Consider the following 109,150-nt stretch of genomic DNA (forward strand, 5'->3'; position numbering starts at 1 on the left):
GCCGGGACCCGGCCCCTGGCCCCGGCCCTCGTCCCCGTCCTCGTCCTGCTGCTCGGCGCCGCGTCGGCCGGCTGCTCGGGCGGCGCCGGATCCGCCCGGGCGGCCGGCACCCCCGCCGCCACGGCCGTCTCCGTCCTGCCGGCCTCCGTGCCGGACCGGATCGAGATCCCCGACATCAGGGTCGACGCCCCCCTCGACACCGTCGACCTCGACGCCCGGGGCGTCATGCGGGAACCCGACTTCGCCAAACCCGACGACGCCGCCTGGTACCGGCAGGGCCCGACCCCCGGCGAGCGGGGCGCCGCCGCGATCGTCGGCCACATGGACACCCCGCAGGCCCCGAAGGCCGTCTTCTTCAACCTCAAGGAGCTCAAGAAGGACCAGAGGATCGAGGTCCACCGCACCGACGGCACCACCGCCGTCTTCGCCGTCGACGAGGTCGACACCTTCAAGAAGGACGCCTTCCCCACCGACCGCGTCTACGGCGACACCCACGACAGGGCCGAACTGCGCCTGATCACCTGCGGCGGCGACCTCACCGCGGACCGCCACTGGGACGCGAACGTCGTCGTGTTCGCACACCTCACGGGCAAGGCGTAGCCCCGTACGCGATACCTTCAGCAGTTCGGGGCAGGCTCGGGGGTTCCGGGCCGGGCGAGTTCTTGGAGGCAGCGGCGTGAGCGTGCGAGTGACGGCGGCACAGAGTGGCGTGGACCCCTTCGGGACCGCACGACTGCGGCGCGGGGTGCTCGACGCCTGGGGCGCGGGCCCGGCCCGCTTCCGGGAGGACGCCAACGCCGAGGAGGACCTCGCGCTCGGCGGCTACCGGGACCGGCTCGTCGTCGAACTGGCGCAGAACGCCGCCGACGCGGCCGCCCGCGCCAAGGTCCCCGGCCGACTGCGGCTCACCCTGCACCCGGGCGACGGCGGCCACGCCGTCCTCGCCGCCGCCAACACCGGGGCCCCGCTCGACGCCACGGGCGTGGAGTCGCTGAGCACCCTGCGGGCCTCCGCCAAACGCGAACCGGGCGGCGCCGGGGACACCGTGGGCCGCTTCGGCGTCGGCTTCGCGGCCGTCCTGGCCGTCTCCGACGAACCGGCGGTGCTCGGCCGCCACGGAGGCGTGCGCTGGTCCCTCGCCGAGGCCCGCGAAATGGCCCGGGACGCCTCCAACGGCAGCCCGGGCCTCGGCGACGAACTGCGCCGCCGCGACGGCCACGTCCCGCTGCTGCGCCTGCCGTTGCCCGCCGAGGGCACGGCCCCCGAGGGCTACGACACCGTCGTCGTCCTCCCGCTGCGCGACGCCGCCGCCGAGGAGCTCGTGGAACGGCTCCTGGCCGGCATCGACGACGCCCTGCTCCTCACCCTGCCCGGCCTGCGCGAGGTCGTCGTCGAGACCCCGGCCGCCGGACACCGCGTCCTCTACCGGACCACCGACGGCCCGTACACCGTCATCGAGGACTCCGCCTCCGGCACCCACCGCTGGCGCACCGTCCGCCACAGCGGCCCCATCGAGCGGGAACTCCTCGCCGACCGGCCCGTCGAGGAACGGCTGCGCCCCGTCTGGACCGTCACCTGGGCCGCCCCCGTCGACGCCGACGGCGCCCCCGAACGCCCCCGCACCGCGCCCGTCGTGCACGCGCCGACCCCCACCGACGAACCGCTGGGCATCCCCGCGCTGCTCATCGCCTCGCTGCCGCTCGACACCTCGCGCCGCCACCCCGCCCCGGGACCCCTGACCGACTTCCTGGTGGAACGCGCCGCCGACGCCTACGCCGAGCTCCTCGGCTCCTGGGACCCGGTGACCACCGCCCTCGTCGACCTGGTGCCCGGCCCGCTCGGCAAGGGCGAGCTCGACGGGGCCCTGCGCGCCGCCGTCCTCCAACGCCTGCCCCGCACCGCGTTCCTCGCCCCGGCGGCCCCGGCCGTCCCGTCCGGCGAATCGGCCGACGGAACCGCCGGCGAGCCCACCGCGGCCGACGAGCGGGGCGCCCTGCGCCCCTTCGAGGCCGAGATCGTCGAAGGGGCCGGCGCCGACACCGTACGGGTCCTCGCCGAGGTCCTGCCGACCCTGCTCCCCGCCGGGCTGGAGCGCCGCCCCGAGCTGCGCACCCTCGGGGTCGGCCGGCTGCCGCTGGGCGACGCCATCGAGCGGATCGCCGGCATCGAGCGCACCCCGCAGTGGTGGCACCGGCTCTACGACAGCCTCGCCGGGGTGGACCCCGACCGGCTGTCCGGGCTGCCCGTCCCCCTCGCCGACGGCCGCACCGCGATCGGCCCGCGCCACCTGCTGCTGCCCGGCACCGACACCCCCACCGACCTGGCCCGCCTGGGCCTGAAGGTGGCCCACCCGGACGCCGCGCACCCGCTGCTGGAGAAGCTGGGCGCCCTGCCCGCGACCCCGCGCGCCGTCCTGACGACCCCGCAGATCCGGGCCGCCGTGGCCGGCTCCCTCGACGCCGGGGAGATCTGGGACGAGGACGCCCTCGACGCCGACGAACTCGCCGAGGTCGTCCTGACCCTGGTCCGCGACGCCGGCCTGGCCGCCGGCGACGAGCCCTGGCTGGGCGCGCTGGCCCTGCCCGACGAGGACGGCGAACTCACCCCGGCCGGCGAACTCCTGCTCGCCGGGAGCCCGCTGGCGTCCGTCCTGCGCGAGGACGAGATCCCCCACCTGGACGCCGAGTTGGCCGAGCGGTGGGACGCCGGAACGCTGGCCGCCTGCGGGGTGCTGACCGCCTTCCAACTGGTCCGCGCCACCGACGTCGTCCTCGATCCGGACGAACTGGAGCCCCGCGACGGGGACTTCGCCGAGCCCGACGATGTCGGCCTGCTGGACGCCGTCGACGTGTGGTGCGAGGACCTCCTCGACCAGTTCCCCGACACCCCCGTCCCGCCGGTGGCCACCGAACTCGTCGCCGTCCGCGACCTCGACCTCGTCGACGACGACCGCTGGCCGCAGGCCCTGGCGATGCTGGCGCAGCCCCCGCTGCGCGACGCCCTCGTCCAGCCCGTACGGATCCTGCTCCCCGACGGCACGACGCAGTCCGTGCGCCCGTACACCGCCTGGTGGTTGCGCGACCACCCGGTGCTCGACGGTCGGCGCCCCGCCGGGCTTCGCGCGGCGGGCGGGGATCCGCTGTTGGAGGGCCTGTACACGCCGGCGGACGCGACCGGCTTCGAGGACGAGCAGGTCCTGCGGGCGCTGGGCGTGCGCACCACCGTGCGGGCCCTGCTGGAGGAGCCCGGCGGCGCGGCCGAGCTGCTGGCCCGGCTCGCCGACCCGGACCGTGAGGTGACGGGCGGCCGGCTGCACGGCCTGTACGGGGCGCTGGCCGACCTGGACCCGGAGCAGGTGACGCTGCCGGACGAGCTGCGGGCCGTGGTGGACGGCGAGGTGGTCGTGGTCGACGCGGCCGACGCGCTCGTCGCGGACGCCCCCGACCTGCTGCCGCTGACCGGGGGCCTGCCGCTACTGCCGGTGGCGCCGGCGCGGGCGGCCGACCTGGCGGACCTGCTCCAGGTGCGGCGCCTTTCGGACACCGTCCCGGCGGAGGTGACGACCCCGGGCGAGGAGCACGAGGTCCCGGAGTCCGTTCGGGTGCTGCTGGGGCCGGCGACGCCGCCGACGTACCTGGAGCACGAGGAGCTGATCGCGGGCGGCATCGAGCTGGACTGGCGCCGCACCCCGGACGGCACCCTCCACGCGGCCACCCTGGAGGGCGTGGCGGCGGGTCTGGCCTGGGCGGCGCACCAGTGGCCCCGCCGCTTCGAGGTCGCGGCCCTCCTGGAGGACCCGTCCCGCACGGCGGAACTGGCCCGCGACCGCTGGTTCGACTGACACCCCGTGCACCGGGCCCGGGCGGCGACGCCCGGGCCCCGCGCCCTACGCCCTACGCCCTACGCCCTACGCCGGGAACTTGCGGTCGACCCAGCGGAACGCGAACTCGATCAGGGCCGCGGCCCCGACGGCGATGGCGACCGCGATCCACGGCATGGTCACGCCCACCAGCTTGAGCTGGAAGAACTCCTGGAGCCACGGCACGACGAGGACGATCAGGAAGGCTCCGCCCATGGCGCCGACCAGTCCGACGCGCCACCACGTGTAGGGGCGGGCGATGATCGCCAGGACCCACATCGAGGTCAGGAACAGGGTCAGCGTCGCCGCGCTGGTCTCGGCCTCCAGGGCGTCCGGGCCGCTGTAGTGGGCGCGGGCGACGATGTAGGTGACGAAGGTGGCGGTGGCCGCGATGACGCCGCCGGGGATGGCGTAGCGCATGACGCGTTTCACGAAGTGCGGCTTGGCGCGTTCCTTGTTCGGGGCGAGGGCGAGGAAGAACGCCGGGATGCCGATGGTCAGCGTGGACAGCAGCGTCAGGTGGCGGGGCAGGAACGGGTACTCGACCTGCGAGCAGACCACGAGGACGGCCAGCAGCACCGAGTAGACCGTCTTGGTGAGGAAGAGCGTGGCGACGCGGGTGATGTTGCCGATGACGCGGCGACCCTCGGCGACGACCGACGGCAGGGTGGCGAAGCTGTTGTTGAGGAGGACGATCTGGGCGACGGCCCGCGTCGCCTCGGAGCCGGAGCCCATGGAGACGCCGATGTCGGCGTCCTTGAGGGCGAGGACGTCGTTGACGCCGTCGCCGGTCATGGCGACGGTGTGGCCGTTGGACTGGAGGGCGCCGACCATGTCCCGCTTCTGCTGCGGGGTGACCCGGCCGAAGACCGAGTTCCCGTCGAGGACGGCGGCCATCTCGGTCCGGTCGGTGGGCAGGCCCCGGGCGTCGACGGTGTTCTGGGCGCCGGGCAGTCCGAGCTTCCCGGCGACCGCGCCGACGGAGACGGCGTTGTCACCGGAGATGACCTTGGCCTTGACGTCCTGGTCCTCGAAGTAGCGCAGGGTGTCGGCGGCGTCGGGGCGCAGCCGCTGTTCGAGGACGATCAGGGCGGTGGGCCGGACGCTGCCGGCGACGGCGGGATCGTCGAGTTCGCGGGTGGAACGGGCCAGCAGCAGCACGCGCAGGCCCTGCTCGTTGAGGCCGTCGATCTCCTCCAGGGCGGGATCGCCGGCGGGCAGGAGGACGTCGGGTGCGCCGAGCAGCCAGGTGTTGTTCTCGCCGTCGCCCTCGCTGAAGCTGGCGCCGCTGTACTTGCGGGCGGAGGAGAACGGCAGGGATTCGGTGCAGCGCCACTCGGCGCTGTCGGGGTAGGCGTCGATGATGGCCTGGAGGCTGGCGTTGGGGCGGGGGTCGGACTCGCCGAGGGCGCCGAGGACCTTCTTGACGTAGGTGGGGTCGGCGCCGCCGAGCGGGCGGAGCTCGGTGACGTCCATGCCGCCCTCGGTGAGGGTGCCGGTCTTGTCGAGGCAGACGACGTCGACGCGGGCGAGGCCCTCGATGGCGGGCAGTTCCTGGACGAGGCACTGCTTGCGGCCGAGCCGGATGACGCCGATGGCGAAGGCGACGGAGGTGAGGAGGACGAGCCCCTCGGGGATCATCGGGACGATGCCGCCGACGGTCCGGGCGATGGCGTCCTTGAGGTTGTTCTCCTTGACGACGAGCTGGCTGATGATCAGCCCGATCGATGTCGGGATCATCATCCAGGTGACGTACTTGAGGATGGTGGAGATGCCGGAGCGCAGCTCGGAGTGGACGAGGGTGAAGCGCGAGGCCTCTTCGGCCAGCTGGGCGGCGTAGGCCTCCCGGCCGACCTTCGTGGCGGTGAAGGCGCCGCCGCCGGCGACCACGAAGGAGCCGGACATGACCTGGTCGCCGGGCTTCTTCAGGACGGGGTCGGCCTCGCCGGTGAGGAGGGACTCGTCGATCTCCAGGCCGTCGGCCTCGCCGACGACGCCGTCGACGACGACCTTGTCGCCGGGGCCCAGCTCGATGACGTCGTCGAGGACGATCGCCGAGGTGGAGATCTCGGCGGTGGTGCCGTCGCGGCGGACGGCGGGTTTGGCCTCGCCGATGACGGCGAGCCCGTCGAGGGTCTTCTTGGCGCGCAGTTCCTGGATGATGCCGATGCCGGTGTTCGCGATGATCACGAAGCCGAAGAGGCTGTCCTGGATGGGCGCGACGATCAGCATGATCACCCACAGGACGCCGATGATCGCGTTGAAGCGCGTGAAGACGTTCGCGCGGACGATCTCGGTGGTGGAGCGCGAGGATCGGACGGGGACGTCGTTGACCTCGCCCCGGGCGACCCGTTCGGCGACCTGCGCGGTGCTGAGGCCGGCCGGCTTGAAGCGGGGTGCGGGCGGTTTGACCGGGTGCACCGGATCGAGTTCGGCTCCCGCGTCGATGGCGGCGCCGGACCGCTCCGGCCCGTCCTGGTCGGTCTTCGCCCGCTGCGTCATGCTTCCGACCGTAAACGGGGTTCGAACGGTTCACCCGCCGAGCGGTCACAAGATCCGACCTGAGGATGAGCGGAATCCTCCCCTGGTCCCCCCGCGTCCCGCCCGCGCGTCCTCCGGCGCGCCTACCGGTCGGCGTCGGGCGCGGCGGCGGGGGAGGCAGCGTCCCGTTCGGCCTGCTCGGCGGCGTGGAGCTTGAGGGCGGCGTCGCGGCCGCGGACGTACCAGATGCCGATGAGGCCGAGCCCGCCGCCGGCGGCGCAGGTCCACAGCCACCACAGCAGGTCGCGGTCGGCGAACCAGCCGTAGAACGGCAGCTGGACGACGAACAGGGCGAACCAGAGGATCGTTCCGCCCGTGATGGTGGCCACCACCGGGCCCTCAAGGGGCTCGGGCGCCTCGTGTGTCGCTGTCCACTTCGCCATGACGCCCAGTCTAGGTGGCCCGTTTTCGGGTCTACGCGCGGAGATGGACTGCCCTCCAGTGATGTGTTCATACTGAAACGGTTTGCCTACGGCCTGATTCGTTCGTACGAACCACCTATAGACCAGTTTGAGGACCGCATGAGCACCTCGGCACCCGCCGCGGCCCCCACCACCGGCCTGGACCGCTACTTCAAGATCTCGGAACGCGGTTCGACCGTGGCCCGCGAGGTCCGGGGCGGTCTGGCCACCTTCTTCGCGATGGCCTACATCATCGTGCTCAACCCGATCATCCTGGGCAGCGCGAAGGACATGTACGGGCACCAGCTCGACGGCGGCCAGCTCGTCACCGCCACCGTCCTGACGGCCGCCTTCACCACCCTCCTCATGGGCGTGATCGGCAACGTCCCGATCGCACTGGCGGCCGGTCTCGGCGTCAACACCGTCGTCGCCCTCCAGCTGGCCCCGCGGATGAGCTGGCCGGACGCCATGGGCATGGTCGTCCTCGCCGGCTTCGTGGTGATGCTGCTGGTCGCCACCGGTCTGCGCGAGCGGGTCATGAACGCCGTCCCGCTGGGCCTGCGCAAGGGCATCGCGATCGGCATCGGCCTGTTCATCATGCTGATCGGGCTGGTCGACTCCGGGTTCATCACCCGCATCCCGGACGCCGCCCACACCACCGTCCCGCTCCAGCTCGGCTCCAACGGCCACCTGCACGGCTGGCCGGTCCTGATCTTCGTGGTCGGCGTCCTGCTCACGCTCGCCCTGCTGATCCGCAGGACGCCCGGCGCGATCCTGATCTCCATCGTCGTCATGACGGTGATCGCCGTCGGCGTCCAGCTGGTCACCGACCTCCCGGGCCTCGCCTGGGGCCTGACCGTGCCCGAGTGGCCGGGCAACCCCGTGGCCGCCCCCGACTTCGGGCTCGTCGGTCAGGTCAGCCTGTTCGGCGGGTTCGGCAAGGTCGGCCTGGTCACCGGCATCCTCTTCGTCTTCACCGTGCTGCTGTCCTGCTTCTTCGACGCGATGGGCACCATCCTCGGCGTCGGCGACGAGGCCAAGCTGATCGACGCGGACGGCAACTTCCCCGGCATCAACAAGGTGCTCCTGGTCGACGGTCTGGCCGTCGCCGCGGGCGGCGCGACCTCGTCCTCGGCCACCACCTGCTTCGTCGAGTCGACCGCCGGCGTCGGCGAGGGCGCCCGTACGGGCCTGGCCAACGTCGTGACGGGCGGCCTCTTCGCCGTCTCGCTGTTCCTCACGCCGCTCGCCACGATGGTCCCGTCCCAGGCCGCCACCCCCGCGCTCGTCGCGGTCGGCTTCCTGATCCTGGCCGGCTCGGTCAAGGACATCGACTGGAGCGACTTCACCATCGCCGTCCCGGCCTTCCTGGCCATGGTGATGATGCCCTTCACCTACTCGATCACCAACGGCATCGGCATCGGCTTCATCAGCTTCTGCGTCCTGCGGGCGGCGACGGGCCGGGCCCGCGAGGTCCCGGCCGCGATGTACGTCGTGTCGGCGGTCTTCGTCTTCTACTACGCGATGCCGGCCCTCGGCCTCACGTAAGGCCGTAGAACTTCTCCGTCTCGTCGACCGCGGTCTTGAACCGCTCGTCGAAGTCATCGCGAATGAGCGTCCGGACGACATAGTCCTGGACGCTCATTCCGCGTTTGGCGGCATGGTGCCGGAGCCGCTCCAGCAGCTCCCCGTCTATGCGCATGCTCAGCACATGTGTCCCCATGCCGAAAGAGTCGGGCCACAGGAGGCGGACGCGTGTCGCTTTCCGCGCCCGACTCACCCGTACGAGTGACTCGATCTTTGCGGTGCGTCCCGCGGCGCGTCCCGGGTGTGTCCCACGGCTCGATCAATCCGGTGTTCCTTAGGGAGAGTAATGAGTTACTCTAAATACATGCCTGACCTTTCCCATGGCGACGATGCTGCCGCCGTGAACGACCTCCGCTCCGCCGTCATGCGGCTGGGCCGGCGCCTCAAGCACCAGCGCGTCGACGAGTCGCTGAGCCCCACCGAGATGTCGGTGCTCGGCACCCTCGCCCGCTGCGGCCAGGCCACCCCCGGTGAGCTGGCGCGCCGCGAGCACGTCCAGCCCCCGTCGATGACCCGCATCGTCGCGCTGCTGGAGGCCAAGGGACTGGTCACGCTGGAACCGCACCCCGACGACCGCCGCCAGAAGGTGGTCCGCCAGACCGAGGTGGCCGAGGCGATGCTCGAAGAGAGCCGTCGCAAGCGCAACGCCTTCCTGGCCGGGCTCGCGGCCGAGCTCACCGAGGACGAATGGGCCAAGCTCCGCGCGGCCGCCCCCGTCCTGGAGAAGCTCGCGCACCTTTAGGAACGACGCCAGGAGGCGAACGCTTTTGAGTACGGGAACCGGAGCAGACTCCGCACCCGGCCACACATCCACCCCCACCACTGCCGCACCGGCGGGCAAGAACTCCATGTTCAGCTCGCTGAGGATCCGGAACTACCGGCTCTTCGCGACGGGCCAGGTCGTCTCGAACACGGGCACCTGGATGCAGCGGATCGCCCAGGACTGGCTGGTCCTCTCCCTGACCGGCTCCGCCTCCGCCGTCGGCATCACCATCGCCCTGCAGTTCCTGCCGATGCTGATGTTCGGCCTCTACGGAGGCGTCCTCGCCGACCGGCTGCCCAAGCGGCCGCTGCTGCTGGCCACCCAGAGCGCCATGGGCCTCACCGGCATCGCGCTCGCCGCCCTCACCCTCGCCGGACACGTCCAGGTCTGGCACGTCTACCTGGCGGCCTTCCTGCTCGGCCTGGTCACCGTCCTCGACAACCCGGCCCGGCAGACGTTCGTCCCCGAGATGGTCGGCAAGGACCAGGTCGCCAACGCGGTCAGCCTGAACTCCGCCAACTTCCAGTCCGCGCGGCTGGTCGGCCCGGCGATCGCCGGCGTGCTCATCACCGCCGTCGGCTCCGGCTGGGCCTTCCTGCTGAACGGACTGTCCTTCGCCGCGCCCATCGCGGGCCTGCTGATGATGCGGACCCACGAGCTGCACCCCGTCGAACCGCAGCCGCGCGCCAAGGGACAGCTGCGCGAGGGACTGCGCTACGTCGCCGGCCGGCCCGAGCTGATCTGGCCGATCGCCCTGGTCGGGTTCATCGGCACCTTCGGGTTCAACTTCCCGATCTGGCTGTCGGCGTTCGTCAGCGACGTCTTCCACGGCGACGCCGGCACGTACGGCCTGTTCAACACCCTCATCGCGGCAGGCTCCCTCGCCGGGGCCCTGCTGGCCGCCCGCCGCGGCCACTCCCGACTGCGGCTGCTCGTCGCGGCCGCCGTCATGTTCGGCGGGCTCCTCACCGTCACGGCCTTCGCCCCCGGCTTCTGGCTGTTCGCGGCGCTGCTCGTGCCCATCGGGGTCTTCGGCCTGACCGTCAACGTCACCGCCAACTCCAGCGTCCAGATGGCCACCGACCCCGAGATGCGGGGCCGCGTCATGGCGCTGTTCATGATGGTCTTCACCGGCGGCACCCCCCTCGGGGCCCCGCTGCTGGGCTGGATCACCGACACCTGGGGCGCCCGCGTCGGCATGGCCGCCGGCGGCCTGATCTCCCTCACCGCCGCACTCGCCATCGCCGTCGTCCTCTCCCGGATCGGCAACCTGCGCCTGCACGTCGGCCGCCGCGGCGTCACCTTCGTCCCCGCCGCGCCGCGCCGGGAACTCACCACCGCCGCCTGACCCCCACCGGGGGCGGGGCGGCGGCGGCAACCCCCAGGGCCTGTCGTCGAAGTCCCGTCGTCGCCCGCAGACGGGAATTCGACGACAGGCCCTAGGGTCGGGGGCATGAGGCTGTTCGCCGCCGTACTGCCCTCCCCCGGGGCCACCGCCGAGCTCCGCGAGGCCGTCGCTGCCGCCCCCCGCCCCGAGGGACTGCGCTGGACCGCCGAGGCGGGCCGGCACTTCACCCTCGCCTTCATGGGGGAGGTCCGCGACGAGGTGCTCCCCGACCTGTACGAGCGGCTCGGCCGGGCCGCGTCCCGGACCGCCCCGTTCCCGCTGCGCCTCCACGGCGCCGGCCACTTCGGTGACCGCGCCCTGTGGATGGGGGCCGCCGGCGGGCTCGACACGCTGCGGCTGCTCGCCGAACGCGCCGACGCCGCCGCCCGCCGCGCCGGCGTCCCGATGGACCAGCACCGGCGCTACACCCCGCACCTGACCCTGGCCCGCAGCCGCACCGGCACCGACCTGCGGCCCTGCCTCGACGCCCTCGCCGGGTTCGAGGGCACCCCCTGGCTGGTCGACACCCTCAGCCTCGTCCGCAGCAACCTGCCCACCGGCGGCGTACCGGGCGAACAGCCCCGCTACGAGGTCGTACGGGCCTGGCCGCTGTCCCCCTGACCGGCGCCGCCCTCCAGGTGCTCCCGGGCCACCCGGGCCGGTACGCACATCCGCCACGCCTCGGTCACGAGCTCCGCCAGCTCCCCCGCGTCGAGGGCGGCCATCCGCGCGTGGACCCAGTTGTAACGCATGTCCCCGGCCCCCGGCAGGGAGAACCTGTCCGGCTCGGCCGCGACCAGCGCGGCCCGCTCCTCCTTGGGGAAGGCGAAGCCGAGCTCGGTCTCGTCGCGGGAGAGGGCAAGGTAGACGATCCGGCCGATGCGGAACTTCACCCGGTCCCGCACGAGGTGTTCCTCGGTGCGCGGCAGCGCGAGCGCCAGCCGCCGTACGTCCTCCACGGTCACCATGACGGCAGTCTCCCGCACCGCCCCCGCCCGTGGGGCCGGGGGCCGTACTCGGGGTCGGCGGGAGCCGCGTTAGGCTCGAAGGGTGGATCCCAAGACCAGAAACCGTGTCATGGCCGGTGTGCTCGTGCTGATGTTCCTCGTCGTCGCCGTGGCGGCCGCCGTCGGCCAGTAGCCGGCCGGCGGTCGCCCCGTCCGCCCGCTACCAGGCGAAGGCCTCCGGCGACGGGCCCGGACCCGGGAAGATCTCGTCGAGGCCCGTCAGGACCTCCTCCGGAAGTTCCAGCTCCACCGCCCGCAGCGCGGACGCGAGCTGCTCCGGCGTGCGCGGACCCACGATCGGGCCCGTGACCCCGGGGCGCGTCAGCAGCCACGCCAGGGCCACCTCGCCGGGCTCCAGGCCGTGCTTGTCCAGCAGGTCCTCGTACGCCTGGACCTGCGCGCGGACCGTGCTGTTGGCCAGCGCGTCCGCCGACCGCCCGGACGCCGTGCGCCCCGACTCGGCCGCCTTGCGGATCGCACCGCCCAGCAGACCGCCGTGCAGCGGGGACCAGGGGATGACGCCCAGCCCGTACGCCTCGGCCGCCGGGATGACCTCCATCTCGGCCCGCCGCTCGGCGAGGTTGTAGAGGCACTGCTCGCTGACCAGGCCGAGCCGCCCGGTCCGCGCGGCCGTCTCGTTGGCCTGGGCGATCTTCCAGCCGGGGAAGTTGGAGGAGGCCGCGTAGAGGATCTTGCCCTGCTGGACCAGGACCTCGACGGCCTGCCAGATCTCCTCGAACGGGGTCCGCCGGTCCACGTGGTGGAACTGGTAGACGTCGATGTAGTCGGTGCCGAGCCGCTTGAGGCTGGCGTCGACGGCCCGGCGGATGTTGAGCGCCGAGAGCCGGTCGTAGTTGGGCCAGGTGTCGGCCTCGCGGTACATGGAGCCGTAGACCTTGGTCGCGAGGACCGTCTTCTCCCGGCGGTCGCCGCCCTGGGCGAACCAGGTTCCGATGATCTCCTCGGTGCGGCCCTTGTTCTCGCCCCAGCCGTACACGTTGGCCGTGTCGACGAAGTTGATGCCGGCGTCGAGGGCGGCGTCCAGGATGGCGTGGCTCTCGGGCTCCCCGGTCTGGGGGCCGAAGTTCATCGTGCCGAGTACGAGGCGGCTGACCTTGAGGCCCGTGCGTCCGAGCTGCGTGTACTTCATGGGGCACTAGCCAACTGCTTGGAGTGCGCTCCAGGCAAGCCCCTTGGGTGAAGGGCGTGTTACGGCCCGCCCGCCGGCCGGTAGGGGCCCCCGATGCCCCACGCCTGGTGCAGGACGGCCGCGAACTCGCCGGCCAGCCGGTGCTCCCCCGAGGCGTTGGGATGGGTGCCGTCGTAGGTGTCGTGGCGGATGTCGTACTCCTGGGGCCGCGCGGCCAGCAGGATCGGCGAGGCGTCCGTCGACAGGTCGGCGACCGCCTTCGCGAGCAGTTCGTTGAAGCGCCCGACCTGCGCCGCGAACGGCGCGTCGTCCTCGGCCCGGACGTTCGGGATGACCGGCAGCAGCACCATCCGGATCCCGGGGCGGGCGGCGCGGGCCTCGGCGACGAACCGGCGGACGTTGACGGCGGTCCCGTCGGCCTCGGTGTAGAAGCCGAGGTCTATCAGGCCCAGGGAGACGAGCAGGACGTCCGCCCCGCACGCGGCGACGGCGGGGCCGACCAGGGGCGCCATGTGCTGCCACCCCTCGCCCCAGCCCGCCAGGTGGCGCCGGGCGTGCTCCGGGAAGTCCGGGGCGGCGTAGGCGTGGCTGGTGGCCTCTTCGGTGGCGGGGTCGTGGAGCGCGGTGCGCGGGCCGACGATCTCGAAGGGGCCGTCCAGGGTGGCGCACAGGTGCTGCCACATCCGGTGGCGCCAGGTGTAGTCGCCGGCGCGTCCGATGGTCATGGAGTCGCCGACGAACATGAAACGCATCCGGTCATCATCGCGGATCACGCGACAGAAACCCCTGTGACGCCGGACACGCGGAACGTGCCGGCAGGCTTGGGGGATGCGCCTGCTCCCCCGGTCGTCCGCCGTCCTCGCCGCCACCGTCGTCACCGCCCTCGCCGTGCTGCCGACGGCGGCCCTCGCCGCGGAGACCCCGGGCTCGGCCGGCTTCACGATCACCGACCCGCGGATCAAGGAGTCGAGCGGGCTCGCGGCGAGCCGACTGCACCCGGGCGTGTACTGGACGCACAACGACAGCGACGACGGCCCGTACGTGTACGGGGTGGACGCGGCGACCGGGAAGACCGTGGCGCGGGTGACGCTGACCGGGATCGGCACGCCCCGCGACGTGGAGGCGATCTCGCTCGGGCCGGACGGGCAGTTGTACGTCGGCGACATCGGCGACAACCGCAACGGCACCTGGGACCACGTGTGGGTCTACCGCTTCCCGGAGCCGAAGCAGCTCGCCGACACCACCGTGAAGGCCGAGCAGTTCACCGTGACGTACGCCGACGGGCCGCGCGACGCCGAGTCCCTGATGGTCCATCCGGTGACGGGCCGGGTGTACATCGCGAGCAAGCACGAGCGGACGGCGGGCCTGTACGAAGGACCCGAACGGCTGTCGGCCGGTGGGCCCAACGTCTTCCGCCGGGTCGCGGACGTGCCGTGGGTGACGGACGGGGCGTTCTCCCCCGACGGCGGCCGGCTGACGCTGCGCGGCTACTTCACGGCGCGCACCTACCCGTGGAAGGACGGCCGTCCGCAGGGCGACGGGACCCGGGTGGGCGCCCCGTTCCAGGGGCAGGCCGAGTCGGTGACGTACACGGCGGACGGGAAGACCCTGCTGTTCGGGTCGGAGGGCGCGAACAGTCGGGTCATCGCCGTCCCGGCGACCGACGGCGCCGCGGACGACGGCTCCTCCCCGAGCGCTCCGTCCGCCCCGGGCGCCGCCCCGTCCGGGGCCGCGTCCGGCCGGCCCGGCTCACCGCCGCAGGCCGGCGGTCCCGCCGGGGAGGACGGCGCCTTCGCGAAGGGGGCCCTGGTCCTCGCGGTGGGCACCGCCCTGGTCCTCGGGGCCAAACGGCTGCTGCGACGCCGGCCGAAGGGCTGACGGGACGCCACGGCCCCGCGGCCTGACGGAGCGCCACCGACCGAGGGACCGGCGGGGACGGGGCGGCCCGACCGCGTCCCCTGCCGCCGACGGGCAGGGGCGACCGCGTACGCCCTACGAGTGGCCGAGGTCCGACGCCAGAAGGTCCGTGACCGGGACCGATCCGGTGTCGTCGGCCGGCCGCAGGGGGAACTCGTCGGTGGCCATCGAGTCGAGCACCGGCGGCGCGGGCCGCAGCGGCTTCGGCATGACCGCGGCCTCCGAGTGGCCGCCGCAGCCGTACGAGAGGGACACCAGTCGGCCGTCGGCCGGTCCGAACTCGTTGGCGCAGACGCCGAAGGCCTGCCCGAGCGAGCCGCCGATCTTGACGAGGAACCCGCAGGACACGCACGACGCGGGCGCCGCCTGCGCCATCGGGGTCTTCGCGCCGAAGGACTCGTCCCAGCGGTCGGCCGCGCTGTGCAGCCCGTACCGCGAGAGGACCCGCGCGCGCCGCATGCCCAGTTCCTCGGCGACCGAGGTGATGGAACCGCGGGCCGGCACGACCACCCGGTCGGTGACGTCGGCGTCCTCGGCCTCGACGAGTTCGGCCATCTCCTCCGAGACGACGGAGTTCGGCGGCGGGGCGTCCTCGTCGGACCAACCCTGCTCCAGGCGCAGGTCGTCGGCGTCGGTCGGCAGCAGGTCGCCGGGGCCCATGTCACCCGGACGCAGCCGCTCGCTCCACGGCACCCATTCGGGGGCCAACAGCGCGTCGTCGCCGGGGAGCAGCACCGTTTCGTCGAGGGTGACGTTCTTCGCGCGGGAGGCGCGGGTGACGGTGACGGCCCAGCGCCAGCCCCGGTAGCCGGGTTCCTTGCACTCGAAGAAGTGCGTGACGACCCGGTCGCCCTCCGCCACGACGGAGACGTGCTCGCCCACCACACCGGGGAAGGCGGCGTCCTCCGCCGCCGCACGGGCGAGTTCTACCGCCTCGGCGCACACGCGGTCGGGGGTACGCGGGGTACGGCTTCGCGTCGTCGCAGCACTCACAGGTCTCGTTCTCTCCTACGCCGTCTCACGAGTGCGCCGTCCGTACTGTCGTCCACAACGACCCGTCGGTTCGTCCGTACCCAGCGCGGGCGGAGCGGACCAGAGGGCCGCGTCGACGTCCGCGCCCGATCGGCCTCGGGCGCACCCCACTGCGATCCATTCTGCGGGATCGCGAAGAGGCGCGCGGCCAAGAGCAACCGCCGGTGGCGCGCTACGCACGCTACCTCCTCCGGAGCCTTCGTCCCACATGCGAGGTCCGATTCGCGGACGACGCCTGCACCCGGAACGTGCCGGGAGGGGTCCGGGAGGGCCGAGTGGGGCACTATGGCCACGTGGCACCCGCACGGTCGTCCGATGACGGCTCGGGACCGGCCAAGCGGGCCGGCCGGGCTGTCGGGCGTGCCCTGCACCTCCCCATCACCGGTACGGCGCGCGGGATCCGGCGGGCCACGCACGCGCACGGGGCGGGTGAATCGGGACTCGGCCGACTGATCGAACTGCACGCGATCAACGGCGCCGGCGACGTGATGATCACGGTGGCGTTGGCCTCGACGGTGTTCTTCTCCGTCCCCACGGACGAGGCACGCGGCCGAGTGGCCCTGTACCTGGCCATCACCATGGCCCCCTTCACCCTGCTGGCCCCGGTGATCGGCCCGTTGCTGGACCGGTTGCCGCACGGCAGGCGGGCGGCGATGGCGGCGGCGATGCTGGCGCGGGCGCTGCTGGCGCTGACGATGTCGGGCGCCGTGGCGACCGGCGGCCTGGAGCTGTACCCGGCGGCGTTGGGCGTCCTGGTGGCGTCCAAGGCGTACGGGGTGGTCCGCAGCGCCGTCGTGCCCCGCCTCCTCCCACCGGGGTTCTCACTCGTCAAGGCGAACTCCCGGGTCACCCTGGCGGGCCTGCTGGCCACGGGCGCGGCGGCGCCGATCGGGGCCGGCCTGCACACGATCGGACCACCCTGGCCGCTGTACGGGGCCTGCGCCATCTTCGTGTGGGGGACGTTCGCGGCGTTCCAGCTGCCGCACAAGGTGGACGACGCGAAGGGGGAACGGCGCGCCCGGCTCTCCACGCACGAGGCGCACTCGCGGCGACCCGGCCTGCGCACGATCAGCCGGCCGGTGCTGTGCGGGCTGCTGGCCAACGCGTCGATGCGGGCCCTGTCGGGCTTCCTGATCTTCTTCCTGGCGTTCCTGTTGCGGGAGCACCCCCTGGCCGGGCAGAGCGCGGCGGTGTCGTTGGCGGTCGTCGGCGTCTCGGCGGGCCTGGGCAACGCGTGCGGCACGGCCGTCGGGGCGTGGCTGCGGGCGCGGGCCCCGGAGGCGATCATCGCGACCGTGCTGTGCCTGACGCTCGGGGTGGCGGTGATCGCCGCGGTCCTCTTCAGCGGGGCGATGGTGGCGGTCCTGGGCGCGACGGCGGGCTTCTGCCAGGCCCTCGCCAAGCTGTCGCTGGACGCGATGATCCAACGGGACGTCCCGGAGTCGGTCCGCACCTCGGCCTTCGCCCGCTCGGAAACCCTGCTCCAGGTGGCGTGGGTCCTGGGCGGCGCGATCGGCATCGTGCTGCCGCTGAACGGAGTCCTGGGCATGGCCGTGGCGGCGGCGGTGGTCGCCCTGGGCACGACGATGGCCCTCCGAGGCGTCCTCACCACCCCCCACCACCACCCGGGCACCACCCACCCCCGCGTGGCCTGACGAACCCGGCCCCGCACGGCCCGACGAACCCAGCCCCGCGCGGCCGGACGAACCCACCCCTGCGCGGCCCGACAAATCCAGCCCCGCCGGCGTTTGAGGCGCGGGGGTTCGGGGGCGGAGCCCCCCGCGGCGGCGCCGCACCCGACCGGCACGCCCCGCCCGGCGCGGCCGACCGTCCCCGGCCCGCGGCCGACCGACCCCGACCCCCGGCCGACCCGTACCGCCCCGGCGCAGCCGACCCGCACCGGACCCCATGCAGCACCTCGGCCCACCGGCCCGATAGCCTTCGGCTCATGACCGCACCGCTTTTCCCGGGTAGGGCCCGCCGCAGCGTCGCGGCCCTCGGAGCCGTGTCCGCCGGCCTCCTCCTCCTCTCCGCCTGCGGGGACAAGCCGACCCCCCTCGCGACCGTGACCGTCGGCACGTCCACCGTCTCTGCGGAGTCCGACTGCCGCGCAGACGGCAAGGACCTCTCCATGGACCGCGTCCAGGAGTGCCTCACGAACGTGAAGCACGCCAAGACCGTCGACTACCACCGCGGCGACACGCTGCGCCTGGGCGTCGAGCCGGAGATCGTCGAGGACGGCAACAAGTGGCAGGCGGTCCTCGACGGACAGCCGATCACCGAGCCGTCCTCCAACACCTACCGCAGCTTCCAGGGCGCCGACGTCTTCGCCACCGGCGGCCAGGGCGAGGCCCCCTCCTCGAAGGTCCTCGGTTTCGTCCAGGTCGGCGAGGACGGCAAGCCGCTCGCCGTCTGGTCCTTCAAGCTCAAGCTGAAGTAACCGGGGGCATCCCGTGCGCGCGCTCGTCGTGACCGCGGTGGCCGCGGAGGCCGAATCCGCGGCCGCCGGTCTCACCCCTCATCCGGACCCGGTCACCCCGGAGCCGCGCGCCCTGCCCGGCGGGTACCTCATCACCCGCCGGGACCTGCCCGGTCTCGCCGTCGACGTGCTCGTCGGCGGTGTGGGCCCGGCCGCCGCGGCGGCCGCCACGGCCACCGCGCTCGCGTCGGCCGACTACTCCCTCGTCATCTCCGCCGGCATCGGCGGCGGGTTCGCGCCCGCCGCCCCGCTCGGCTCGCTGGTGGTCGCCGACGCGCTCGTCGCCGCCGATCTGGGCGCCGGTACGCCCGAGGGGTTCCTCACCGTCGCGGAACTCGGCTTCGGCCGCAGCGTGCACCTGCCGCCCGCCGAGCTGGCCGCGTCCGTCGCGGAGGCCACGGGGGCGCTGCTCGCACCCGTACTGACCGTGTCGACCGTCACCGGGACCGCCGCCCGCGCCGCCGAGCTCGCCGCCCGGCACCCCCTCGCGGGTGCGGAGGCCATGGAGGGCTTCGGGGTGGCGGAGGCCGCCGTCGCGCACGGTCTGCCGGTCCTGGAGATCCGCGCCGTGTCCAATGCGGTCGGGCCGCGCGACCGTTCCGCCTGGCGCATCGGAGAGGCCCTCGCCGCGCTCGCCGACGGCTTCCGCGCGCTGGGGCCCGTACTCGTCAACTGGGGAGAACGCCATGAGCACCGGTGACCGTCCGACGTTGGACATCGCCTACTCGCCCTGCCCGAACGACACGTTCGTGTTCGACGCGTGGGCGCACGGCCGGGTGCCGGGCGCGCCGGCCCTCGACGTCACCTTCGCGGACATCGACGTCACCAACGGCATGGCCGAGCGCGGTGAGCTGGACGTGCTGAAGGTGTCGTACGCGGTCCTGCCGTGGGTGTTGGAGGAGTACGCGCTGCTGCCCTGCGGCGGGGCCCTGGGGCGCGGCTGCGGTCCGTTGGTGCTGACCCGGGAGCCGGGCGTGGACCTGGCGGGGAGGACCGTGGCCGTGCCGAGCGAACGGTCGACCGCCTACCTGCTGTTCCGGCTGTGGGCGGCCGACGTGCTGCCCGAGGGCGTCGGGAAGGTGGTCGTGCTGCCGTTCCACGAGATCATGCCCGCCGTGCGGGACGGCCGGGTGGACGCCGGACTGGTCATCCACGAGGCCCGGTTCACGTACCGGGACTACGGGCTGCACTGTCTGGCGGACATGGGCGAGCACTGGGAGTCCACGACGGGCCTGCCGATCCCGCTCGGCGCGATCATCGCGAAGCGTTCGCTGGGCGAAGCGACGCTGCGGGCGCTGGCCGAGGCGGCCCGTGCGTCGGTCCGGATGGCGTGGGAGGACCCGGAGGCGTCCCGCCCGTACGTGCGGGCGCACGCGCAGGAGTTGGATCCGGCGGTCGCCGACCAGCACATCGGGCTGTACGTCAACGAGTTCACCGCGGACCTCGGCGACGCCGGGTACGCGGCCGTCCGCGGGCTGCTGACCAGGGCCGCCGCCGAGGGTCTGGTTCCGGCCATCCCCGCGGACGCGCTCGTCTTCCCGTAGGGTCCGGGGCCGCGCGCGGCGGTGCCCCGCGGCTCGTTCGAGCGGCGGGGCACCGGGGTCGCGCGTGGGGTCAGACGTCGAGTTGGTCGGCCACCGCGCGGAGCAGTCCGGCGATCTTCGTGCCGTGCACCTTGTCGGGGTAGCGGCCGCGTTCCAGCATCGGCGTGATGTTCTCCAGCAGGGTGGTCAGGTCCTGCACGATCGAGGCGAGCTCGTCGGGCTTGCGGCGCTGAGCGGCCGCGACCGAGGGCGCCGGATCCAGCACCGTCACGGAAAGTGCCTGGTCACCGCGTTGTCCCGCTACGACGCCGAACTCGACGCGCTGGCCGGGCTTGAGGGCGTCGACCCCGGCCGGGAGCACCGACGAGTGGACGAAGACGTCGCCGCCGTCGTCGCGGGAGAGAAAGCCGAAGCCCTTCTCGCTGTTGAACCACTTGACCTTGCCGGTAGGCACGTCCGTCCTCTGTCCTTGTGCTCGTCGGGTCCGGTCGGCCGGGATGAGCGGCTCCGGATAGCAGTGCGGCAGGTCCTTCGACCCGCCTCCTCCAGGCTAATGGTCCAGAAACGGGTGACAAGACGTTCCCCGGTCCTTCCCGGGGCCCTTCCGCCGTCCTTCCGGTTCACTGCGTCGGCCAGGGAACTACCCTGGTCGGGTGACTGTTACTCCTCATCCCGACGATGCCCGGCCCGGCGACGGACTCGTGAAGGCCGGCGGCATCGTGTTCATCGCCGGCGCCGTGGCGACCCTCGCGACGATGGCCCCGCTGTTCCTGGGCACCGACCCGTTCCCGTCGTACGCGTGGGCCGTGTGCATGCTCATGGGCGTCGGCTTCGCCATCTCCGCGGCGGGCGTGTTCCGCTCGGCCGCGGCGCAGCGAAAGGCGGCCCGGGCCTCCCAGGCCGCCTGACGGGTGCGGCGGTGCCGGTCTCAGGCGGCGGCGCGGGCGCGGTCGTACTCCGCGAGCCACTGCGGCAGCTCGGTGAGGTCGCCGAGCACGACGTCCGCGCCGGCGGCGCGCAGTTCGGCTTCCGAGCACGGGCCGGTGGGCACCGCCACGGACAGCGCGCCGGCCGTGCGGGCGCCCCGTACGTCGCCGACGTGGTCGCCGACGTAGACCTGCGCGCCGTATTCGCGCAGGGCCTCCGCCTTGGCCTCGGCCCACAGCCAGCCGATGACGGCGTCGGCCTCGATGCCGAGGTGCTCCAGGTGGTGGCAAGCGTTGGGCTCGTTCTTCGCGGTGACAACGATGGCACGGCCGCCGAGCGCCTGGACGGCGGCGATCGCCTCGCGGGCGCCGGGCATCGCGGGGGTGGGCTCGATGGCGTGCTCGACGTAGATCTCCCGGTAGCGGTCCCGCATCGCCGGGATCTCCGCGTCGGTGAACCAGTACGCGAGCTCCTCCTCCAGCGGCGGCCCGAGCCGGGTGACGGCCTCGTCCGCGTCGATGAAGGCGCCCGTCTCGGCCGACAGTGCCTGATAGGTGGCCCGGATGCCGGGACGGGAGTCGATCAGGGTCATGTCGAGGTCGAACCCGACCGTCAAAAGGGCGGGTTGGATCATGGTGTGGGGGTGGGAGGTCATGCCCCCATTGTGCCGAGGCCCGTCCAGCTAAACGGAACGTGGACTTAGCTTTCCCTTTCCAGACCGTGAAATGTAGGCATATCCCACCCCGGTCACTCGGGCTCCATTCAAGACGTTCTCCATCCGCCCCTCCGGAATGCGTGGTGGGAGCAATCATCTTCGGCCAGACCCACCGCAGTCAGCCACGACGGCGGGAACGCCACAGCAGGTACACCGCCGTCACGACGGCGGCCCAGCGGATCAGGGCGGGCCACATGCCGTGGAACGCCGCGCCCATGCCGTCATCGGCGAGCGCCTCGCCCCACCGGCCGGCCCGCCGACCCCACAGCCACAGCACCGCCCCGGTGAAGATCGCGCCGGGCACGCCGAGGACGACCCACTTGCGTTCGCCCGGCGCGAGCACCCGGGACCCGTACGCCACCAGCCACCCGACGGCCAGCAGCATCCAGTACCCGGTGAGCGCCCCCGCGGCGAGGAGCGCCGCCGCCAGCAGCAGGAACGCGTGCGGGCGGGCGCGACCCGCCGGCGCCGCAGCGGCGTCGGGGGCGGCCGCGGCGGCCTTGCGCTGCCGGCGGCGTTCCCGACGGGCGCGCAGCACCCGTACGACCCGGCGCGTCCGGGATTCCGACGGGCCCGCCGGACGCGCCGCGGTCCCGTCCGCCGCGTCGTCCGCGTCCGGATCGTCGTCCGCGCCCGCGCGGCCGAAGCCGGCCGGGAACTCGATGCCGCCCGCGAAACCGTCGACCTGCGGCCCCGAACCGAGCGCCGCCGCGCCCGGCCCGACGCGCCACCAGTCGGGTTCGACGCCGTCGGGGATGCCGAGTTCGTCGAGACCGGCGAGGTGCGGCGGCACGTTCCGCGGCTCCTCCGCCGGCTCCGGGGCGGGCCTGCGACGCAACCGGCCCCGCTGGACGGGAACGGCGGGAGCCGCCACCGCCGGGGCGGGGTCGCGGACCGGCTCGGCGGCGCGCGCCGGCCGGCCGACGGTGTCGAGGACCTCCTCCGGCGTGCCGAGCCGCTCCAGGATCCGACGTACGGCCGCCGGCGTCTCCGGTTCGTACTTGGCGCGCCGACGGTCGATCTCGTCCCGGAGCCCCGAAACGAGCCGCATCCGATCACCCGACGCCAACTGCCGTCGCTGCGCCAAGTCCCCGACCCGGCTCAGATATTCGTAGACCAGATGGTCGCTCTCGATCCCCACGCCCCGGCTCCTCACGTCCCGCCTGCCCCGAAGGTAGCGCGTGCGCCCGTGGAGCGGTCGTCGGCGCAACGGATACCGTTGACCGGATGGGGACCGGCCGACGGACCGGCCGGCGCGACCAGGAGGCGACCACCGTGCCCGAGGCAAGCACCGCTGCGGGAAATGCCCCGCGCTCCCTCGCCGAGGCGCTGCGCGCCCGTGACGACGTGGGGCTCGCCGCCCTGTTGCACGCGCGGCCCGACCTGCTGAACCCGGTGCCCGGCGACGTCACCCAGCTCGCCACCCGCGCCGGGACCCGCGCGTCGGTCGTGCGCGCCCTGGACCGCCTGGACCGGTTCGCCCTCCAGACGGCGGAGGCCCTCGCCGTGGCACCCGACCCGTGCCCGTACCCGGTGCTGGAGTCCCTGCTGACGGGCGGCGAGAACGAGGCCGCCCGCGCCGAGCTGCCGCGGGCCCTCGGCACACTGCGCGACCAGGCCCTGGTGTGGGGCGACGAGGACCGGCTCCGACTGGTGCGCACCGCCCGGGAACTGCTCGCGCCGTCCGCGCAACGCCCCTCCCCGACGGGTCTCGGACCGACGGTGTCCGAGGCGACGGCCGGCATGTCACCGACGCGGATCCAGGAGATCGTGGCGGCCCTCGGGCTGCCCGCGACCCACGACGCGGTGTCCGCCGTGACCGCCCTGACCGGCCTGTTCACCGACCAGGAACGGATGTCGGCGCTGCTGGACGAGGCCCCCGCCGAGGCCCACCAGGTCCTCGGGCGGCTCGTGTGGGGGCCGCCGTACGGGGAGGTGACCCCGCAGCCGACCGCGCCGGTGCGCTGGCTGCGCGACCGGGGTCTGCTGCTGCCCGCCTCGGCTCGGACGGTCGTACTGCCCCGCGAGGTCGCGCTGCACCTGCGCGGCGGGCTGGCACACCGGTCGACGGCCCCGCTGCCGCCGACGGTCGGCGCGCGCCGCGAGCACCGTCCACAGCTTGTGGACGCGAACGCGGCCGGCCAGGCACTGGCCGCCGTGGCCACCGTCGAGGAACTCGTGAAGTCCTGGGAACACGCCGGGCCGGCCGTCCTGCGGGCGGGCGGGCTCGCCGTACGGGACCTGAAGCGGGCGGCGACCGCGCTGGACACCACCGAACCCTCGGCGGCGTTCTGGATCGAACTCGCCTACGCGGCCGGGCTCCTGGCCAGTGACGGGGAGGCCGACGAACGGTACGCGCCGACCCCGGCCTTCGACGGCTGGTGCGAACTGCCGCCCGCCGAACGCTGGTCGGTGCTCGCCGCGGCCTGGCTGCCGGCCACCCGGACCGCCGGGCTCGTCGGCGAGCAGGACGCCAAGGGACGCACCCTGTCGACGCTCGGACCGGAACTCGACCGGTCGGCGGCGCCCGAGGTGCGCCGCCGCGTCCTGGGCCTCATCGCCGAACTCCCCGAGGGCGGTTCCCCCGACCCGGACGCACTGCTCGACCGGCTCGCCTGGGAACGTCCCGTACGCGGCACCAGCGACCTGCGGGCCCGCCTCGCGCACTGGACGCTGACCGAGGCGGAGGTCCTCGGCGTCACCGGCCGCGGCGCGATCAGCGCGTTCGGCCGCGCCCTGCTGGAGCACCGGGATCCGGCGCCGCCGCTGGCCCCGCTGCTGCCCGAGCCGGTCGACCACGTCCTGCTCCAGGCCGACCTTACGGCGGTCGCGCCCGGCCCGCTGCGCCGCCCGCTCGGCGACACCCTGGCCGTGCTCGCGGACGTCGAGTCCAAGGGCGGGGCGACCGTGTACCGCTTCACCCCCGGCTCCGTGCGCCGGGCCCTGGACGCCGGGCACACCGCCGTCGACCTGCACGCCTTCCTCGCCGAGCACAGCCGCACCCCCGTACCGCAGCCGCTCTCGTACCTCATCGACGACGTGGCGAGACGGCACGGGCACCTGCGCGTCGGCGCGGCCTCCTCGTACGTGCGCTGCGACGACGACGGCATGCTGAACGAGATCCTCGCCGACAAGCGGTCCGCCGGACTCGGGCTGCGCCGCCTCGCGCCGACCGTCCTGGCCGCGCAGGCCGAACCGGGGGCGCTGCTCGACGGGTTGCGGGCGATGGGTTACGCCCCGGCCGCGGAGTCCCGTACCGGCGACGTCCTGGTGGCACGGTCCGACGCCCACCGCACCCCGGCCCGCTCGGCACCGGTCCCGGTCCCCGACGGGCCGCCGGTCCCCGACGCCACGCTGCTGGGCGCGGCGGTACGGGCCATCCGCGCCGGCGACCTCGCGGCCACGGCGGTCCGCAAGGAACCCGCGTCGACGACGGACTCCCCGACGGCGGCGCCCGGCGAACTCCCGCGCACCAGCGCGGCGGAAACCCTGGCAACGGTCCAGGCCGCCGCCCTGACGGGCTCGGCGGTCTGGATCGGCTACGTCAACGCCGACGGCGCGGCCAGCCAACGCGTCATCGCCCCGGTCCGCGTGGAGGGCGGCTTCGTCACCGGCTACGACCACACGGCGGACGAAGTCCGCACGTACCCCCTCCACCGCATCACGGGCGTAGCGGAACTGGCGGAGGACCAGGTCTGACAACCCGACCCCACCGGCCCCAACCAAGCCCCACCGGCCCCGAATCCAGCCCCGCCGGCGTTTGAGGCGCGGGGGTCCGGGAGCGGGGCCCATCCCGACGCCCGGCACACCCAACCCAGCCCCACCGGCCCCGAATCCAGCCCCGCCGGCGCTTGAGGCGCGGGGGTCCGGGGGCGGGGCCCCCCGCAACGGCGTCGCACGCGCACGGGGTCCGGGCGCAGCCCGGGGAACGGAGGAAGGGCGGGGCGGGGACACGCCCCGCGCAGCGGCACCACCCACCCCCGGAGGGACCCGCACGGCCCGAAAACCCGCTGGCCGCAAAGCCCCCCGACCCGGCAGGGTGAACGGCATGCCCACCGCACGCCCCACACCCCCCGCACCCCCGCCCCACCGGATCCGCGCCACCCACACCCCCACCACCGTGACGGTGTACCAGGCCTACTCCCCCCACCTGGCCACCCCCGCCGCCCGCGACAACCGCTTCCCTCCCGCCTGGAAGCGCGACCGCATGACGTGGGTCAAGCCGTCGTTCCTGTGGATGATGTACCGCTGCGGCTGGGCCACCAAGGCCGACCAGGAGACGGTTCTGGCGATCGAGATCACCCGCGAGGGCTTCGACCGGGCCCTGTCCGAGGCCTGCCTCTCGCACTACGCGCCCGGCATCCACCCGGACCGCGAGACCTGGCGGCAGTCCCTGGCAGCCGCCCCCGCGCGCGTCCAGTGGGACCCGGAGCGGGACCTGCACCTGAATCCGCTGCCCCACCGATCCCTTCAGCTGGGCCTGTCCGGCCCCGCCTCCCGCGCCTACGCCGACGAGTGGACGGTCTCCATCCGCGACGTCACCCCCTTGGCCCGGCGGCTCCACGCCCTGATCCGGTCCGGCCACGACGAGGACGCCCGCGCCCTCCTGCCCGCCGAGACCCCGTACCCGGCGGGCCCCCTCCCCCACCTCGGCGCCTGACCGACCGCCCCGACCCCACCCGCCGACCCCGCCGGCCCCGACCCCGCCTCATACCCCCGCGTAGTCGATCCGCTCCGCGTCGAACGGCCACGCCTCCCGCAGCCAGCGGCTCACCGCCTCGCGGACGAGCCCGTCCAGGTGGGCCCGGTCGGCCCGTACCCAGGAGCTGACCCGCACCCGCCCCGGCTCCGACTTGGCGGGGTACACGTACAGACAGCCGATGACCTCGTCCGCGCCCTCCAGCACGCTGTACGTGAACCCGCGCCGCTCCTCGAAGTCCCGCGCGTGCCGCTCCAGGTCGACGAGGTTCGCCTCCGCCCCCATGCCCTCCGCCGGCGGCCAGCCGCCGGTGAATCCGCAGGTGGCGCGGACGTGCTCGATGCTGCCGCTCCAGGCGGCGAGGTCCCGTTCGTTGTGCTGCGGCCCGAGGGGCTCCAGCCGGAACCCGTCCCCGGCGAAGGCGCGCGGCACCTCGAAGCCGTCCGGTACGAACCCGAGTCCCCGCTGATCGTCATCCATACCCGGAACGTACGCACGCCCGAGCACGGTGTCAGCCCGTTTTCGCCGGCCGGCGGCGCTCTCGCCGGCCCGGCTCCGTCTCCCTCACCACCCTGAAACCCCTGGCCATGCGGCACACTGGAGGTTTGGCCGAACGGAAAGGTGCTCCCGTGAACTCAGGCCCACTCATCGTCCAGAGCGACAAGACCCTCCTCCTGGAGGTAGACCACGAGCTCGCCGGGGCCGCGCGCCGCGCCATCGCCCCGTTCGCCGAGCTTGAGCGGGCTCCCGAGCACATCCACACCTACCGGATCACCCCGCTCGGCCTGTGGAACGCGCGGGCCGCCGGCCACGACGCCGAGCAGGTCGTCGACGCGCTCGTCGAGTTCTCCCGTTACCCCGTCCCGCACGCGCTCCTCGTCGACGTCGCCGAGACCATGGCCCGCTACGGCCGCCTCACCCTCTCCAAGCACCCCGTGCACGGGCTGGTCCTGACCAGCACCGACCGTCCGGTGCTGGAGGAGATCCTGCGGTCCAAGAAGGTCGCGCCGCTGGTCGGCGCCCGGCTCGACCCCGACACCGTCGCCGTGCACCCCTCCGAGCGCGGGCAGATCAAGCAGACCCTGCTCAAGCTGGGCTGGCCCGCCGAGGACCTCGCCGGGTACGTCGACGGCGAGGCCCACCCGATCGACCTCGTCGAGGACGGCTGGGCGCTGCGCCCCTACCAGCAGCAGGCCGTCGAGGGGTTCTGGCACGGCGGTTCGGGTGTGGTCGTACTGCCCTGCGGCGCGGGCAAGACCCTGGTCGGCGCCGGTGCCATGGCCAAGGCGCGGGCGACCACGCTCATCCTCGTCACCAACACCGTCTCGGCCCGCCAGTGGAAGCACGAGCTGGTCAAGCGGACGTCTCTGACGGAGGAGGAGATCGGCGAGTACTCCGGCACCCGCAAGGAGATCCGGCCCGTCACGATCGCCACGTACCAGGTCCTGACGACCAAGCGGAAGGGCGTCTACCCGCACCTGGAGCTGTTCGACTCCCGGGACTGGGGCCTGATCCTCTACGACGAGGTCCACCTGCTGCCCGCCCCGGTCTTCAAGTTCACCGCCGACCTGCAGGCCCGCCGCCGGCTCGGTCTGACGGCGACCCTCGTCCGTGAGGACGGCCGCGAGTCCGACGTCTTCTCCCTCATCGGGCCGAAGCGCTTCGACGCGCCGTGGAAGGAGATCGAGGCGCAGGGCTACATCGCGCCGGCGGACTGCGTCGAGGTCCGGGTCAACCTCACCGAGTCGGAGCGGCTCGCGTACGCGACCGCCGAGACGGAGGAGAAGTACCGCTTCTGCGCGACGACGGCCACGAAGCGGAAGGTCACCGAGGCGCTGGTGCGCAAGCATCAGGGCGAGCAGACGCTGGTCATCGGGCAGTACATCGACCAGCTCGACGAGCTCGGCGAACACCTGGACGCGCCCGTCATCAAGGGCGAGACGTCCAACGCGCAGCGCGAGAAGCTCTTCAACGCGTTCCGTGAGGGCGAGATCAGCGTGCTGGTCGTCTCGAAGGTCGCGAACTTCTCCATCGACCTGCCCGAGGCCACGGTCGCCATTCAGGTGTCCGGCACGTTCGGCTCCCGCCAGGAGGAGGCGCAGCGTCTCGGCCGGGTGCTGCGTCCGAAGGCGGACGGGCACGAGGCGCGGTTCTACTCGGTCGTCGCACGCGACACGATCGACCAGGACTTCGCCGCCCACCGTCAGCGCTTCCTCGCCGAGCAGGGCTACGCCTACCGCATCCTGGACGCCGACGAACTCCTCGCCGACGGCTGACCGCCCCCGGCGCCCCCACGCCCGGCCCGGCCACGTCCCGCCCCTCCGTCACCGGGTCCCGGCCGACACCCCGTCGGACGCGGAGGCGGAGCCACACCGCAGACCGGAACCCGGCACCGGGCCCGGACCCGGGACGGCATCCCGGGCGGGCTTCGGGGCCGGAACCGGGGCCGACGCGGAATCCGGGGTCGGCGCGGGGTCCGGGGCCAGGACGGAATCCGGGGCCGGGCCGCACTCCGGAACTTGGGCGGTCCCGGGGACGGCGCGTTGGGCGGTGCGGGCTCGGTGGCGGCGTAGGAGGGCTCCGGCGACGCAGGTCAGCAGCGGTACGGTCCACACCCACAGGTGGGGCCAGTGGAGCAGCAGGTCGCTGCCGGCGCCGGGGAGGTGGCGGGCCCAGAAGTCGGCGGAGGCCTGCGGGAGTACCAGCAGCCCGAGCAGAGCCGTCACGGTGAATCCGGCCAGGGCGGTGAGCCCGGCCCGGACCCGGCCGGTGAGCAGCAGGTACGGGATGAAGACCGCCGGCGTCAGGGTGATCCCGGCGGCGGTGCCCAACGCGAAGCCCTTGCCCAGTGCTCCGCGCGCCCGGCCCAGGTCCCAGACGGCCAGGCAGGCCAGCGCCAGGTTGATCTGCCCGGACAACGGGCTCTGGAACAGCGGCTCCAGCCACAGCCCACCGATGGTGGCGGCCAGCACCGGTCCGGTCCGGCCCCGCAGTCCCACGAGGCGGCAGGAAAGCAGGATCAGCAGGGCGAGCAGGGCGGCGTTGCCGAGGAGGAGCACGAGCTTCAGCACCCCGGACGGCAGCCACGCGGCCGGCGTGAAGAGGATCGCCGCGAACGGCGGATAAGCGGCGGGCGGATGCCACTCGGCGGCGGAAATGCCGTGGACGAGCGCCTCGGCCATGGGTAGGCGCAGGGCGATGCACAGCACGCCCAGGACCAGCAGCGAGCCCGTGACCAGCAGACCGGCAAGGGGCGACGGCGAGCGGGCGGGATCGGAGCTCCGGGTCACGCGCGTGACCCTAGTGGATCAGCGACCGGGTGCAGCCGGGATCCGGCCACGCCCGAGCCGCACCACCTCGGTCGGCGGCGGCCCGGTCAGCGACGTATGACGCCGGCGTCCTCCGCGTATTCGCCCAGGACGACAACGCTCACGGCGGTCGCGGCGAAGACCTTCGCGGCGCGCAGGACGTCGCCCACGCGGTAGCGGGAGCGATGGTCGGAGGTGGCGGTGGCGCCGCTCGGGCGGCCGCCCTGGATCGGGGTGAAGGTTGCGGTGCTCATGTATCCATGGTGCGTTTTCCCGCCCGCCGGCACATCGCCCCGCAGAGGGAACATCCGGGCTCCCCCGGTCCTCCTCACGACCCACCCCGCCCCCTAGGGGGCCCCTCCCAGGTCTGACACTCCCCCGTATGACACGCGTCCGCACCCGTACGGAGCCCCCGCCGCCCGCCGACCCGCACCCCCGTAATCCGTTCGCGCGACGCGGGCACGGTGACTAGAATCTCCGCTCTTGCCGCCTCCCGCCGCCTCATCGGGGAGAGCCGTCCGCCGCTCGGAAACCGGCGGACATCAGTTCCTTACCAGCAGCTGGAGGCAGTCCCGTGCCCGCGCACGCCCCCGAATCCGACCCGCTCGCCCGCGAACGGTCCCACCTGGCCGCCTCCCGCTCCGCCCTCCGCGCGATGCGCGAGGACGTCGAGGCCCTCGACATCCGCGACGTCACCGCGAACTGGGTCAACGCCATCGTCCTCCAGGCGCAGATCGACGACCGGATCAAGGCCCTCGCCGACCTCTCCCACACCCCGCTCTTCTTCGGCCGCCTCGACTACCTGCACGCCCCCGGCGCCGAACTGGCCGAGGGCGCGGAGGGCGAGCAGTTCTACATCGGCCGCCGCCACGTCCACGACGCCGACGGCGACCCGATGGTCATCGACTGGCGCGCGCCCGTCTCCCAACCGTTCTACCGCGCCTCCAAGGCCGACCCGCAGGACGTTTCCCTGCGCCGCCGCTTCGGCTACACGGGCGGCGAACTGACCGCGTACGAGGACGAGCACCTCTCCGACCCCGCCGAGGCGGCCGCCGTCAGCAAGCTCCTCCAGCAGGAGATCGAGCGCCCCCGCGTGGGCCCCATGCGCGACATCGTCGCGACGATCCAACCGGAGCAGGACGAGATCGTCCGCTCCGGCCTGTCCGGATCCGTCTGCGTACAAGGGGGGCCCGGCACCGGGAAGACGGCCGTCGGCCTGCACCGCGTCGCGTACCTCCTGTACGCCCACCGCGACCGGCTCGCCCGCACCGGCACCCTCGTCATCGGGCCGAACCGTTCCTTCCTCCACTACATCGAGCAGGTCCTGCCGGCCCTGGGCGAGCTGGAGGTCAAGCAGGCCACCGTCGACGACCTGGTCGCCCGCCCGGGGCTGGAGGCGCGCGGCACCGACGAGGCCGCGACGGCCGTCGTCAAGGGCGACGCCCGCATGGCCCGCGTGCTGCGCGACGCCGTCCGCTCGCACGTCAGCCCGCCCACCGAGCCCCTGATGGTGGTGCGCGGCTCGCGCCGCTGGCGGGTCCCGGCGTACGAGCTCGCGGAGATCGTCGAGGAGCTCCAGCGGCGCGACATCCGCTACGGCGCGGCCCGCGAGGCGCTGCCGCAGCGGATCGCCCACCAGATCCTCGTCCGCATGGAGCAGGCGGGCGAGGCCCCCGACGACCGCGTGCAGGACGCGGTGGCGCGCAACGCCGCCGTGAAGGCCGCCGTCAAGGAGATCTGGCCGCCCGTGGAGCCGGCCAAGCTGGTGCTGCGCCTGCTGTCCGACCCGGAGTTCCTCGCGGTCCACGCCGAGGGCGTCCTCACCGCCGACGAGCAGAAGCTCCTGCTGTGGCCCAAGCCGTACCGCGGCGTGAAGTCGGCGAAGTGGTCCCCGGCGGACCTCGTCCTCATCGACGAGGCCGCCGACCTGGTGGAACGTACGCACTCCCTGGGTCACGTCGTCCTCGACGAGGCGCAGGACCTGTCCCCGATGCAGTACCGGGCCGTGGGCCGCCGCTGCACGACGGGCTCGGCGACGGTCCTCGGCGACCTCGCGCAGGGCACCACTCCCTGGGCCACCCGCAGCTGGGACGAGGCCCTCACCCACCTGGGCAAGCCGGAAGCGGTCCTGGAGGAACTCACGGCGGGCTTCCGCGTACCGCGCGAGGTCATCGCCTACGCCTCCCGGCTGCTGCCGGCCATCTCCCCCGGCCTGGCCCCGGTCTCCTCGGTCCGCGAGACCCCCGGCTCCCTGACGGTCACGGAGGTCACGGACGCGGACGGCCTCACCCCCGCGGTGATCGACGCCTGCCGGGCCTCCCTCGCGCACGAGGGCTCGATCGGCCTGATCGCGGCCGACGCGCGGATCCCCGACCTGGGACGGGCCCTCCTGGAGGCGGGCCTCCCGTACCTGTCGCCCGGCGAGGAGACGACGGCGCGGTCGCGGCTGACGCTGGTGCCGGCGTCGCTGGCGAAGGGTCTGGAGTACGACTACGTCGTGCTCGACGAGCCGGCCGCCGTCGTGAGCGGCGAGCCGGACGAACGGACCGGGCTGCGCCGCCTGTACGTCTGCCTCACCCGAGCCGTCTCGGGCCTCACGACCCTCCACGCGGCCCCCCTCCCCGAAGCCCTGACCCCCACCCGAACCTGACCGTCCCGCGCCTCAAGCGCCGGCGGCGCCGGATGGCGCGACCGGGGTCCCGGTGCAGCCCCCGGGGCTCCGCCCCGGACCCCCGCGCCTCAAACGCCGGCGAGGCCGGCGGGGCTGGATGGGCAGGCCCGAACGGACTGTGATGCCGCGGGGCGGGGTCGGGGACGGGGTGGGGTGTCGGCCGGGACTCAAACGTGATTTGTTGGCGCGCGGTGCCGCTCCGCCAACGCAGCCCCGGACGGGGCGCCATAAATCATGCCCGTCCCGGACGACACCCCACCCCGGCACCGGCCCCGCCCCACCCCCAGCCACCGCACCGGCACCGGCACCGGCCGAAGCACCCGCCCCGCACCCCGTCCCCCCTACCCCAACGCCCCCCGCCACTCCGCCACCGCCGCCGCCGACACCGGCCCGTCCCAGCCCGACGGGCGGGCCGCGCCGCCGATGTGGAAGGCGTCGATGCCCGCCGCCCGGAGCTCCGGCAGGTGGCGCAGGGCCAGCCCCCCGCCGACCAGGATGCGCGCCCGGTACCCCGGCTCCGCCGCCCTCGCCGCCTCCGCGAGCAGCACCGGCATCCCCTCGTCGACCCCGCCCGCCGACCCGGCGGTCAGGTACGTGTCCAGCCCGGGCAGCTCCGCGAGCGCCTTCCGCAGCTGGTCCCGGTCCGGCGCCCGGTCGATCGCCCGGTGGAAGGTCCACCGGCAGCCGTCGAGCTCGGCCACCACCGCCTCGACGGCGGCCAGGTCAGGCCCGCCCTCCGCGTCCAGGAACCCGAGCACGAACTCGTCCGCACCCTCCGCCCGCAGCCCCCGCGCCGTTTCCACCAGACCGGCCAGGTCCCCGGCTGCGAACCCGTCCGTCCTGCGGAGCATCACGCGCAGCGGGATGTCGACCGCCGCCCTGACCGCCGCGAACGTCTCGCGCGACGGGGTGAGCCCGTCGGCGGCGATGTCCGTGACCAGTTCGAGTCGGTCCGCCCCACCTTCCTGGGCGGCGACCGCGTCCTCCACGTCGAGGGCGATCACCTCCAGGAGCGCACGGTTGCTCATGTCGTCCCATCCTTCGGATCTCGGATTCGGAAATCGGAAAACTGCGCGTATGGCCCGGGCCGGACCGATATGGAAAATAGGTCTAGTCCAATATGCAGGGTACGGGGCCCCGCCCTCGCTCCACCAGCACAATCACGCCACCCCCACAATGTGCGCATGAACACGGACCCCGAGCACGCCGACACCACGAGCGGCACCACCGCCTCCCCGACCCTCCCGGCCGACGCCGGGACCGCCGGGACCGCCGGGACCGCCGACGCCGCGACCCCCGACGCCACGCGCCCCGCCACTCCGACCCCCGCCACCACGACCCGCGACACCGACCTCCGCACCCGCTTCCGCGCCACCCTCCTCGCCGCCGGCGCGGACCCCGCCGTCGACCCCGAGCCCTACGCCGACCGCCTCCTCACCGCCTGGGCGGAGCCACAGCGCAGGTACCACACCACCGACCACCTCGCCGACGTCCTCTCCCACCTCGACGCGCTGACGACGCACGCCGCAGACCCGGCCGCCACCGAGCTCGCCGCCTGGTTCCACGACGCCGTCTACCGGCCCGACCGCTCCGAGAACGAGGAGCGCAGCGCGGTCCTCGCCGAGCGGGCCCTCGCCGAGCTCGGCGTCGATCCGGCCCGGACCGCCGAGACGGCCCGACTGGTCCGGCTGACCGTGACCCACGACCCGGCCCCCGACGACACCAACGGCGAGGCCCTCTGCGACGCCGACCTCGCCGTCCTCGCCGGCAGTCCGGCCGCCTACGCCGGTTACGCCGCCGCGGTCCGCTCGGAGTACGGCTTCGTCCCCGACGAGGCCTTCCGGGCCGGCCGCGCCGCCGTGCTGGGCCAGCTGCTGGACCTGCCCCGCCTCTTCCGGACCCCGTACGGCGCCACCCACTGGGAGGCCCCCGCCCGCCGGAACCTGACCCGGGAACTCACGGCCCTCACGACACCGACGCCGACGCCCGGCACCACCACCACCCCCACCACCCCCACCGGCGACACCGCCCCCACCACCCCCGAAGGGCCGAAGGACCCGACCTGACGGGACGAACGTCCCGACCTGACATACGGACCGTCACACGGGAATGCGCCCCGCTAAGGGCGGGTTTGTGTATGTCATGCCCGCAGCCTCGTCCGCACGCCCCCGCATGCCCGTCGCCGTGTACGTCCTCGGCCTGTCCGTCTTCGCGCTCGGCACCAGCGAGTTCATGCTCTCGGGGCTCCTGCCACCGATCGCCGCGGACATGGGCGTCACCATCCCGCAGGCCGGCCTGCTCATATCCGCCTTCGCGATCGGCATGGTCGTCGGCGCCCCGCTGCTGGCCGTCGCCACCCTGCGGCTGCCGCGCCGCACCACCCTCATCGCGCTGATCATCCTCTTCGGCCTCGGGCAGGTCGCGGGCGCGCTGGCCCCCTCGTACGGGCTGCTCTTCGCCTCCCGCGTGGTGTCGGCGCTCGCCTGCGCCGGCTTCTGGGCCGTCGGCGCGGCCGTCGCCATCGCCATGGTCGACAAGGACCAGCGGGCCCGCGCGATGGCCGTCATGATCGGCGGCCTGTCCATCGCCAACGTCCTCGGCGTCCCCGCGGGCGCCTTCCTCGGCGAGCACCTCGGCTGGCGTTCCGCGTTCTGGTCGGTCGGCGCGGCCTCCGCCGTCGCCCTGGTCGGGATCCTGGCGCTGATCCCGCGGATCCCGCTGCCCGACGAGAAGCCCCGTCTCCGTCGTGAGCTGCGCATCTACCGCGACCGTCAGGTGTGGCTGTCGATCGGTGTGACGGCGCTGGCCGCGGGCGGCATCTTCTGCGCCTTCAGCTACCTGTCGCCGCTGCTCACGGACGTGGCCGGGCTGGACTCGAAGTGGGTTCCGTGGATCCTGGGCCTGTTCGGCGTGGGCGCGCTGATCGGCACCGCCATCGGCGGGCGGGTCGCCGACGCGCACCTCTTCGGGGTGATGATCTGGGGCATCACCGCGTCGACGGTCTTCCTCACGGCGCTGGCCCTGCTGGCGTCCGTGCAGGTCGCGGCCGTGGCGCTGTCGTTCCTGATGGGCGTCTCGGCGTTCTTCACCGCCCCCGCGCTCAACGCCCGCATGTTCAACGTCGCGGGCGCCGCCCCCACCCTCGCCGGGGCCACGACCACCGCCGCGTTCAACCTGGGCAACACGGGCGGCCCCTGGCTCGGCGGCACCGTCATCGACGCAGGCTACGGGTTCTCCGCGACCGCCTGGGCCGGGGCCGCGATGACGGTCACGGCCATCGGTCTGGCCGTCGCGGCCCTGCGCCTGGACCGCCGCACCCCGCAGCCCGGCACCCGCGTGGTCGGCGGCTCACGACCGGCCGCAACCGGATCGCCCGCCGAGGCCGCGTCTCCCGCCGGGGCCTCGGGCGCCGCCGAGACCGCGGGCGCCACCCACACCTGATCCGGCCGCCGCCCCCGCGGTTCCCTCAGAACGGACGGCCCTTCGGGCGGCGCAGGCCCGCGTCCGTGAGTCGGCGGACGAGTTCCTTGCTGCCGATCTCCACCGCGCCCGCGCCGACGGCGTCGGCGTAGCGGTGCGAGGGGACGTCGTAGTGGTCCCGTTCGAAGGCGCGGGGCGGGCAGCCGATGGACGCCGCGAAGGCGTGCAGTTCCTCGTACGAGACGTCGCTGACCAGGTGCGACCACATGCGGCCGTGCCCGGGCCAGACCGGCGGGTCGATGTAGACCGTCACGGGCGGCTCACCGGCCCGGGTGGAGGACGGGGCCGAGTCCGCCCACCGCCGCCACCCGCACTCCCGCCTCCGAGCACACCCAGTGCGGATCGGGCCCCAGCTCGGGCTCGACGTCCAGCGCGTGCGGTTCACCGTGCCCGCAGACGGGGCACAGCGGCCAGCGGCCGTACTTCTCCAGCAGGGCGTCCTTCACGTCCTGCGCGACGAGTCCGGCGAGGTAATCGACGCCCTCCGGCCACTGCTCCACCCACCACCGGCGGTGCGTGACCGAGTCCTCGACGAGGGAGACGACGTCGGCATCGGCGACCTCACCTGCGGCGAGATCGGCGAGAACGAGTGCGCGGGCGACGTGCAGCGCCTGTTCCAGGGGGGTCGCGGTGTCCATGGGCTCATTGTGGACCTGTGCGCCCCGGGTGGCGAAGGTCCCTTTCGCCGGTACCCGAAGTCCCTCCCGACTCGGGCCCCATGGCGTCTTGACCCGCCCCCGCGTCTGAAAATAGATTTCAGGCGTGAGCAAGAACGCGAAAGAAACTTGCAGGGACGTGCGGGCGGCCCCCCCGGCGGCAGCGGACCCCGCCGCGGCGGCGAACCCCTCGACGGAAGCCGCCCCCGACGCGGTCACGCCCCCCGCGGCCGGCGCCCACCCCGCGCCGACACCCCCCGCCCCCGCCGCCCTCCGCGCCCGCGTGCGCAGCCTCGGCCCGTCCATGACCCGCTCCATGCAGGCCGTCGCCGAAGCCGTGGCCTCCGACCCGGCCGGCTGCGCCCAGCTCACCGTCTCCGCCCTCGCCGAGCACACCGGCACCAGCGAGGCCACCGTCGTCCGCACCGCCCGCCTCCTCGGCTACCCCGGCTACCGCGACCTGCGCCTCGCGCTCGCCGCGCTCGCCGCGCAGCAGGAGTCGGGCGCGGCCCCGGCGGTCACCGTCGACATAGCCGTCGACGACCCCCTCGCCGACGTCGTCGCCAAGTTGGCGCACGAGGAGGCGCAGACCCTCGCCGACACCGCCGCCGGGCTCGACCTGACGCAGCTGTCCGGCGCCGTCGGCGCCCTCGCGACCGCCCGCCGCATCGACATCTACGGCGTCGGCGCCTCCGCGCTCGTCGGCCAGGACCTGGCGCAGAAGCTGCTGCGCATCGGTCTCGTCGCGCACGCCCACAACGACCCGCACCTCGCCGTCACCAACGCCGTCCTGCTGCGCCCCGGGGACGTCGCCGTCGCCATCACCCACTCCGGCACCACCGGCGACGTCATCGAACCGCTGCGGCACGCCTTCGCGCACGGCGCGACGACCATCGCCGTCACCGGCCGCCCCGGCAGCCCCGTCGCGCACTACGCCGACTTCGTCCTCGCCACCTCCGCCGCCCGCGAGACGCAGCTGCGCCCGGCCGCCATGTCGAGCCGGACCAGCCAGCTGCTCGTCGTCGACTGCCTGTTCGTCGGCGTCGCGCAGCGGACGTACGAGACCGCCGCGCCCGCCCTTGCCGCCTCCTACGAGGCCCTCGCCCCCCGCCACTCCGCCACCGCCCCCACCAGCAGGCGCACGACCCGCCAGGAGCCCCGCCCATGACCGCGTACGCCGCCCTCCGCGCCCAGCTCGACACGCTCACCACCGAGGCGTTCCGCCCCGAGCTCGCCGAGATCGACCGGCTGTCCACCCTGGAGATCACCCGCATCATGAACGCCGAGGACGCCACCGTCCCGGCCGCCGTGGCGGGGCAGCTGGAGGTGATCGCCGCCGCCGTCGACGGGATCGCCGCACGCATGGCCCGCGGCGGCCGGCTCGTCTACGCGGGCGCCGGCACCGCCGGTCGGATGGGCGTCCTGGACGCCAGCGAGTGCCCGCCCACCTTCAACACCGACCCGGCGCAGGTCGTCGGCCTCATCGCGGGCGGCCCCTCCGCCATGGTCAAGGCCGTCGAGGGCGCCGAGGACTCCGCGGAACTGGCCGCCGAGGACCTGACCGCTCTGGGCATCGGCCCGGACGACACCGTCATCGGGATCTCCGCCTCCGGCCGCACCCCGTACGCGATCGGCGCCGTCGAGTCCGCCCGCGCCCGCGGCGCGCTCACCGTCGGGCTGTCCTGCAACGCCGGTTCCGCGCTCGCCGCCGCCGCCGAGCACGGCATCGAGGTCGTCGTCGGCCCCGAGCTGCTGACCGGCTCGACCCGGCTGAAGGCGGGCACCGCGCAGAAGCTCGTGCTGAACCTCATCTCGACGGTGACGATGATCCGGCTCGGCAAGACGTACGGGAACCTCATGGTCGACGTCCGCGCCTCCAACGAGAAGCTGCGCGCCCGCTCCCGCCGCATCGTGTCCCTGGCCACCGGCGCCCCCGACGAGGAGATCGAGGCCGCGCTCGCCGCCACCGACGGCGAGGTGAAGAACGCCATCCTCGTCATCCTGGGCGGCGTCGACGGCCCCGCCGCCGGCCGCCTGCTCACCGCCTCCGACGGCCACCTCCGGGCCGCCCTCGCCGAAGCCACGACCGAAACCCCGACCGCGGCCCCGGCCTCGGCCGAACCCTCCACCGCCACCGGCTCCCGCTGACCCGCCCGCACCCCCTACGCAAGGCGACACCACCATGTCCACTGACAAGAACCGCGCCACAGCCGCCGCGATCCTTCCTCTGGTCGGCGGTCCGGACAACATCACCTCCATCGCGCACTGCATGACCCGCCTGCGCATCGGCCTGCGCGACCGCACCCTCGTGCAGGAGGAGGCCCTCAAGGCGGTCCCCGCGGTCATGGGCGTCGTCGAGGACGACACGTACCAGATCGTCCTCGGCCCGGGCACCGTCGCCCGCGTCACGCCCGAGTTCGAGGCGCTCGTAGAGGAGGGGCGCTCGGCGGCCCCGAAGGCCGTCACCGCCGAGGAACTCGCGGCGCAGGGCGAAGCGCTCAAGGACGCCCGGAAGGCGAAGAACTCCACCCCCTTCAAGCTGTTCCTGCGGCGCATCGCGAACATCTTCGTCCCGCTGATCCCGGCCCTCATCGGCTGCGGCATCATCGCGGGCCTGAACGGCATGCTCACCAACCTGGGTTGGCTGCCCGCGCTCGTCCCGGCACTCGCCGCGATGGCCTCCGGGTTCATGTCGCTGATCGCCGTCTTCGTCGGCTACAACACCGCGAAGGAGTTCGGGGGCACCGCGATCCTCGGCGGCGCGGTCGCCGCGATCATCGTCTTCCCCGGTGTCGCGAAGATCGACGCGTTCGGGCAGCAGCTGTCCCCCGGGCAGGGCGGCGTCCTCGGCGCGCTCGCCGCGGCCCTGCTCGCCGTCCAGGTGGAGAAGTGGTGCCGCAAGTGGGTCCCCGAGGCCCTGGACGTCCTCGTCACCCCGACCCTGACGGTGCTGGTCTCCGGGCTCGTCACCCTCTTCGGCCTGATGTTCCTCGCCGGTGAGGTCTCCACCGCCATCGGCACCTTCGCCAACTGGTTGCTCGCCACCGGCGGCGCCTTCGCCGGACTCGTCCTCGGCGGACTGTTCCTCCCGCTGGTCATGCTGGGCCTCCACCAGGCCCTCATCCCGATCCACACCACCTTGATCGAGCAGGCCGGCTACACGGTCCTGCTGCCCATCCTCGCCATGGCCGGCGCGGGCCAGGTCGGCGCGGCCATCGCCGTCTACCTCCGGCTCCCCCGCAACGGTTCGCTGCGCACCACCATCAAGTCCGCGCTGCCCGCCGGGTTCCTGGGCGTCGGCGAACCGCTCATCTACGGCGTCTCCCTGCCGCTGGGCCGCCCCTTCATCACCGCCTGCGCGGGCGGCGCGGCCGGCGGGGCGTTCGTCGGCCTCTTCAGCCAGCTCGGCGTCGGCGTCGGCTCCACCGCGATCGGCCCGTCGGGCTGGGCCCTGTTCCCGCTCCTCGACGGCAAGGCGGGCATGGGCGCCACCATCGCCGTCTACGCGGGCGGCCTGGCCGTCGGCTACCTCGCCGGCTTCCTCGCCACGTACTTCTTCGGCTTCACGAAGCAGATGCTGATCGAACTCAACACCGACCCGGACCCGGCCGCCCCGACCGCCGCGACCGACCCGGAGAAGGAACCCGCCCTGGCCTGAGCGCCCGCCGGGACGGGAAGGGTGGTGGGGACGGTGCGCGCGCCGTCCCCACCACCGCGACGTGACGCGGGCCCGGAGGTCGGGAACGCTCAGAAGTGTTCGACGAGCCGGGCGACGAAGACGACGCACGCGCCCACCAGCAGGGCGATGACGGCGACCGCGAGCAGCCTGCGCCGCCCCCGCCGCAGGCTGCCGACCGCCGACGCGATCCCGAGCCCGCACATCACCGTTCCGACGACGCCGATCAGCGCGGCCGTCCAGTACGCCCAGGAGTGCTCCCCGAGGAAGCGCAGCAGGAGCAACGCGGGAAGCAGCAGCAACGTGCCCGGCACGGTGTCGTCGTAGGAGACCTCCCGCGCCGGTGCGGCTTGCGCCTCGGCACCGTCCCGCTCGGGCACCGGCTCCCGCACCAGCTCGGACATCCCCCGCCCCCTCCCGTACCGACCGATCGGTCGTCCGACCGACCTTACCGGTCCGACCGGGTCAGAAGGTCGGACAGATGTTCTTGTGGGTCACGTCCAGGATCTTGGCGGCCTTGGTGAGGCCGTGGCCCTCCGGATGAGTGGGGCTGCTCCAGCGTCGCTCGGTCTGCTCGATCTGCTTCGGTCGGTCGCCGGGGTTGTTCTTGATGGCGGAGCAGGTGTCGATGCCCCGGCTGATGGCCTTGTCCTCCTTGCCGTGGACGATGTCCCGGTCGATGGCGTCGAGACCTCCGATGAAGGCCTGCCGGGCGGCGCCCTTGGGCGCGGTGGGAAGGCCGGCGGCTGCGCGGAGAGCGTCGGGGTCGTGAGTGACCGACGGCTTCGCGGTGACCGGTAACGCCGCCGGCTTCGATTCGGCGGGCGCCACCTCGGCGCATCCGGTGAGCACGAGGAGCCCCGCGGCGGTGGTCAGGGTGAGGAAGGCGTGGTGGGTGCGCATCGGACCATCGTGGCGGCGCGGAGTGGCCCATGTGCCCTCTGTGACGGGTCCGTTACGCGCGAAGGCCCCGCGCGGGGCGGGGCTCTCGTGCCCGGGCCCGCCGGAAGCGACTGGTCAGACTCCGGCGGCCTCCCGCAGGAACCCGGCGAGGTCGTCCACGCCGTACCCGAGCCTCGGGCCGCGTTCGGCCGCCATGAGCAGCAGCTGGCCCACGATCTCCGCGCCCCAGCCGTCCGTACCGTCCTCGGACCACTCCCACAGCTTGTCGATGCCGAGCCCGGTCATCAGCAGCCCGTGCCCGGTACGGATCTCCGCGCACAGTTCGGCGACCGCGTCCAGCAGCCTGCCGCCCGGCCGCTCGCACCGCAGCCCCAGGCAGCCGCCGAGGTCCTCGGCGACGCACCCCTGCGGCGGGCTCGTACGGAGCCCCTCGTAGCGGGGGTCGTCGAACCCCGGGTAGCCCTCCACCGGGCAGTGGACGAGCGTGAACCGCTGCCACCCCGGCGGCGGTGGCGGCTTCGGGCTCCCCTCCGTCGGCCCGTGCGCCCCGCGCGGCGCGAGGGCCGTCTCCAACCCGCGCAGCCGCCAGCCGAGCTCGAACGCGAACTCGGCGGCGTCGACCGTCCCGCTCACGCGTCGCCACCCGCCCGCTCGTGGAGCACGGCGGCCAGTCGCAGCGCGGTGTCCAGGTTGCAGCGCCCGAGATCGACCAGCGGCAGGCCGTACGAGCCGGCGGCGGAGACCCGTTCCACGTCGAGCGAGGGGAAGAGCACCCCCACTCCGGCAAGGGAGTCCTTCAACTGCCGGACGGCCTCCTCGGCCGCCTGCATGCGCTCCTGTGGGGTGAGCACCATGACATGTCACCTTTCTACTCTGAGTATTCAACTTCGATACTCAGCGTGGCGACGCCGTGGCTAGCCTTTCAAGTGCGGACCCTCAACACCCCCGCATGTTGATCCGGGAGTTGCCATGCCACCGAAGAACCTGGACCCCTCCTCCTCACCCCGAGCCCTCCTCGGCGCCGAACTCCGCGTGGCGCGCGAACGGAAGGGCCTGAGCCAGGCCGACCTCGGCGAACTGCTCTTCGTCAGCGGCTCGTTCATCGGCCAGCTCGAATCCGGCACGCGCCGCATGCACCTCGAATTCGCCCAGCAGATCGACGAGATCCTCGATACCGGCGGGTTCTTCGTCCGCAATTGCGGCGCCGCGGCCAAGTCCAAGTACCCCGACCACTTCGCGGCAGCGGCGGAGGCGGAAGCTCTGGCGACGGTCATTCGGGAGTACGCGCCGCTGATCATTCCGGGGCTGCTCCAGACGGAGCCGTATGCGCGAGCGGTTTTCCGCGCGTATCAGCCCACGGCCACGGAGGAGACCGTGGACGAGCTGGTCACGAACCGGCTGGCCAGGTCCGCGATCCTCGACAACGAAACAACCCCTCTGTTTTGGTGCGTCCTCGACGAGGCAGTCCTACGCCGCTCCGGTGACGAACCGAAGATCCTGGCCGACGCCCTGCGCCACGTCGCGAAGCTGATCCGATCGCACCGCATCATCGTCCAAGTCCTTCCGTTCAGCGCCGGATTCCACGCGGGCATGCTCGGCTCGCTCAAGCTCATGTCCTTCGACGACGCCCCTCCGCTGGCCTACGTCCAAGGCATGGGTACGGGCCGGCTGTTCGATGATCCGGCCACGGTCTCCCAGCACACACTGACCTACGATCTCCTCACGGCCAGCGCACTGTCCCCGCGCCAGTCCCTAGCCTTGATCGAGTCGGTGGCGGAGGAGTACGAACATGACCTGCAAGCCTGAGTACGACCTGTCGGCAGCCGTCTGGCACAAGTCGACTTACAGCGGCGGTGACGGCGGCGACTGCCTGGAAATGGCCACCTGGCGCAAGTCCACCTACAGCGGTGGCGACGGCGGTGAGTGCCTCGAAGTTGCCGACGGACACCCCCACCTCGTCCCCGTCCGGGACTCCAAGCAGCCCGAAGGCCCGCACGTGGTGTTCCACGCACGGGCCTGGGCGACCTTCGTCGCGGCGCTCTGAGCTCCTGCTGATCAGAGGCCGTCGGTGAACAGCAGCTTGTTCGGGCTGTCGTCGCTGAGGTTCTGGACGATGTCCTTCGTGGACACCTCGTCCAGGAAGTCCGTCACCTCCGCCGGCAGCGCGTTCGGGTGCTCCGACTTGTAGAGCGCGGCCACACCGGTGACGTGCGGCGCGGCCATGGACGTGCCGTTCAGGGACACGCTGCCGCCACCCAGACGCGCGGAGATGATGTCCTGTCCCGGGGCGTAGAGGTCCAGGCAGGTGCCCCAGTTCGAGAAGTCGGTCTCCTCGTCGAAGCGGTTGGTCGCGCCGACCGTCACCACGCGATCGGCAGAGCCCGGCGAGGCCTGGCAGGCGTTCCTGTTGTCGTTGCCCGCCGCGATGATCGGCAGGACGCCCCGGTCGGACACGGCCGTCGCGGCGTTGTTCACCGCGGCGAGCCGGTCACCGCCCAGGGAGGCGTTCAGGACGGCCGGCTGCTGCGCGTTGCGGGCCACCCACTCGAAGCCCGCGATGATGCCCGACCACGCACCCCGGTTGTCGCACCCGAGGACACGGACGCTGACCAGGGTCACCTTGCGCGCCACACCGAAGGTCGTACCGCCGACCGTGCCCGCGACGTGCGTGCCGTGGCCGTTGCAGTCCTGTCCGTTGCGGCCGTCACCCATCGCGTCGAAGCCGCGCCGGGCACGGCCGTCACGGAACTCCGGGTGGTTGAAGTCGATGCCGCTGTCGAGGATGTACGCCGTCACGCCCTGGCCGCTGCGGTTCGCGCTGAAGTTGTTGTCGAGCGGCAGGAACCGCTGGTCGATCCGGTCCAGACCCCACGAGTTCGAGGGCGACTTCGTCTGAGCCCCCTTGGCCGGGGCCGGCGGGCCCGCCACGCTCGCGTCCTCCGTCACGGACTGCACGCCGTACGCGCCGCGGACGGCCTTCAGCTGCTTCGCGTCCAGGGCCGCGGCGAAGCCGTTGATCGTCTTGGTGTACGAGAACTTCGTCTTCAGCCCGAGGGACTTCGCGAACTCCGCCGGGTCGAACTTCTTGTCGAGGGTGACGATGTAGCTGCCGGGGATGGCGTTCGCGGAGCTGATCAGCGGCGCCGGGGTCGGCTCCGGCGTATCGGCGGAAGCCGTACCGGCCGCCACGGAGGTCAGCGCGAGGACGGCGGCGGTGGTGAGGCGCGCGGCAAGCAGACGCATGAAGGGAACTCCCTGAAGTGCGTGTGGATCGGCGGGGTGAGCCGCGTCCGTCCCCGGCGAAAGCCTCCCGGTGTCGCGGCCCTCTCCTTCATCGGGTGCGCCCCGCGGAACCCTTGAGCCGGCGGCCTCTACCTGGCGGATCGTCCGATACCGCCAAGCGGGTCCGCCCCGCCGGCTGCGGAAAGGATCTTTCCGGGCTGCCGGCCGGGGCGGTGAGCCGCCGGCCCGGCTCCGGGAAGTTCACGCGTACGGGCGATCCGTACGGGCACCTGTACGGATGATTCGCACGGGCGCTCGTCGGCTCAGAGCCCGCCGGTGAACAGCAGGCGGTTCGGGCTGCCGTCGCCGAGGCCGGTCAGGACGTCCTTCGTGGACGCGGCGACGAGGAACTCCGCGACCTCCGCCGGCAGCGCCCCGGGGTGCTCGGCCAGGTAGAGCGCGGCGACCCCGGTGACGTGCGGCGCGGCCATCGACGTACCGTCGTGGGCCACGCCGCCCCCGCCCAGCCGGGCCGAGACGATGTCCGTGCCCGGCGCGTGGAGGGTCACGCACGGGCCGAAGTCGGAGAAGACGGGCTGCTCGTCCCGCCCGTCCGATGCGGCGACCGTGACGACCTTCGCCGCGGAGGCGGGCGAGAACCGGCAGGCGTCCCGGCCGGCGTTGCCCGCGGCGACGACCGGCAGCACGCCCGCGTCGGCCAGCGCGGTCGCCGCGTTGTTGACGGTCTCCGAGCGGTCCCCGGCCAGGGAGGCGTTGAGCACGGCCGGCCTGACGGCGTTCCGGGCCACCCAGTCCAGCCCGGCGACGATCCCCGAGTAGGTGCCCGAGCCGTCGCACCGCAGGACCCGCACGCTCACCAGGCCCGCCTCCTTGGCGACCCCGTACGTGCGACCGGCGACCGTGCCCGCGACGTGCGTGCCGTGGCCCTGGCAGTCCTCGCCCTCAAGGCCGTCGTCGACCGCGTCGAAGCCGGCCCCGACCCGGCCGCCGAACTCGGCGTGGCCCCGCTCGATGCCCGTGTCGAGGACGTACACGGTCACCCCGGCGCCGGTACCGCGGACGGTGAAATCGTCGTCCAGCGGGAGCTTCTCCTGGTCGATCCGGTCCAGCCCCCACGAGGCGGCCGGTGCCCGCGATCCTGCGGCCGACGACGGCCGCGGCACGGACCGCACCTCGGCGTCCTCCTCGACCGACCGCACGCCCGGACTGTCACGGACGGCCGCCAGTTGGATCGGGGTCAACGCGGCCGCGAAGCCGTTCAGCGCCGAGGTGTAGAGGAACGACGGCTCCAGGCCGAGGTCCCGGGCGGCCCCCTCCGCGTCCACCCCCTTCTCCAGGGTCACGATGTACCGGCCGGGCACCGCGTCGGCGGCCTTGAACAGCGGGGCCGGGGTCGGCTCCGGGGCCGCGGCGGACGCCGTACCGGCCACCACGGGGGTCACGGCGAGGAGCGCGGCGGTGGCCACGCGTGCGAGCAGGCGCATGGGGAACTCCCTCACGGGGTCGGACATCGGCACGGACGAGCCGACCCCACCGCGACGGGTTCCTCGCGCGGGGCCGGCCCCCTCCATCCGTGCCCCCGGAAGCCCGCCCGCCCCGCCCCGCCGACGCCCACCCCCCGAAGACCACCCGGACGGCCGCGCCGGACGCTCCCGGTCAGGGGCGCAGCCGTACGCGTTCGGCGATCCAGGCCCGCTGCTCGGCGACGGAGGACAGCTTCTCGTCGTCCTCCTCGGCGACGTCGTCGAAGGTGTCCACGGTGTACGGCCGCCCTTCGGGGGGCCGGCGGTAGGAACGCCGTCCGCCGCCCATCTCCAACGCCATGCGGCTCGGATACACGTCCAGCCGCGCACCCTCGACGGCGGGACGCAGTCCCTCGGCCCGGAGCAGGCGACGCACGTCCGTCAACGCGCCGAAGGCGGTTGTGGAGGAGCTTTCGAAGACGCGTTCCGCGTACGAGACGCGGACGGTGAACTCGCTTCCGGTCAGCAGGCAGAGGAGCCGCCCGAAGAGCACGCGCTCCGGGCCGACCAGCCGGACGGGCTTGTCGGCGAGGACTTCGGGGGACGGCGGTGCTTCGGTCATGTCGCTTCCTTGCGCGGTACGGGTTCGGTGGGAACCGGTGGAGGTCGGTGGGAACCCTCGGAGTTCGCCGGGGGCGTCGTCGTACGACCGGGCACCCACGGCGTGCCCGGGGTCACGCCGCCGGGCCGGCCCGCGCCCGAACCGGCCGGCGGCGTGCCGCTACAGCCCCGCGCCGCCCGTGGCGTCGACCACGCGGCCGGTGACCCAGCGGGCGTCGTCGGAGGCGAGGAAGCCGACGATGTCGGCGATGTCCTCGGGGCGGCCCACCCGGCCGAGCGCGGCGAGGGAGGCGGCGTGCGCCTCCGCCTCCGGGTTGCCGCGCAGCCAACCGGCGTTGACGTCGGTGTCGACGATGCCGGGGGCCACCGAGTTGACGGTGATCCCGCGCGGGCCGAGGGCCTTCGCGAGGTTGAGGGTGAGGTTGTCGAGCGCGCCCTTGGTGGCCCCGTAGGCGAGGATCTCGGGCATGGCGATCCGGGCGGCGCCGCTGGATACGTTGATGACGCGGCCGCCGTCGCGCAGCCGGTCGAGGCCCTCCTGCACGACGAAGAACGGCGCGCGGACGTTCACGGCGAAGACCCGGTCGAAGTCCGCCTCGGTGACCTGCCCGAGGGGAATCGGCAGTCCGATGCCCGCGTTGTTGACGACGATGTCGACCCCGCCGAGCCCCAGCGCGTCGTACGCCTCCCAGAGGGCGGTGGCGTCGCCGTGGTGACCGAGTTCCGCGTGCAGCGCGTGGGCCCGGCCGCCCGCCGCGGTGATCTTCCCGACGGTCTCCCGGGCCGCCGCCCCGTCGTTGGCGTAGGTCAGCACGACGGTGACCCCGTCGGCCGCGAGCCGTTCCGCGACGGCCCGTCCGATGCCCCTGCTGCCGCCGGTGACCAGCGCGTTCTTGTTCATGACGGATCCCCCTGAATTCAGTAACGATCACTACAGAATGAACCTAACACACCATCCGCGAGGATCAAGGGATCGGACCCGACGGGCCGGCCGGCCGGGGGGACAACCCCCGGCCGACCCTCCGGTCCGCCGGATGTCCCCCACGGACGGACCCGACCATGATCATCTCCTGGGCCTTCCGGGCGACTCGCCCGGAACGGCACGACCAACAGGGGGAAACGGATGCGACCGACGGGGCCGAAGAGGACGAAGGGCCGCGAGAGGCCGAAGGGGGCCGGCAGGCCCGGGGCCGTGACGGTGGCGATGGCGCTGGCCCTCGCCGCCGCGGCGACCGCACCCGCCGCCGCGACGGCAACCGCCACGGGCGCGCCGGACGGAGCTACCGGCAGCGTCCCGGCCACCGCCGGTTCCACGGTCGACGGCTTCTGGCGCGTGGACGGTTACGGCGCCGTCCTGCACATCGCGGACGGCCGACTGCGCGAGTACCAGACCACCGCGATCAGCTGCGCACCCGACGACGAGGCCCGGCGCACCGCCCCGGGCGTCTACCGCGCCGAAAACGGTACCGTCCGCACCGTCCGCACCCGCGGAGCCCGGGGCGACCACGGCACGCTGCACATCGCCGGCGCCGCGGGCGACCGCACGCTGCGGCGGATCGCCGCACTGCCCGGGACGTGCGAACACGAGCTCCCCGAGGACTCGTTGACGGCCTTCGACGTCTTCTGGCAGACCTTCGAGGAGAACTACCCGTTCTTCGCGGCCAAGGGCGTCGACTGGCGCGCCGTCCGGGACGCCCGCCGCCCCGAGGTCCGCCCGGACACGCCCCGGGAGGAACTCTTCGCCCTCTTCTCCGACGTGCTGGCCCCCCTGTACGACGCCCACGTCGCCGTCACCGACGGGAAGGGCCGCCTCTTCCACCGGACCCGGCCCGGCACGCACCCCGACCCCGAGGCCCTGGAACCGGCGGCCAAGGAGCACGTCATCCGGCGGGACCTCGGCGGCGTGAGGCCGCAGGAGTTCGCGAACGGGCAGATCTCGTACGCGGACCTGCCCGACGGAAAGGGCTACCTGCGGATCGCCGGCTTCAACGACTACGACGACCAGGACCCGACGTACGCCGCCCAGCTCGCCGAGCTGGACCGGGCCCTGGACACCGTCCTCACCCCCGCCCGCACGGCCTCCCTCCGGGGGCTCGTCCTCGACGTACGGGTCAACGGCGGCGGCGAGGACGCCCTGGGCCTGCGCCTCGCCGGACGCCTGACCGACACCCCGTACACCGCCTACAGCAAGCGCACCCGCCACACCCCGCCGCAAGCCGTACGCGTGGAGCCGGACCGGAACTCTCCCCGTTACACCGGCCCCGTCGCCGTGCTCACCTCCCCGACGACGTTCAGCGCGGGCGAGGGCTTCACCCAGGCCCTCATCGACCGGCCCGGCCGGACCTTCCGCGTCGGCGAGGCCACCCAGGGCGTCTTCTCCGACGTCATGGTCCGCTCGCTCCCGAACGGCATGACGATCCGGCTGCCCAACGAGGAGTACCTCACCCGCACCGGAACGACCTTCGACGGCACCGGGATCCCCCCGCACCTGCGGACACCCGTCTTCACCGAGGAGGAGTTCGCCCACAACCGCGACACCGCCTTCGACACGGCCGTCACGGCACTCGGACGCCGCCAAGGCGTGTTCCAGAAGTAGCGCCGGGCGCCGGCGGGCCGGGCGGGACTTCTGGAACACGCCCCAGGACCGTCGGCGAACTCCCGTCCGCCGCGCGGTGTCCGCACGCGCTCCCGTCGTCGCCCGCGAGGCGGAGGGGAGTTCGCCGACACGCCCCAACAGCGCGGGTTCAGCCCCGGGCCGCCTCCACGAAGGCGCGGATCAGATCCGGGGACTTGACCCCGCGTTCCCGCTCGACGCCGCTGGACACGTCCACGCCCCACGCGCCCGTCGCCGCGACGGCCTCCCGGACGTTGGCCGGGGTGAGCCCGCCGGCCAGCAGCCACCGCCCCTCGGGCGCCGTGAACTCCGTCGAGCCCCAGTTCCAGGGCTTGCCGGAGCCCGGGTCCGGGGCGTCGAGCAGCAACAGGTCCTCCCCCAGCTCCCCGCACCGCTCGACGTGCTCGGCGGTGGCCCGGACCAGCGTCCGGCCGGGCGCGCGGAGTTCCTCGTAGTACTCCGGGCCCTCGTCCCCGTGGAGCTGCACGGCGCGCACACCGCTCTCCTCGGTGAGCCGGCGCACCTCCCCGACCGACTGGCGCCGGAACACCCCGACGGTGAGCACCCCGTCCGGAACCCCCGCCGCGAGGTCCCGCGCCGTGGCGGCGTCGACCGTGCGGGGGCTGCCCGGGGCGAGGACGAAGCCGACGGCGTCCGCCCCGGCGGCGACGGCCACCTCGACGTCGTGGGCGGTCTTCAGGCCACAGATCTTGACGAAGGGCACACTGCGTTCGCTCATGCCCCGATCCAACCAAACCCGCCGCCCCCGCGCCGCCCCGTCCCGACCACCGGGCTCCCGGCTCCGCACCACCGTCGCCCTCGGTGAGGGCCTGCGGGTCCCGAAGCCGTTGGGCCGCGTCGCCGACAGCGCCGGCTCCCGAGGCCGGGGCGGCCGCAAAACCGATCGGCCCGGAGCCCCTCCGGCCCGCACAATGACGCCATGAACGACAACGGGGTGGACATCATCACGGCCGGCGCGGACTCCGAGCTCGACGCGCGGCTCAGCAAGGAGCTGGACGCCTTCAACCAGGCGGCGACGGCGGGCCACGAGCAGTCCGAGTTCACCGTGCGGATCACCGACGCGGACGGTGGCCTCGTCGCGGGGCTCTCCGGCTGGAGCTGGGGCGACCGCGCGGGCATCGGCATGACCTGGGTCCGCGAGGACAGCCGGGGCGACGGCCGGGGTGCCGAACTGCTGGCGGCGGCCGAGGAGGAGGCCCGTCGGCGGGGCTGCGTGAGCATCCTGGTCTCCTCGTTCACCTTCCAGGCCCCGGCCTTCTACGCCCGCCACGGCTACCGGGAGGTCGCCCGCGTCCCCGGCTTCCCCGCCGCACACGAGGACGTCTGGCTCCTCAAGTCCCTGACCTGACCCGGCGTGATCTGACCTGACCCGCCCCGGCCGGGCCGGACCCGTCCCGGACCGGCCCGGCCCGGCCCGCCGCCGAACGCGGAAACGCCCGAGGGCGGCACCCCCGTGGGGGTGCCGCCCTCGTTCGAGAACAGCCGATCAGCCAGGGGCCGATCAGAAGTCCATGTCACCGCCCGGCATGCCGCCGCCCGCGGGGGCACCGGCCTTCTCGGGCTTGTCGGCGATGACGGCCTCGGTGGTGAGGAAGAGGGCCGCGATCGACGCCGCGTTCTGCAGCGCGGAACGGGTGACCTTCGCCGGGTCGATGATGCCCTCGGCGATCATGTCGACGTACTCGCCGGTCGCGGCGTTCAGGCCCCAACCGATCTGCAGGTTGCGCACCTTCTCGACCACGACGCCACCCTCAAGACCACCGTTGACGGCGATCTGCTTGAGCGGGGCCTCCAGCGCGAGCTTCACGGCGTTGGCGCCGGTCGCCTCGTCACCGGTGAGCTCCAGCTTCTCGAAGACCGAGGAGGCCTGGAGCAGGGCCACGCCACCACCGGCGACGATGCCCTCTTCGACGGCCGCCTTCGCGTTGCGAACGGCGTCCTCGATGCGGTGCTTGCGCTCCTTGAGCTCGACCTCGGTCGCGGCACCGGCCTTGATGACGGCCACGCCGCCGGCCAGCTTCGCGAGGCGCTCCTGGAGCTTCTCGCGGTCGTAGTCCGAGTCGGAGTTCTCGATCTCGGCGCGGATCTGGTTGACGCGACCCTGGACCTGGTCGCTGTCACCGGCACCGTCGACGATGGTGGTCTCGTCCTTGGTGATGACGACCTTGCGGGCGCGGCCGAGCAGGTCGAGACCGGCGTTCTCCAGCTTGAGGCCGACCTCCTCGGAGATGACCGTGCCGCCCGTGAGGATGGCGATGTCACCGAGCATGGCCTTGCGGCGGTCGCCGAAGCCCGGGGCCTTGACGGCGACGGACTTGAAGGTGCCACGGATCTTGTTGACGACCAGGGTCGACAGGGCCTCGCCCTCGACGTCCTCGGCGATGATCAGCAGCGGCTTGCCGGACTGCATGACCTTCTCCAGGAGCGGCAGCAGGTCCTTGACCGAGCCGATCTTGGAGTTGACGATCAGGATGTACGGGTCGTCGAGGGACGACTCCATGCGCTCCATGTCGGTGGCGAAGTACGCCGAGATGTAGCCCTTGTCGAAGCGCATGCCCTCGGTGAGCTCAAGCTCCAGGCCGAAGGTCTGCGACTCCTCGACCGTGATGACGCCTTCCTTGCCGACCTTGTCCATCGCCTCGGCGATGAGCTCGCCGATCTGGGTGTCGGCGGCGGAGATGGAGGCCGTCGAAGCGATCTGCTCCTTGGTCTCGACATCCTTGGCCTGCGACAGCAGGGCGGCGGAGACGGCCTCGACGGCCTTCTCGATGCCGCGCTTGAGGGCCATCGGGTTGGCGCCGGCGGCTACGTTGCGCAGACCCTCGCGGACGAGAGCCTGGGCGAGCACGGTGGCAGTGGTCGTACCGTCGCCGGCGACGTCGTCCGTCTTCTTGGCGACTTCCTTGACCAGCTCTGCGCCGATCTTCTCGTACGGGTCCTCAAGCTCGATCTCCTTGGCGATGGAGACACCATCGTTGGTGATCGTGGGGGCGCCCCACTTCTTCTCAAGGACGACGTTGCGACCCTTGGGGCCAAGGGTGACCTTGACGGCATCGGCGAGCTGGTTCATCCCACGCTCGAGACCGCGCCGGGCCTCCTCGTTGAACGCAATGATCTTGGCCATCTGAAGTGGTCCTCCCGGACAGGGGTGGATTGCTCCGGACCGCGCCCGCGCCCGCGACGGACGGCCTGCGGACCCGGCGGTTCCTTCCCGCCGGACCCTGCGGGCCTCACCGGCCCGGTCCTCGTCTTAGTAGCACTCTCACCTGGAGAGTGCTAACGCCAATGATTAGCACTCGACCCCCGCGAGTGCAAGCGGCTTCGACCAACGCGGGCCCGGCGCCGGGGTCCGCGGCGGGGCGCGGGCCGGGCGCCGCAAGGGTCCCGGGGCCGACACGCACGAGGGGCCCGCATCCCCGTGTCCGGGATGTGGGCCCCTCGTGTGTGAGTGCGTCGGTGGTCGATCGCGCTTGGGACTCAGCCGGCAGCGAGCTTGACCATGTCCGCCTGCGGGCCCTTCTGGCCCTGCGAGATCTCGAACTCGACCCGCTGACCCTCTTCAAGGGTGCGGTACCCGTCCATCTGGATGGCGCTGTAGTGGACGAACACATCCGCGCCACCGTCGACCGCGATGAAGCCGTAGCCCTTCTCCGCGTTGAACCACTTGACGGTGCCCTGAGCCATGCCTAACTCCCCTATTACTGGCCCTTGCGCAGGTCCGCACTTCGCGGACCCGGGTCAGAACTTGCGCCGGAACGCCTCGACCGGGGCTGAATGTATCCGCACCGCTGCTGTCTGCAACAGGTCAATCCGACGAGAATTCTGGACACGCGAAAACATTGAAATAGAGTGAAAATTTGGCATATTCCTGGGCAACTCGGGCCTGACAATCCACGCCAAAGCCCCATAGCGCGCGCACATGTTGACTCAATGTCAACCCTCCCCGGCCCCGCTCATATGCGGCGGGCAAGAACAGCGGAGGGGACTTCCCCAACTCTACCGCTATCAATCAAGCAGAATTGCCCCCTCCGCTTATTGGCGGAAGGGGCAATTCAGAAAATCGGGGGGCGCCGGCCGTCGCCCGCGGGTGACGATCGACGGCCCGTCCGGGACGATCAGCCGCCGGCGACGGCCGGGATGATCGAGACGCCGGCGCCGTCGGGCGTCGCCGTCTGCAGCCCGCCCTCGAAGCGCACGTCGTCGTCGTTGACGTAGACGTTCACGAAGCGGCGCAGCTTGCCCTGGTCGTCCAGGACGCGCGCGGCGATGCCCGGGTGGTTCTTCTCCAGGGAGTCGATGACCTCGGCCAGGGTCGCGCCCTCGGCGGGAACCTCGGCGACGCCGCCGGTGTAGGTGCGCAGGATGGTGGGGATGCGGACGTTGACGCTCATGGCGCTACCGCCTTTCCGGGTGTCGGGGGGAGGATCAGGCCAGGCCGGCGGCGCGGAACGCGTCCAGGCTCGGGCGGATGGTGGCGGTCTGGCCGCTGTCCGCGGCCACCGCCTCCAGGGTCTTGAGGCCGTCGCCGGTGTTCAGGATCACGGTGGTCAGCGTCGGGTCGAGCTGCCCGTTCTCGATCAGCTTCTTCGTCACGCCGACGGTGACGCCGCCCGCGGTCTCGGCGAAGATGCCCTCGGTCTGCGCGAGGATCTTGATGGCCTCGACGACCTGGGTGTCGTTGACGTCCTCGACGTAGCCGCCGGTGCGCCGGGCGATGTCCAGGACGTACGGGCCGTCGGCCGGGTTGCCGATCGCGAGGGACTTGGCGATGGTGTTCGGCTTCTGCGGGCGGACCACGTCGTGACCGGCCTTGAAGGCGGTCGACACCGGGGAGCAGCCCTCGGCCTGGGCGCCGAAGATCTTGTACGGCTTGTCCTCGACGAGGCCGAGCTTGATCAGCTCCTGCAGGCCCTTGTCGATCTTCGTCAGCTGGGAGCCGGACGCGATCGGGATGACGATCTGGTCGGGCAGTCGCCAGCCGAGCTGCTCGCAGATCTCGTACGCCAGGGTCTTGGAGCCCTCGCCGTAGTAGGGGCGCAGGTTGACGTTGACGAAGCCCCAGCCCTCGCCCAGCGGGTCGCCGATGAGCTCGGAGCAGAAGCGGTTGACGTCGTCGTAGTTGCCCTCGATGCCGACGAGGTCGCCACCGTAGACACCGGCCATGACGACCTTGCCCTGCTCCAGGTCGTGCGGGATGAACACGCAGGAACGGAAGCCGGCGCGGGCGGCCGCGGCGCCGACGGCGCCGGCCAGGTTGCCGGTGGAGGAGCAGGAGAGGGTGGTGAAGCCGAAGGCGCGGGCGGCCTCGACGGCGATGGCCACGACGCGGTCCTTGAAGGAGTGCGTCGGGTTGCCGGAGTCGTCCTTGACGTACAGCTTTCCGGTGACGCCCAGTTCCTTGGCCAGGTTGGCGGCGTCGACGAGCTTGGTGAAGCCCGGGTTCAGGTTGGGCTTGGAGGCCACGTTCGCCGGGACGGGCAGCAGCGGCGCGTAGCGCCAGATGTTGTCGGGGCCGGCCTCGATGGCGGCGCGCAGGGCCTCGGGGTTGCCGAGGGGCAGCTCGTAGGAGACTTCCAGCGGTCCGAAACACTCGACGCAGGCGAAAATGGGACCGAGCTCGAAGCGGGTTCCGCACTCGCGGCAGGAAAGGCCGGTGGCGGGTCCGAGATCCACGGAAACCGACTCGGCAGAGGTGGCGACGGTCTGTGCAGCCATGATGGCGAGGCCCTTTCTCCTCATCTTCCCCATGGCGCACTTCGCCATGAGACGGAATTGGCACCTTCCCTAGTCGGGGACCTCGCGGGAGTGCGTCGCAGACGCATCGCGAGAACCGACTGGAGGGTTGCCGGGGCTTCAACGGGCCGTATCCCTCTGCCCCTCTGGATGAGCGGTATGGCACCGGACGGCGCGCTCCATGGCGTGTCCGGGCGTTTGTGCGCGGGACCCCCGGCATGCGGTGGTCCATCGCGTTGTTCAAGACTGTAACCGAAGGTCCGGGTGGTTGAGACAGCCGTCCGAACCGCGAGATGGATCACTTTTCGGTCCAAACCACCGATGAAGCAGGGAGTCCCGAGAGTGCTGGAAGAGGTGGAGCGCTGGCTGGCCGCCCGCTCCTGGTCCGCAGCCGACCGACCGCTCGACCAGCTCCTCGACCGGAAACGGGCGACGGGCACGACGGTCAGCGTGGTGCTGCCCGCGCTCGACGAGGAGGCCACCGTCGGGCGGATCGTCGAGGTGATCCGGCGCGATCTGATCGAGGGCCCGGCGATCCCGCTCGTCGACGAACTCGTAGTGATCGACTCGGGTTCGTCGGACGGTACGGCGAAGGTCGCGGCCGCCGCCGGCGCCCGGGTCGTGCACCGCGACGAGGTCCTCCCCCGCATCCCGGCGCTGCCCGGCAAGGGCGAGGTGCTGTGGCGCTCGCTCCTCGCGACCACCGGCGAGGTCGTCTGCTTCGTGGACGCCGACCTGCGGGACTTCGACTCCGCCTTCGTGTCCGGGATCGTGGGCCCACTGCTGACCGACCCGCAGGTCCAGTTCGTCAAGGCGATGTACGACCGCCCGCTGGGGGACGCCCCCGGCCAGGGCGGCCGGGTCACCGAGCTGGTCGCCCGCCCCCTGCTGAACCTGCACTGGCCGCAGCTGGCCGGCTTCGTGCAGCCGCTGGGCGGCGAGTACGCCGTACGCCGGTCGCTGCTGGAGCGGCTGCCGTTCCCCGTCGGCTACGGGGTCGAGCTGGGCCTGCTCGTGGACGCGCTGCACACGGTCGGGCTGGACGCGCTGGCCCAGGTCGACGTCGGCGTCAGGCTCCACCGCCACCAGGACGGGCAGGCCCTCGGCCGGATGGCGGCGGCGATCTACCGCACGGCGCAGCTGCGGCTCTCTCGCGGGCACCTCGTACGGCCGGAGCTGACGCAGTTCGAGCGGGGGCCGGACGGTTTCGTGCCGCACACGTACCCCGTGGACACCGAGGAGCGGCCGCCGATGGCCGGGATCGAGGAGTACGCGGGCCGTCGCGTGGCGTAATCCTCAGCGGGCCCCCGGCGCACAGGCGTTTGACCGGGGGCGGGCCTGGCTAGGTTGGCCGCATGGCTTCTCAGGTACTCGTCGCCGCGAACCGCGGCCCGCTCTCGTACGCCCTCGACCAGGACGGCACCCTCAGTGCCCGGCGCGGCGGGGGCGGTCTCGTCTCCGGGCTCTCCGCGGCCCTCGCGCAGCAGCCGGAGGCCCTGTGGATCTGCGCGGCCCTGTCCGACGCCGACCGGGAGGCGGTGCGCCGGGGCGTCGCGGAGCCGGGCGTGCGGATGCTCGACATCGACCCCGCGGTGTACGACGACGCGTACAACGGCATCGCGAACTCGGTGCTCTGGTTCACCCACCACCACCTGTACGACGTCCCCCGCGAGCCGGTCTTCGACGCGGTGTTCCGGCGGCAGTGGGCCTCGTACGTCGCCTACAACCGGGCCTTCGCCGAGGCGCTGGCGCAGGAGGCCGCGGAGGGCGCCCGGGTGCTGGTGCAGGACTACCACCTGGCGCTGGTCCCGGGGCAGCTGCGCGAACTGCGGCCGGACCTGCGGATCGGGCACTTCACGCACACGCCGTGGGCGTCGCCCGAGTACCTGCGCATGCTGCCCGACGACATCCGCTCCGAGCTGGTGTGGGGCATGCTCGGCGCCGACGTGGTCGGCTTCCACACCTGGGCCTGGGCCCACAGCTTCATGGGCGGCGCCCACCTGGACGACGAGCGGGGCATCGCCGAGCCGATGTTCCCGGCGGGCGTCGAGGAGTCGAAGGGGCGCTACGTGCGCAAGAGCCCGCTGGGCCCGGTCCGGCACCGGCGGACGGACGTGGCGGTCTTCGCGCTGGGCGTGGACGGGGACGACCTGCGGGCCCTGGCCCACCGGCCGGAGGTCGACGACAAGCTGGCGGCGTTGCGGAACGAGGTCGCGGGCCGCAGGGCGATCGTCCGGGTCGACCGCACCGAGCTGTCGAAGAACATCCTGCGCGGGCTGTTGGCCTACCGGGAGCTGCTCACCGCGCACCCCGAGTGGCGCGGCGAGGTGGTGCACCTGGCGTCCGCGTACCCGTCCCGGCAGGACCTGGAGGCGTACCGGTCGTACACGCAGGCGGTGCGGGACCTGGCGGCGGAGATCAACGCGGAGTTCGGCACGGAGGACTGGCAGCCGGTGCTGGTGTCCGTCGAGGACGACTTCGCGCGCTCGCTGGCCGCGTACCGGCTGGCGGACGTGGCGCTGGTGAACCCGGTGCGGGACGGCATGAACCTGGTGGCGAAGGAGATCCCGGTGGTGTCGGAGGCGGGCGTCGCGCTGGTCCTGTCCACGGGGGCCGGGGCGTACGGGGAGCTCCGGGACGACGCGATCGTGGTGAACCCGTACGACGTCACGCAGACGGCCGAGGCCCTGCACACGGCGCTGTCGATGCCGGCCGCGGAGCGGGCGGAGCGTTCGAAGCGGCTGGCCGCGGCGGCCACGGCGCTGCCCCCGGCGGCCTGGTTCACGGCCCAACTGGACCGGCTGGCGCCATAGGGCCCGTCGCCGCGGTGCGCCGCGGGCCGGTCCGGGGGTCCGGGCCGGCCCGCGGCGGGTGTCGTCAGGAGCGCAGGGTCCGGGCCAGGGCGGCCAGGAAGCCGGTGACGGCGGCGGGGCCGGGCAGGACCAGGTCGGCGCGGGCGGCCAGCTCGGGCACCTCCGCCGAGCCGCTGCACACCAGCAGCCCCGGCAGCCCGTCGGCGCGCCGCTTCTCGACGGCCGAGAACGCGGCGAGGTCGCCCAGGTCGTCGCCCGCGTACAGGACGGCCTCGGCGTCCCGCTCGGTGAGGAACTCGGTCAGGGCGACGCCCTTGTCCATGCCGGGCGGCCGCAGTTCCAGGACGGCCCGGCCGGGCTCGACCATCAGTCCGTGCCGTGCGGCCAGCTCGGCCAGCGGCTCCCGCAGCGCGGCGAAGGCCTGCTCGGGGTCGGCGGCGCGGCGGGTGTGGACGGCCAGCGCCCGGCCCTTCTCCTCGATCCAGGTCCCGCGCCAGGCGCCGATGGAGTCGAGGAAGCCGGGCAGTTCGGCCCGTACGGCCGCGACGCCCGGGTGCTCGGCGGGGGCGTGGACGATGCCGGTGACGGCGTCCCAGCGCTCGGCGCCGTAGTGGCCGAGGACCACCATGTGTTCCAGTCCCGGGACCCCGGCGAACCCGCCGTAGCGGACGGCGACCCCGGCGGGGCGGCCGGTGACCACGGCGACGGCGGCGACCTCGGGCGCGAGCGCGGCGAGCGCCGGGACGGCGTCCGGGTGGGCGCGGGCCTGGTCGGGGTCGGGAACGATGTCGGCGAGGGTCCCGTCGAAGTCGAGGGCGACGACGGCCCTGCGGGGTGCGCGGAGGAGGGCTTCGAGGCCCTCGCGTCCGGCGGCGGTGACGGGCTCGGGCATCTGCGGGTCGTGCGGGCGGCTCCCCATACCGATGACCCTACCGGCGTGGTCCGCCCCAAGCCCAGACCGCCTCCGGACGCCGCTCCCGCCGGGGGGCCGCCCGGGATCACCGTCGGGCGCGCTGGGCCTCGCGGATGCGGCGGAGCCGGTTGACGGTGCCGGGGGCGTGCTCCAGGGCGCGCGGATCGTCCATGAGGGCGTTGAGCAGCTGGTAGTAGCGGACGGGGGTCAGCCCGAGGGCCTCGCGTATCGCCCGCTCCTTGGCGCCCGGCCCCGGCCAGCTGCGCCCCTCGTAGGCGAGCACGGCGGCCTCGGTGGCGGTCAGCCGTGCCGCCGGCCGCCCCTCCACCTGCCCGTCGTCCGTCATACGGCCAGATTAACGGCGGCCACCGACACCCGCCGCGCGCCGGGTCAGCGGTCGCCGTCGGCCTTGCGGGCGGACGTCGCGATGTCCTCCAGGACCTTCGCGGGCTGTCCGCCGGGCTGCACGACCTTGCCGATGTTCTCCTTCACGTCCTCGCTGACCCCGGCCCAGGACTTCTTGCCGACGGGGTAGAGCTTGGAGTTGGGCAGGGCCGTCAGGAAGGTCCTGAGCTGGGCGGCGGAGCCGCCGGTGCTCGATTCCATGGCCCGGTAGCCGCTGGTGGTGACGGGCAGGAGGTCGTACTTGTTGGTGAAGGTCGTCACGTTCTTCGCCGAGTACAGGTGGTCCAGGAACTTCCCGGACTCCTTCTTGTGGCCGTTCTTGAAGGCCATGACCCAGTCGGCGACGCCCATCGTGGAGTGGTCGGTGCCGTCGACGGTCGGCATCTGCACCATGCCGAACTTCACGCCCTTGCCGGCGGCCTGCTTGAGCAGGGTGGGGTGGCCGTTGAGCATGCCGACCTCGCCGCGGGTGAAGGCGTCGAAGGCGGCCTGCCGGTCGAGCTTGCCCGGTTCGACGGGGCCGGTGAGGCCCTGGCCGACCATCCGGTCGCGGAGGAACTCGAAGGCCTTGACGTTCTCCGGGGAGTCGATCTGGTAGCCCTCCTCGTTGTCGGTGTAGCCACCGCCGCCGGAGAGCATCCACATCATCGATTCGGCCTGGGCCTCCTCGCGGCCGAGCGGCACGGCGAACGGGGTGGGGACGTTCGCGGCCTTGAGCTTCTTGGCGGCCGCCTCCAGGTCCGCCCAGCTCTTGGGCTGCCAGGGGGTGGCGCCGTCCTTGGGTATGACTCCGGCGTCGCCGAGGAGCTTGGTGTTGTAGAAGAGCAGCCGGGTGCTGGCCACGAACGGCATGCCGTACTGGACGCGCTTGACCTTGCCCGCGTCGGCGAGGGGGCCCAGGAAGTCGGCCTCGGTGTTCACGGAGAGCAGTTCGTCGACGGTGTAGAGCTTGTCCGCCTCCGCGTAGTCGGCGTAGGCGCCGATCTGCGCGATGTCGGGGGCCTTGCCCGCCTTGACCATCTCGGCGACCTTGGCGTCGACCTCCGACCAGGAGTAGACGCTGACCTCGACGCGGACGTTCGGGTTGTCCTTCTCGAAGGCCGCGGCGAGGTCCTTCCAGTAGCCCGTCGAGGAGTTCTGCGGATTGTCGCCGTAGTCGGCCGCCACGACCCGCAGGGTCACCTCGTTGTCCCCGGTGAGGCTTTCCAGGCTGCCGCAGCCGGTCAGCGTCACGGCGGTCAGGCACAGCACGGCGCCGGACGCGGCCAGGCTCAGGTAACGGCCCTTCACGGTTCTCGATCCACCCCTTGTCGTACGTACGATTCGACGTAAGGTCTACACCACTTTGACGGCTCCCTCACACCTGCCGCGCACGCCGTGCCCGGACTGTGTCCGGACTGTGGCCGGACCAAGGTCCCGAATTTGTATGGCCACTCAACAATCCCTCCCAATGGACTAGACCTTTGCCTGTCGAGCACGCGAGACTGTCACCTGTGAAACCCGTGAAACACGTCATCGCCCTCGATGTGGGCGGCACCGGGATGAAGGCCGCCCTCATCGCCGAGGACGGCACCCTGCTGCACGAGGCGCGCCGCGCCACGGGCCGCGAGCGGGGTCCCGAGGCCGTCGTCGAGACGATCCTGGACTTCGCGTCCGAGCTGCTGGTCCTGGGCCTGGAGCGGTTCGGGACGGCCGCCTCGGCCGCCGGCGTCGCCGTCCCCGGCATCGTCGACGCCGACCGGGGGATCGCCGTGTACGCGGCCAACCTGGGCTGGCGCGACGTACCGATGCGCGAGCTCCTCGGCGGACGCCTCGGCGGCATCCCGGTGGCCCTGGGCCACGACGTGCGCACGGGCGGCCTCGCCGAGGGGCGCATCGGCGCGGGCCACGGCGCCGACCGCTTCCTGTTCGTCCCCCTCGGCACCGGCATCGCCGGGGCCATCGGCATCGCCGGGGCCATCGAGGCGGGCGCGCACGGCTACGCGGGCGAGATCGGTCACATCGTGGTGCGGCCCGGCGGACCCGCCTGCGGCTGCGGCCAGCACGGCTGCCTGGAAACCCTGGCCTCCGCCTCCGCCGTCAGCCGCGCCTGGGCCGCCGCGTCCGGCGACCCCGACGCGGACGCGGCGGACTGCGCGAAGGCCGTCGAGTCCGGCGACGCGCGCGCCCGCGAGGTCTGGCTGTCCGCGATCGGCGCCCTCGCCGACGGGCTCGTCACCGCGATCACCCTGCTGGACCCGCGCACGCTGATCATCGGTGGCGGGCTGGCCGAGGCGGGGGAAACCTTGTTCAGACCGCTTCGGGCCGCCGTCGAGGAACGCGTGACGTTCCAGCGGCTGCCCGAGATCGTTCCGGCGGCCCTCGGGGACACCGCCGGATGCCTGGGCGCAGGGCTGCTCGCCTGGGACCTACTCGCCACGGAGGTACCTGCCTGATGTCCGGAAGCGCACACAGCACCGTTCTCTCCGGCGCCAGGGTGGTGCTGCCGACCGGCACCGTGGCGGGCGGCCGGGTCATCGTCGACGGCGACCGCATCGCGGGCAGCGCCGAGGAGGGCGCGCGGCACGTCGACCTGTCCGGGCACTGGATCGTCCCCGGCTTCGTGGACATGCACAACCACGGCGGCGGCGGGGCCTCCTTCACCTCCGGCACCGCCGAGGACGTGCTCAAGGGCGTGCGCACCCACCGCGAACACGGCACCACGACCCTCGTCGCGTCCACGGTCACCGGCGACCTCGACGAACTGGCCCGCCGCGCCGGGCTGCTGGCCGAGCTCACCCAGCAGGGCGAGATCGCGGGCATCCACTTCGAGGGGCCGTTCATCAACCCCTGCCGCAAGGGCGCGCACAAGGAGGAACTCCTGCGCGACCCCGACCCGGCCGAGGTCCGCAAGCTGATCGACGCCGCGCACGGCGCCGCCCGCATGTTCACCCTGGCGACCGAGCTGCCGGGCGGGCTGGACTCCGTACGGCTGCTGGCCGAGCACGGCGTCATCGCCGCGATCGGCCACACGGACTCCACGTACGACCAGACCCGGCAGGCCATCGACGCGGGCGCCACCGTCGCCACCCACCTGTACAACGCGATGCCCGGCCTGGAACACCGCGCTCCCGGCCCCATCGCCGCGCTGCTGGAGGACGAGCGGGTCACCGTCGAGCTGATCAACGACGGCACCCACCTGCACCCGGCGATGCTGGAACTGGCCTTCCACCACGCGGGCGCCCACCGCGTCGCACTCATCACCGACGCCATGGACGCGGCCGGCTTCGGCGACGGCACCTACCATCTCGGCCCGCTGGAGGTGGAGGTCAAGGACGGTGTCGCCCGGCTCGTGGAGGGCGGGTCCATCGCCGGCTCCACCCTCACCCTGGACACCGCGTTCAAGCGGTCGGTGACGCTGGACCGGCTCCCCGTCGAATCCGTCGTCCAGGCGATCTCCGCCAACCCCGCCAAGCTGCTCGGCCTGTACGACCAGGTCGGTTCGCTGGACCCTGGCAAGTACGCCGACCTCGTCGTCCTGGACGCCGAGTTCGACGTCAAGGGCGTCATGCGGCGCGGCGAATGGATCGTCGGCCCGCCCGCCTGAAAGGCGTTCCGGCCGTACGGACGGAGGCCCTCGGCCCGTGGGACTGGGCTGACCGGCCTCCGTTTGGCATGATCCCGGCACACACCGAAACCGGGACTGGTCATGATCCTCACCGTGACGCTCAACACCGCGCTCGACATCACCCACCGGGTGGCGAGGCTGCGTCCGCACACCGCCCACCGGGTCACCGTCGTCGCCGAACGCCCGGGCGGCAAAGGCCTGAACGTGGCCCGGGTGCTCGCCGCCCTCGGCCACGAGGTCACGGCGACGGGCTTCGCGGGCGGCCCGGCCGGCGCGGTCGTCCGCGAACTGCTGGCCGCCTCGCCCGGAGTGGTCGACGCCCTGCTCCCCTGCGCGGGCGGCACCCGCCGCACCCTGGCCGTCGTCGACGAAACCACCGGCGACACCACGCAGTTCAACGAACCCGGACCGCAGATCACCGCCGGCGAGTGGGCCGCGTTCCTCGCGCACTACACCGAACTCGTCGCCGGGGCGCGGGCGGTGGCCCTGTGCGGCAGCCTGCCGCCGGGCGTGCCGGTCGGCGCGTACGCGCTCCTCGTACGGGCGGCCCGCGCGGCCGGCGTCCCCGTGCTCCTGGACACCAGCGGTGAGGCACTGCGCCGGGGGATCGCCGCCCGGCCCGAGATGATCAAGCCGAACGCCGCCGAGCTCGCCGAGCTGACGGGCTCCCGCGACCCGCTCCCCGCCACCCGCGACGCCCGCCGCCGGGGCGCCCACGCGGTGATCACCTCGCTCGGCCCGGCCGGTCTGCTCGCCGCCACCGCGCACGGCACCTGGCGGGCCACCCCGCCCCGCCCCCTGCTCGGAAACCCGACGGGCGCGGGCGACTCCGCCGTCGCCGGGCTGCTGTCCGCCCTGACCGAAGGCCTCGACTGGCCGGCCCGCCTCACCCGCGCGGTGGCCCTCTCGGCGGCGACGGTCCACGCCCCGACGGCGGGCGAATACGACCCCCGCACCTACGAGGAGGTACGGGGGTCGGTGCGGGTCACGGCCGACTGACGGCGGCGGTCCGGTGGATCAGCCCTGTTCGAGCCAGAGCTGGTCGATGTTGACGTTGCACTTGTTGCCGGCCTCGCACGACAGCTTGATCGTGTTCGTGCCCTTGTTCAGGTTGACCTGACCCCAGGTGGTCTGCCACCCCTTCTCCCAGTCGCCCTTCGGCGAGTTGGCGAAGTTCCGCATGTTCAGCGGCGTGGTGTTGGCCTTGCCGTTCACGGTCAGGGTGGCGTTGGCGTCCTCACCCGGGATGCCGAAGCGCACGTAGTAGCGGTAGACGCCGCCCTTGGGCAGCTCCAGGGTCCAGGTCAGCGCGGCGCCGGGCTGGTTGAAGTTGCCGACGTACTGACCGCCGCTGCTCTTGGAACCCGGAACCGTGGTCTGGAGGACCGCGCCACCGGTGAGCGCCATGCCGGCGCCCGCCGCCTCGCCCTTCGGCAGCGGGACCGCCGGGCTCTGCGACGGCGCGCTCGGCTTGGGCGAGTCGGACACCTCGGGCTGCGGGGCCGCCGACTGGCCCGGGTCCGGGTTCGCCTGGTCCTTCTTCTCGTCGTCCTTGCCGAAGGCCACCGCCGCGCCGATGCCGATCGCGACCGCGGCGACGACCGCCACCGCCGCGATGAGCAGGCCCTTGCGGCTGGAACCGCCGCCGTTGCCACGACCGCCGCCACCGCCCGGGGGCTGGATCGTCTGGGTCCGGTCCTGCGGGGACGGCTGCTGCGGAACGCCGTAGCCGCCGGCCTGGAGCGCCTCCGGAGCCTGGTACTGGGCCTGGTAGGACTGCGGCTGGGCGGGGACGGGGCCGCGCTGGCCGCCGTAGGTCCGCTCGCCGACCGTACGCACCTGGTTGTACGAGGTGCGGGGGACGCCGGGCTGCACACCGGGCTGACCGCCGCCCGCGGGACCGGGGTAGCCGTACCCACCACCCGAACCGGGCGGGGTGGCTCCGGCGGCCTGGCCGTCCGCGTAGAGGTAGCCGAACGGATCGTCGTCCTCGGGCTGGTTCGCCCCACCGTGCGGGCCGTTGTTCGCGGGCGTCGTCATCGCAGGTCACTCCTTTCGACCCACGGGAGCCTACCCCGAACACGTGCACCCACGGGCGGTCGATCCACTCAGCCGGCCCTGCGGTGCGCCTTGGAGCGGGACCGCTTCTCGATGTACATCCGCTGGTCGGCGGAGCGCAGCACCTCGTCCGCGGACATCCCGCAGCTGGCCCAGCCGATCCCGAAACTCGCCCCCACGCGCACCGCGCGCCCGTCCACCCGGATCGGCGGGATGATCGCGTTGCGCAACCGAACGGCGAGGTCGGCGGCGTCGGCGGCGCCGAGCCCGTCGGCGAGGACGACGAATTCGTCACCACCCAGCCGGGCGACGGTGTCACCGTCCCTGACGCCGGTCGTCAGCCGCCGCGCCACCTCGATCAGGACGGCGTCACCGGTGTGGTGCCCGAACCGGTCGTTGATCGACTTGAAGCCGTCGAGGTCGCAGAACAGCACCGCGAGCCCCTTCGTCCCGTCGTCGACGTCCGTGGCGGGGGCGACGGTGTGCACGTGGTGGTCGTACGGGCCCTCCGCGTGCGCGGGGGCCGCGCCGGGGAATTCGGGGAAGTCCGGGAAGTCGACGGGGGCGCCGCCCGGGTACCCGTGGGGGGCGTCGGGCTGAAAGCCGTGCTCGACGGCACCACCCGCCTCGGGCCGTGTCTCGAAGGCCGCGTCGAGCGCTTCGACGGCCGTGGCCAGCACCGATTGCGGCCGTCGGCACAACCGGGCGCCGAGCCGGGAACGCAGCTCGGCGCTGTTGGGCAGGCCGGTCAGGGAGTCGTGGCTGGCCCGGTGCGCGAGCTGGAGCTCGTGCCGCTTGCGCTCCTCGATGTCCTCGACGTGGGTGAGGAGGAAGCGGGGCCCGTCGGCGGCGTCCGCGACGACGGAGTTGCGCAGCGAGACCCATACGTACGTGCCGTCGCGACGCCCGAGGCGGAGCTCGGCGCGGCCGCCCTCGGCCGAGGTCCGCAGCAGGGTCCCGATGTCCTCGGGGTGGACGAGGTCGGAGAAGGAGTAGCGGCGCAGGACGGAGGCGGGCCGACCGAGCAGCCGACAGAGCGCGTCGTTGGTGCGGAGCAGCCGGCCGTGCTGGTCCCCGCCCATTTCGGCGATGGCCATGCCGCTGGGCGCGTACTCGAAGGCCTGGCGGAAGGACTCCTCGCTGGCGCGCAGCGCCTGCTGCTCCCGTTCCAGCCGGACGAGGGCCCGCTGCATGTTGGCGCGCAGCCTCGCGTTGCTGATCGCAATGGCCGCTTGGAAGGCGTACATCTGGAGCGCTTCGCGGCCCCACGCGCCGGGTCGGCGGCCGTTGCGGGGCCTGTCGACCGAGATGACACCGAGGAGTTCCCCGCCGGTCGCGTACATGGGGGCGTAGAGCCGGTCCTCGGGATGCCATTCGTCCTCGAACCGCGGGTCGGGGCCGTCGGTGTGCCACTGGGGGACGTCGTCCTCCAGCAGGACCCAGCCCTCGGTGTGCGGGATGAAGCGGAGGCCGTCCCAGTCCTCGCCCATGGTCAGCCGACGGTCCCAGGAGGGGCGGGAGCCGACGCGGCCGGTGATCAGGGCTTCCGCGGCGGGGTCCCCCGCGAAGGCGGCGACGACCAGATCTCCGTCAGGGCGTACGAGGTTGACACAGGCGAGCTCGTAGCCGAGGCCCACGACGATGCCGTCCACGACGGTCTGCAGGGTGTCCGCGAGGCTCCGGGCCGTATTGAGCTCGGCCACCACCTGGTGCAGCTGCCGCAGGGTCGCAAGACGGACGTACGGCTCCGACTCGGTCTCCATTGCTCGCTCTCCCCGAGACCTCGACAGCAACTCCATGTTTGTCATCGGCGTTTCGTTGCGGTGTCCCGTCCACTGAATCACAGTGAGCTGTGCGGCAGGTACACAGGGTCAACAAATCTTGCACTCTGTGACTCAAGTCACATGAGATGAACAACAGACCGGATTGGAGGCTTTGTTGAGTGGGAGCGCTCCCTGTCCTTCCCCGGAGCAAACGATACGCCCGGCCTAGGCCGGGAGGCGGGGACGCGGCTCGGACCAGCGCCCGATGTGCGTCGCACGGCAGCGGGACTAGCGTTCCCCACGTGCCGAAAACGAGCCCGAGCCCCGTACCCCTGACCGCGCCGGAAGGCTGCACCCCTCATCCTGAGGGGGTGAGCAACGACGAGTTCCGGGCGGCGATGTCCCGGCTGGCGGCGGGCGTGTGCCTGATCACCGCGCACGAACCGGCCCTGACGGCGGACGGACCGCGCGGGGAGGACGTCGGCATGACCGCGACGGCCTTCATGTCCGTGTCCCTGGACCCGCCGCTGGTCCTGGTGAGCCTGCGCGAGGGTTCGCGGATGGACGACCTGCTGGCCGAGCAGCCGCTGTGGGCCGTGTCCGTCCTCGCGGACTCCCAGCTCCGGATCGCGGGCCTGTTCGCGATGAAGGGCCGGATCAGCGACCGGCTGCTGTTCGAGGGCGTGCCGTGGGTGCGGGGCGAGGTCTCCGGCTCCCCGCTGCTGACCGGCGCGCTCGCCACGCTGGAGTGCCGGACGGAGTCCCGCGTCGAGGCGGGCGACCACACCCTGGTCATCGGCCGCGTCCTGACCGCCGCGCTGCCGTCCCCCGACGCGCCGCCCCTGACGTACTTCCGGGGCCGCTACCGGCACCTCGCGCCGTAGCGGACGACGGCACCCCGCACCCGGCGGGGCCACCGGCGGGGCTGCCTGCGGAGCTGCCTGCGGGGCGTTCCGCTCCTACCAGTCCCGGCCGGTGCGGCCGCGCTTCGTCTCGCCGCGGGCCTTCTTCTCCCGCAGCCGCCGCTCGTTGATGCCGCGCGGGATCCTCGTCGCCCGGCGGGCCTTCGGCGGCGGGGCCGTGGCCTCCGCCAGCAGCGAGGCCAGCCTGACCAGCGCCATCTCCCGGTTGCGCAGCTGCGAGCGGTGCTCGGAGGCCCGTACGGTCACCACGCCGTCGACCAGGCGGGACGCGAGCCGCTCCAGCGCCCGCTCCTTCCACACGTCCGGCAGGGCCTTGGTGGCGGCCACGTCGAACAGCAGCTCCACCCGGGTGTCGGAGGTGTTCACGTGCTGCCCGCCCGGCCCGGAGGAACGCGAGAACCGCCAGGCGAGCTCCGCCTCGGGGAGCACGACCGAACCGCGGATGACATAGGGACCAGGCATGCCCCCTATGATCCGTGCCCGCGGCCGGTCCGTCACTCATATTTCACGGAGGGACTCGCGCGGGAACCCCGCGGGTACCCGGGCGCGTTAGAGAAGTCAGCGGTACTTTGACCGCCTGTACGTGCATGCTGGATGAGGAAAGGGACAATCCCATGGCTGTCAGCCTGTCCAAGGGCGGCAACGTCTCGCTCTCGAAGGAGGCCCCCGGCCTCGCTGCCGTCACGGTCGGCCTCGGCTGGGACACCCGCACCACCACGGGTGTGGACTTCGACCTCGACGCGTCGGCCATCGCGGTGAACGCGACGGGCAAGGTCGTCTCCGACGGCCACTTCGTCTTCTTCAACAACAAGTCCACCCCGGACCAGACCATCGTCCACACCGGCGACAACCGCACCGGCGAGGGCGCGGGCGACGACGAGGCCATCAACGTCAACCTCGCGGGCCTCCCCGCCGACGTCGACAAGATCGTCTTCCCGGTCTCCATCTACGACGCCGAGTCCCGCAGCCAGAACTTCGGCCAGGTCCGCAACGCGTACATCCGCGTCGTGAACCAGGCCGGCGGCACCGAGATCGCGCGCTACGACCTCTCCGAGGACGCGGCCACCGAGACCGCCATGGTCTTCGGCGAGCTCTACCGCAACGGCGCCGAGTGGAAGTTCCGCGCGGTCGGCCAGGGTTACGCCTCCGGCCTCACCGGCATCGCCCAGGACTTCGGCGTCAACGTCTGACGATCGGCGTCCTGAGCGGACCGCCGGCCGACCGGACTCCGGTCATCGGCATAGCCGCTGGTGAAGCCCCCTCCCCACCGTCCGGGGCGGGGGCTTCGCTACCGTTCCACAGGTGATCCTCCAACCGCTCGTCCCCGTGGACGGCGCCCTGCCGGGGCCGGTCCTCACCGAAATCGCCACGCTCTACGCGACGAACCACGCGTTCTTCGAAATCAGCGGCGACTTTCCCGACCCCGCCCGCATCACCGTCGAGCAGGTCGCGGCCTCCCTCGCCGACGAACTCGCGCACGACGGCGCCGAAGTGCTGCTGGCCCGCTCCGTCGGCCGGCTCGTCGGCCTGGCCGTGACCCTCGACCGGCACCCCGATCCGGCGTCCGAGGACCCGGACCCGTGGATCGGTCTGCTGCTCATCGACTCCACCGCGCACCGCGAGGGCCACGGCCGTTCCGTGGCCACCGCCGTCGAGGACCGTTTCCGCGCCGCGGGACGGACCGGCGTACGGCTCGCCGTCCTCGAAGCGAACACCAGGGCGCTCGCCTTCTGGCAGGCCCAGGGCTACACGGTCCTGCGCCACGCCAAGGACCGCGAACTGGGCCGCCCCTGCACGGTGATGCGCAAGTCACTGACACCGGACGCGGGGGCCTGACCGGCGGCCGGCCGGCTCGGCGGGCGGACGGCGCAAGGGTCGACCGGCTCGGGGGTCGGCCGGCTCGGGGGTCGGCGGGGACCGCCGGGGTCGCGTTACGGAGCCTCGGGGCGGTCCTCGCCGTACAGCCACACGTCCCAGACCTTCTTCAGGTCGTGGCCCGTGCTGCGCTGCGCGTACGCCGTGAAGTCCGCGGTGCTCGCGTTCCCGTACCTGTGGTCGGCGGCCCAACCGCGCAGCAGGGCGAAGAACTTCTCGTCGCCGACCTCCTGCCGGATCCGGTGCAGCACCATCGCGCCCCGCACGTACACCGGATCGCCCGAGATGTGCTCCGGTCCGGGCGGCGCCGCCGGGGGGAAGGAGTCCCACTCCGAGTCGGCGGCCCCGTCGACGGAGGTGTCACCGTCGAGGATCGCCTCGAAGCGGCGCTGCGCGGTCGGGCCGCCGTGTTCCTCGGCCCACAGCCACTCGGCGTACGTGGCGAAGCCCTCGTTCAGCCACATGTCCTTCCAGGACTTCGGCGACACCGAGTTGCCGAACCACTGGTGGGCCACCTCGTGGAGGATGAGGTTCTCGTCGGGCGCCCCGGGATAGACCGGCTTGGTCTGCGTCTCCAACGCGTACCCGAGGGTGCCGCCCGGCAGCACGATCGTGCCGACGGTGGCGAAGGGGTACGGGCCGAACTTGGCGCTGCCCCACTCCACGATCTCCGGCAGCCGAGCCAGCGCGGGCGCGCTCTTCTGCGCCTCCTCGGGGGTCACCGCGTTGTAGACGGGGATGCCCGAAGGGGTCCGGCCGGTCGTGACGTCGAACTTCCCGATGGCGGCGGTCGCCAGGTAACTGGCCATCGGCTCGGCGCTGTGCCAGGCGAACTCCGTCCGCCCGCCCGCCACGTCCGTACGCGAACGCAACGCGCCGTTGGACACCGCCTCGTAACCCTTCGGGACGGTCAGGGTGATGTCATAGGTCGCCTTGTCGCCGGGGTGGTGGTTCCCCGGGAACCAGCCCATCGACCCGATCGGCTCCCCGACGCCGACCGCCCCGTCGGCCGTCGCGATCCAGCCCTCCTCGGAGCCGTCGGGATCCACCACGGGCTTCGGCCGGCCCGAGTAGTCGATCTCCGTGCGGAAGACCTCGCCCTTCTTCAGGTCCTTCGCGGGCCGCACCGTCAGCTCGGTGCCCGTCCGGTTGTAGCGGGCCCCGGTGCCCTGCACGTCCACGCCCTCGACCTTCAGGCCGCTGAAGTCGAGGTTGAAGGAGCTCAGGCCCTGCTCGGCGCGGGCGGTGATGACGGCCGTGCCGTGCAGGTGGCCGTCGGCGGGGTCGTAGGCGAGGTCGAGGTCGTAGTGCTCGACCTGGTACCCGCCGTTGCCCGCCCGCGGGAAGTACGGATCGCGGACCCCGGACGCGCCGGGCCGCCCCTGCACCGTGGAGCCCGTACATCCCGTGGCCAGGACGGCGACGGACAGGACGGCTGCGACGGTGGGGGCGGCGAGGCGGGTGAGCCGGGGGTGTTCCACGGACTCGATCCTAAGCGCGGGCGCGGGGGCCCGGCCGGGAGCCGTGGACTACTTGTCCAGGGCGTCGACACCGGCCTTGGCGAACTTCTCGTCCAGGTCACCGCTCGGGGCGCCGGCCACACCGACGCCGGCGACCGGGGCGCCCTTGAACTGGACCGGGGTGCCGCCGCCGAGGAACAGGGTGCCCGGGATGTCCTTCAGGTTCGGGGTCTGCGCGAGGCGGCCCGCGAGGACGGAGGTCGGGGCGTTCCAGGACACGGCGGTGTAGGCCTTGCGCTGCGCCGACTCGTAGGACTGCGGGCCCGCGCCGTCGCCGCGCAGGGTGACGATGGTGTTGCCGTTGCGGTCGACCACCGCGACCGTCACCTTCTGGTTCTCCTTCGCGGCGGCCTGCAGCGCGGCCTGGGCGGCGCGGGACGCGGCCTCGACGGTCAGGTGCGTCGAGGTGGTGAAGTTCTTGTCGTCGCCCTTCTTCGCGGCGGGCGCGGCGGCCTCGGCGGCGGCGGGGGCGGAGGCGGGGGTGGCGCTCGCGCTGACGGCACCGAACGTCCCGGCGCCGAGGGCGAGGGCGAGGGCGGTACCGGTGAGGACGCGGGTGCGGGTGTTCATGTCTGCTCCTGGTGGTGGGAGGGGCGGGCGCCGGCTGGCTCGTTCTCCGCTGCTCCAAGACTCGGCCCGGAACCGCCCCCACCCCGTCGCCGTACCGGCTCCCAACGGCCACCGCACCGGCTGACCCGGGGGTCAACCGATCGGCCGATGCGCCACCCCCCTCACCCCGGTTCTCCTGATCGGTATCTCGTACCCGGCACCACCCGAGCCCGCCCGCCCGACCGGCACCGTCCGAGCACCCCCGCCCGAGCGACTCGACGCCCTCCCCTTCCGGGGGACCCGGGGCACGGGCCGCACGCGGGCCGCCGCCCCGCCGGGGCGAGCGCACCCCGTCCTCCGCCCGGCCAGGGCAGAGGCAAGATGGATACCACCCCCAGCCCCAGGAGCCCCGCCGTGAGCCACATCCCGCGGCCGCACCCCGCCGCCGGTGCCGGTGCCGATCCCGACACCCGCACCCTGGCCACCGTCATGCACGCGGCGTTCTTCCTGCTCCTCGGCGCGTCGGTGGCCCGTTTCCTCCTGCGCCACCCCGGCGAGCCCCGCACCCCCTGGGTCCTCGCCCTCAGCATCGCGCTGTCCCTGCTGTACGTACTCGGCCCCGTCGTCGGAGCCACCCGCGCGCCCGGCCCCCTCGACCCCGACACCGGGACCCGCACCGGCACCGGCACCCGCACCCGCACCCGCGGGCCCGGATCCGCGCCGCGGGCCACCGGCCCCACCGTGCGCCGACGGATCTGGCTCGGCCTGGTGGTCGCGACCTGGGTGGTGCTGGTCGTCCTCGCGCCGAGCTTCGCCTGGTGCGCCGTACCGCTGTTCTTCACCGCCCTGCGCACCCTCCCCCCGCGCGCCGCGATCGTCCTGGTGGCCCTGCTCACGGTGTTCGTCGTCGCCGCGCAGGTGCGGCTGTCCACCGCCTTCGACCCGAACCTGTTCCTCGCCCCGCCCGCCGTCGCCGCGCTCGCCACCGCGGTCTTCGTCCACATGGAGCGCCAGACGCAGGCCCAGCGCGCGCTCATCGACGACCTGATCCGGACCCGCCGGGAGCTGGCCGCCACCGAACGCCGCGAGGGCACCCTCGCCGAGCGGCAGCGGCTGTCCATGGAGATCCACGACACCCTCGCGCAGCACCTGTCCAGCCAGCAGATGCTGCTCCAGGCCGCCGACCGCACCTGGGAGAGCGACCCGGTCACCGCCCGCGCGCACGTCCGTACCGCCACCGGCATCGCCGCGCGCGGCCTGGCCGAGGCACGTCGCCTCGTGCACGACCTGGCCCCGCCCGAGCTGGAGAACGGCGCCGGCCTCGCCGACGCCCTGCGCGCCCTGGACGCCGGCCCGGACATCGCGGTCCGCTTCCACCTGGAGGGCACCGCGGCGCCGCTCCCGGACCGCGCCGAATCGGCGCTCCTGCGCATCGCCCAGGGCGCCCTGTCCAACATCCGCGAGCACTCCGGCGCGCGTACGGCGGCCCTCACCCTGAGCTTCCTCGGCGACCAGGTCGTCCTGGACATCGCCGACGACGGCGACGGTTTCACGGAGCCCCGCAGCGCCGGCCCCGACCGCGGCCACGGCCTCCCGGCGATCCGCGCCCGGGTGCGCCAGCTCGGCGGGACCCTCACCATCGAATCGACCCCCGGCGAGGGCACCGTTCTCTCGGCCTCGATCCCCCTGGAGCCCACAGGATGACGACGATCCTCCTCTGCGACGACCACGTCGTGGTCCGCGCCGGCCTGCTCGCCCTGCTGGGCAGCGAGCCGGACATCGAGGTGCTCGGCGAAGCCGGCAGTGGCGAGGAGGCGGTGGCGCTGGCGGCGAAACTCCGCCCGGACGTCGTCCTGATGGACCTCCAGCTGGGCGAGGGCATCGACGGCGTCGAAGCCACGCGCCGCATCACGGCCCTGCCCGACCCCCCGCACGTCCTGGTCCTCACCACCTACGACACGGACGCCGACATCACCCGGGCCATCGGCGCGGGCGCCACCGGCTACCTCCTGAAGGCGGAACGGCCCGAGGAGCTCTTCGCCGCCATCCACTCGGCGGCGGCGGGCCGTACGACGCTCTCCGCGCCGGTCGCGAGCCGCGTGATGGCGCACATGCGCGGCTCCCGCCCCACCCTGACCGACCGGGAACTGGACATCCTGGGCCAGCTGGCCCGCGGCCTCGGCAACCGCGACATCGCGCGCGCCCTGTTCATCAGCGAGGCCACCGTCAAGACCCACCTGGGCCGCATCTACGACAAGCTCGGCGTCGACACCCGCGCGGGCGCCGTGGCGGTGGCCAAGGAACAACGCCTCCTCCCGTCCTGAAACGGGGCGGGGACGCCCACGCCCCCGGGCCCCGGGCCCGGGCCTTGCCCGCCCGCCCTGCCCGCTCGTCCCGGCCCCGGGCCTGCCCCCTCGCGCCGCCCCGACCCGACCCACCCCGGCCACTTGCCCTCGCCGCCCCGGCCCCGGGGTGGCCCGGGTCACCGGCGCCCGGGCGGCCGTCAACGTCCGCCGACGCCGCCCGGGCGCAGGGGGAGCGCCGGCCGTGACACCATCGGGTACGTGCTCGACATCGGCTACTCCCTCTCCCGGCGCTTCCCGGACCCCCCGCAGACCGACTACCGGTCGGCGGACATCCGTACCCTGCGCCACGACCTCTTCTGCGGTGACGTCTACCTCGCCGACACCGACAAGGACCGGGAAGTATCCACAGCCTGGGGATGGGTCCCCGTCCTGGACTTCGCCTGGGCGCTCTGCGACATCGTCGAGAAGCTCGACGAGGACCCGCGCGGCAGCCGCTCCGCGAACCGCCAGTACGCGGAGCTCGACTTCACCGAGTCCGCCGACCGGATGCTCTTCGAGCGCCGCTTCGGCTGGGTCGACATCGAAGCCGACTGGATGGCACCCGAGGAGGACCCGATCACGTTCAGCCACCGCCTGCTGCGCCGCGAGGCCCGCGACTTCCTGCACGACCTGATCGCCGACCTCGTCGACATGCACGACGGCCTCGCCGACAACCCGGTCATCTGGACCCTCCAGGCCCGCTTCCCCCGCGTCCCGGCATAGGGCCTACCCCACCACCCGCAGCCCCAGCTGCGCCGCCAGTGCCGGGGCGAGGTCGAGCAGCTGCGCGGGGCTGATGACCGCCCCGGCCAGGGCGTCCACCCCGCGCGCGATGCCCAGTTCGGCGGCGTCCCGCAGGTCCACGTCCTTCATCCGGACCCCGCTGAAGTCGGCCCCGCGGAGCGTGCAGTCACGGAACCCGACCCGTTCCAGGACCGCACCCCCGAAGTCCGGTTCGACGAGCACGCAGCTCTCGAACACCACGTCCTTGAGCCGCGCCTTCCGCAGGTTCAGGTAGTCGATCTTCCCGCCCCGGACGAGGACCCGTTCCAGCACCGCCCCGTGCAGCTGCACCCCGCCCAGCCGGGCGTCCAGCAGTTCCACGTCCCGCAACGAGGCCTCCGACAGGTCGGTGCCCACGCCCCGGACGCCGTCCAGCACCGCGTCCATGAACCGTGCCTTCGCCAGCCCGGCCTCGTCGAGCGCGCACCGCCGCAGCGCGCAGTCCATGAACCGCGCGCCGAACCCCTCCTGGCCCGCCAGGTCGAGGTCGGCGAACTCCAACCCGTCGTAGTCCCCGTCCGGCTCCAACGGACCGCCGTCCCACGCCGTCAGCCCGGGCAGCCTCACCTCCGGCCGCCGCGCCACCTTCACCGTCCCGTGCTGCTGCCCACCACTGCGTGCCATCCCCCCATCCTGACCCACCCCACCGACACCCGCCCGAACCACCCGAGCCCACCCCCGGCTCCCCGGAGCACCCGTTCACCCCGCCCCGCAGCCCCGTCCCGCCGCTCGGCACAGGGCGGGGCCAGGGGGACGTGAACACGCATGCCGAGGAGCTTCCCCCGTCGCCCGCTCCCGCTGGACCGATCAGGGCGGCCCGGGTTCGAGCGGTTCGGCCGTGCCGAGCACCCCACGGCACGCCCCGGGCCCGGCGCCCGCACTCGCGGCGGCACCGGGTCCCGCCCGGCGCCGCCGTCCCCTGGGCCGGGCGCCCGACCGGCGGCTACTTCGCCGCGCCCAGCGCGCGGAGCGCGTCGTCCGTCAGCCGGTACACCGACCACTCGTCCTGCGGGCGCGCGCCCAGGGACTCGTAGAACGCGATCGTCGGCGCGTTCCACTTCAACACCGACCACTCCAGCCGCGCGTACCCGCGCTCCACGCACGTCCGCGCCAGCTCCGCGAGCAGCGCCTTGCCGTGGCCGCCGCCGCGCGCGGAGGGGCGTACGTACAGGTCCTCCAGGTAGATGCCGTGGACCCCGCGCCACGTCGAGAAGCTCAGGAACCACACGGCGAAGCCGACGGGCTCCCCGTCCTCCCCCTCCGCGATGTGCGCGAACGCCGCCGGACGCTCCCCGAAGAGCGCCTCGCGCAACTGCTCCTCCGACGCACGCGCCTCGTGCGGCACCTTCTCGTACTCGGCGAGCTCGCGGATCATGCTGCGGATGACGGGAACATCGGCGACTTCGGCATCACGGATCATGCGGTCACCCTAGGGCGACCGCCGCGACGCATGCCCGTCAGGCCGGCGCGCACGGCGGCGGCCCGCACACCCGTCGGCGCCCTCCCGCCGCCCTCCACCCCTCACCCCTCCCCGCGGCCCAGCAGCGAACGCGCCACCAGCACCTCCCGCTCCGGGAGTTCGTCCTCCCCGTCCTCCACCTCCCAGAGGCAGTTCTGCAGCACCCGCCCCAACGTCCAGGCACGCGCCCGCTCGCGGTCGAGTCCGATGACCTCCGTCAGCAGGTCGAAGCGCCACCGCACCTCCTCCGCGCGGAAGTTGTTCACGATCGACGGCAGCAGCTCGAAGCCGGGATCCCCCGCCAGCGGCTTCGGATCGATCGCCAGCCACGGTTCGCGGCCGCCCGTACCGCCCGCGCCGCCCCTACCGCCGGCCAGGACGTTGTCGAAGTGCAGGTCCCAGTGCAGCAGCCGGTCACCCGGCTCGGCCGCCACCTCCGCGACCGCGGCCGCGCAGTCCGACAGCAGCCGCCGTTCGAGCGGATCGGCCAGCAGGGCCGCCGCCCCTGGCGCCCCGTCCAGCATCCGCGCCACGATCCCGTCCAGGCCGCGCAGCCCCTCGGGAGCCGGTACGGACGTCAGCCGTCCCAGGAGTTCCCCGATCACCCCCACCGCCGCCCGGGAGTCCCGCTCGGCGAGCTCCGACAGGTGCCGGCCCTCGTCCAGGCGCTCCAACAACAGCGTCCCCGTGGGCACGTCGTGCTCCCACAGCTCCACGCAGCCCCGTCCGGCCCACGTCCGCAGCGCGAGGGGCTCCCCCTCGCTCTCCTCGTCCGGCACCAGCAGCTTCAGCGCCGCCGGGGTGCCGTCCGCCCGCTCCACCGGGAGCACCAGCGCCGTCGCCCCGTACATCCCGGGCCCGGTGCGGCGCAGCTCCCACCGCTCCAGGAACCCGGCCGCCCGCGCCGGCAGCCCCTCGACGAACTCCCGCCCCGCCACGCCGTTCTCGCGCAGCCGGGCCGCCACGAACCCCTCCGGAATCTCCACCATGCGCCGACCCTAAGGCGCACCGTCGACCTCCGGCCCGACCGGCGACGCGCCTCGGGTTCGGCGTGGCACCACCCGCCCCGCGCAACGATCCACCGCCCCGTCGACGTCACCGCCGAACGCCCGCCCCGCGCCACGGCTCACGTCCCGATGCCGGCCGCCCCCAGCGTCCGCGCGAAGGCGGCCGCGTCGAACATCGACCCGTCCTTCGTACCGACCGGCTTCCCGTCCACCAGCACCGCCGGCGTCCCCTGCATGCCCGTCGCCTCGAAGGCCTTCTCCGCCTCGCCGACCCACCCCGCGTACGAGCCCTGCTCCACCGCCCGGTCGAAGTCCGGCCCGCGCAGCCCCGGCACCCGGTCCGCGATGCGCAGCAGCAGTTCGTCGGTGAACGCCCCCTTCGGTTGGCTCGCGAAGACCGCCGCCTCGTACTCGGCGAACTTCCCCGCGTCCACCGAGGCCCGCAACGCGTTCACCGCCTTGACCGAGCCGCTCGCCCCGTCCCGGTCGAGGAAGGAGGCCAGCAGGTACTCGATCCGCACCTTGCCCTCGTCCGCCAGCCCCAGCAGCGTCTCGCCGCCGGCCGCCTCGAACTTCGCGCAGTACCCGCACCGCGGATCCACCAGTACCTGTACGGTGCGCGGCGCGTCCGCCCTGCCCACGACCACCTTCGCCCCGTCGACCGCAGCGGGCAGCTTCGCGAGCCGCTCCGCGATCGGGCTGGTCCGTACGACACCGGTGGCAGCGGCCCCGTCGCCGCCGGAACCGCCCCCGCCGCAGCCGGCCACCGCCGTACCCAGCAGGACCGCGGCGGCAACGGCCGCCACGAACCGTCCCGCTCGCCCTGCACCACGTATGCCCACGCCCGAACCCTCTCCACTCCGAAGCCCCGCACCGACAGGCACCCGCCGGACACCCACGAGGCACACCGATCACCGGCACACCGATCACCGGATCACCGGACCACCCATCGCACCGAGGCCACAAACGCCGCCAAAGTCCACAAACCCCCCACCGCACCCTACGACCCCCGCCACCCCACCCGCATGGGTCATTCGGCCCGGAAACACGTCCCGAACCACGACATCCGGCCCCTGGACACCCCACCGGCACCCCGTGTACCAACTCCCCCATGACGATCAACGGCGGCATCTCCTTCTGGTACGCGACGGACACCACCGCCCCCCAACCGGCCCGTGCCCCCCTCACCCGCGACGCCACGGCCGACGTCGTCATCGTCGGCGGCGGCTACACCGGCCTGTGGACGGCCTACTACCTGAAGACGTCCGCGCCCGACCTACGCGTCACCGTCCTGGAGCAGAAGTTCTGCGGGTACGGCGCCTCCGGCCGCAACGGCGGCTGGCTCTACAACGGCATCGCCGGCCGCGACCGGTACGCCGAACTCCACGGCCACCAGGCCGCTCTCCGGCTCCAGCACGCCATGAACGACACCGTCACCGAGGTCATCGACGTCGCCGCCAAGGAGCGCATCGAGGCCGACATCCACCGCGGCGGCGTCCTCGAAGTCGCCCGCAGCCCCGCACAGCTCACCCGCCTGCGCGCCTTCCACACCGCCGAACTCGGCTTCGGCGAGACCGACCGCGAGTTCCACGACGCCCCCGCCACCCGGGCCCGCGTCGACATCGCCGACGCCGTCGGCTCCAGCTGGACCCCGCACGGCGCCCGCATCCACCCCCTGAAGCTGGTCAAGGGCCTCGCCGCCGCCTGCGAACGCCTCGGGGTCGTCATCCACGAATCGACGCCCGTCACCGAGATCGCGCCCCGCCGCGCCGTCACCCCGTACGGCACGGTCCGCGCCCCCTTCGTACTGCGCTGCACCGAGGGCTTCACCGCGGCCCTCAAGGGCCAGAAGCGCACCTGGCTCCCGATGAACTCCTCGATGATCGCCACGGCCCCGCTCCCGGCGGAGGTCTGGGCCTCGCTCGGCTGGTCGGGCCGCGAGGTGATCGGCGACATGGCCCACGCCTACATGTACGCCCAGCGCACCGCCGACGACCGCATCGCGATCGGCGGTCGCGGGGTCCCGTACCGCTACGGCTCGCGCACGGACCACGACGGCCGCACCCAGCCGGCCACGATCACCGCCCTGACCTCGCTCCTCACGTCCTTCTTCCCCCAGCTCACCGGTACGGAGATCACCCACGCCTGGTCGGGCGTCCTCGGCGTGCCCCGCGACTGGTGCGCCACCGTCTCCCTGGACCGCACCACCGGCCTCGGCCTGGCCGGCGGCTACGTCGGCTCCGGCGTCGCCACCGCCAACCTCGCCGCACGCACCCTGCGCGACCTGGTCCTGGAGAACCTGACGGACCTGACCTCGCTCCCCTGGGTCAACCACCGCGTCCGCCGCTGGGAACCGGAACCCTTCCGCTGGCTCGGCGTCCAGGCCCTGTACGCCGCCTACCGCGAGGCGGACCGCCAGGAGACGGCCACCCACCGCCCCACGACAACCCCCCTGGCCCACCTGGCCAACCGCATCTCGGGTCGCCACTGACGCCCGCGCCCCACACCCGCGCAGAGGTCGCCGAAACGACGGAATCCCGGCTCGGAAAGGATCCGAGCCGGGATTCCGGCAGAGCCCCCTGTCGGATTCGAACCGACGACCTACGCATTACAAGTGCGTTGCTCTGGCCGGACTGAGCTAAGGAGGCGGGGCCGCACTCACTCTACACAGCAGCCGAATCCCCGAGCCATCACCTTTCCGGCGCCGCGGGACGGCCCGCGGCCATCGGTCGGGGGCGGGTCCGGGGCCGGTCCGGGGCCCGCGGAAAAGGTGGCCCGGGCCGTCGTCCGAGTGCGAAGTCACCGGGCGCGGGTGCTGACAGGGAGCGGATCGCCAGGTAGCGTCGGGCGCAGTCCAGGGCACTGGACTAGACCTTCCACTCGGATCGTCCGGCACGTTCCTGCCGGTAGAAGGGATTCATCACCATGGCTTCTGTCACTTTCGACAAGGCGACCCGTCTGTACCCCGGCGGCGACAAGCCCGCCGTCGACCAGCTGGAGCTGGAGATCGAGGACGGCGAGTTCCTCGTCCTGGTCGGCCCCTCCGGTTGCGGCAAGTCCACCTCCCTGCGCATGCTCGCGGGCCTGGAGGACGTCAACGGCGGTGCCATCCGCATCGGCGACCGCGATGTCACGCACCTGCCGCCCAAGGACCGGGACATCGCGATGGTGTTCCAGAACTACGCGCTGTACCCGCACATGACCGTCGCCGACAACATGGGCTTCGCGCTCAAGATCGCCGGCGAGGACAAGGCGACCATCCGCCGCAAGGTCGAGGACGCGGCGAAGATGCTCGACCTCACCACCTACCTCGACCGCAAGCCGAAGGCCCTCTCCGGCGGCCAGCGCCAGCGCGTCGCCATGGGTCGCGCGATCGTCCGCAAGCCGCAGGTCTTCCTCATGGACGAGCCGCTGTCGAACCTCGACGCCAAGCTCCGCGTGTCGACCCGTACGCAGATCGCCGCCCTCCAGCGCGACCTGGGCATCACCACGGTCTACGTCACCCACGACCAGGTCGAGGCCATGACCATGGGCGACCGCGTCGCGGTGCTCAAGGACGGTCTGCTCCAGCAGGTCGACACCCCCCGCAACATGTACGACCGCCCCGCGAACCTGTTCGTCGCCGGGTTCATCGGCTCGCCCGCCATGAACCTCGTCGAGGTGCCGATCGCCGACGGCGGCGTGAAGTTCGGCGACAGCATCGTCCCGGTGTCGCGCGAGGCGCTGTCCGCCGCCGCCGACGCGGGTGACCGCACCGTCACGGTCGGCGTGCGCCCGGAGCACTTCGACGTCGGCGACACGGGCGGCCTGACCATCACCGTGAACGTCGTCGAGGAACTCGGCGCCGACGGCTACGTCTACGGCAGCGCCGCGGTCGGCGCCGACAAGGCGAAGGACATCGTCGTCCGCGTCGGCGGCCGCCAGGTCCCGGAGAAGGGCTCGACCCTGCACGTGGTGCCGCGCGCCGACGAGATCCACGTGTTCTCGACGTCCTCGGGCGCCCGTCTCTCCGGCTGACACCCGCCGCGGGAACCGGAACCCGAAGGGGCGCCCCATCAAGGGGCGCCCCTTCTTCGGTAGTTGCCGCAGCCCCGGAGCCAACCCCGCGCCAAACCCCGGCAGACCGGGCCATTCGGCCGCATCCGTCAACCCCTTATTCGAAAAGCCACGTCGAACCATCCCCCGACAGGGTGACTAAATGTCGCCAAATCTTCACCGAGCGCTACTCTCGCCCTCGTGACCCACACTGCCCGCCGTATCGGCCGTTCCCTCGCCCTGGTCCTGCCCGTCGTCCTGGTCCTGTCCGGGACCCTCGCGGTCACGATGGTCCCCTGGGCGGACAACACCCCTTCCCAGATCCTCACCGCCTCCGCCGAGGACGTGTCCGTCCCCGCCAAGCCGCGCGCCGCCCAGGACCTCCTGCGCGACAAGTTGCTCAGCGAGCTCCAGCAGGGCCAGGAGCCGGGCGCCGTCCTCACGCACCTCCAGCAGGAGGTGGACCGCCGGCCGTCGCTCGCCGCGCACTGCGTGGGCATCGCGCGCGCCCTGGGCCGGGCCGCCGTGGACGCGTACGGGCCGACGAAGGCCCAGTCCTTCGCGCGCCCCGTCTGCGACACCTCGTACGCGACCGGCGTCGCCTCGATGGGCTGACACCCCCTCTGGCGCCCTCTTCGACACCTCCGCCGCGCCTGCCACCGCCGGGGCAGGGGCCGTCCCTACGCTGACGGCCATGAGCGACGTTCCCCCCGCACCTCCCCGATCCACCGACCTCGCGGCCGCGTTCCCGGCCTCACCCACCCAGGCGGTCGTCCTGGCGGGCGGCCAGGGTTCGCGGCTGCGGCCGTACACGGACGACCGGCCGAAGCCGATGGTCGAGATCCCGGGTACGGGCCTGCCGATCATCGGGCACCAACTCGCCTGGCTCGCGGCGGAGGGGGTCACCGACGCCGTCGTGTCCTGCGGGCACCTCGCGCAGGTGCTCCAGGACTGGCTGGCGCGGGCCGAGTTGCCGCTGCGGGTGACCACCGTCGTCGAGGAGGAGCCGCTGGGCCGCGGCGGCGGCCTCAAGTACGCGGCCCGCCGGCTGCCGCACGCCGACCGCCCCTGGTACGCCACCAACGGCGACGTGTGGACCCGGTTCCCGCTGCGCGACATGGCCGCCTTCCACGCCGAACGCGGCGCCGTCGCCACCCTGGCGCTCGCCCGACCGCGGATCCCGTGGGGGGTCGTGGAGACCAACGAGTACGGCCAGGTGCTCGACTTCATCGAGGCGCCGCCGTCGCCCTACCCCGTCAACGCCGGGGTGTACGTCTTCTCCCCCGAATTCACCGCGCTGCTGCCCGACTTGGGCGACCACGAGCGAACGACGTTCCCGCGCCTGGCCCGCGAACGCCGCCTCGCGGGCTACCCGCTGCCCCAGGGGGCCTACTGGCGGGCGATCGACACCGCGAAGGACCTCACCGAGGCCGCGCGCGAGCTGGCCGCCCAGACGGCCTCCTGAGCCCCCGCACGCCCCGGCCCCGAATCGACCCGGCCCCGCATCCGCCCCCAACTCGGGCCGCTCCCAAGGCCCGTACGCACCCGCGCCCAAGGCGCCGCGGGCACGCCGAGGGGCCCGGCACGCTCCTCGCGCACCGGGCCCCTCGGGACCGAACCTTCCGAACCTCCGAACCCGCCCGACCCTCCCGGCCCTCCGGACCCGCCCGGGCGAACCGGACCGTCAGCCCAGCAGTCCGCCCACCAGCCCCGGCTTCTTCGTCGGGGTGTCCCCGCCACCGCCGCCGCTCTCGGGGCGGTTCCCCGAGGACGTGGACGGCGGCTTCTGCGGGCTGGACTGCTTCGGGCTGCTGCTGCGCGGCGTCTGCCCGCTGCCCGTGCTGCCGCCCTTGGTGGCGGAGGGGGTTCCGGCCCCCGTGCCGGCGCTCTCGCGCGGCGGCGCGCTGCCGGCGCCGCTCCGGGCCGGCTTCGAGGGCGCCACCGACGGCGCCGCGGACGGCGACGACGCCTGCTTCGAGGGCTGCTGCTGCCCCCGCGCCGGCTCGGGCTGCTTGACCGAGGCCTTCGGCAGCGGCGTGCCCGGCAGGTAGTTGCTGGGGGCCTGCCCCGGCCCCGGCACGGTGACGACGGTGGAGGACCGTACGGCCCCGCCGAGCAGCGAGCCGACGAGCAGGGTGAGCCCGCACACGACGGTCGCCATGACCGCCCCGCGCCGCAGCACCCGGCGCCGCAGCCGCCAGATCTCCGAACGCGGTCCCAGCGTGCGCCAGGCCTCGCCCGCGAGCCGTCCGTCCAGGGAGTAGACGGGCGCGCCCGCGATGATCAGCGGGCTCCAGGCGGCCAGGTAGATGATGTCGGGCGCGTCGTAGGCGGGGACGGTCTTCCAGCTCACCGTCATCAGCAGCGCCGCGGACAGCAGCGCCCCGATGCAGGCGGCGAACCGCTGCCACAGCCCGAAGACCGTCAGGACGCCCACGATCACCTGGAGGAACGCCACGCTCAGCCCCGCGCCGACCGGGTGCGCGAGCGCGAAGTCGCGCAGCGGCTCGGCCAGCGCCCAGGGGTGCAGCGTCTGGAGCCAGGTGACCATGGAGCCGCGTTCGCCGCCGTCGAAGTAGACGGGGTCGCACAGCTTGCCCATGCCGGCGTAGATGCAGATGAACCCGAGGAAGACGCGCAGCGGGAGCAGCACCACGCCGAGGTTCATCCGGCGGCCGGGGTAGTAGGAGGCCTGGCCGCGGGCGTCGCCGGTCCGACGGGACTCGCCGTCCGGCTCGCCGCCGGGGTGCTGCGGCGCGTACTGCCCGCGCGGCAGGTCCCGTACGGCGGCCAGGGGGCGGGTCTCGTCCGGGTCCCCGTAGCTGCGCTGACCGATGACGGTCGGCGTGGCGAGGGTGTCCTCGGCGAGGTCGTGGGCCATGTCCACGCGCGGGATGACCTGGGTGGCGCCGCCGTCGTACTCGTCGTGGCCGCGGCCGGACTCCCGTACGGCCTGGAGGAGGCCGCCCGTGGCGGCGGCGTCGCCGGGGGCGGACCTGCCGCTCCACACGACGGGCGCCCGGCGGCGGCGGGTGGCTCCGGCGGCGGCGACCGCGGCGACGCCGAGGACGGGCGCGCGGCCGGGGGCATTCGCGGGCTTGGAACGCGCGCTCGGGCTCGGTGCGAGCCGCACGCGGAAGCTGGCGTGGTTGACGATGACCTGTGCGGGGTCGCACGGCACCTTGACCATGCTCAGCGCGGGCTGGTCGTCGAACCCTGACGTTCTGGTGTCCACACTCATCTAACCGAGTGATCAGTGTTTAGGACACTGCCTTGACATCAGGGATCTGTCCGAGACCCGTCAAGATCAAGTCGCCCCGCCCGGATCGGGCGGGGCGACACGCTCACGGGTCACTTTCCGTGAGCCAAGTGGATCAAGCCGGGTGGACGGGTCCGGCCCGGCCGGGGATCAGGCCCCGCAGGGATCAGGCGCGGCCGCGGTCGGCGCGGCGGCGGGCCGCCTCGTAGAGGACGACGCCCGCCGCGACACCGGCGTTCAGCGACTCGGCGCCGCCCGGCATCGGGATGCGCACCAGGTAGTCGCAGTTCTCGCCGACGAGGCGGCCGAGGCCCTTGCCCTCGGAGCCGACGACGATGACGACGGGGCCGGCGAGCTGCTCCAGGTCGTTGACCGTGTGCTGGCCCTCGGCGGCGAGGCCGACGACGGTGATGCCGGCCTTCTTGTAGTCCTGGAGGGCGCGGGTCAGGTTGGTGACGCGGGAGACCGGGGTGCGGGCGGCGGTGCCGGCCGAGGTCTTCCACGCGCCGGCGGTCATGCCGGCGGCGCGGCGCTCGGGGATGACCACGCCGTGGCCGCCGAAGGCGGAGACGGAGCGGACGATGGCGCCGAGGTTGCGCGGGTCGGTGACCCCGTCGAGGGCGACGATCAGCGGGTCCTCGCCGTTGTCGTACGCGGCGGCCGTGAGGTCCTCCGGGTGCGCGTACTCGTACGGCGGGACCTGGAGGACCAGGCCCTGGTGGTTGAGCCCGTTCGTCATCCGGTCGAGCTCGGGGCGCGGGGCTTCCATCAGGTTGATGTTGCCGCGCTCGGCCGCGAGCTGGAGGGCCTCGCGGACGCGCTCGTCGTTGTCGATGAACTGCTGGACGTAGAGGGTGGTGGCGGGGACGCCGTCGCGCAGCGCCTCGAAGACCGGGTTGCGGCCGACGACCATCTCGCTGGTGCCCTTGGGGCCGCCGCGGCGCGGGGCCGGGCGGCGCTTGGCGGCCTGGCGGGCCATGGCGCCCGCGATGCGGTTCGCCTTGTGCTTCTTGCGGTCCTCGGCCTTGGGCGTGGGGCCCTTGCCTTCCAGGCCCTTGCGCCGCTGGCCACCGCTGCCGACCGTGGCGCCCTTCTTGTTGGACGTGCGGCGGTTCCTGCGCTGGCTGTTCCCGGCCATGACCTCTACCTGTTTTCGTTGATCCTGCGATATGTACGTATGAAGAGTGTGCCGCCCGGAGCGCCGGGCGGCACAGTCGGACTGCTCCGGGGGCTCAGCGGGGGCCGAGCGTCCAGCGCGGACCCGTCGGGCCGTCCTCGACGACGAGGCCGGACTGCTGGAGCTGGTCGCGGATGGCGTCGGCGGTCGCCCAGTCCTTGCGGGCCCGGGCGGACTCGCGCTGTTCCAGGACGAGGCGGACGAGGGTGTCCACGGCGCCGTGGAGGTCCTCGCCGCGGTCGGATTCGCCGGCCCAGTGCGGGTCGAGCGGGTCGAGGCCGAGCACGGCCAGCATGGCCCGTACCTCCGACAGGCGCGCGATGGCCGCGTCCTTGTCGTCGGCGGCGAGCGCGCTGTTGCCCTGGCGGACGGTGGTGTGGACGATGGCGAGCGCCTGCGGGACGCCCAGGTCGTCGTCCATCGCCTCCGCGAACGCCGGCGGCACCTCGGCCGCGGCCTCGACGGGACCGCCCGCCTTCTCGATGACGCGCTGGTAGAAGCCCTCGATGCGGGCGAAGGCGGACTCCGCCTCGCGCAGCGCCTCCTCGCTGTACTCGATCATCGACCGGTAGTGCGGGGTGCCGAGGTAGTAGCGCAGCACGATCGGGCGCCACTGCTTGACCATCTCGGAGACGAGGACCGAGTTCCCGAGGGACTTCGACATCTTCTCGCCGGACATGGTGACCCAGGCGTTGTGGACCCAGTACTTCGCGAACTCGTCGCCGAAGGCCTTGGCCTGGGCGATCTCGTTCTCGTGGTGCGGGAAGATCAGGTCCAGGCCGCCGCCGTGGATGTCGAAGGCCTCGCCGAGGTACTTGTGCGCCATGGCGGAGCATTCGAGGTGCCAGCCGGGACGGCCGCGGCCCCACGGCGTCTCCCAGGAGGGCTCGCCGGGCTTGACGGACTTCCACATGGCGAAGTCGCGCGCGTCGCGCTTGCCGGTCTCGCCGGTGCTCTCCGGCTGGCGGATGTTGTCGAGTTCCTGGCGGGACAGCGAGAGGTAGCCCGGGAAGGACTTCACGTCGAAGTAGACGTTGCCCTCGGACTCGTAGGCGTGGCCGCGCTCGATGAGCCCGCGCATCATCTCGACCATCTCGGTGACGTGTCCGGTCGCGCGGGGCTCGTAGGTGGGCGGGAGGCAGCCGAGGGCGGAGTAGCCGTCGTTGAAGGCCCGCTCGTTGTCGTAACCGATGGACCACCAGGGGCGGCGCTGCTCGGCGGACTTCGCGATGATCTTGTCGTCGATGTCCGTGACGTTGCGGATGAAGGTCACGTCGTAGCCGCGGTACGCGAACCAACGGCGCATCATGTCGAAGTTCAGGCCCGACCTGATGTGGCCGATGTGCGGAGCGGCCTGCACGGTCGCGCCACAGAGGTAGATCGAGACACAGCCCGGAACGAGCGGGGTGAAGTCACGGATCTGCCGGGCGCTGGTGTCGTACAGGCGAATAGTCACGGCATCCAGGGTAGTGCGCCTCTAGCAGTGCCCCGCGACCCTTTGGGGGCCCGGGGGTGGGGTTTGCCGCCGGAGCGGCGCCGACGGGGCGCGCACGGAGTCCCGTACGGGCGGTTTTCCCGGTTGGTACCGGATGCGCTCCGCCGGCGCGCGGGCGCGGCCCCGGCCGGACACCTGTCCGACGGGGCCCGGGCTCAGGCCCGGCTCGTCCGGTGGACGAGGGCGGTGGCGATGGCGGCGAGCCCTTCGGCCCGGCCGGTCAGGCCCAGGCCGTCGGTGGTGGTGCCGGACACCGAGACGGGGGCGCCCGCCGCGGCCGAGAGCGCCTTCTGCGCTTCTTCGCGCCGCTTGCCGACCTTCGGACGGACACCGATCACCTGGACGGCGATGTTGCCGATCTCGAAGCCCTCGGCCCGGACGATGCGGGCGGCTTCCGCCAGGAGGGTGACGCCCGAGGCGCCGGACCACTCCGGACGGGAGGTGCCGAAGTGCGCGCCGAGGTCTCCGACGCCGGCGGCGGAGAAGAGGGCGTCGCAGGCGGCGTGCGCGGCGACGTCACCGTCGGAGTGCCCGGCGAGGCCGTCCTCGCCCTCCCACAGCAGACCGGCGCACCACAGCTCGCGGCCCGCCTCGAAGGCGTGCACGTCGGTGCCGATGCCGACGAGCGGCATCGCGGGCGCGGCGGGCGCGGCGGCGGGGTCAGTAGGCATCGGTGGCCCTCCTGCGGGCGAGTACGGCCTCGGCGAGGACGAGGTCGAGCGGACGGGTGACCTTGAAGGCCTCTTCGTGGCCGGGGACGGTCACGACGGTGATTCCGAGGCGTTCCACCATGCCGGCGTCGTCGGTGGCGCCCTCGCCGAGGACGGCGATCTCCCGGTGCGCGCGCAGCAGGGTCCCCAGGTCGAAGCCCTGGGGGGTCTGGACGGCGCGCAGCCGGGCCCGCTCGGGGGTGGCGACGACCGGCTCGGGCTCGCCGGGCCTGCCGGGCTCGACCTCCTTGACGGTGTCGGCCAGCGGCAGCGCGGGGACGACGGCGGGGGCCCCGTCGCGGACGGCCTCGATGACGCTGTCCACGGTGTCGACGGGGACGAGCGGGCGGGCGGCGTCGTGGATCAGTACGGAGGTGACGTCCCCGGGCAGCGCGTCCAGGCCGGCGCGCACCGACTCCTGGCGGGTCTCCCCGCCGGGGACGACCAGGACCTCGGTGCGCTCGGGCAGCGCGTGCTCGTCCAGCAGGTGTCGCACCTCGGCGGCCCCGTCCGAGGGGGCGACGACCACGACGAGGGACACGGCGCGGGAGCGGGCCATGGCGCGGACGGCGTGGATGAGCATGGGCGTCCCGCCGAGGGCCCGCAGGGCCTTGGGGGCGCCGGGACCGAGGCGTACCCCGCGGCCGGCGGCCGGGATGACCGCGGCCGTGCGGTGGGGACGCGATTCGTCAGACATCAGTAGCTCCGAGCCAGGTTTGTGACTTCGGCCGACATGGGTATGGCCTGAAGCGTGCCGGGTGCGACGCCCCTCGCCCCTTCCGTGACGACCGGTCGAGCAGGGCTGCCCGAACCCGGCACGCCAAGAAAAAAGGTGTGGGTACAGACATGCCGCAGCGCCCGGCAACAGCTCCCTCGTGGAGGAGAGAGCTTGTCATCGGGCACCGCGGCACAACTGTGTACGGTTTTCGCGTCAGGACGCGAGAACCTCGTCGAGGAGGGCCTCGGCCTTGTCCTCGTTGGTGTTCTCCGCGAGCGCGAGCTCGCTGACGAGAATCTGGCGAGCCTTCGCGAGCATGCGCTTCTCACCCGCGGAGAGTCCGCGCTCGCGCTCACGACGCCACAGGTCACGCACCACTTCGGCGACCTTGATGACATCGCCAGAAGCGAGCTTCTCCAGATTTGCCTTGTAGCGCCGGGACCAGTTCGTCGGCTCTTCTGCATACGGTGCGCGGAGCACCTCGAAGACCCGGTCCAGCCCGTCCTGGCCGACTACGTCGCGAACGCCGACGAACTCCGCATTGTCCGCAGGCACACGAACCGTCAGGTCGCCCTGGGCGACCTTGAGCACCAAGTAGGTCTTGTCCACGCCTTTGATCTGGCGAGTTTCGATGGCCTCGATCAGCGCGGCCCCGTGATGGGGATAGACCACGGTGTCGCCAACCTTGAACGTCATGTGACAGGTACCCCTTCCGTGGCTATCCAGGGTAACACGAGAACTGACTGTTATGAATGGCGTTTTCGCAGGTCAGGGCACATCTCGGGGCTTGACAACAGCGACACGAACGTGCTGCGAAGGGCTTCCGGAGGGGGGTATTCGCAGGTCGGAGGTGTTGTGCGGACCGGGCGAAACGACCACGTTACACCTGGCGGACGAGTCCACAGGAGTGACGTACGTCCCGTTTTGCCGGGTTCGGAAGCCGGAAACCGAAGTACTCCGTTCGACTGGCGGCCACCCGTACGGAGCGGGATCCGGCCCAATCCGCAATTGATCACGGAGTCGCGTTCGAGGGAATCCCGGAATTGATCACCGGACGGCCCGCCGGCGTTATCCGGAATGCAAGATCGCCGACGCCGTCCAGGGCCGTGCGTCCGCTGCGGAGGGTCGGGTGCGGGGCCGGGGCGGCGGCTCGGTAACCTAAGCGCGCTGACACACCCTTAGGGCGGCTTTACCTCGGCCGTCCCGAGCGTCCACCCTTCCGTCCGTACGTCCTAGGAGTTGCCGCCGCCGTGAGCCGCAGCCTTCGACGCGGCGCCCTCGCCGCTTCTGCCGTCGTGTTCTCGATCGCTTCGCTCGCCGCGTGCGGTGCGGGCAACGACGCTCAGACTCTCCAGATCAAGCCGGACAACGCCGCCACCACCAAGGGCGACATCCAGATCCAGAACGCCCTGGTGATCACCCAGGCGGAGAAGGAGAAGAAGGGTCCGGCCGTCGTCTCCGCGACCGTCTTCAACAACGGCACCAAGCCGCAGACCCTGGAGGGCATCACCCTCAAGGGTGGCAAGTCCAAGGTCGTCCTGAAGGCGGCGGAGGGCACCGGCAAGATCACCGTGCCCGCCGGCGGCTCCGTGGTGCTGGGCGGCAAGGGCAACGCCTCCGCCGTGATCGAGGGCGGCCGCACGGCCGTCGAGGACGGCAACGTGCAGGAGGTCGTCTTCGACCTGAGCAGCACCGGCGACGTCCCGCTCCAGGCCTTCATCGTGCCCGCCTCCGGCATGTACGCGGGCTACGGCCCGACCGAGGCCCCGGCAGCCCCCTCCGCCGGCCCGTCCGCCTCCCCCTCGGGTTCGCCCTCCGGCGTGCCCGCGAACGCGCCGTCGGGATCCCCGTCCGGCTCCCCCTCCGGTTCGCCCTCGGGCGCCGCGGGCGCGCCGTCGGGCAAGCCGTCCGGCTCCGCCTCGCACAGCGCCGGCCACTGAGGCCCGCCGCGCGACGCACCACGTACACGGGGAAGGCCCCCAGCCGATGCGGCTGGGGGCCTTCCCCGTTGTAGGTGCGGGCGCTCCGGTGTGCGCGGCACTCCGGCGTTCACGGCGCCCCGGTGTCTACGGCTCGAACTTGTAGCCCAGGCCGCGGACCGTCACCAGGTAGCGCGGCGCGCCCGGGTCGGGCTCGATCTTGGCGCGCAGGCGCTTGACGTGGACGTCCAGGGTCTTGGTGTCGCCGACGTAGTCCGCGCCCCACACCCGGTCGATGAGCTGCATGCGGGTGAGCACGCGGCCCGCGTTGCGCAGCAGCATCTCCAGCAGGTCGAACTCCTTCAGCGGGAGGTCCACCTTGCCCCCGCCGACGGTGACCACGTGCCGGTCGACGTCCATCCGTACCGGACCGGCCTCCAGGGCCGCCGGCGTGACCTCCTCCGGCTCGCCGCGGCGGCGCAGGACCGCGCGGATGCGGGCGACCAGCTCCCGCGAGGAGAAGGGCTTGGTGACGTAGTCGTCGGCTCCTATCTCCAGCCCGACGACCTTGTCGATCTCGCTGTCCTTGGCGGTCACCATGATCACGGGAACGTTGGAGCGGCCGCGCAGCTGCCGGCAGACCTCGGTGCCGGGCAGGCCGGGCAGCATCAGGTCGAGGAGGACGAGGTCGGCGCCGTTGCGCTCGAACTCGTCGAGCCCGTCGGGCCCGGTCGCCGCGATCGCGACCTCGAAGCCTTCCTTGCGGAGCATGTAGGACAGGGCGTCGCTGAAGGATTCCTCATCCTCGACGACGAGCACTCGGGTCACGGAAGGACCTCCGGGGCAGGGATGACTGGTTCTGGTTCGGGCAGGGGTCGGGCGGGTGCGGTGGCCGGCGCGGGCGCCGGCGCGGGTGCCTCGGGGAGTCGCAGGGTGAACGTGGAGCCCTGGCCCTCCGAGCTCCATACCGACACCTCCCCGCCGTGCGAGGCCGCCACGTGCTTCACGATCGCGAGGCCGAGGCCGGTTCCTCCCGTGGCGCGGGAGCGGGCCGGGTCCACGCGGTAGAAGCGCTCGAAGACGCGCTCGCGGTCCTTCTCCGGGATGCCGATGCCCTGGTCGGTCACGGCTATCTCGATCAAGTCTCCACCCGGCGCGGTCACCCGGCGCGCGGCGATGCCGACGCGGGTGCGGGCCGGACTGTAGTTGACGGCGTTCTCCACCAGGTTGCCGAGGGCGGCCGCCAGCTGCCCCCGGTGTCCCCATACCCGCAGGTCGGCGGTGCCGCCGGCGGCCATGGTGATCTGCTTGGAGGTCGCCGTGTGGCGGCAACGGTCGATGGCCTCGGCCACCAGCGTGTCCACGCGTACGGGCTCGGCGTCCTCCAGGGCCTCGTCGTTCTGCACCCGGGAGAGGTCGATCAGTTCCTGTACGAGGTTGATCAGGCGGGCGGACTCGATCTGCATGCGGCCCGCGAAGCGGCTGACCGCCTCGGGGTCGTCGGAGGCGTCCATGACCGCCTCCGACAGCAGGGAGATCGCGCCCACGGGGGTCTTCAGCTCGTGCGACACGTTCGCGACGAAGTCACGGCGCACCGCCTCGATGCGGCGGGCCTCCGTGAGGTCCTCGACGAGCAGCAGCACGAGCCGGGAGCCCAGCGGGGCGACGCGCGCCGAGACCGCGAGGGCCTCGCCGCGGCCGGTGCCGCGCCTCGGGAGGTCGAGTTCGATCTGTCGTATCTCTCCGTCCCGGCGGGTGTCGCGGGCCATGTGGAGCATCGGTTCCACGGCGAGCTTCCCGCCGCGGACCAGGCCGAGGGCGTACGCCGCCGAGCTGGCCTTGACCACCGCGTCGCCCTCGTCGAGGACGACGGCGGAGGAGCGGAGCACGGAGAGGACCGTGTCCACGCCGGGCGGGAGCACCGCGTTGATGTCGGGGCGCATGGAGCTCCGGGTGGGGCGGGCCTGGTCGCGCTCGCTCCAGCGGAACGCCAGCATCGCGATCACACCGGTGCAAAGACCGGCGATCGCTGCAGCTGCGGCGACCGCCGCGTTCACGTCCATGCATCCAGGTTAAGCAGGCACGACGGTACTTCCACAGCCGTTCGGGTGGCACCTCGAACAGTCGTCGCCCAGAGTTCACCCTGGCGACGGGGTTGATTCACTTGTGGTGCCGGAGTCGGACGCGTTCAGGGCCGAACGTGTCAACGTGGGGCAGGAAGCCACGCAGCAGTAGGCGAGTCGGCGAGAGAGGGACACCAATGCGGGACGCGTACCACGAGGAACTGGACTCGATCGGAGAAAGCCTGGTCGAGATGGCCCGGCTCGTCGGTTCCGCGATCGGGCGGGCCACCACCTCCATGCTCGACGCCGACCTGAAGCTCGCGGAGAGCGTCATCGCCGCCGACCAGAAGGTGGACGACCTCCAGCACGACCTGGAGGCCCGAGCGATCGCGCTGCTGGCCCGCCAGCAGCCGGTCGCCACCGACCTGCGCATCGTCGTCACGTCGCTGCGGATGAGCGCCGACCTGGAGCGCTCCGGCGACCTCGCCCAGCACGTGGCGAAGCTGGCACGGCTGCGCTTCCCGGACCGCGCGGTGCCGCGTGACCTGCACGCGACCATCCTGGAGATGGGGCAGCTGGCGCAGCGGCTGATGGCGAAGGCGGCCGAGGTCATCATCACGAAGGACGTCGACCTGGCGCTCCAGCTGGAGCAGGACGACGACGAGATGGACCAGCTGCACCGCACGCTGTTCCAGCACCTGATGGACGACCGCTGGAAGCACGGCATCGAGACGGCGGTCGACGTGACGCTGCTGGGCCGCTACTACGAGCGCTTCGCGGACCACGCGGTGTCGGTCGCCAAGCGCGTCGTCTACCTGGTGACGGGCGAGCACGCGGACGAGCTGCAGCAGCCGACGCAGGTCGACGGGGTCTGAGACCTGGGTGGCGGGGCCCGACGGGCCGGTCGCGGGGTCCCGGACTTCGGTCGCGGGGCCCGACGGGCCGGTCGCGGGGTGGGTGGCGCGGGCGTTCGCCCCTGCTTCGCGGCGGCTCGCTTCAATGCGCCGTTGACGCGCCGGTGTGGCTGGGCATGAATGAGGGCGAAGGCAACCGCGTACTCGTACGACCTGCCGTGCGTGCCCCCACGAGGAGGATCCATGCCCGATTCCCCCGTCCCCATCACCCCGGAACAGGAGCAGCCGCCGCGGCCCGAGCCGCTGCGCCTGCCCCTGCTCGCGGCCTGCGGCTGCGGATCGGGCTGCGGCTGCGGCTGCCAGTCCGGTGCGCCCTGCCAGTGCGGCGGCTGAACCCGTCCGTTCCAGAAGGGCCCCTTCCCGTGTCCCGGGGAGGGGCCCTTCGCCTTGCCGCGCGCCGGCCCCGGTTTCCCGGACGGCCCCCGCCGCCGGGTTCGGTCGCCCGCGGCCGGGTTCAGTCGCCGGTGTTGGTCGCCCAGACCGGCCGACCGCTCCCGTCGTAGACGACGACGTTGCCGTCGTCCTGGACGGCCAGGTAGCGGCCCCTGTTCCAGGTGCCGGCCGCCCAGACGGGGTTGCCGGAGCGGTCGTAGACGACGAAGTTGCCGTCCTCCTGCATGACGGCGGTCTCGGCCTTGGGCCACACGTTGGGGGCCTGCCAGGCGGGGTTGCCGTCCTTGTAGAGGACGAAGTTCCCGTCGCCCTGGACGCGCAGGACGGCCCGGCCGTTGCCGGAGGTCCACGCCTGGTTCTTGCGGAGCGTGGCGGGGGCGTGGAAGTGGGCGTCGCTGCGGGCGACGCCGGGCCCGGCGGGGGCGGCGAGGGCGGCGGGCGCCGCGGGGGCGGCGTCGGCGGCCGATACGGAGGCCATGGCGGGCAGCAGGGCGAGGGCGAGCGCGGGCAGACCGCGCCGCACGAAGTTCTTGATCATGACCGAGGTTCTAGCCCCGCACCGCCTCCCCGGCCCAGCGCAGAAACGAATCGATCACCCGTACGGCCGATCAACTTCAACGCTGAAACGGCACTTCACGCGGGGGCGGATCCGGGTGCCGGGCCGGACGCTCCGGGCTCGTCGCCTCGCGCCGCCGTCGGGACCCGCGCCCTGCGCTCCTGCGGCACGGTGGCCTCGTAGAGGGCCACGATCCTCTCCTTGCCCTCCCTCGGCTCGAACATCACCCCGCCGTCCCCGGGATGGGGACGGCGGTGATCGAACCCACCGGGAAGGACGTCGACCGGAATGCCCTCCGGGAAGGCGGCACACGTGGCGACGTACCGGTCGGCCGTGGTCCGGGAGTCGGGATCGCGACGCCGCCGCAGGAGCGCGCAGGCATCACACAGCACGGGCCTTCGACGCATGGCGCTCACTTCCCGCAGGCACGTGAAAACGCCTCCCGCCCCGCGCCGTACGCGCGGGTGGGAGGCGTGATCGGGGGGGGGTTACTTCTTCTTGCCCTGGTTCTTGACGGCCTCGATGGCGGCCGCGGCGGCGGTCGGGTCGAGGTAGGTGCCGCCCGGGTTCAGGGGCTTGAACGCGGCGTCCAGTTCGTAGGCCAGCGGGATGCCGGTCGGGATGTTCAGGCCTGCGATGGCCTCGTCGGAGATCCCGTCCAGGTGCTTGACCAGGGCGCGGAGGCTGTTGCCGTGGGCGGCGACCAGGACGGTGCGGCCGGCGAGGAGGTCGGGGACGATGCCGTCGTACCAGTACGGCAGCATCCGGACGACGACGTCCTTGAGGCACTCGGTGCGCGGGCGCAGCTCCGGCGGGATCGTCGCGTAGCGGGGGTCGCCGGACTGCGAGAACTCCGTGCCGTCCTCAAGGGCCGGCGGCGGGGTGTCGTACGAGCGGCGCCACAGCATGAACTGCTCCTCGCCGAACTCGGCGAGGGTCTGGGCCTTGTCCTTGCCCTGGAGGGCGCCGTAGTGGCGCTCGTTCAGGCGCCAGGAGCGGTGCACCGGGATCCAGTGGCGGTCGGCGGCCTCCAGCGCGAGCTGGGAGGTGCGGATCGCGCGCTTCTGGAGCGAGGTGTGCACCACGTCGGGGAGCAGGCCGGCGTCCTTGAGCAGCTCACCGCCGCGGACCGCCTCCTTCTCGCCCTTTTCGTTGAGATTGACGTCCACCCAGCCGGTGAACAGGTTCTTCGCGTTCCACTCGCTCTCGCCGTGACGGAGCAGGATCAGCTTGTACGGTGCGTCGGCCATGCGTACGAGCCTAATGGACTCCCCGGGGCACTCGCGCGCGGCGTGGACCGCCTTCGATTGACGGATGGTGACAATCGAGTGGCCGTCCAAGGATCTTGGATCGTAATGTGCCGAGACGTATAGAGACACTTACAAATCCCGGGGGGATCCTTATGTCCGTTGAGAGTCTGAGACGGGCTGCCCGGGAGAGCGTGTCGGGTCTGCCGAGGGCGTTCTGGTGGCTGTGGGCGAGCACGCTGGTCAACCGGCTCGGGGCCTTCGTCGCCACTTTCATGACCTTGTACCTGACCTTGGACAGGGGCTACTCGGTCACCTTCGCGGGACTTGTGGTCGCCCTGCACGGGCTGGGCGGGGTGTTGTCGTCGCTCGTGGCGGGGGTGATGACCGACCGGCTGGGTCGGCGTCCGACGCTGCTGGTGGCCCAGGCGTCGACCGCGTTCTCGGTGGCGCTGCTGGGGTTCATGGAGCATCCTGCGGCGATCGCGGCGGTGGCCCTGCTGGTCGGGATGACGTCGAACGCCTCGCGGCCTGCGGTGTCGGCGATGATGGCGGACATCGTCCGGCCCGAGGACCGGGTGCGGGCCTTCGCGCTGAACTACTGGGCGATCAACCTCGGCTTCGGGATCAGCGCGGCGGTGGCCGGTCTGGTGGCGCAGTACAGCTACCTGGCGGGGTTCCTGGGCGAGGCGGCCCTGACACTGGCCTGCGCGGTGCTGGTGTACGTGAAGCTGCCGGAGTCGCGGCCGGAGCGGAGCGCCGTCGGGAAGGGGTTCGACCCCGAGCCGGAGGTCGGCATGGGGACGGTGCTGCGGGACGGCCGGTTCATGGGGGTCGTCGGGCTGTCCTTCGTCATTTCGTTGATCTTCACGCAGGGCTCGGTGGGGTTGCCCGCGGCCATGGGCGCGGCCGGGTTCTCGCCGGCCGAGTACGGCCTGGTCATCGCGGCCAACGGGCTGCTGATCGTGGTGCTCCAGATCCCGGTCACGCGGTTCATCGAGCACCGGGACCCGCGCAAGCTGCTGGTGGCCTCGGCGCTGCTGGCCGGGTACGGGTTCGCGATGACGGCCTTCGCCGGGCCGCTGTGGGCGTACGCGCTGACGGTCTGCGTGTGGACGCTGGCGGAGATCGTGAACTCGCCGACCCAGATGGGGCTCGTCGTGCGGCTGTCGCCGGTGCACGGGCGGGGGCGCTACCAGGGGATGTACACGATGTCCTGGGCGGTGGCCTCGCTGGTGGCGCCGCTCATGGCCGGGATCGTCATGGACCGGCTGGGCGCGGACTGGCTGTGGGCGATCACCGGGGTGCTGGGGACGGTCGCGGCGCTGGGGTACTGGCTGCTGATGCGGAACCTGCCGGAGGACGCCGGGTCCGACGGTACGGGTGAGCGGGACGGTGACGGCACGGGCGAGCGGGCGCACGTCGGGAAGGACGAGCGGGGGGTCGTGGTCGAGGCGGTCACCGTCGCGGGCACGGGTGACGCGAAGTCGCTCGACGCGAAGTCGGTCGCGACGGCGCCGGCGGCGTAGCCCGGCTCCCGGCGCCGTCGGACGCCCGCCGTCGTCGGCGGCGTCCGACGTCGTCACGCCTCCGGCGTCGGGGGCGCTTCGTCCACCGTGCGGGACGGCCCGGTCAGGTGCTTGAAGGCGTCCAGGTTGCGGGTCGACTCGCCGCGGGAGACGCGCCACTCGTACTCGCGCCGGATCGCCCCCGCGAAGCCGAGCTCCAGCAGGGTGTTGAAGGCGCCGTCGGCGGCCTCCAGGACGGTGCCCAGCAGCCGGTCGAGGTCGTCCGGGGTGATGACGGACAGCGGGAGGCGGGCCGTCAGGTAGACGTCGCCGAGCGGGTCGACGGCGTAGGCCATCCCGTACAGCTTGAGGTTGCGCTCCAGCAGCCAGCGGTGGACGCCGGCCTCGTTCTCGTCCGGGTGGCGGATCACGAAGGCGTTGACGGAGAGGGAGTGCTTGCCGACGCGCAGGGAGCAGGTGGTGCTCAGCTTGCGGGTGCCGGGGACCTGGACGACGTACGAGCCCGGTTCGGGGCTCTCCCAGTCCAGCTCGGCGCCGGTCAGGACGCTCTCGATGATCGCGGCGGTGTCAGCCATGGTGGGAGCGTACGCGACGGCGATGATCATGCATGGCCGCGGTGTAGACGTCGGCGGTGCCGCTGGCGGCGGTGTCCCAGCCGAAGAACTTCGCGTGCCGCGCGGCCTGCGCGCCCATGCTGTCGGCCAGCCCCGGTTCGTCGACGAAGCGTCGCAGCTCGCGGGCGTAGTCGACCGGGTCGTGGCCGGGTACGAGGATGCCCGTGACCCCGTCGTCGACGGCGACGGGCAGGCCGCCGACCGCGGCGGCGAGGACCGGCGTACCAGCTGCCTGGGCCTCGATGGCGACGAGCCCGAAGGACTCGTTGTACGACGGCATGACCAGCACGGACGCGGCGCGGAACCAGTCGGCGAGCCGGTCCTGGTCCACGGGCGGGTGGAAGTGCACGAGGTCGGCGATGCCCAGCTTCGCGGCGAGCTTCTGCAACCCCTCCGGCTTGGCGAGGCCGCTGCCGCTGGGCCCGCCGACGACGGGGACGAAGAGGCGGCGGCGCAGGGACGGGTCCTGACCGACCAGCTCGGCGACGGCCCGCAGGAGGATGTCGGGGGCCTTCAACGGCTGGATGCGGCCGGCGAACAGGGGGATCACGGCGTCCTGCGGGAGCCCGAGGCGGGCGCGGGCGGCGGCCCGGCCGTCGGCGACGGTGAAGCGGTCGAGGTTGACGCCGGGGTGCACGACGGCGACCTTGCCGGGGTCGGCCTCGTAGTGGCGCACGAGCTCGTCGGCCTCCTCGGCGGTGTTCGCGATGAGGCGGTCCGCTGCGGAGACGATCTGGGTCTCGCCGATGACGCGGGCGGCCGGCTCGGGGGTGTCGCCGACGGCGAGCGCCGCGTTCTTGACCTTGGCCATGGTGTGCATGGCGTGGACGAGGGGGACGCCCCAGCGTTCGGCGGCGAGCCAGCCCACGTGGCCGGAGAGCCAGTAGTGGGAGTGGACGAGGTCGTAGTAGCCGGGGCGGTGACCGGCCCAGGCCTGCATGACGCCGTGCGTGAAGGCGCAGAGCTGGGCGGGCAGCTCCTCCTTGGCGAGGCCCTCGTACGGGCCCGCGTCGACGTGCCGGACGAGGACGCCCGGGGCCAGGTCGACCACGGGCGGCAGGCCACCGGTGGTCGCCCGGGTGAAGATCTCGACCTCGATGTTGATCGCGGCGAGCCGCTTGGCGAGCTCGACGATGTACACGTTCATGCCGCCGGCGTCGCCGGTGCCGGGCTGGTGCAGCGGTGAGGTGTGCACGCTGAGCATGGCGACGCGGCGCGGCTTGCGGTGGTGGCCGACGGCCGGCAGGCGCAGCCGGGGCGTGTCGTGGCGCGTGCTGCGGGCGGCGGCGAGGCGTCCGCTGATGCTGCCGCCGAGACGGGACACGTACTGGCTCAAGGGAGCAGTTCCTCTCTCTCGGACGACGCGCTGGGACGACGCGCACGGACGGTCGCGGCGGACCGCCCCGCAGGGCGGCATGACTGCGGCGGCATGACTGCGGGGGCGCTGTGGGCGCCCTGCAAGGAGTGCAACCCGGACGGGCGTCGCCCGCATTCCGGGGCCGGCGGATTTTCCTTCGCTGTTTGCCGGTTTTTTATCCGACGAGGGCCCTCCGCTTAGGCTCGGCGCATGGCCTCCCGCAGCACTCCACCGCCCCCGAAGCGCCCCGTGGGCACCGTGACGCGGGGGACGACCAACCCGAACCGGCTGCGCCGCATGGACCGCTGGATCGCGGCGGCGCACGGAGCCGCGCTCCGGCGGGCGGACGCGCCGGTGGCCGTGGACCTCGGGTACGGGGCGGCCCCCTGGACGGCGGTGGAACTGCTTACGCGACTGCGGGAGGCGGCGCCGGCGGTGCGCGTGGTCGGCATCGAGATCGAGCCGGCGCGGGTCGCGGGGGCCAAGCCGTACGAGCGGGACGGGCTGAGCTTCCGGCACGGCGGCTTCGAGGTGCCGCTGGACGGGGGCGAGCGTCCGGCCCTGATCCGCGCGGCGAACGTGCTGCGGCAGTACGACGAGGAACAGGTCGCCCAGGTGTGGGAGCGGCTCTGCGCGCGGCTGGCCCCGGGCGGCCTGCTCGTGGAGGGGACGTGCGACGAGATCGGCCGGCGGCACGTGTGGGTGGCGCTCGGGCCGGAGGGGGCGCGCACGGTGACCTTCGCGGCGCGGCTGGCCTCCCTGGAGCGTCCGTCGGACCTGGCGGAGCGGCTGCCGAAGGCGCTGATCCACCGCAACGTGCCGGGCGAGCCGGTCCACGCGTTCCTGCGGGACTTCGACCGGGCGTGGGCGGCCTCGGCCCCGTACGCCTCGTACGGGGCGCGGCAGCGGTGGATCCGGACGGCGCGGGCGTTGTCCGCCGACTGGCCGCTCGCGGACGGTCCGGTGCGCTGGAGGCAGGGGGAACTGACGGTGCGGTGGGAGGCGTTGCGCCCGGCGGGGTGAACCTCGCCGAACGGGGAACCGGCCTCGTGGGCGGGCCGTTGAGTCGGCAGGGGTGGGCGGGGCGTGGCCGGTCATGATCGGACCGTGACCCGGAAGGGTGTTGGAATTCACGGAGTCGTGGCACCATCCCGGAGACAGTGACAAGTTACTGATGAATAGTCAGATCTGATGTCGGGTGAAGCGCCTGACGTCCGGTCGGACTCGGGGCGCCTGGGGGAGCCATGGGGACCGTGAAGCGAGCGTCGCGTCGGCACGGGGCGTCGGCCCTGACAGTGCTGTGCGCGATGGCGATACTGACGGCCCCCGCGATCGCCGGGGGCACCGCGTACGCGGCCCCCGCCGCCCCCGTCCCGCCCCCCGCGCCCTCGGCGCCGGCCACCCCTCCCGCGACGCCCGCACCCGGGGCCAAGTCGCTGGAGCAGATCCGCAAGGACATAGAGGGGCTGTACCGGCAGGCCGGCAGCGCCACGGACGCGTACAACCTCGCGGAGAGCGAGACCAAGGCCCAGTCCGAGCGGATCGTGGAGATCGCGAAGCTGGTCGTGGCCGGGCAGGACCGGATCTCCGGCCTGAAGTCCCGCGCGGGCGCCGCGGCGCGCGCCCAGTACCGCTCGGGCGGCCTGCCGCCGGGCGCGCAACTGGCGTTGAGCGACAGCCCGAGCCAGTTCCTCGACGGGGCGAACCGGTTGCGGCAGGGCGAGAAGGCCACCACGGACCTGTTGTCCGAACTGAACCGGACCCAGGCCGACTTGGAGCGTTACGCCAAGGACGCGGGCGCGCTCTGGCAGAAGATGGAGGAGAACCGGACCAAGCAGGAGGCCGCCAAGAAGGAGATCGAGGGGAAGATCAAGGCGGCGGAGGAGCTGGAGAACAAGCTGGAGGCCGAGGAGAAGGCCCGGCTCCTCCAGCTGGAGCAGGAAGCCCAGTACAAGGCCCAGACCCAGTGGCTGTCGACGGGCGCGTTGAAGGACGCGAAGGGCTCGGCGACGGACGCCGGGAAGCGGGCCGTGCAGTTCGCGACGGCGCAGATGGGAAAGCCGTACGTGTGGGGGGCCACCGGGCCCGGCTCGTACGACTGCTCAGGTCTGACCTCCCAGGCCTGGCTGGCGGCCGGCAAGGGCATCCCGCGCACCTCGCAGGAGCAACTGCGGTTGCTGCCGAAGGTGGCCATGAAGGACATACGCCCCGGTGACCTGATCATCTACTGGGACGACGCGAGCCACGTCGCCATGTACGTCGGGGACGGCGCGATGGTCCACGCGCCCCGCCCCGGACGGAACGTGACGATGGCGGGCGTCGGCTCGATGCCGATCAAGGCCGTCGTCCGCCCCGACGCGTAGCCCCCGTCCGCGCGTGCCCGTAAGGGTCCGGCCGCGCGAGGGTGTTCGGCGTCACGCGGGCGGGGTCTCGGGGCCTCCGGCGGCCGGGAGTGTGCAGCATCACGCACAAGGGCGGTGGGAGGGGCGCGGATCCGGGGTGTGCGACGTCACGTACGGCGGTCCGACAGGGGTTTCGCCCGTGGGGCGCGGGGTCTCGGTGAGCGGGACGGGGTTGTGGGGGTTCCGTGACGTTGGTCATCCATCGGCCCGCTTATCCCCCGCGATAACGGCATATGACGGAGGCCCTCCCCCGAACCGCCATTCCGTTCGCCGCCACCCGCCCGCTAGGGTCGGCGCATGAGCGCACCCTCGGGGGGAGGGAAGGAACCGGAGACGATGTCCGTACCCGTACCGCGGCAGCGGAACACCCCGCCCGTGGAAAGCGGTCCGGCGGTTCTTTCCGTCACCCCCGCGACGCCCGGCCCGGGCCCTGCCCCCGTGCCGGCCCCCACACCGGCCCCCGCACCACAGGCGTCGCTGACCCTGCTGGTGATCGAGGACGACCCCGCGGGCGGACTCACCGTCCCCGAGATCCTCGACGCCGACGGTCACCGCATCCGGCTGCGCAGCGCCCGCAACCTCACCGAGGCCGCGCGGCTGCTCACCCCCGACGTGCACTGCGTGCTGCTCGACCTGTCGCTGCCCGGCACGGACACCGAGGACGGTCTCGCGACCCTGCGCCAGGTGCTGCGTCTGGCCCCGCGTCACGCCGTCCTCGTACTGACCTCCGAGGCGGACGCCGAGCGCGCCGCCGAAGCCGTCCGCGTGGGCGCCCAGGACTTCCTCTTCCGCGACGAGCTCGACGGCCGGCTGCTCAGCCGCGCCATCCGCTACGCCGTGGAGAGAAAGCGGGCGGACATCGCCCAGTACAAACTTGCAGAATCGAAACTGCGGGCCCAGGAGAACGCCCGTCTGGAGCGAGGTCTGCTGCCCACGCCCCTTCTGGAGGGCTCCGACCTCCGCTTCGCCGCCCGCTACCGGCCCGGCCGCAGCCGGGCCCTTCTCGGCGGCGACTTCTACGACACCGTCCGCACCCCCGACGGCACCGTCCACGCGATGATCGGCGACGTCTGCGGCCACGGCCCGGACGAGGCGGCCCTCGGCGTCGAGCTGCGCATCGCCTGGCGCGCCCTGACCCTGGCCGGCCTGTGCGGGGACGACCTGCTCTCCACGCTCCAGGAGGTGCTCGAAGTCGAGCGTCCCTGCGAGGAGATCTTCGCGACGCTGTGCACGGTCGACATCGCCCCGGACGGCCGCCGCGCGGGCCTGTGCCTGGCCGGGCACCCGGCCCCACTGATATCCCGGCCGGGTCGACCGGCGCGGCTCCTGCCGTACGAGAACAGCGGACCTGCGCTCGGCCTGCTCCCCCGGGCCCGCTGGCCCCGCCGCCAGGTCGAACTGGGCGGCACCTGGAGCCTGATGCTCTACACCGACGGCCTGATCGAAGGCCACATCGGCGAGGGCAAGGAGCGGCTCGGGCAGGACGGCATGGTCGAAATGATCAACCGTCACCTGGACCGCGGCCTGACCGGCGAGGGACTGCTGGAGGCCTCCGTGACGGAGGCCCGCCGCCTCAACGGCGGCGAACTCACCGACGACGTCGCCGTCGTCCTGCTCTCCCGCAACGAGGGCTGAGCCGGACCGGAGGGCCGGGGACCGGCGAACCGGTGCCCGCCCGGAGGGCCGGGTCGGCGACCGAAGAACCGGCGACCGACCGGCCGCCGGCCGCGCGTACGCGCCGCCGGCCGACCGTCACCGCCTCGCGGCTAGCGGCCGCCGTTGTACGGCCCGTACGGGCCGTCGCTGCTGCTGCCCCTGCGCTTGCCGCCGCCGCCCGTGACCTGCTTGAGCGCCGGCCGGACGTCGACGAAGAAGACGATCGTGGCCACCAGGCCCGCGATCTGCAGGAAGAGCATCGCCAGGAAGAAGTCCACCACCACGGTGACGCCGAGAATGACCAGCCAGAAGGTCTTGGTCTGCTTGTCGGCCGCCGTGTAGGCCTGCGCGCTCGGCATCGCGGCCATGACGAGCGCCACGACGGCGAGCGCCAGCATGGCGTAGCCGAACAGCGGGAGCACCCCGTTGTCGAAACCCTGCATGAGCATCGTCTCAACCGTCCTTTTCCCGTCCGGCACGCCTTACTCCACGCTACCGCCGGAGCCGTCTTCCCAAACGACAACGAACCGGGCACCGCTCAGGTGCCCGGTCCGATCCCGTCGATCAGGCCTCGCCGCCGGTCGTGGCGGCGGCCTTCTTGGCCGTGCTCTTGCGGGCCGTGGTCTTGCGCGCGGGCTTCGCCCCGGCGGAGCCGTCCGCCGCGTCGGAGGTCGCGGCGTCAGCGGTCGCGGCGTCAGCGGTCGCCGTGTCGGAAGCAGCGGCGTCGGAGGCCTCGCCCGCGGTCGTCGCGGACTCCTGCGCCGGCTTCGCCTTCGGGTCGGGCTCCACGACGTCGGCCAGGTCCACGATGTCGTCGGAGATCTCGCCGCGCCACGCCCGTACGGCCTGCTCGCCGTGCTCGGCGACCTTGTCGTAGGTCTCCTTGGCGCGCACCGCGTACTCGGCGGCCACGCCGACACCGCGCAGGGCCAGGTCCTGGGCGGTCTCGCCCAGCTTCTTCGGGTCGATCGCCCCGAAGACCTCGGCGACCTTGGCGGTGACCGCCTCCTGCGCCTCCTTGGCCTTCCCCTGGACGACCTTCGGGTCGGTGTTCACGACGGCGTCGATCCGCGCGGGGGCCTCGGCGCGCAGCTGCTCGATGAGGCCGGGCACCTTCTTGGCCTGCTGTACGGCCAGGTCGGCGGTGCCCGCGGCGAAGTAGAGGGGGGTGGGGTCGGTGAGGGTCTTCTTCAGGTCATCGGCGATGGCCATGTGCTGGTCCTCCCGGATCACAGTCAGTTCTTGGGGGGCAGGTCCCCGTCGTCGGCAATGGCACCGGAGTCCGCGGCCGGGCCGGGGGCGGCGTCGGCGGCCGCCTCGGTGTCCAGCGCGTTCTCCCTGCGGAACGAGTCGTAGATCTGGAGCAGCACCTGCTTCTGCCGCTCGTTGATCGACGGGTCGGAGAGGATGACGGCGCGCGTCTCCACCTCGTCGCGGTCCCGTTCGTCCAGGATTCCGGCCTGCACGTACAGCGTCTCCGCGGAGATCCTCAGAGCCTTGGCCAGCTGCTGGAGGATGTCCGCGCTCGGCTTGCGCAGCCCGCGCTCGATCTGGCTCAGGTACGGATTCGACACCCCCGCCGCGTCGGCCAGCTGCCGCAAGGACAGTTGAGCCTGCCGCCGCTGGTCGCGGAGGTACTCGCCGAGATTTCCGACGTTGAGCGATGCCATGCCCCGATCCTGCCGCACCCTGCTAACTATTGCAAGCGCCTGCTTGCAAAAGCGCGCACCCCCTGCGGGCGGGGTCGCGCGGGATGGCCGGGCCTGGCGCGTCGCCGACCGTACGCCCACACGTCGGCGGTGCTCGTTCCCACCGGGCGGCCGGAGCGCGGGCCCGCGGCCGCTCGGGGCCGGCCCGCGACACGTCGTGGGAGGCTGGGGGCGTGAACCTGGACGACCTCGTACGGTTGCGGCGGGCTCGGGACGCCATGGACCGGGACTACGCGCAGCCGCTCGACGTGCCGGCGTTGGCGCGGGTCGCCCTGATGTCCTCCGGGCACTTCTCCCGCAGCTTTCGGGCCGCCTACGGCGAGACGCCGTACGGGTACCTGATGACCCGCCGCATCGAGCGGGCGAAGGCGCTGCTGCGGCGCGGGGACCTGAGCGTGACGGAGGTCTGCTTCGAGGTCGGCTGTACCTCGCTCGGGTCGTTCAGCTCGCGCTTCACCGAGCTGGTCGGCGAGACGCCGAGCGCCTACCGGGCCCGCTGCCACGAGGCGGGCGCCGCGATCCCGGCCTGCGTGGCCAAGGTGTCCACGCGCCCCCTCAGGAACCCGGAACCGGTCAGGAACGGAGAAGCGGGAACGGGCGACGGCTCGTAACGTCGAGGGCATGACCATCAAGCTCTCGCAGTGTTTCATCGCGGTCGACGACCACGACAAGGCGCTCGCCTTCTACCGCGACGTCCTCGGCATGGAGGTCCGCAACGACGTCGGGTTCGAGGGCATGCGCTGGGTGACCGTCGGGTCCCCCGCGCAGCCGGACGTGGAGATCGTCCTCGAACCGCCGCTCGCCGACCCCAACGCCTCGGCCGCCGACAAGCAGGCCATGGCGGAACTGCTGGCCAAGGGCATGCTGCGCGGCGTCATCTTCGCCACCGACGACGTCGACGCCACCTTCGAGCGGGTCCGGGCGGCCGGCGGCGAGGTCCTCCAGGAACCCGTCGACCAGCCGTACGGAGTCCGCGACTGCGCCTTCCGCGACCCGGCGGGCAACATGCTCCGGTTCAACCAGCCCCGCAAGCGGTAACCGGCCCCGACCGCACCGGCGACGGCCCTTCCCGGGGGCCGTCCTTCCCGGGAGCCGTCCGCCGGTTCCGGCGGCCCGGGGAACGCGGCCGGGTACCCACCTTTTAGTGGGTACTTGGCATGCCCCCGCGCCCGGGCCAGGCTTGTCCCGGGCGGCCGAGGGGCCGCCCGGCAACGGGCCGGGAGGGCGGGGTGGGCAGGTGGGCGTGCGTCACGAGGCCGGTCGTTCCCCGGCCGCACCGGTGAGCCGCTCCAGGCGGCGGTGGCCCCAGTCGGAGACCGGGCCCAGGGCCGTGGAGAGGTCGCGACCGAAGGCCGTCAGGGAGTACTCGGTCTTCAGCGGCAGCACGTCGTGGACCTGCCGGTGCACGAGACCGTCCTCCTCCATCTCGCGCAGCGCCTGAGTCAGCACCTTCTCGCTCAGGCCCGGCAGCTGTCGACGCAGCTCGCCCGGGCGGTGCGGACCCGATTCCAGCAGCCACAGCAGCGCGGTCTTCCACTTGCCGTCGATCACCGCGATCGCCGCCGTCACCCCGCAGACCTCCGTGTCCTGCGCCCGACCGCGCGTCATCCCCGCCCCGTTCCCGATCCGTAGTCGTCCTGTCGTCCTCTTACCGGGAGTCGAACCATGTCCACGTCCACCCCCGCGTCCTTCGAACAGTCTGCCGTCACCGTGCTCGGTCTGGGGCCCATGGGCCGGGCCCTGGCCGGCGGCTTCCTCGACGCCGGGCTGCGCACCACCGTCTGGAACCGCACCCCCGGCCGGGAGGGGGACCTCGCCGGGCGCGGGGCCGCCGTCGCCGCGTCGGCCGAGGAGGCCGTCGCCGCGAGCCCGTTGACCGTGGTGTGCGTGGTCGACTACGACGCGGTGGACTCGGTGCTGCGGCCCGAAGCGGTCACCTCGGCGCTGAAGGGCCGCGCCCTCGTGAACCTGACCGCCGACACCCCCGACCGGGCCCGGGACACCGCGCGATGGGCCGACCGGCACGGGATCCGCTACCTGGACGGCGCGATCATGACGCCGACCACCACCATCGGCACGGAGCACGCGGTGTTCCTCCACAGCGGCCCGCAGGACCTGTACGAGGAACTCCGCCCGGTGCTCGCCGCGCTGGGCGGCACCCACACCCACCTCGGGGCGGACACCGCCCGCGCGGCGGCGTACGACATCGCGCTGCTCGACGTCTTCTGGACGGCCATGGCCGGCTGGGCGCACGCCCTGGCGGTGGCCCGGGCCGAGGGCATCACGGCGCGGGAACTGGCCCCGTTCGCCGCGGGCATCGGGGCGATCCTGCCGCCCCTCTTCGAGGAGACCGCTGCGGACGTGGACGACGGGACCTACTCCGGCGAGGGGAACCCGCTCACCTCGGCGGTGTCGTCCATGGCCCACATCGTCCACGCCTCGGAGGCGCACGGCATCGACGCGGGCGTGATGCGCGCCGCCGAGGGCATGGCCCGCCGCGCCGTCGGGCTCGGCCACGGGACGGACGGGTTCGTCCGGATCGCCGAGGTCCTCGGGCGCCGCTGAGGCGGCCGCCCGGGCGGTGGCCCGGTCGGCTCAGTGCTCCAGGGGCGTCAGGTCGAGGTCCCCCAGGCGCTGCGGGTCGGACAGGACGTCGATCGCGACGATCTTCCCGTCGACGACGGTGAAGGCCATCACGGACACCGCGCGGGACTGCGGGACCACGACCACGACCACGCCCGCGGCCCCGTTGATCAGCGCCGGACGGGTGAACGGCGTGAGCGGGCCGAAGGTGACCGCCCGGCCCGCCACGGTCCGGGCCCCGGTGAGCACGACGGTGTGACGGCCGCCGGGGCCGCCGTCGGAGCGGAGCCCTCCTGCTCGGGGTCCATGCCCCGCTCCGGACCGATGATCGGGTCGGGCATCCGGATGCCCGCGCCCTCGGCCACCTCCATGGGCTCCTCGCGGCGTTGCCCGCGCGAGCGCAGCATGTTCAGGCACACCCGCGCGGTGACCGTCGTCAGCCGGCCGCCGAGGTTCTCGATGTCGCCGATGTCGGTGCGGCTCAGGCGCAGCCAGGTCTCCTGGAGGGCGTCGTCGGTCTCGCCGAGCGAGCCGAGCATCCGGTAGGCCACCGCCCTCAGGTGCGCCCTGTGCTCCTCGAACCGCTCCGTCGGTGACGAACTCTCGTCCACCGGCATTCCTTCCCCCGCGCCGAACACTTCCCTACGGAAGATCAACTTGCCGGTCGGGGCCGGCGGAGGGAAGAGCTCCGCCCGCACGCCCGGGCCGCCCCGCCCGGGCCGGCGGGCCCTAGGACACCGGCGCCCGCCCGATCACCACCGTCGCGTACAGCTCCTCCGAGGTGACCGCCCTGACCGCGAGGCCGCCCCCCGTCAGGGCGGAGGCCGTCACCGGCGACTGTCGGGCGCTGGTCTCGATCAGCAGGTGCCCGCCGGGGGCCAGCCACCGCAGGGCCTCCGCAGCGACCCGCCGGTGGACGTCCAGGCCGTCCGCGCCGCCGTCGAGGGAGACGAGCGGCTCGTGGTCGCGGGCCTCCGGCGGCATGAAGCCGATCTCCTCCGTCGGCACGTAAGGGGCGTTGACCACCAGCACGTCCACCCGCCCCCGCAGCTCCGCCGGGAGCGCCGCGTACAGGTCGCCCTCCCAGACCGAGCCCCCGTAAGGGGCCACGTTGCGCCGCGCGTACGTCAGCGCCGCCGGGTCGATGTCGGCGGCGTGCAGTTCGACACCGCCGGGGATCCGGGAGGCGACGGCGGCGCCCAGGGCGCCGACCCCGCAGCACAGGTCCAGTACGACCGCTCCGGGCCGGGTCAGCACGACGGCCTCCTGCACCAGGAATTCGGTGCGCCGGCGCGGTACGAACGCCCCCGCGCCGACCTGTACGCGCAACCCGCCGAACTCGGCCCAGCCCACGACGTGCTCCAACGGCTCCCCGGCGACCCGGCGGGCGACCATGCCGGCCAGGTGTCCGTCGTCGGTGGCGGCCCCGACCAGCAGGTCCGCCTCCTCCTCCGCGAACACGCAGCCGGCGGCGCGCAGCCGTTCCACGATCGATGCCACGGGTGATTCGGTCCTCTTCGGTCGGCGGTGCGGTCGGCGGGGGCCTGCGACGGGCGGTGCTCGCGCCGGCGGTCAGAAGACGTCCGGGCACCACGGCCTGCGCGCGGTGCGGAACACCGCGTCCGCGAGGGCCAGGGCCCCGGGCCGCTCCTCGGTCACCTCGCCCAGCGCCGCCAGCCGTACGGCCGAGGCGTCGCCGAGGTAGAGGGCGCCGAGCGCGGCGGCGTCGAGCCGCAGGTCGGCGGGCTCCTCCGTACGGGAACAGGTGCCGGCGCCCGCGTCGAGGCGGTAGCGGCCCGCAGCCGGGCCGCCGGGGTCGGCAATCTCCAGGACGAGCACGCCGGGAACCTCGTACGTCCGTGCGGTCAGGGCCCGTACGACGTCCAGCACCCGCACCCACAGGAAGTCGGCGGCGGTCACCAGCGCGGCCGCGCGCGGGTCGGGCAGCAGCTGCGGGAGGAGGTCGTCGGGGGCCCGGTAGCCGCTGCGGACCCGGGTCACCCAGTCGACGGAGCACAGGAAGTGCCACAGCGCCCGTTCCGCGGCGGGGGTGAGCGCGATCAGGTCGCTGACGCGCAGCGTGTTCTGCGGGGTCTTCGCGGCGGTCCAGTGCTCGTCGGCGCCGTAGGTGACGAGCCCGGCGACCTCGCCCGCGGCCGTCCGGTACACGGCGTGGAACTTGTCCTTGTACGGGGAGTGCGACATCGCCTGCGCGCCCGTCGCCACGTCCCACCAGCGCGCGTCGCGGTCGACCACGCCGTGCGCGGAGGCCCGCAGCCGTTCGTGCAGGGCGGGACCGATCCGCAGGACCTCGGCGGCGTCCACCAGGTCGATCCGGCCGCCGTCGGCGGGGGCGGACAGCCTGCGGTCGAGTCCGGTGCGCGGTACGTCGATCTC

Annotated in this window: 112 protein-coding genes, 1 tRNA gene and 1 riboswitch (1 of these 114 cut by a window edge); of the genes, 50 read left to right on the top strand and 63 right to left on the bottom strand. The window is 73.0% G+C overall.

Annotated elements, in window-relative coordinates; translation table 11 throughout:
* Positions 1-600: class F sortase (locus tag ACFVS6_RS18420; RefSeq protein WP_389704941.1), on the top strand; the 600-nt coding region annotated here is incomplete at its 5' end.
* Positions 601-676: 76 nt separating this feature from the next.
* Positions 677-3,841, top strand: coding sequence for a sacsin N-terminal ATP-binding-like domain-containing protein (locus ACFVS6_RS18425; protein WP_389704942.1), 3,165 nt, complete (start codon positions 677-679; stop codon positions 3,839-3,841).
* 66 nt (positions 3,842-3,907) lie between these two features.
* Here ACFVS6_RS18425 and ACFVS6_RS18430 read toward each other — a convergent pair whose 3' ends face one another.
* On the bottom strand, positions 3,908-6,361 hold the full coding sequence (locus tag ACFVS6_RS18430; RefSeq protein WP_389704943.1) for an HAD-IC family P-type ATPase: 2,454 nt from the start codon (positions 6,359-6,361) through the stop codon (positions 3,908-3,910).
* Positions 6,362-6,483: 122 nt separating this feature from the next.
* Entirely contained in the window at positions 6,484-6,783 is a 300-nt protein-coding gene (locus tag ACFVS6_RS18435) for a DUF2530 domain-containing protein (protein WP_389704944.1), read from the bottom strand.
* Positions 6,784-6,921: 138 nt separating this feature from the next.
* Here ACFVS6_RS18435 and ACFVS6_RS18440 point away from each other — a divergent pair, with 138 nt between their 5' ends.
* Positions 6,922-8,349: an NCS2 family permease gene (locus ACFVS6_RS18440; RefSeq protein ID WP_389704946.1), complete on the top strand. Its 1,428-nt coding sequence runs from the start codon at positions 6,922-6,924 to the stop codon at positions 8,347-8,349.
* On the opposite strand, the gene ACFVS6_RS18445 is transcribed toward ACFVS6_RS18440, so the two are convergent.
* Positions 8,342-8,524: a ribbon-helix-helix protein, CopG family gene (locus tag ACFVS6_RS18445; protein WP_266574969.1), complete on the bottom strand. Its 183-nt coding sequence runs from the start codon at positions 8,522-8,524 to the stop codon at positions 8,342-8,344. The two genes, ACFVS6_RS18440 and ACFVS6_RS18445, sit on opposite strands and share 8 nt — an antisense overlap.
* Positions 8,525-8,692: 168 nt before the next feature.
* Here ACFVS6_RS18445 and ACFVS6_RS18450 point away from each other — a divergent pair, with 168 nt between their 5' ends.
* From ACFVS6_RS18450 to thpR, 3 genes are all read left to right on the top strand, one after another.
* On the top strand, positions 8,693-9,130 hold the full coding sequence (locus ACFVS6_RS18450) for a MarR family winged helix-turn-helix transcriptional regulator (protein WP_281210494.1): 438 nt from the start codon (positions 8,693-8,695) through the stop codon (positions 9,128-9,130).
* Between the two features lie 25 nt (positions 9,131-9,155).
* Positions 9,156-10,499: an MFS transporter gene (locus ACFVS6_RS18455; protein WP_389704948.1), complete on the top strand. Its 1,344-nt coding sequence runs from the start codon at positions 9,156-9,158 to the stop codon at positions 10,497-10,499.
* A gap of 105 nt (positions 10,500-10,604) precedes the next feature.
* Positions 10,605-11,159: an RNA 2',3'-cyclic phosphodiesterase gene (gene thpR, locus ACFVS6_RS18460; protein WP_389704949.1), complete on the top strand. Its 555-nt coding sequence runs from the start codon at positions 10,605-10,607 to the stop codon at positions 11,157-11,159.
* Here thpR and ACFVS6_RS18465 read toward each other — a convergent pair.
* From ACFVS6_RS18465 to ACFVS6_RS18475, 3 genes are all read right to left on the bottom strand, one after another.
* Entirely contained in the window at positions 11,123-11,506 is a 384-nt protein-coding gene (locus tag ACFVS6_RS18465; protein ID WP_389704951.1) for an MmcQ/YjbR family DNA-binding protein, read from the bottom strand. The two genes, thpR and ACFVS6_RS18465, sit on opposite strands and share 37 nt — an antisense overlap.
* 199 nt (positions 11,507-11,705) lie before the next feature.
* Positions 11,706-12,695 carry an aldo/keto reductase gene (locus ACFVS6_RS18470; protein WP_281210490.1) on the bottom strand — a complete coding sequence of 330 codons (990 nt, stop codon included), beginning with the start codon at positions 12,693-12,695 and terminating at the stop codon, positions 11,706-11,708.
* 59 nt (positions 12,696-12,754) lie between these two features.
* Complete coding sequence (locus ACFVS6_RS18475; protein WP_389704953.1) at positions 12,755-13,447, bottom strand: GDSL-type esterase/lipase family protein; 693 nt, start codon at positions 13,445-13,447, stop codon at positions 12,755-12,757.
* A gap of 76 nt (positions 13,448-13,523) precedes the next feature.
* On the opposite strand from ACFVS6_RS18475, the gene ACFVS6_RS18480 reads away from it, so the two are divergent.
* Entirely contained in the window at positions 13,524-14,573 is a 1,050-nt protein-coding gene (locus ACFVS6_RS18480) for a WD40 repeat domain-containing protein (protein ID WP_389704954.1), read from the top strand.
* Positions 14,574-14,687: 114 nt separating this feature from the next.
* Here ACFVS6_RS18480 and ACFVS6_RS18485 read toward each other — a convergent pair whose 3' ends face one another.
* Entirely contained in the window at positions 14,688-15,605 is a 918-nt protein-coding gene (locus ACFVS6_RS18485; RefSeq protein ID WP_389704956.1) for a DUF3027 domain-containing protein, read from the bottom strand.
* Positions 15,606-15,919: 314 nt separating this feature from the next.
* On the opposite strand from ACFVS6_RS18485, the gene ACFVS6_RS18490 reads away from it, so the two are divergent.
* The 4 genes from ACFVS6_RS18490 (at position 15,920) to ACFVS6_RS18505 (ending at position 19,667) form a co-directional block, all read left to right on the top strand.
* The gene (locus ACFVS6_RS18490; protein WP_389704957.1) at positions 15,920-17,299 is read left to right on the top strand and encodes an MFS transporter; all 1,380 of its coding nucleotides are present in this window, start codon (positions 15,920-15,922) and stop codon (positions 17,297-17,299) included.
* 293 nt (positions 17,300-17,592) lie between these two features.
* Positions 17,593-18,084, top strand: coding sequence for a DUF2771 domain-containing protein (locus ACFVS6_RS18495; protein ID WP_389704958.1), 492 nt, complete (start codon positions 17,593-17,595; stop codon positions 18,082-18,084).
* Positions 18,085-18,097: 13 nt separating this feature from the next.
* Positions 18,098-18,823, top strand: a complete 726-nt coding sequence (locus ACFVS6_RS18500) for a futalosine hydrolase (RefSeq protein ID WP_389704960.1) — start codon at positions 18,098-18,100, stop codon at positions 18,821-18,823.
* Complete coding sequence (locus ACFVS6_RS18505; RefSeq protein ID WP_389704962.1) at positions 18,810-19,667, top strand: 1,4-dihydroxy-6-naphthoate synthase; 858 nt, start codon at positions 18,810-18,812, stop codon at positions 19,665-19,667. Before ACFVS6_RS18500 ends, ACFVS6_RS18505 begins: the two co-directional genes overlap by 14 nt.
* Before the next feature lie 70 nt (positions 19,668-19,737).
* On the opposite strand, the gene ACFVS6_RS18510 is transcribed toward ACFVS6_RS18505, so the two are convergent.
* Positions 19,738-20,121, bottom strand: a complete 384-nt coding sequence (locus ACFVS6_RS18510) for a cold-shock protein (RefSeq protein WP_030012939.1) — start codon at positions 20,119-20,121, stop codon at positions 19,738-19,740.
* Between the two features lie 199 nt (positions 20,122-20,320).
* Here ACFVS6_RS18510 and ACFVS6_RS18515 point away from each other — a divergent pair, with 199 nt between their 5' ends.
* On the top strand, positions 20,321-20,575 hold the full coding sequence (locus ACFVS6_RS18515) for a hypothetical protein (RefSeq protein WP_389704963.1): 255 nt from the start codon (positions 20,321-20,323) through the stop codon (positions 20,573-20,575).
* Positions 20,576-20,595: 20 nt separating this feature from the next.
* Here the strand turns inward: ACFVS6_RS18515 and ACFVS6_RS18520 are convergent, their stop codons facing one another.
* Entirely contained in the window at positions 20,596-21,249 is a 654-nt protein-coding gene (locus ACFVS6_RS18520; protein ID WP_389704965.1) for an HAD family hydrolase, read from the bottom strand.
* A 178-nt stretch (positions 21,250-21,427) separates the two neighbouring features.
* Complete coding sequence (locus ACFVS6_RS18525) at positions 21,428-22,450, bottom strand: hypothetical protein (RefSeq protein ID WP_389704967.1); 1,023 nt, start codon at positions 22,448-22,450, stop codon at positions 21,428-21,430.
* 86 nt (positions 22,451-22,536) lie between these two features.
* On the opposite strand from ACFVS6_RS18525, the gene ACFVS6_RS18530 reads away from it, so the two are divergent.
* Positions 22,537-25,008, top strand: coding sequence for a helicase C-terminal domain-containing protein (locus ACFVS6_RS18530; protein WP_389704968.1), 2,472 nt, complete (start codon positions 22,537-22,539; stop codon positions 25,006-25,008).
* A gap of 349 nt (positions 25,009-25,357) precedes the next feature.
* The gene (locus ACFVS6_RS18535) at positions 25,358-25,969 is read left to right on the top strand and encodes a DUF4291 domain-containing protein (protein WP_389704970.1); all 612 of its coding nucleotides are present in this window, start codon (positions 25,358-25,360) and stop codon (positions 25,967-25,969) included.
* Positions 25,970-26,017: 48 nt separating this feature from the next.
* On the opposite strand, the gene ACFVS6_RS18540 is transcribed toward ACFVS6_RS18535, so the two are convergent.
* Positions 26,018-26,488 (bottom strand): GNAT family N-acetyltransferase, encoded by a 471-nt coding sequence (locus tag ACFVS6_RS18540; protein ID WP_389704971.1) that lies wholly within the window; start codon positions 26,486-26,488, stop codon positions 26,018-26,020.
* 149 nt (positions 26,489-26,637) lie between these two features.
* Between ACFVS6_RS18540 and ACFVS6_RS18545 the strand changes: the two genes are divergently transcribed.
* Complete coding sequence (locus ACFVS6_RS18545; RefSeq protein ID WP_389704973.1) at positions 26,638-28,284, top strand: DNA repair helicase XPB; 1,647 nt, start codon at positions 26,638-26,640, stop codon at positions 28,282-28,284.
* Between the two features lie 48 nt (positions 28,285-28,332).
* Here ACFVS6_RS18545 and ACFVS6_RS18550 read toward each other — a convergent pair whose 3' ends face one another.
* Together ACFVS6_RS18550 and ACFVS6_RS18555 are read right to left on the bottom strand one after the other, a co-directional pair.
* Entirely contained in the window at positions 28,333-29,298 is a 966-nt protein-coding gene (locus ACFVS6_RS18550) for a glycosyltransferase 87 family protein (RefSeq protein WP_389704975.1), read from the bottom strand.
* Positions 29,299-29,384: 86 nt separating this feature from the next.
* Positions 29,385-29,570, bottom strand: coding sequence for a hypothetical protein (locus tag ACFVS6_RS18555; protein ID WP_362876706.1), 186 nt, complete (start codon positions 29,568-29,570; stop codon positions 29,385-29,387).
* A 320-nt stretch (positions 29,571-29,890) separates the two neighbouring features.
* Here ACFVS6_RS18555 and ACFVS6_RS18560 point away from each other — a divergent pair, with 320 nt between their 5' ends.
* On the top strand, positions 29,891-31,966 hold the full coding sequence (locus ACFVS6_RS18560; RefSeq protein WP_389704977.1) for a HelD family protein: 2,076 nt from the start codon (positions 29,891-29,893) through the stop codon (positions 31,964-31,966).
* Between the two features lie 362 nt (positions 31,967-32,328).
* Here the strand turns inward: ACFVS6_RS18560 and ACFVS6_RS18565 are convergent, their stop codons facing one another.
* Positions 32,329-33,015 (bottom strand): copper homeostasis protein CutC, encoded by a 687-nt coding sequence (locus ACFVS6_RS18565; RefSeq protein WP_389704979.1) that lies wholly within the window; start codon positions 33,013-33,015, stop codon positions 32,329-32,331.
* Between the two features lie 156 nt (positions 33,016-33,171).
* Here ACFVS6_RS18565 and ACFVS6_RS18570 point away from each other — a divergent pair, with 156 nt between their 5' ends.
* Together ACFVS6_RS18570 and ACFVS6_RS18575 are read left to right on the top strand one after the other, a co-directional pair.
* Complete coding sequence (locus ACFVS6_RS18570; RefSeq protein ID WP_389704981.1) at positions 33,172-34,053, top strand: hypothetical protein; 882 nt, start codon at positions 33,172-33,174, stop codon at positions 34,051-34,053.
* Positions 34,054-34,159: 106 nt separating this feature from the next.
* Complete coding sequence (locus ACFVS6_RS18575; RefSeq protein WP_389705157.1) at positions 34,160-35,428, top strand: Cmx/CmrA family chloramphenicol efflux MFS transporter; 1,269 nt, start codon at positions 34,160-34,162, stop codon at positions 35,426-35,428.
* A 25-nt stretch (positions 35,429-35,453) separates the two neighbouring features.
* Here the strand turns inward: ACFVS6_RS18575 and ACFVS6_RS18580 are convergent, their stop codons facing one another.
* Both ACFVS6_RS18580 and ACFVS6_RS18585 read right to left on the bottom strand, forming a co-directional pair.
* Positions 35,454-35,720 (bottom strand): DUF4031 domain-containing protein, encoded by a 267-nt coding sequence (locus tag ACFVS6_RS18580; RefSeq protein ID WP_385578318.1) that lies wholly within the window; start codon positions 35,718-35,720, stop codon positions 35,454-35,456.
* A 7-nt stretch (positions 35,721-35,727) separates the two neighbouring features.
* On the bottom strand, positions 35,728-36,105 hold the full coding sequence (locus tag ACFVS6_RS18585) for a hypothetical protein (protein ID WP_389704983.1): 378 nt from the start codon (positions 36,103-36,105) through the stop codon (positions 35,728-35,730).
* 301 nt (positions 36,106-36,406) lie between these two features.
* Here ACFVS6_RS18585 and ACFVS6_RS18590 point away from each other — a divergent pair, with 301 nt between their 5' ends.
* The 3 genes from ACFVS6_RS18590 to ACFVS6_RS18600 are packed head-to-tail and all read left to right on the top strand — an operon-like array spanning position 36,407 to position 39,781.
* Positions 36,407-37,291, top strand: a complete 885-nt coding sequence (locus ACFVS6_RS18590) for a MurR/RpiR family transcriptional regulator (protein ID WP_389705159.1) — start codon at positions 36,407-36,409, stop codon at positions 37,289-37,291.
* Positions 37,288-38,271, top strand: coding sequence for an N-acetylmuramic acid 6-phosphate etherase (gene murQ, locus ACFVS6_RS18595; protein ID WP_389704985.1), 984 nt, complete (start codon positions 37,288-37,290; stop codon positions 38,269-38,271). Before ACFVS6_RS18590 ends, murQ begins: the two co-directional genes overlap by 4 nt.
* Before the next feature lie 34 nt (positions 38,272-38,305).
* Complete coding sequence (locus ACFVS6_RS18600) at positions 38,306-39,781, top strand: PTS transporter subunit EIIC (RefSeq protein ID WP_389704987.1); 1,476 nt, start codon at positions 38,306-38,308, stop codon at positions 39,779-39,781.
* Positions 39,782-39,870: 89 nt separating this feature from the next.
* Here the strand turns inward: ACFVS6_RS18600 and ACFVS6_RS18605 are convergent, their stop codons facing one another.
* The 4 genes from ACFVS6_RS18605 to ACFVS6_RS18620 form a co-directional block, all read right to left on the bottom strand.
* The gene (locus ACFVS6_RS18605; protein ID WP_389704989.1) at positions 39,871-40,203 is read right to left on the bottom strand and encodes a hypothetical protein; all 333 of its coding nucleotides are present in this window, start codon (positions 40,201-40,203) and stop codon (positions 39,871-39,873) included.
* A gap of 61 nt (positions 40,204-40,264) precedes the next feature.
* On the bottom strand, positions 40,265-40,702 hold the full coding sequence (locus ACFVS6_RS18610) for a hypothetical protein (protein ID WP_389704990.1): 438 nt from the start codon (positions 40,700-40,702) through the stop codon (positions 40,265-40,267).
* A gap of 114 nt (positions 40,703-40,816) precedes the next feature.
* Positions 40,817-41,335, bottom strand: coding sequence for an amidase (locus ACFVS6_RS18615; RefSeq protein ID WP_389704992.1), 519 nt, complete (start codon positions 41,333-41,335; stop codon positions 40,817-40,819).
* Positions 41,332-41,556, bottom strand: coding sequence for a hypothetical protein (locus ACFVS6_RS18620; protein WP_389704994.1), 225 nt, complete (start codon positions 41,554-41,556; stop codon positions 41,332-41,334). Before ACFVS6_RS18620 ends, ACFVS6_RS18615 begins: the two co-directional genes overlap by 4 nt.
* 115 nt (positions 41,557-41,671) lie before the next feature.
* Here ACFVS6_RS18620 and ACFVS6_RS18625 point away from each other — a divergent pair, with 115 nt between their 5' ends.
* Both ACFVS6_RS18625 and ACFVS6_RS18630 read left to right on the top strand, forming a co-directional pair.
* On the top strand, positions 41,672-42,508 hold the full coding sequence (locus ACFVS6_RS18625) for a Scr1 family TA system antitoxin-like transcriptional regulator (protein ID WP_389704996.1): 837 nt from the start codon (positions 41,672-41,674) through the stop codon (positions 42,506-42,508).
* Complete coding sequence (locus ACFVS6_RS18630; RefSeq protein ID WP_389704997.1) at positions 42,492-42,746, top strand: DUF397 domain-containing protein; 255 nt, start codon at positions 42,492-42,494, stop codon at positions 42,744-42,746. Before ACFVS6_RS18625 ends, ACFVS6_RS18630 begins: the two co-directional genes overlap by 17 nt.
* Before the next feature lie 11 nt (positions 42,747-42,757).
* Here the strand turns inward: ACFVS6_RS18630 and ACFVS6_RS18635 are convergent, their stop codons facing one another.
* The 4 genes from ACFVS6_RS18635 to ACFVS6_RS18650 all read right to left on the bottom strand — a co-directional run bounded on the left by ACFVS6_RS18635 (position 42,758) and on the right by ACFVS6_RS18650 (position 46,930).
* Complete coding sequence (locus ACFVS6_RS18635) at positions 42,758-43,945, bottom strand: S8 family serine peptidase (protein ID WP_389704999.1); 1,188 nt, start codon at positions 43,943-43,945, stop codon at positions 42,758-42,760.
* A 302-nt stretch (positions 43,946-44,247) separates the two neighbouring features.
* Positions 44,248-45,429 (bottom strand): S8 family peptidase, encoded by a 1,182-nt coding sequence (locus ACFVS6_RS18640; RefSeq protein WP_389705000.1) that lies wholly within the window; start codon positions 45,427-45,429, stop codon positions 44,248-44,250.
* 172 nt (positions 45,430-45,601) lie between these two features.
* A complete protein-coding gene (locus ACFVS6_RS18645) occupies positions 45,602-46,030 on the bottom strand; it encodes a hypothetical protein (protein ID WP_389705002.1) in 429 nt (142 codons plus the stop codon).
* A 159-nt stretch (positions 46,031-46,189) separates the two neighbouring features.
* Positions 46,190-46,930, bottom strand: coding sequence for an SDR family oxidoreductase (locus ACFVS6_RS18650; protein WP_389705004.1), 741 nt, complete (start codon positions 46,928-46,930; stop codon positions 46,190-46,192).
* A gap of 303 nt (positions 46,931-47,233) precedes the next feature.
* Between ACFVS6_RS18650 and ACFVS6_RS18655 the strand changes: the two genes are divergently transcribed.
* Positions 47,234-48,625 (top strand): S41 family peptidase, encoded by a 1,392-nt coding sequence (locus ACFVS6_RS18655; protein WP_389705161.1) that lies wholly within the window; start codon positions 47,234-47,236, stop codon positions 48,623-48,625.
* Positions 48,626-48,773: 148 nt separating this feature from the next.
* Here the strand turns inward: ACFVS6_RS18655 and ACFVS6_RS18660 are convergent, their stop codons facing one another.
* Positions 48,774-49,382: a phosphoribosylanthranilate isomerase gene (locus ACFVS6_RS18660; protein ID WP_389705006.1), complete on the bottom strand. Its 609-nt coding sequence runs from the start codon at positions 49,380-49,382 to the stop codon at positions 48,774-48,776.
* A 201-nt stretch (positions 49,383-49,583) separates the two neighbouring features.
* Between ACFVS6_RS18660 and ACFVS6_RS18665 the strand changes: the two genes are divergently transcribed.
* Positions 49,584-50,012: a GNAT family N-acetyltransferase gene (locus ACFVS6_RS18665; protein ID WP_389705008.1), complete on the top strand. Its 429-nt coding sequence runs from the start codon at positions 49,584-49,586 to the stop codon at positions 50,010-50,012.
* 153 nt (positions 50,013-50,165) lie between these two features.
* Here the strand turns inward: ACFVS6_RS18665 and groL are convergent, their stop codons facing one another.
* The 4 genes from groL to thrC all read right to left on the bottom strand — a co-directional run bounded on the left by groL (position 50,166) and on the right by thrC (position 54,379).
* On the bottom strand, positions 50,166-51,788 hold the full coding sequence (gene groL / locus ACFVS6_RS18670; protein WP_281203599.1) for a chaperonin GroEL: 1,623 nt from the start codon (positions 51,786-51,788) through the stop codon (positions 50,166-50,168).
* A gap of 353 nt (positions 51,789-52,141) precedes the next feature.
* Positions 52,142-52,348 carry a cold-shock protein gene (locus ACFVS6_RS18675; RefSeq protein ID WP_008743607.1) on the bottom strand — a complete coding sequence of 69 codons (207 nt, stop codon included), beginning with the start codon at positions 52,346-52,348 and terminating at the stop codon, positions 52,142-52,144.
* 431 nt (positions 52,349-52,779) lie between these two features.
* On the bottom strand, positions 52,780-53,055 hold the full coding sequence (locus tag ACFVS6_RS18680; RefSeq protein WP_356875960.1) for a ubiquitin-like small modifier protein 1: 276 nt from the start codon (positions 53,053-53,055) through the stop codon (positions 52,780-52,782).
* Between the two features lie 34 nt (positions 53,056-53,089).
* Positions 53,090-54,379 (bottom strand): threonine synthase, encoded by a 1,290-nt coding sequence (gene thrC, locus ACFVS6_RS18685; protein ID WP_389705011.1) that lies wholly within the window; start codon positions 54,377-54,379, stop codon positions 53,090-53,092.
* A gap of 17 nt (positions 54,380-54,396) precedes the next feature.
* A riboswitch (SAM riboswitch) is annotated at positions 54,397-54,554 on the bottom strand.
* A gap of 185 nt (positions 54,555-54,739) precedes the next feature.
* On the opposite strand from thrC, the gene ACFVS6_RS18690 reads away from it, so the two are divergent.
* Together ACFVS6_RS18690 and ACFVS6_RS18695 are read left to right on the top strand one after the other, a co-directional pair.
* Positions 54,740-55,690: a glucosyl-3-phosphoglycerate synthase gene (locus ACFVS6_RS18690; protein ID WP_389705163.1), complete on the top strand. Its 951-nt coding sequence runs from the start codon at positions 54,740-54,742 to the stop codon at positions 55,688-55,690.
* Positions 55,691-55,752: 62 nt separating this feature from the next.
* A complete protein-coding gene (locus ACFVS6_RS18695) occupies positions 55,753-57,210 on the top strand; it encodes a trehalose-6-phosphate synthase (RefSeq protein WP_389705013.1) in 1,458 nt (485 codons plus the stop codon).
* 64 nt (positions 57,211-57,274) lie between these two features.
* Here ACFVS6_RS18695 and otsB read toward each other — a convergent pair whose 3' ends face one another.
* The 3 genes from otsB to ACFVS6_RS18710 all read right to left on the bottom strand — a co-directional run bounded on the left by otsB (position 57,275) and on the right by ACFVS6_RS18710 (position 59,818).
* A complete protein-coding gene (gene otsB, locus ACFVS6_RS18700) occupies positions 57,275-58,129 on the bottom strand; it encodes a trehalose-phosphatase (protein WP_389705015.1) in 855 nt (284 codons plus the stop codon).
* Positions 58,130-58,208: 79 nt separating this feature from the next.
* Positions 58,209-58,469, bottom strand: a complete 261-nt coding sequence (locus ACFVS6_RS18705; RefSeq protein ID WP_281203605.1) for a DUF3263 domain-containing protein — start codon at positions 58,467-58,469, stop codon at positions 58,209-58,211.
* A gap of 44 nt (positions 58,470-58,513) precedes the next feature.
* Complete coding sequence (locus tag ACFVS6_RS18710) at positions 58,514-59,818, bottom strand: extracellular solute-binding protein (protein ID WP_389705017.1); 1,305 nt, start codon at positions 59,816-59,818, stop codon at positions 58,514-58,516.
* Between the two features lie 212 nt (positions 59,819-60,030).
* Here ACFVS6_RS18710 and ACFVS6_RS18715 point away from each other — a divergent pair, with 212 nt between their 5' ends.
* The 3 genes from ACFVS6_RS18715 (at position 60,031) to ACFVS6_RS18725 (ending at position 63,134) form a co-directional block, all read left to right on the top strand.
* A complete protein-coding gene (locus ACFVS6_RS18715; protein WP_389705165.1) occupies positions 60,031-60,963 on the top strand; it encodes an ROK family protein in 933 nt (310 codons plus the stop codon).
* A complete protein-coding gene (gene nagA, locus ACFVS6_RS18720; protein ID WP_389705019.1) occupies positions 60,963-62,114 on the top strand; it encodes an N-acetylglucosamine-6-phosphate deacetylase in 1,152 nt (383 codons plus the stop codon). The genes ACFVS6_RS18715 and nagA overlap by 1 nt, the downstream gene beginning before the upstream one ends.
* Positions 62,115-62,216: 102 nt before the next feature.
* On the top strand, positions 62,217-63,134 hold the full coding sequence (locus tag ACFVS6_RS18725; RefSeq protein ID WP_389705020.1) for a 1-phosphofructokinase family hexose kinase: 918 nt from the start codon (positions 62,217-62,219) through the stop codon (positions 63,132-63,134).
* Positions 63,135-63,152: 18 nt separating this feature from the next.
* Here the strand turns inward: ACFVS6_RS18725 and ACFVS6_RS18730 are convergent, their stop codons facing one another.
* Both ACFVS6_RS18730 and cdgB read right to left on the bottom strand, forming a co-directional pair.
* Entirely contained in the window at positions 63,153-64,175 is a 1,023-nt protein-coding gene (locus ACFVS6_RS18730) for a CBM35 domain-containing protein (RefSeq protein ID WP_389705021.1), read from the bottom strand.
* A 68-nt stretch (positions 64,176-64,243) separates the two neighbouring features.
* Entirely contained in the window at positions 64,244-65,956 is a 1,713-nt protein-coding gene (cdgB, locus tag ACFVS6_RS18735) for a diguanylate cyclase CdgB (RefSeq protein WP_389705023.1), read from the bottom strand.
* 302 nt (positions 65,957-66,258) lie between these two features.
* Between cdgB and ACFVS6_RS18740 the strand changes: the two genes are divergently transcribed.
* Positions 66,259-66,840, top strand: a complete 582-nt coding sequence (locus tag ACFVS6_RS18740; RefSeq protein ID WP_389705025.1) for a flavin reductase family protein — start codon at positions 66,259-66,261, stop codon at positions 66,838-66,840.
* Between the two features lie 75 nt (positions 66,841-66,915).
* Here the strand turns inward: ACFVS6_RS18740 and arfB are convergent, their stop codons facing one another.
* Complete coding sequence (gene arfB, locus ACFVS6_RS18745) at positions 66,916-67,341, bottom strand: alternative ribosome rescue aminoacyl-tRNA hydrolase ArfB (protein ID WP_389705026.1); 426 nt, start codon at positions 67,339-67,341, stop codon at positions 66,916-66,918.
* 152 nt (positions 67,342-67,493) lie between these two features.
* On the opposite strand from arfB, the gene ACFVS6_RS18750 reads away from it, so the two are divergent.
* Positions 67,494-68,069: a TerD family protein gene (locus tag ACFVS6_RS18750; RefSeq protein WP_389705028.1), complete on the top strand. Its 576-nt coding sequence runs from the start codon at positions 67,494-67,496 to the stop codon at positions 68,067-68,069.
* 112 nt (positions 68,070-68,181) lie between these two features.
* On the top strand, positions 68,182-68,715 hold the full coding sequence (locus tag ACFVS6_RS18755) for a GNAT family N-acetyltransferase (protein WP_389705030.1): 534 nt from the start codon (positions 68,182-68,184) through the stop codon (positions 68,713-68,715).
* Between the two features lie 95 nt (positions 68,716-68,810).
* Here the strand turns inward: ACFVS6_RS18755 and ACFVS6_RS18760 are convergent, their stop codons facing one another.
* Both ACFVS6_RS18760 and ACFVS6_RS18765 read right to left on the bottom strand, forming a co-directional pair.
* The gene (locus ACFVS6_RS18760) at positions 68,811-70,235 is read right to left on the bottom strand and encodes a M1 family metallopeptidase (protein ID WP_389705032.1); all 1,425 of its coding nucleotides are present in this window, start codon (positions 70,233-70,235) and stop codon (positions 68,811-68,813) included.
* A gap of 48 nt (positions 70,236-70,283) precedes the next feature.
* Positions 70,284-70,844: a heme-binding protein gene (locus ACFVS6_RS18765; RefSeq protein ID WP_389705034.1), complete on the bottom strand. Its 561-nt coding sequence runs from the start codon at positions 70,842-70,844 to the stop codon at positions 70,284-70,286.
* 468 nt (positions 70,845-71,312) lie between these two features.
* Between ACFVS6_RS18765 and ACFVS6_RS18770 the strand changes: the two genes are divergently transcribed.
* The 3 genes from ACFVS6_RS18770 (at position 71,313) to ACFVS6_RS18780 (ending at position 73,891) form a co-directional block, all read left to right on the top strand.
* Positions 71,313-72,527, top strand: coding sequence for a sensor histidine kinase (locus ACFVS6_RS18770; protein WP_389705167.1), 1,215 nt, complete (start codon positions 71,313-71,315; stop codon positions 72,525-72,527).
* Positions 72,524-73,147 (top strand): response regulator, encoded by a 624-nt coding sequence (locus ACFVS6_RS18775; protein ID WP_389705036.1) that lies wholly within the window; start codon positions 72,524-72,526, stop codon positions 73,145-73,147. Before ACFVS6_RS18770 ends, ACFVS6_RS18775 begins: the two co-directional genes overlap by 4 nt.
* A gap of 240 nt (positions 73,148-73,387) precedes the next feature.
* On the top strand, positions 73,388-73,891 hold the full coding sequence (locus ACFVS6_RS18780; RefSeq protein ID WP_281203617.1) for a hypothetical protein: 504 nt from the start codon (positions 73,388-73,390) through the stop codon (positions 73,889-73,891).
* A gap of 3 nt (positions 73,892-73,894) precedes the next feature.
* On the opposite strand, the gene ACFVS6_RS18785 is transcribed toward ACFVS6_RS18780, so the two are convergent.
* The 4 genes from ACFVS6_RS18785 to ACFVS6_RS18800 all read right to left on the bottom strand — a co-directional run bounded on the left by ACFVS6_RS18785 (position 73,895) and on the right by ACFVS6_RS18800 (position 77,223).
* On the bottom strand, positions 73,895-74,575 hold the full coding sequence (locus tag ACFVS6_RS18785; protein ID WP_389705038.1) for a pentapeptide repeat-containing protein: 681 nt from the start codon (positions 74,573-74,575) through the stop codon (positions 73,895-73,897).
* A 319-nt stretch (positions 74,576-74,894) separates the two neighbouring features.
* Complete coding sequence (locus ACFVS6_RS18790; RefSeq protein WP_389705039.1) at positions 74,895-75,371, bottom strand: GNAT family N-acetyltransferase; 477 nt, start codon at positions 75,369-75,371, stop codon at positions 74,895-74,897.
* Between the two features lie 101 nt (positions 75,372-75,472).
* Positions 75,473-76,399 carry an aminoglycoside phosphotransferase family protein gene (locus ACFVS6_RS18795; RefSeq protein WP_389705040.1) on the bottom strand — a complete coding sequence of 309 codons (927 nt, stop codon included), beginning with the start codon at positions 76,397-76,399 and terminating at the stop codon, positions 75,473-75,475.
* 137 nt (positions 76,400-76,536) lie between these two features.
* On the bottom strand, positions 76,537-77,223 hold the full coding sequence (locus ACFVS6_RS18800; RefSeq protein WP_389705042.1) for a DsbA family protein: 687 nt from the start codon (positions 77,221-77,223) through the stop codon (positions 76,537-76,539).
* 305 nt (positions 77,224-77,528) lie between these two features.
* Between ACFVS6_RS18800 and ACFVS6_RS18805 the strand changes: the two genes are divergently transcribed.
* Positions 77,529-78,908 carry an NAD(P)/FAD-dependent oxidoreductase gene (locus tag ACFVS6_RS18805; protein ID WP_389705044.1) on the top strand — a complete coding sequence of 460 codons (1,380 nt, stop codon included), beginning with the start codon at positions 77,529-77,531 and terminating at the stop codon, positions 78,906-78,908.
* A gap of 82 nt (positions 78,909-78,990) precedes the next feature.
* Here ACFVS6_RS18805 and ACFVS6_RS18810 read toward each other — a convergent pair.
* Positions 78,991-79,065 (bottom strand) — tRNA-Thr (locus ACFVS6_RS18810).
* Between the two features lie 277 nt (positions 79,066-79,342).
* Here ACFVS6_RS18810 and ACFVS6_RS18815 point away from each other — a divergent pair.
* The 3 genes from ACFVS6_RS18815 (at position 79,343) to ACFVS6_RS18825 (ending at position 81,917) form a co-directional block, all read left to right on the top strand.
* A complete protein-coding gene (locus tag ACFVS6_RS18815) occupies positions 79,343-80,434 on the top strand; it encodes an ABC transporter ATP-binding protein (protein WP_389705046.1) in 1,092 nt (363 codons plus the stop codon).
* Between the two features lie 219 nt (positions 80,435-80,653).
* A complete protein-coding gene (locus ACFVS6_RS18820) occupies positions 80,654-81,067 on the top strand; it encodes a hypothetical protein (RefSeq protein ID WP_281203635.1) in 414 nt (137 codons plus the stop codon).
* 79 nt (positions 81,068-81,146) lie between these two features.
* Positions 81,147-81,917 carry an NDP-sugar synthase gene (locus ACFVS6_RS18825; RefSeq protein ID WP_389705048.1) on the top strand — a complete coding sequence of 257 codons (771 nt, stop codon included), beginning with the start codon at positions 81,147-81,149 and terminating at the stop codon, positions 81,915-81,917.
* Between the two features lie 219 nt (positions 81,918-82,136).
* Here ACFVS6_RS18825 and ACFVS6_RS18830 read toward each other — a convergent pair whose 3' ends face one another.
* The 6 genes from ACFVS6_RS18830 to ACFVS6_RS18855 form a co-directional block, all read right to left on the bottom strand.
* A complete protein-coding gene (locus tag ACFVS6_RS18830; protein WP_389705050.1) occupies positions 82,137-83,693 on the bottom strand; it encodes a DoxX family membrane protein in 1,557 nt (518 codons plus the stop codon).
* 184 nt (positions 83,694-83,877) lie between these two features.
* Positions 83,878-84,849 carry a 23S rRNA (guanosine(2251)-2'-O)-methyltransferase RlmB gene (gene rlmB / locus ACFVS6_RS18835; RefSeq protein ID WP_389705052.1) on the bottom strand — a complete coding sequence of 324 codons (972 nt, stop codon included), beginning with the start codon at positions 84,847-84,849 and terminating at the stop codon, positions 83,878-83,880.
* A gap of 94 nt (positions 84,850-84,943) precedes the next feature.
* Positions 84,944-86,344, bottom strand: coding sequence for a cysteine--tRNA ligase (gene cysS, locus ACFVS6_RS18840; RefSeq protein ID WP_389705054.1), 1,401 nt, complete (start codon positions 86,342-86,344; stop codon positions 84,944-84,946).
* Positions 86,345-86,538: 194 nt separating this feature from the next.
* Positions 86,539-87,054, bottom strand: a complete 516-nt coding sequence (ispF, locus tag ACFVS6_RS18845) for a 2-C-methyl-D-erythritol 2,4-cyclodiphosphate synthase (RefSeq protein ID WP_389705056.1) — start codon at positions 87,052-87,054, stop codon at positions 86,539-86,541.
* On the bottom strand, positions 87,044-87,790 hold the full coding sequence (ispD, locus tag ACFVS6_RS18850) for a 2-C-methyl-D-erythritol 4-phosphate cytidylyltransferase (RefSeq protein ID WP_389705058.1): 747 nt from the start codon (positions 87,788-87,790) through the stop codon (positions 87,044-87,046). The genes ispF and ispD overlap by 11 nt, the downstream gene beginning before the upstream one ends.
* Positions 87,791-88,024: 234 nt before the next feature.
* A complete protein-coding gene (locus ACFVS6_RS18855) occupies positions 88,025-88,507 on the bottom strand; it encodes a CarD family transcriptional regulator (protein WP_003953493.1) in 483 nt (160 codons plus the stop codon).
* 554 nt (positions 88,508-89,061) lie between these two features.
* Here ACFVS6_RS18855 and ACFVS6_RS18860 point away from each other — a divergent pair.
* Positions 89,062-89,751: a DUF461 domain-containing protein gene (locus tag ACFVS6_RS18860; protein ID WP_389705059.1), complete on the top strand. Its 690-nt coding sequence runs from the start codon at positions 89,062-89,064 to the stop codon at positions 89,749-89,751.
* A 126-nt stretch (positions 89,752-89,877) separates the two neighbouring features.
* Here ACFVS6_RS18860 and ACFVS6_RS18865 read toward each other — a convergent pair whose 3' ends face one another.
* Complete coding sequence (locus tag ACFVS6_RS18865; RefSeq protein ID WP_037795450.1) at positions 89,878-90,558, bottom strand: response regulator transcription factor; 681 nt, start codon at positions 90,556-90,558, stop codon at positions 89,878-89,880.
* Positions 90,555-91,793: a sensor histidine kinase gene (locus ACFVS6_RS18870; RefSeq protein WP_389705060.1), complete on the bottom strand. Its 1,239-nt coding sequence runs from the start codon at positions 91,791-91,793 to the stop codon at positions 90,555-90,557. The genes ACFVS6_RS18865 and ACFVS6_RS18870 overlap by 4 nt, the downstream gene beginning before the upstream one ends.
* Positions 91,794-91,990: 197 nt before the next feature.
* On the opposite strand from ACFVS6_RS18870, the gene phoU reads away from it, so the two are divergent.
* Together phoU and ACFVS6_RS18880 are read left to right on the top strand one after the other, a co-directional pair.
* Entirely contained in the window at positions 91,991-92,668 is a 678-nt protein-coding gene (phoU, locus tag ACFVS6_RS18875; RefSeq protein WP_042813786.1) for a phosphate signaling complex protein PhoU, read from the top strand.
* 222 nt (positions 92,669-92,890) lie between these two features.
* Positions 92,891-93,040 carry a hypothetical protein gene (locus tag ACFVS6_RS18880; protein WP_167344738.1) on the top strand — a complete coding sequence of 50 codons (150 nt, stop codon included), beginning with the start codon at positions 92,891-92,893 and terminating at the stop codon, positions 93,038-93,040.
* Positions 93,041-93,161: 121 nt separating this feature from the next.
* On the opposite strand, the gene ACFVS6_RS18885 is transcribed toward ACFVS6_RS18880, so the two are convergent.
* The 3 genes from ACFVS6_RS18885 to ACFVS6_RS18895 form a co-directional block, all read right to left on the bottom strand.
* Entirely contained in the window at positions 93,162-93,638 is a 477-nt protein-coding gene (locus ACFVS6_RS18885; RefSeq protein ID WP_389705062.1) for a hypothetical protein, read from the bottom strand.
* A 95-nt stretch (positions 93,639-93,733) separates the two neighbouring features.
* Positions 93,734-94,063: a hypothetical protein gene (locus ACFVS6_RS18890; RefSeq protein WP_389705063.1), complete on the bottom strand. Its 330-nt coding sequence runs from the start codon at positions 94,061-94,063 to the stop codon at positions 93,734-93,736.
* A gap of 81 nt (positions 94,064-94,144) precedes the next feature.
* Positions 94,145-94,906, bottom strand: coding sequence for a phosphoglyceromutase (locus tag ACFVS6_RS18895; RefSeq protein WP_389705065.1), 762 nt, complete (start codon positions 94,904-94,906; stop codon positions 94,145-94,147).
* A gap of 152 nt (positions 94,907-95,058) precedes the next feature.
* Here ACFVS6_RS18895 and ACFVS6_RS18900 point away from each other — a divergent pair, with 152 nt between their 5' ends.
* On the top strand, positions 95,059-96,432 hold the full coding sequence (locus ACFVS6_RS18900) for an MDR family MFS transporter (RefSeq protein WP_389705067.1): 1,374 nt from the start codon (positions 95,059-95,061) through the stop codon (positions 96,430-96,432).
* A 53-nt stretch (positions 96,433-96,485) separates the two neighbouring features.
* Here ACFVS6_RS18900 and ACFVS6_RS18905 read toward each other — a convergent pair whose 3' ends face one another.
* On the bottom strand, positions 96,486-97,007 hold the full coding sequence (locus ACFVS6_RS18905; RefSeq protein WP_389705069.1) for a YbjN domain-containing protein: 522 nt from the start codon (positions 97,005-97,007) through the stop codon (positions 96,486-96,488).
* The gene (gene mshA, locus ACFVS6_RS18910; RefSeq protein ID WP_389705070.1) at positions 97,000-98,382 is read right to left on the bottom strand and encodes a D-inositol-3-phosphate glycosyltransferase; all 1,383 of its coding nucleotides are present in this window, start codon (positions 98,380-98,382) and stop codon (positions 97,000-97,002) included. Before mshA ends, ACFVS6_RS18905 begins: the two co-directional genes overlap by 8 nt.
* 231 nt (positions 98,383-98,613) lie before the next feature.
* Here mshA and ACFVS6_RS18915 point away from each other — a divergent pair, with 231 nt between their 5' ends.
* The 3 genes from ACFVS6_RS18915 (at position 98,614) to ACFVS6_RS18925 (ending at position 102,440) form a co-directional block, all read left to right on the top strand.
* Complete coding sequence (locus ACFVS6_RS18915; protein WP_389705071.1) at positions 98,614-99,426, top strand: class I SAM-dependent methyltransferase; 813 nt, start codon at positions 98,614-98,616, stop codon at positions 99,424-99,426.
* A gap of 221 nt (positions 99,427-99,647) precedes the next feature.
* Positions 99,648-100,766 carry an NlpC/P60 family protein gene (locus tag ACFVS6_RS18920; RefSeq protein ID WP_389705073.1) on the top strand — a complete coding sequence of 373 codons (1,119 nt, stop codon included), beginning with the start codon at positions 99,648-99,650 and terminating at the stop codon, positions 100,764-100,766.
* Between the two features lie 375 nt (positions 100,767-101,141).
* Positions 101,142-102,440 carry a PP2C family protein-serine/threonine phosphatase gene (locus ACFVS6_RS18925; RefSeq protein WP_389705169.1) on the top strand — a complete coding sequence of 433 codons (1,299 nt, stop codon included), beginning with the start codon at positions 101,142-101,144 and terminating at the stop codon, positions 102,438-102,440.
* 131 nt (positions 102,441-102,571) lie between these two features.
* On the opposite strand, the gene ACFVS6_RS18930 is transcribed toward ACFVS6_RS18925, so the two are convergent.
* From ACFVS6_RS18930 to ACFVS6_RS18940, 3 genes are all read right to left on the bottom strand, one after another.
* Positions 102,572-102,910: a DUF2516 family protein gene (locus tag ACFVS6_RS18930; protein WP_389705074.1), complete on the bottom strand. Its 339-nt coding sequence runs from the start codon at positions 102,908-102,910 to the stop codon at positions 102,572-102,574.
* 115 nt (positions 102,911-103,025) lie between these two features.
* A complete protein-coding gene (locus tag ACFVS6_RS18935; RefSeq protein WP_389705075.1) occupies positions 103,026-103,673 on the bottom strand; it encodes a hypothetical protein in 648 nt (215 codons plus the stop codon).
* A gap of 23 nt (positions 103,674-103,696) precedes the next feature.
* Entirely contained in the window at positions 103,697-104,131 is a 435-nt protein-coding gene (locus ACFVS6_RS18940) for a helix-turn-helix domain-containing protein (RefSeq protein ID WP_389705076.1), read from the bottom strand.
* Between the two features lie 212 nt (positions 104,132-104,343).
* Between ACFVS6_RS18940 and ACFVS6_RS18945 the strand changes: the two genes are divergently transcribed.
* Positions 104,344-104,781, top strand: a complete 438-nt coding sequence (locus ACFVS6_RS18945) for a helix-turn-helix transcriptional regulator (protein ID WP_389705077.1) — start codon at positions 104,344-104,346, stop codon at positions 104,779-104,781.
* A 10-nt stretch (positions 104,782-104,791) separates the two neighbouring features.
* Positions 104,792-105,208 (top strand): VOC family protein, encoded by a 417-nt coding sequence (locus ACFVS6_RS18950; protein WP_385578154.1) that lies wholly within the window; start codon positions 104,792-104,794, stop codon positions 105,206-105,208.
* Between the two features lie 210 nt (positions 105,209-105,418).
* Here ACFVS6_RS18950 and ACFVS6_RS18955 read toward each other — a convergent pair whose 3' ends face one another.
* Positions 105,419-105,778, bottom strand: a complete 360-nt coding sequence (locus ACFVS6_RS18955; protein ID WP_389705078.1) for a winged helix-turn-helix transcriptional regulator — start codon at positions 105,776-105,778, stop codon at positions 105,419-105,421.
* Positions 105,779-105,835: 57 nt separating this feature from the next.
* Here ACFVS6_RS18955 and ACFVS6_RS18960 point away from each other — a divergent pair, with 57 nt between their 5' ends.
* Complete coding sequence (locus tag ACFVS6_RS18960; RefSeq protein ID WP_389705079.1) at positions 105,836-106,735, top strand: NAD(P)-dependent oxidoreductase; 900 nt, start codon at positions 105,836-105,838, stop codon at positions 106,733-106,735.
* A gap of 30 nt (positions 106,736-106,765) precedes the next feature.
* On the opposite strand, the gene ACFVS6_RS18965 is transcribed toward ACFVS6_RS18960, so the two are convergent.
* The 4 genes from ACFVS6_RS18965 to ACFVS6_RS18980 form a co-directional block, all read right to left on the bottom strand.
* The gene (locus ACFVS6_RS18965) at positions 106,766-106,906 is read right to left on the bottom strand and encodes a hypothetical protein (RefSeq protein ID WP_389705081.1); all 141 of its coding nucleotides are present in this window, start codon (positions 106,904-106,906) and stop codon (positions 106,766-106,768) included.
* A gap of 17 nt (positions 106,907-106,923) precedes the next feature.
* A complete protein-coding gene (locus tag ACFVS6_RS18970) occupies positions 106,924-107,364 on the bottom strand; it encodes a sigma factor (protein WP_389705082.1) in 441 nt (146 codons plus the stop codon).
* Between the two features lie 118 nt (positions 107,365-107,482).
* Positions 107,483-108,253, bottom strand: coding sequence for a putative protein N(5)-glutamine methyltransferase (locus ACFVS6_RS18975; protein ID WP_389705083.1), 771 nt, complete (start codon positions 108,251-108,253; stop codon positions 107,483-107,485).
* A 72-nt stretch (positions 108,254-108,325) separates the two neighbouring features.
* Positions 108,326-109,150, bottom strand: the 3' portion of a protein-coding gene (locus ACFVS6_RS18980) for a GNAT family N-acetyltransferase (RefSeq protein ID WP_389705085.1). 420 nt of this gene lie beyond the right edge of the window; the window shows 825 of its 1,245 coding nt (coding positions 421-1,245); the start codon falls outside the window, past its right edge; it ends in the stop codon at positions 108,326-108,328.

Source organism: Streptomyces sp. NPDC057939, from assembly GCF_042887545.1.
Classification (GTDB): Bacteria; Actinomycetota; Actinomycetes; order Streptomycetales; family Streptomycetaceae; genus Streptomyces.

Coding starts and splice junctions, on each gene's coding strand:
- ACFVS6_RS18430 (WP_389704943.1), bottom strand. CDS start 6,361: ATGACGCAGCGGGCGAAGACCGACCAGGACGGGCCGGAGCGGTCCGGC.
- ACFVS6_RS18435 (WP_389704944.1), bottom strand. CDS start 6,783: ATGGCGAAGTGGACAGCGACACACGAGGCGCCCGAGCCCCTTGAGGGC.
- ACFVS6_RS18440 (WP_389704946.1), top strand. CDS start 6,922: ATGAGCACCTCGGCACCCGCCGCGGCCCCCACCACCGGCCTGGACCGC.
- ACFVS6_RS18445 (WP_266574969.1), bottom strand. CDS start 8,524: ATGGGGACACATGTGCTGAGCATGCGCATAGACGGGGAGCTGCTGGAG.
- ACFVS6_RS18450 (WP_281210494.1), top strand. CDS start 8,693: ATGCCTGACCTTTCCCATGGCGACGATGCTGCCGCCGTGAACGACCTC.
- thpR (WP_389704949.1), top strand. CDS start 10,605: ATGAGGCTGTTCGCCGCCGTACTGCCCTCCCCCGGGGCCACCGCCGAG.
- ACFVS6_RS18465 (WP_389704951.1), bottom strand. CDS start 11,506: ATGGTGACCGTGGAGGACGTACGGCGGCTGGCGCTCGCGCTGCCGCGC.
- ACFVS6_RS18470 (WP_281210490.1), bottom strand. CDS start 12,695: ATGAAGTACACGCAGCTCGGACGCACGGGCCTCAAGGTCAGCCGCCTC.
- ACFVS6_RS18475 (WP_389704953.1), bottom strand. CDS start 13,447: ATGCGTTTCATGTTCGTCGGCGACTCCATGACCATCGGACGCGCCGGC.
- ACFVS6_RS18480 (WP_389704954.1), top strand. CDS start 13,524: ATGCGCCTGCTCCCCCGGTCGTCCGCCGTCCTCGCCGCCACCGTCGTC.
- ACFVS6_RS18495 (WP_389704958.1), top strand. CDS start 17,593: ATGACCGCACCGCTTTTCCCGGGTAGGGCCCGCCGCAGCGTCGCGGCC.
- ACFVS6_RS18505 (WP_389704962.1), top strand. CDS start 18,810: ATGAGCACCGGTGACCGTCCGACGTTGGACATCGCCTACTCGCCCTGC.
- ACFVS6_RS18520 (WP_389704965.1), bottom strand. CDS start 21,249: ATGACCTCCCACCCCCACACCATGATCCAACCCGCCCTTTTGACGGTC.
- ACFVS6_RS18530 (WP_389704968.1), top strand. CDS start 22,537: ATGGGGACCGGCCGACGGACCGGCCGGCGCGACCAGGAGGCGACCACC.
- ACFVS6_RS18535 (WP_389704970.1), top strand. CDS start 25,358: ATGCCCACCGCACGCCCCACACCCCCCGCACCCCCGCCCCACCGGATC.
- ACFVS6_RS18540 (WP_389704971.1), bottom strand. CDS start 26,488: ATGGATGACGATCAGCGGGGACTCGGGTTCGTACCGGACGGCTTCGAG.
- ACFVS6_RS18555 (WP_362876706.1), bottom strand. CDS start 29,570: ATGAGCACCGCAACCTTCACCCCGATCCAGGGCGGCCGCCCGAGCGGC.
- ACFVS6_RS18565 (WP_389704979.1), bottom strand. CDS start 33,015: ATGAGCAACCGTGCGCTCCTGGAGGTGATCGCCCTCGACGTGGAGGAC.
- ACFVS6_RS18570 (WP_389704981.1), top strand. CDS start 33,172: ATGAACACGGACCCCGAGCACGCCGACACCACGAGCGGCACCACCGCC.
- ACFVS6_RS18575 (WP_389705157.1), top strand. CDS start 34,160: ATGCCCGTCGCCGTGTACGTCCTCGGCCTGTCCGTCTTCGCGCTCGGC.
- ACFVS6_RS18585 (WP_389704983.1), bottom strand. CDS start 36,105: ATGGACACCGCGACCCCCCTGGAACAGGCGCTGCACGTCGCCCGCGCA.
- murQ (WP_389704985.1), top strand. CDS start 37,288: ATGACCGCGTACGCCGCCCTCCGCGCCCAGCTCGACACGCTCACCACC.
- ACFVS6_RS18600 (WP_389704987.1), top strand. CDS start 38,306: ATGTCCACTGACAAGAACCGCGCCACAGCCGCCGCGATCCTTCCTCTG.
- ACFVS6_RS18605 (WP_389704989.1), bottom strand. CDS start 40,203: ATGTCCGAGCTGGTGCGGGAGCCGGTGCCCGAGCGGGACGGTGCCGAG.
- ACFVS6_RS18610 (WP_389704990.1), bottom strand. CDS start 40,702: ATGCGCACCCACCACGCCTTCCTCACCCTGACCACCGCCGCGGGGCTC.
- ACFVS6_RS18620 (WP_389704994.1), bottom strand. CDS start 41,556: ATGGTGCTCACCCCACAGGAGCGCATGCAGGCGGCCGAGGAGGCCGTC.
- ACFVS6_RS18625 (WP_389704996.1), top strand. CDS start 41,672: ATGCCACCGAAGAACCTGGACCCCTCCTCCTCACCCCGAGCCCTCCTC.
- ACFVS6_RS18630 (WP_389704997.1), top strand. CDS start 42,492: ATGACCTGCAAGCCTGAGTACGACCTGTCGGCAGCCGTCTGGCACAAG.
- ACFVS6_RS18635 (WP_389704999.1), bottom strand. CDS start 43,945: ATGCGTCTGCTTGCCGCGCGCCTCACCACCGCCGCCGTCCTCGCGCTG.
- ACFVS6_RS18640 (WP_389705000.1), bottom strand. CDS start 45,429: ATGCGCCTGCTCGCACGCGTGGCCACCGCCGCGCTCCTCGCCGTGACC.
- ACFVS6_RS18645 (WP_389705002.1), bottom strand. CDS start 46,030: ATGACCGAAGCACCGCCGTCCCCCGAAGTCCTCGCCGACAAGCCCGTC.
- ACFVS6_RS18650 (WP_389705004.1), bottom strand. CDS start 46,930: ATGAACAAGAACGCGCTGGTCACCGGCGGCAGCAGGGGCATCGGACGG.
- ACFVS6_RS18655 (WP_389705161.1), top strand. CDS start 47,234: ATGGCGCTGGCCCTCGCCGCCGCGGCGACCGCACCCGCCGCCGCGACG.
- ACFVS6_RS18660 (WP_389705006.1), bottom strand. CDS start 49,382: ATGAGCGAACGCAGTGTGCCCTTCGTCAAGATCTGTGGCCTGAAGACC.
- ACFVS6_RS18665 (WP_389705008.1), top strand. CDS start 49,584: ATGAACGACAACGGGGTGGACATCATCACGGCCGGCGCGGACTCCGAG.
- groL (WP_281203599.1), bottom strand. CDS start 51,788: ATGGCCAAGATCATTGCGTTCAACGAGGAGGCCCGGCGCGGTCTCGAG.
- ACFVS6_RS18675 (WP_008743607.1), bottom strand. CDS start 52,348: ATGGCTCAGGGCACCGTCAAGTGGTTCAACGCGGAGAAGGGCTACGGC.
- ACFVS6_RS18680 (WP_356875960.1), bottom strand. CDS start 53,055: ATGAGCGTCAACGTCCGCATCCCCACCATCCTGCGCACCTACACCGGC.
- thrC (WP_389705011.1), bottom strand. CDS start 54,379: ATGGCTGCACAGACCGTCGCCACCTCTGCCGAGTCGGTTTCCGTGGAT.
- ACFVS6_RS18695 (WP_389705013.1), top strand. CDS start 55,753: ATGGCTTCTCAGGTACTCGTCGCCGCGAACCGCGGCCCGCTCTCGTAC.
- otsB (WP_389705015.1), bottom strand. CDS start 58,129: ATGGGGAGCCGCCCGCACGACCCGCAGATGCCCGAGCCCGTCACCGCC.
- ACFVS6_RS18705 (WP_281203605.1), bottom strand. CDS start 58,469: ATGACGGACGACGGGCAGGTGGAGGGGCGGCCGGCGGCACGGCTGACC.
- nagA (WP_389705019.1), top strand. CDS start 60,963: ATGTCCGGAAGCGCACACAGCACCGTTCTCTCCGGCGCCAGGGTGGTG.
- ACFVS6_RS18725 (WP_389705020.1), top strand. CDS start 62,217: ATGATCCTCACCGTGACGCTCAACACCGCGCTCGACATCACCCACCGG.
- ACFVS6_RS18730 (WP_389705021.1), bottom strand. CDS start 64,175: ATGACGACGCCCGCGAACAACGGCCCGCACGGTGGGGCGAACCAGCCC.
- cdgB (WP_389705023.1), bottom strand. CDS start 65,956: ATGGAGACCGAGTCGGAGCCGTACGTCCGTCTTGCGACCCTGCGGCAG.
- arfB (WP_389705026.1), bottom strand. CDS start 67,341: ATGCCTGGTCCCTATGTCATCCGCGGTTCGGTCGTGCTCCCCGAGGCG.
- ACFVS6_RS18750 (WP_389705028.1), top strand. CDS start 67,494: ATGGCTGTCAGCCTGTCCAAGGGCGGCAACGTCTCGCTCTCGAAGGAG.
- ACFVS6_RS18765 (WP_389705034.1), bottom strand. CDS start 70,844: ATGAACACCCGCACCCGCGTCCTCACCGGTACCGCCCTCGCCCTCGCC.
- ACFVS6_RS18770 (WP_389705167.1), top strand. CDS start 71,313: ATGCACGCGGCGTTCTTCCTGCTCCTCGGCGCGTCGGTGGCCCGTTTC.
- ACFVS6_RS18775 (WP_389705036.1), top strand. CDS start 72,524: ATGACGACGATCCTCCTCTGCGACGACCACGTCGTGGTCCGCGCCGGC.
- ACFVS6_RS18785 (WP_389705038.1), bottom strand. CDS start 74,575: ATGGCACGCAGTGGTGGGCAGCAGCACGGGACGGTGAAGGTGGCGCGG.
- ACFVS6_RS18790 (WP_389705039.1), bottom strand. CDS start 75,371: ATGATCCGTGATGCCGAAGTCGCCGATGTTCCCGTCATCCGCAGCATG.
- ACFVS6_RS18795 (WP_389705040.1), bottom strand. CDS start 76,399: ATGGTGGAGATTCCGGAGGGGTTCGTGGCGGCCCGGCTGCGCGAGAAC.
- ACFVS6_RS18805 (WP_389705044.1), top strand. CDS start 77,529: ATGACGATCAACGGCGGCATCTCCTTCTGGTACGCGACGGACACCACC.
- ACFVS6_RS18815 (WP_389705046.1), top strand. CDS start 79,343: ATGGCTTCTGTCACTTTCGACAAGGCGACCCGTCTGTACCCCGGCGGC.
- ACFVS6_RS18825 (WP_389705048.1), top strand. CDS start 81,147: ATGAGCGACGTTCCCCCCGCACCTCCCCGATCCACCGACCTCGCGGCC.
- ACFVS6_RS18830 (WP_389705050.1), bottom strand. CDS start 83,693: ATGAGTGTGGACACCAGAACGTCAGGGTTCGACGACCAGCCCGCGCTG.
- rlmB (WP_389705052.1), bottom strand. CDS start 84,849: ATGGCCGGGAACAGCCAGCGCAGGAACCGCCGCACGTCCAACAAGAAG.
- ispF (WP_389705056.1), bottom strand. CDS start 87,054: ATGCCTACTGACCCCGCCGCCGCGCCCGCCGCGCCCGCGATGCCGCTC.
- ispD (WP_389705058.1), bottom strand. CDS start 87,790: ATGTCTGACGAATCGCGTCCCCACCGCACGGCCGCGGTCATCCCGGCC.
- ACFVS6_RS18855 (WP_003953493.1), bottom strand. CDS start 88,507: ATGACGTTCAAGGTTGGCGACACCGTGGTCTATCCCCATCACGGGGCC.
- ACFVS6_RS18870 (WP_389705060.1), bottom strand. CDS start 91,793: ATGGACGTGAACGCGGCGGTCGCCGCAGCTGCAGCGATCGCCGGTCTT.
- phoU (WP_042813786.1), top strand. CDS start 91,991: ATGCGGGACGCGTACCACGAGGAACTGGACTCGATCGGAGAAAGCCTG.
- ACFVS6_RS18880 (WP_167344738.1), top strand. CDS start 92,891: ATGCCCGATTCCCCCGTCCCCATCACCCCGGAACAGGAGCAGCCGCCG.
- ACFVS6_RS18885 (WP_389705062.1), bottom strand. CDS start 93,638: ATGATCAAGAACTTCGTGCGGCGCGGTCTGCCCGCGCTCGCCCTCGCC.
- ACFVS6_RS18890 (WP_389705063.1), bottom strand. CDS start 94,063: ATGCGTCGAAGGCCCGTGCTGTGTGATGCCTGCGCGCTCCTGCGGCGG.
- ACFVS6_RS18895 (WP_389705065.1), bottom strand. CDS start 94,906: ATGGCCGACGCACCGTACAAGCTGATCCTGCTCCGTCACGGCGAGAGC.
- ACFVS6_RS18900 (WP_389705067.1), top strand. CDS start 95,059: ATGTCCGTTGAGAGTCTGAGACGGGCTGCCCGGGAGAGCGTGTCGGGT.
- ACFVS6_RS18905 (WP_389705069.1), bottom strand. CDS start 97,007: ATGGCTGACACCGCCGCGATCATCGAGAGCGTCCTGACCGGCGCCGAG.
- ACFVS6_RS18915 (WP_389705071.1), top strand. CDS start 98,614: ATGGCCTCCCGCAGCACTCCACCGCCCCCGAAGCGCCCCGTGGGCACC.
- ACFVS6_RS18920 (WP_389705073.1), top strand. CDS start 99,648: ATGGGGACCGTGAAGCGAGCGTCGCGTCGGCACGGGGCGTCGGCCCTG.
- ACFVS6_RS18925 (WP_389705169.1), top strand. CDS start 101,142: ATGTCCGTACCCGTACCGCGGCAGCGGAACACCCCGCCCGTGGAAAGC.
- ACFVS6_RS18930 (WP_389705074.1), bottom strand. CDS start 102,910: ATGCTCATGCAGGGTTTCGACAACGGGGTGCTCCCGCTGTTCGGCTAC.
- ACFVS6_RS18935 (WP_389705075.1), bottom strand. CDS start 103,673: ATGGCCATCGCCGATGACCTGAAGAAGACCCTCACCGACCCCACCCCC.
- ACFVS6_RS18940 (WP_389705076.1), bottom strand. CDS start 104,131: ATGGCATCGCTCAACGTCGGAAATCTCGGCGAGTACCTCCGCGACCAG.
- ACFVS6_RS18950 (WP_385578154.1), top strand. CDS start 104,792: ATGACCATCAAGCTCTCGCAGTGTTTCATCGCGGTCGACGACCACGAC.
- ACFVS6_RS18955 (WP_389705078.1), bottom strand. CDS start 105,778: ATGACGCGCGGTCGGGCGCAGGACACGGAGGTCTGCGGGGTGACGGCG.
- ACFVS6_RS18960 (WP_389705079.1), top strand. CDS start 105,836: ATGTCCACGTCCACCCCCGCGTCCTTCGAACAGTCTGCCGTCACCGTG.